The following is a 113,074-nucleotide window of genomic DNA, read 5'->3' as shown; positions in this document are numbered from 1 at the left end:
ATGATCCAACTTACAAACATTAAAAAGTCTTTTAATGGCCAAGAAGTTCTAAAAGGAATCAATCTTACCGTAAAAAGAGGCGAGATTGTTGTCATACTAGGACCAAGCGGATCTGGAAAAACAACTTTTCTGCGCTGCATAAACTTTCTTGAGAAGCCAAATGACGGGAAAGTTTCCATTGGGGATTATTCAGTAGATTGCAAGAAACCAAGCAAGCTCGACATTCTTACTTTGAGAAAAAGAACCGCTATGGTCTTTCAGCAATATAATCTTTTTAAACATAAAACAGTGCTTGAGAATGTCATGGAAGGACTTGTGATTGTTCAAAAGAAAAAGCCGGATGCTGCTAGAATAATAGCTTTAGAAATGCTTGAGAAGGTAGGACTATTGGAGAAAATTAATGCGTATCCAAGTCAGCTGTCCGGCGGGCAGCAGCAGCGCGTAGGAATCGCCCGTGCCCTTTCTTTAAATCCAGAGGTGCTCCTTTTTGATGAGCCAACTTCTGCTCTTGATCCAGAACTTGTAGGAGAAGTCCTTGAGGTAATTAAAAAGATAGCTCTAGAAGGCATTACAATGATCGTTGTTACGCATGAAATGGGATTTGCAAGAGAAGTATCTAATCACGTGGTGTTTATGGATCAGGGATTGATCGTAGAAGAAGGATCCCCAATTGAAATTTTCACAAATCCAAAAGAAGATCGAACAAAGCAATTCTTGAAAAGAATAAGACCTCAGTTAATACAGGGAATATCTTAAGAATATTAGAATGAGGCTAGTCTTTTAGAACGTTTCTCGAAATTTATTCCTAGTTGACTTATAGGTTTAATATGTATTAAAATACAGACAATTAAGAAAATATTAATACTTAAAAAAAGCTCATCGGAAAACCGAAGGCTCCGGCTCTTACTGACAAGTGGGCTTGGGGCCTTTAATTTATTTTATGAAAGGGTGATTTTTTTGAGTTACATTGTTGCAATATCAGGGAGCCCTTCAAGCGAGTCTCGATCTTCCATACTGGTAAACTTTTTAAGGTCTGAGATTGAAAATAAAGGGATTCGTGTAAAGGAAGCATCAGTTTTAGATTTTCAGCCTGATGTTCTAATACAGGGACAATACGATCATCCTTCAATTCATAAATTCTCAGAGGATTTAAAAGGAGCAAGCGGCATTATTATCATTTCACCTGTATATAAAGCAGCGTATTCAGGGGCGTTGAAAACTTTATTGGATATCCTGCCTCAAGATGTATTTAAAGACAAACCACTATTTCCATTAATGGTGGGAGGGAGTCAGGCACACTTACTTGCTATCGATTATTCCCTAAAACCGCTATTAGCTGCATTAAGTGCACAGACAATATTAAAAGGCGTTTATGTTTTAGATAAGTATGTAGATAAAACAAACATTCTTCACCCTATTTCTGAAGAAGAGATACGATCAAAGATAACCATTCAATTAGGCCAGTTTTTAGAGATTTCGAAAAAAATAAGCAGTATTACAAATGCTAACTAATGATTTAAGGAGGAGTGGGATGGCTAGCTTAAATGAAAAAAAAGTCCAGCAAATTTTAACTGTGCTTAAAAAAATAAACTATGGATCGGTGCTGATTACTATACATGATGGGGAAATTACTCAACTAGACAGCACGGAAAAAAAACGGTTCACAAAAACAAATACAGCTAAAAGCCACGGCAATTATTAGAGGTTATCAATAAGCTGTCAAAGACATATCCTTGGTTGTGATATCTGCGTATTTATTCAAACTCTGAAAACGGAAATTGGATGGATGTTGAGGTGTGTATTATCCCTTTCATAAGCATTGATTAAGAGGCAGAACCAGAAGAGTTATCATTTATAGAGCAAAATAAAGTTTTCTCGGTTATTAAGGTTATTAATAGAGAGGAGAAAATATTATGAAATACTTATTGATTGCAGGCGGGGATAAAATAGAGCAAATCAGTGTTCGGCTTGAGCAGCAGGGAGTTAAGGTCATTTCCCATCTAGACGGCAGAAAACCTAAATTAATCTTAAAGGAAATTCCACGTAAAGTAGACTTCGTACTGGTCATAACAGATTATATAAACCATAATCTTTCAAATGTTGTTAAAAAGAAGGCTCAGGAAAAGTCCATTCCGATTTGTTTTTCAAAACGCTCCTGGAACTCCATCGCATGTGAAATCAATAAGATGATAGCTTCTGCATAGAAAAAATTACATTTTTATGCCATAAAACCAACTTGACTTATAGGAATAATCATAATAAAATCAATGATATAATACTGCTGATCGGTCATCCGAAAGCTCATACCCTAAAGCGGTATGGGCTTTGTTTAATAAGGAGGTATAAAGTAGTGAAAGACTCCAAGAAAGAAGCTGTTAGTAAGGTTCTCGAATTATTAAATACGATCAAGGATGGAAATTTAACGGTGACATTTCTGAACGGTGAAATTATTCAATTAGATAGTTATGAGAAATTTGTATTATTGGATGAGTAAAGAGCTAGGATCTCTGTTAGATTACACTAATTCTAATAATATAGATTGAGAAATCTTTAGTAAAAAATTAATGAATTTTCTTCTTATCAAGAGAGGCGGAGGGAATGGCCCGATGAAACCTCAGCAACAGATTCTATCACTAGAAGACTGTGCTAAATCCATCAAGCAATGTGCTTGGAAGATGAGAAGAGGTAAGCTGAAAAGCGATGAAACCTCTTCTTGAAACAGAAGGGGTTTTTAATTGCTATAAAACCCTTCATCTAAAAATAAAGGGGTGCACGCAATGGGTGATATTATTCGTCAGGCTATTGAAAAAAGAAAAAGTTATTTGATAAGGAAACTATTAAGCAATGGCATTTACAAGAAAAATGAACTGCATCTTTTTGAATTAACACTAACTGAGCTTGAAGAGGAATTCAGACGAACCTTTAAAGTTCAATAATTAGAATAGTCAACTAATATAAATATTATTATTTATGGCTTTAAATTTGAGTTGAAAGGTAAGAATACGATTTTTTACCTTTCGTCATAATCAAATAAGTAAAGCTGATCGGATAACCGAGGGCATATCCATTTTTTGCCGGGTTATGTTTATTTAGCTCATTTCGTAAACATTGTTGGTATGTGACTTGCTTATATACTGGGAGGGTTCAATATTGGAAAAAGCCAACTTGTTTTCTGATGTTAAAACGGATGTATTTATTGAAGGAAGAGTCGTTGCCGGAAGAAAAATTGGAAGGGAACTAGGGTTTCCTACAGCAAATATTGATTCAAATGTAAGCAGACTGAGTAACGGGGTATATGGTGTAACGGTCATTTTACATGACAGAAAATACTTTGGTGTTATGAATGTTGGTGTGAAGCCAACTGTTGACTCTAATTCGCAAAAAACATGTGAAATACATTTGCTTGATTTTCAAGGGGATATATACGGAGAAAACCTAAGATGCCACATTCTTTTTAAAGTAAGAGAAGAAAGGAAGTTTGATTCTTTAGAGCTGCTGACAAATCAAATTAAGGGGGACATTTTATATGCAAAGAAACGTTTTTACTCCATTGGATATACTTCAGCACGAGAGCGAGACCTTTCTAACGGAAAGCGAATATTTAAATCTTCCTGACTTGATTTTTTACAGTAAGTGCTGTCAGGAATATTCTATAAATAGAGGGGTGTATAACACGATTGACAACTGGTTTTATGAATATGGTGTTTTCAATATTCTATCCAGAAGAATATATATTTTGGCTTTCTTGAGTTTTGTGAATAACCAAAATAATAAATTAGAACACCAAAAATTCACTAGGTTTGGAAGAGGCGGACTGACTTTAAAGCTAAATGAATTTGTCACTTGTTATATCAATAGACAAGAAAAAAGATCTCCAAATATTCGTTCTGTAAAATAATTGGCACATTAAATGAGGAGTTGGAAATTTTAAGGAGGCGGATGGTATGAATCAAGAATTGTCAATTCATATTCTAGAGGAACACGATAGAGAAAACGTTCGTCAATTGTTGATCGAAAGCTACAGACAATACGAAAAAGAATTTACAAGACCGGAATCTTGGCAGACCTATTTGGAACATATTACCGCCTCGGTTGATAATGTGCAAATAGATCGCATTTTAGTAGCTAAGTCGGGTCAATCCGTCATCGGTACCCTTCAATTGTTTGAAACTTCTGAAACTGCATATGGCAGACCGGAGCTTGAAATTTCATCACCGATTATCAGGCTGCTTGCCGTCCATCCTGATGCACGGGGACGCGGTGTTGCCCGGGCATTGTTGAACGAAAGCCTTCTATATGCTAAATCAAAAGGTGCTGCCAGCTTGTATTTGCATTCAAGTGACGTTATGCATAAGGCCATTCGATTGTATGAATGGCTTGGATTTACGCGTGACCAATCAAAAGAATTTACGAATCAAAATGTTCTTGTTAAATGTTATCGGTTTGATTTAAAAAGGGAAGGTGAACCTCATGAACCAGGCGGAACTCGAAGCCTATTTAATCTCAATACGACGTCAATTACACCAGTATCCGGAGCTGTCGAGAGAGGAATTTGAAACAACGAAGTCAATTACATCATGGCTTCAAGAAAAAAAGATTGAGATTCGGCCAACGACACTTAAAACCGGTGTTTTTGCAGATATTAAAGGAGGTAAACCAGGTCCAACGATTGCTGTGCGTGCTGATATTGATGCATTGCCGATAGAAGAAAAAACAGACTTGCCTTTTGCATCAAAAGTAAAAGGAGTCATGCATGCTTGCGGTCATGATTTTCATACCGCAGCAGCGATTGGGGCTTCATATCTTTTAAAAGAAAATCAGGAGAATTTAAAAGGAAATGTCCGTTTATTGTTTCAGCCGGCTGAAGAGATAGGAGGAGGTGCAGAAAAAGTAATCAAAGATGGTCAATTGAATGGGGTAGATGCCGTCATTGGTCTACATAATAAGCCCGATCTGCCAGTGGGAACAATTGGTCTTAAACAAGGCCCGCTAATGGCAGCTGTCGACAGATTTAAAGTCGTCATTCGAGGAAAAGGGGCCCATGCTGCTTTGCCAAATAACAGCCGTGATCCGATTGCGGCGGCAGCTCAACTTATTACCTCTCTTCAATCGATTGTCAGCAGGAATGTCTCACCCCTTCAAAGTGCTGTGGTCAGTGTAACAAGGATTGAGGGGGGAAGTACTTGGAACGTCATTCCAGGTGATGTCACAATTGAAGGCACGGTGCGCACATTTGATTTAAATGTCAGGTCTGAAGTAAAAGAACGTTTTTATACGGTTACGGAACACATTACTGCAGCTTTTTCACAAAAAGCAGAGATTCAATGGTTTGCGGGACCTCCGCCCCTGATTAATCATTCTGTTATAACGGAAATTACCCGTGCTGCAGCTGGAAAACTGTCTCTTAAAGTGGTTGATCCCGAACCTTCAACGGCTGGTGAAGACTTTGCTTACTATCTTCAAAACATTCCGGGATCATTTGCATTCTTTGGAACAAGCGGCAATGAAGACTGGCATCATCCATCATTTACTGTGGATGAACGTGCTATTCTTAAAGCTGCTTACTATTTGTATGAAAGTACCATTGAACTGCTGGATCACTATTCAAGTATTGCAGAAAAACAGAAAAGCTATTCAGTTTAAATAATTAATAGATTTTTAATGGGGGCATTCCATATGAAATTTGTCTTATTTTCTCTGCTCAGCAATCTTCAAAATCCTGTAACCGGTGAAACATTGTCCGACCAGCAAAAGTTACAATCGATAATTAAACAAGCTGCTTATGCGGAAGAGCAGGGATTTGACGGTTTCGGAGTTGGAGAACGGCATGGACCTCCATTTCTTTCTTCATCCCCGGCAATCATATTAACTGCAATTGCAGCGCAGACATCCAGTATCCGATTAATGACGGCCGTTACGGTCTTAAGTGTGCTGGACCCTGTTCGTGTTTCAGAAGATTATGCAACGTTGGATCAATTGTCAGACGGACGCCTTGAAATGATCATCGGGAAGGGCAATGACCCGCGTCATTACCCTCTTTTTGGAATTTCTGAAGATGAACAGTGGGAGTCTCTTGCTGAGAGATATGGCTTATTAAAGCGATTGTGGACAGAAGAAAATGTATCCTGGTCCGGAAAGTATCGTCCCGATTTATATGAAGTAACAACAGAACCACGCCCGCTTCAAAAGCCGATTCCAGTATGGCATGGAAGTGCATCAAGCAAACAGTCAACAGAATTAGCTGCTAAATATGGAGAACCTATTTTCTCCTCAAATACTTTTCACCCAATGGCGAAATATAAAGAATTGATTGATCACTACAAAGAACGTCTGGATTATTATGGACACGATTCAGAAAAAGCTATTATTGGATCTGGATCAGGAGGTCTTTATTTGGCAGATACGACTGAAGAAGCTATTAAGAGATATCGTCCATACTATGACGCTTTTAACAATACAGATGCAGCAAAATACAATCAGTCACCATTCAATGATCTTGAAGATAATATTAAGAATGGACCTGCTTTGGTTGGTAGTGCTGAACAGGTAATTGAAAAGATCTTATATTATTACAGAGCATTTGGTCACCAGGTGCAGAGTATTAGTGTTGACGGTTTAACCGAAACGGAACAGCTTGAGCAGATTAATCGGTTTTCTGAAGAAGTAATCCCGGTAATCAAAAAAGAGATTCCTGAGATGATTTGGTCTCATAATAACGTTTAGATAAATTATTATTCCAATTTAAAAACCCGGTTGACATTTTCGGAATTTTAAGTTATCTTTTGAATATTATAATTATTGTAAGTAATAAGTACTAATACATAGCCGATTGGAAAACCAAAGGCCCTAGTCATTCAAGATGATTTAGGGCTTTTCTTTTTGGGGATAAAACCAAGTATTCCAATGAGTTTTGTTAATTTCAGAAATTCCATCTGACCTTTTAGTCAATAGAGATGGTTACGTTCAGATATTAAACCAAGTATTTCAATGAGAATAGTAGTTTAATTTATTGCGATTTAATTTAATATCCAGTGATAAGTAGAAAAAAAGATGTGCTGATCAGAAAAACTGAAGGCCGCTGCTTCCTGTTAAGCGCGGCCTTTTTTATATAACTTAAAAACAAAAGGGGAAATTGATGTGAAAAGAAGAACTTGGATTGGACTTATTACTGCCATAATGATGGTACTGTTTGCCGCAGGCTGCAGCCAAAAGACAAACACAGCATCGGAAAAACCCAAAGAGGACGCTACTGCTTCTAAGGAACCAGTAGAACTATTAAATGTTTCGTATGACCCAACACGTGAACTTTATCAAGAGTTCAACCAGGAATTTGCTAAGCATTGGGAAGAGGAAACTGGTCAAAATGTGACGATTCAGCAGTCACACGGGGGGTCCGGAAAGCAGGCAAGATCAGTGATCGATGGACTTGAAGCTGACGTTGTAACGCTGGCACTTGCTTATGATATCGATGAGATTGGCAATAAGCGCGGGATTATTTCCAAGGATTGGCAGACGAAGCTGGAAGAAAACTCGACGCCATACACATCTACCATTGTGTTTCTCGTCAGAAAAGGCAATCCAAAGGGAATTAAGGACTGGGATGACTTAATCAGAGAAGATGTGTCGGTTATCACACCAAACCCAAAAACATCTGGCGGAGCAAGATGGAACTATCTTGCAGCATGGGCTTATGCAGGGAAAAAGTTTGATGGCGATGAGACAAAAGTTAAAGGATTCATGAAAGACTTATTTCAAAATGTAGAAGTGCTTGACTCAGGAGCCCGTGATTCCACGAACACATTTGTACAAAGGGGAATCGGAGATGTTCTGATTGCATGGGAAAACGAAGCCTATTTATCAATCAAAGAGCTTGGAAAAGATAAATTTGAAATTGTAAACCCGTCTTTAAGTATCCTTGCTGAACCACCGGTAGCAGTAGTTGATAAAGTAGCAGAGAAAAAAGGGACAACTGAAGTAGCAAAAGCGTATTTAGAGTATCTCTATACGGAGAAGGGACAGGAAATTGCTGCTAAGAACTACTACAGACCGCGTAATCCTGAGGTGTTGAAAAAGTATTCAGACCAATTTGCTGATATCGAGTTTGTCACAGTAAACGAAGATTTTGGCGGATGGCAAAAAGCACAGGAAACCCATTTTAATGATGGAGGTACATTTGACGAAATCTATCTCAAAAAATAGGAAAGGTTTCAGGTGATGAAATGGGGAAAGTGAAAAAAACTGCTTTTAAGAAACATAGAGTTTTACCGGGATTCGGGCTGACGATGGGGTATACGACACTGTATCTAAGCATTTTGGTGCTCCTGCCTTTGTCCATGATTTTTTTCTACACCGCAAGAATGGGATGGACCGATTTTTGGGAAACGGTTTTAGATCCGCGGGTAGTTGCTTCATATAAATTAAGTTTTGGAGCTTCGCTGACAGCTGCTTTAATTAATGTATTATTTGGAGTGCTTTTAGCATGGGTCCTTGTCAGGTACCACTTCCCCGGGAAGAAAATCATTGATGGATTAGTTGATCTGCCTTTCGCGCTTCCAACCGCTGTAGCTGGAATTGCCTTAACGACGGTTTATGCTCCTAACGGATGGATTGGCAGCTTGCTGGATTTTAAGGTTGCTTTTACCCCGATTGGAGTGGTTATTGCACTGACTTTCATTGGTCTGCCATTTGTCGTAAGGATGGTCCAGCCTGTCCTTCAGAATCTTGAAAAAGAAGTTGAAGAAGCTTCCTCCTCATTGGGTGCAAGCAGACTGCAAACATTTAGAAACGTTATCTTCCCGGAGCTGCTGCCAGCAGCTCTTGCGGGATTTACACTTGCTTTTGCAAGATCGCTTGGTGAATACGGTTCTGTCGTGTTTATTGCCGGCAACATGCCAATGAAAACAGAAATTACCCCGCTGCTCATTTTAACTAAGCTTGAACAGTATGACTATACAGGAGCGACGGCTATTGCTTCAGTCATGCTGGTGACATCATTTATTCTTTTATTGCTAATTAACGTTATCCAATGGTGGACAAACAAAAAGTTTATTCACGGGTAGGAAAGAGGTGCTGGTTTGGCTGGAAATGTCCCTTTGGAGTTTTCAACTCCTGTAGCTGTAAATGTGAAGGGAACATCAGATCCCAAGTGGGTTCAATGGCTGCTCATAACGATTGCGCTCTTGTTTTTGGGTCTCTTTCTCATTCTGCCGCTAATTACTGTTTTTTTGCAGGCCTTTGATAAAGGCATAGAAGTCTATATGGGGGCAATCACAAATCCTGAAGCATTATCGGCAATAAAGTTAACCCTTTTAGTGGCGCTGATTGCTGTCCCATTGAATGCTCTATTTGGAATCATGTCCGCTTGGGCAATCACAAAATTTCAATTCAGGGGCAAAAATTTCTTGATCACGCTGATTGATTTGCCATTTGCCGTATCGCCAATCATAGCCGGACTGATCTTTGTCTTGCTTTTCGGTGCACAGGGGTTATTTGGTGAATGGTTATTAAATCGTGATATAAAAATCATTTTTGCGGTACCTGGGATTGTTCTCGCTACCATATTCGTTACATTTCCGTTTGTTTCTAGAGAACTTATTCCTTTAATGCAGGCGCAAGGAACAGCTGAGGAGGAAGCATCCATCACTTTAGGAGCAAGTGGCTGGAAGACATTCTGGTATGTGACACTGCCTAATATTAAATGGGCGCTTCTGTACGGAATGATTCTCTGTAACGCAAGGGCAATCGGAGAATTTGGAGCCGTATCCGTTGTGTCAGGTCACATCCGAGGGTTAACAAATACGATGCCGCTTCACATTGAAATTCTCTACGGCGAGTATCAGTTTGCTGCAGCATTTGCAGTAGCTTCTCTGATGTCGTTAATGGCAATCTTCACATTAATTATTAAGAGTATTCTTGAATGGAAGGCAAAGAAACAGATGGATACAGAAATACATTGAAGTAGAGAGGTATTCAAATGAGTATTGTAATCAAACAAGTTTCAAAGTCTTTTGGAACTTTTCAGGCATTGGAAGACATTAATCTGGACATTCAAACCGGTGAATTGGTTGCGCTTTTGGGTCCATCAGGATCAGGCAAAACCTCGCTGCTTCGGATCATCGCCGGATTAGAGGCGGCTGACGAGGGCACCATTCACTTTGACAACGAAAACATTACTTCCATAACAGCAAAAGAACGCAAGGTTGGTTTTGTTTTTCAGCATTATGCTTTGTTCAGACATATGACTGTATTTGATAATGTTGCATATGGTTTAAAGGTAAGACCGCGTAAGGAAAGACCGGTAAAGAAGGAAATAGAAAGAAAAGTTCTTGAATTGCTTGAGCTTGTTAAATTAGAATCATTAGCCAGCCGGTATCCGGCCCAGCTGTCAGGAGGTCAAAGACAGCGTGTTGCGCTGGCCAGAGCTTTAGCCGTCGAACCAAAGGTGCTGCTTTTAGATGAACCGTTTGGAGCTTTGGATGCGAAGGTAAGAAAAGAGCTGCGAAGATGGTTAAGAAGGCTGCATGATGAATTTCAAATCTCAAGTATTTTTGTGACACATGATCAGGAGGAAGCACTTGATGTAGCTGACAAGATTGTTGTCATGAATCAAGGGAAAATTGAACAAATTGGGACACCAAATGAAGTATATGAAAATCCTCAATCTCCGTTTGTTTATGATTTTTTGGGCAGCGTGAATTTATTTAAAGGGCGACTCACTAATGGAAAGCTTATGCAAGGTGACTTTGTTTTAAATATCCCAGGCTGGACCGGATCTAATATCCAGGAAGCTATAGGTTACGCAAGACCTCATGATATTAGTATCAGCAAAGAAAGCCATGGAGAAGAAACGGTTCATTCAACAATCACCCATTTACACATGGTTGGCCCATTTGTACAGGTGGAATTGATCCGGAGCGACACGAGTGAATATTTAGAAGCTGAAATTACAAAAGAGCTGTATTTAGAGCTGAATCTAGAAGTTGGTGAAGAAGTATATATAAGACCAAGGCAGTTAAAGGTATTTATACCTGAAGATTATATGATTTAAATATGTGAGAAAACATGTTCATACAGCGGAAGTGACATTAAAAAACTGAATGAATTTAAGAATTACTGCGGGCTAGATTCTAATAAGGCAAATAGAGGAAGAGAATAACAATCAAAGTCATAAAAGATTTCTGATAGAATTATCAATGCTGAAATAGGATATTCTAATATTAGTGTATCTACATTATTGGTTTTAAATGGGGGATAAGTTGATGGAGTCACTATGGATAGAGTATGCATGGGCATTGTTAATTCTAATCGGATTAGAAGGATTGTTATCGGCTGACAATGCTCTTGTCCTAGCAGTTATAGCCAAGCATTTACCCGAAAATGAGAAAAGAAAAGCTATAAATTATGGTATCATTATGGCCTTCGTTTTTCGCTTTGCTGCGCTTTTTGCCATTTCTTTTATTGCAAACGTCTGGCAGATACAGGCGATAGGAGCAGCTTATCTTCTATACTTAGGCTTAAAACATGTTATTCAGGCTCGTTTCGGGAAAAAGAATGAGAACATTCATAAGGACACTGAAAACGAAGCCGCTGGAAAAGGTTTCTGGCCGACAGTAGGGAAGATTGCGCTTGCTGACCTCGCTTTTGCAGTCGATTCAATACTAGCTGCGGTTGCTATTGCCCTTGGTCTTCCAGATTCACCGCTTGGCGATTTCGGGGGTATGGATGGAGGGCAGTTTATTGTTGTAGTTCTCGGTGGTATTGCTGGACTAATCTTGATTAAGTTCGCAGCAACCTGGTTTGTGCAACTTCTTGCAAAACGACCAGCATTGGAGACAACAGCATATGCAATTGTTGCTTGGGTCGGAGTCAAACTTGCTATTATTACCCTTGCCCATGAGGATATTGGAGTCTTAGATCATGATTTCCCCCATAGTCCAGCATGGACTTTGGTTTTCTATGGAATATTAATCGGTATTGCCCTAATTGGTTGGTTTGGCGGGAAAAAAGTTGTTTCAGATAAAACCTAGGTAACAAACCCTTCCATTTCAAGCCAATGGACTTTTCTTGTATGAAAAAACACCGCTAATAGCGGTGCTTTTTAGTGTCTAATCCTAATGCTATTTCCGGTGCTAAACTGTATTTCCTGGTTACTTTTTTTGATGATTTAAAGAATAATCAACCCATCCTTTTACTTCTGCAAGTTGTTCTTTCATCCTTACGCCAACAATACTCTCGAGCCTGTTTTTCTCTATTAAGTTATCAACTTCCTGTAGAACAGAATTAATTTCTTTTTCCATTTGAGTCGGATTTCTTTTAAGTATTTTATTTAATTCATTAAAGGACTGTTTTAGGTCCTTTCCTTCTCTCTTATAAATGGCCCCTTGTTCAATATAAATTTTACTGATTTGTGTTTCCATTTCTTTTAATACGACATGAGCAGCCTTAATAGGTTCTTCGCCAGGATTTACTGCTTTTTCACGCCATGGGCCCTTGCCTAAAGCATCAACTGAAGGGGCACTAGCTTGGCCGAAAGCAAACATGTTTACGCCGGATGTTCCATGTTTCGCGGATATAACATCGTTAACACTTGCCATTTCACTGAGATGATGGTAGAAAGAGTAAATCCCTGTGTAGTACATCGTCCCATCGGGCATAAGCTTTTTGCTGTCTTGAACTGTTTTTTGTATACTATTAAAATCGTGACCATATGCTTGAGGAATTACACCATCTATATCATCTTTCCAATCACTGATCAATACGGCTTCTGGACCTGGTTCTGGAGTTGCTGTCATCATAAACTTTTGGTTAATTTCTTTTGATTGGTCATGTAGTTTCTCAACGAACTCATTTTCTTTTACACGCAGCCAAGTTGTCCATTTTTCCCACTCTTCTGGGTTTGTTGATGGATTGAGGGTATAAGGATCAATACCAGTCTCTTCCTTGTAAAGGGTTCGAGTTTTGCTGCTAAAACCATAGCTTTTCTCAAAATCATGATGCGGGTAACGCATATAATCGATATTAAGACCTTTTATACCGTAGTTCATCTGCATTTCTTTGTAGATATCCAGCATGAATTTTTGTACGTCAGGCTGTGCAATGTCTAACCAATAATATTTGCTTGATGAATCCGGCACTGGTTTGCCTGTAGTGTTTTGGCGCTGCGTGGCTGCCCATTCCGGGTAGACTTTAAATTGCGGAGGAGTTCCTAAACTGCTTTCACCAACCATAAATCCATCTGTCCATGCTTGCACCGTAAGTCCGCGCTTTTTCCCTTCTTTTACATAGGCATCTAGCAAATCTTTACCATACGGTCCATACTCACTATTTTCAAATCTTGGATGTTGGGCTGGCAGGCCATACTGCTCCATTATTTTACTTGGATAAATTGTATAGCCATGGAATGTAGTTTCAAGGTAGACCGAGTTAAAACCAGCCTCTTCCATCCTGTCCAGGACCTGTTTGACACCCTCAAGAGTTGTTTCTTCAGGGCGATACCAAATGGCACGTTGCTCTGCTACATTTGATGGCATTGAATAATAATAGGCGTCATATGCCAGCTGGGTTGCCTGCCGTGTGACGTCAAGTGCTAGAAACGGGTCTTTTTCCTTTAATGCCTCTGCTTCACTTAATCGTAGTTCAGCCTTGTATATGGAATTTTCTGCTTGTTCCAATGAAACGTCCAAATAATTAGCTTTGGCTTTCTCAATAGATGTTCTGGCTTGGTGAATTGCTTGCTCGCTCTGAAACGCAAAACTATCAACATCTTGAATAATTCTTACCGTACCGTTGCCATCTACTGTAACCTTTGCCCCTATAATAGAATGTGAGGAAAGCCACTTAGCAGCTATGCCATGACCACTCACGACAAACCCATTATCGGGTATTTTAGATCCGCCGCCTCCCAATTTTGTAACAAATCCATCCTCAACGGTAATTTCATAACCATATGCATTGGTTTTAGTCGTTTCTCCAAAAGAACGATTATATACAATCAACTGATCGGGTCCTCTAAAGCCATCAAACGGGGCACCAGCTGGATTGGATTCTGCTGTAGGATTGATTGCGTTAGCCAATATCTCTTCCTTCTTTTCAACTGGTTCTAATAAGGTCACTGTTTCTCCAGTTTCTAATTGCATTAAAAAGGTTTCAACCTCAGCTGTAGTCTTAGCTCCTGTAGAAAGAACAATGCCATTTAGAGGAATCGGACTGTCACCATCGGTATATTTTTGTACCCGGTATGTATTAAGTCCTGTTTTATCTAAAATGATCTCTTTACTCCCTTTCTTAGTTTCTGTGTAATAGCTGAAAGTGTCATCAAAAAGGACTAACTTGTTTTCATTTGCCAGTTGATTGATTCCACCTACGGTCATGTGATCACCTGATTGATCCTTAACGGTTAGAACATCAACTGATATGCTGTTTTCTTGGGCTGAAGCATTACTTACCATTCCTAAAGAAGAGAGTACTAGGGTTGAAGCGAGAATTGAACTGCTAAGTGCTTTCCTTTTTTTTGCATACTTTGTTCTCCTTTTCAATAATGTACTTGTTTCATTGAGACACTGACTTAAAAGTGATCACTAATTAAAACTCTTCAAAGATGCACCTAAATTAATACAATTTTCAGAAAACGTTTTCAAAAAAACTATAAACGTATTTATCATTTTTCACAACCATTTTTAAATTAATTTTTAATATGATATAAATTTTGAAAATTATTTTCACTTTTATTTCAGCGATAAGAAAGAGTGATGTTAATGCGATTATAGTAGTTTGTTGTAACAACTTTGTAGATTGAACTTATGTCAATTTAATAAATGGTGTTGATATAAAGAGAATAAAATCAGAATCAGCACATTCTGAATGGATATATCAAATATAAAAAGTAGTAAAATGAAAATAATTTTCACAAATAAATTAAAAATAAAAATAATTTTAATAATTCTTGTAATACGATGATAGCCCTAGTATTATAAAAATAAGAAAACGCTTACCAATAGTTTCAAAGGGGGATGAAGTAATGGGAAAACGAACAAAAAGGTTAATTGCCGGCACGATGGCAACAGCTCTTTCGGTGAGCATAATGGCAGCATGCAGCAAGGAAGAGGCAAACAGCTCGAAAGCATCAAATTCTGGAGAGTTATCAGGGGATGTAACACTTTGGACTGCATCATTAGCAGGGGAACCATTTGATACATATTTTGACAAACTAGAGAAAAACTTTGAAAAACTGCATCCTGATGTAGATGTTGTAATTGAAGACATTCCACAAAATGAAATGGAACAAAAGGTACTTACATCCCTTACTGGCAGTGATGTACCTGATGTGGTTAACTTAAATCCACACTATATGTCCAATATCGCAGCACAGGGTGGACTATTAGACTTAACAGATATGGTGAGTGACGAAACGAAGAACTCTTTTGTAGAAGGGCCATACAAGTCTGGTATTTATGAAGATAAATTGTATGCAATGCCTTGGTATTTAACAACAACTGTATCTTGGTATAATGGCGATCATTTTGAACAAGCAGGTGTCAGTGAGTTGCCTACTACTACTGAGGGCATATACAATACTGCAAAAGCTGTAACAGAAAAGACAGGTAAACCTTCCTACTATCCAGTAATCAATGACGGAAACACTATTATGGAGAAAATGGTCTCCTTATCAAACGGAAAACCACTTGTAAAAGACGGAAAGGCAGCTTTTGAAAAGAATAAAGACATCCTTGATTATTTTACATTTACTCAGAAGATGTATAAGGAAGGTATCATTCCTCAGGAGACTGCAGAAGGATCATTAAAAACGGGCCAGGAGTTGTTTATGGCTGGAAACACTTCTTTCCTGGAAGGCGGAGTTACTTTCTTAGGACCAATAGAATCTGGTGCTCCTGATGTATATAAAGCTTCTAAGGCAGGTCAGCCTTTAGAATCAGCAGAAGCTCCAGTAAACGTTGCCGTTATGAACTTTGCAGTACCGGCAAAAACAAAAAACAAAGAAGCAGCTGTTGCGCTTGCTGAATTTGTAACAAATGCAGAGAATCAACTAGAATTTGCGAAGACAGCAGGAACAGTATTACCTGCTACAAAGGAATCTTTGGAGGATGACTACTTCAAAAATCCTGGAGATTCGCCAAAGGCACTGGGGATGTTAGAGGCATCTAAATCTTTAGAGCGTGCAGAGGTATTGATTCCCCCGACGGAGAACAGTGCTGAATTACGTGAATCCACAAAGAATATTTTTGTTAAAAACCTACAAGGGAAGCTGACACCTGAGGAAGCAGTAAAACAACTCTCATCAGAGTGGAACAAAGCATTTGAAAAATCAGGTGAAAAAGTGACATTCTAATGAATGGAAAAGAGGATAGCTTTGAACCAAAAGCTATTCTCTATTTTTTTGAATGGAGAGAGGCACATGAGCAGGGGACCTGTTGTACTACCGAATTCAAAAGTGAAAGTTACGATGAAAAAGAAACATAGATTAAGTATGCGAAATGTAACACCTTGGCTGTTTTTACTACCATCCATATTGATTTTGGGTACATTTCTCATCATCCCAATCTTAGAAGCTTTTCAATGGAGTTTACTAGACTATAAAATCATTGCGGGTACGGGTGAATTTGTTGGCTTAAGTAACTTTAAAGAGATATTTACGGATCAGGATTTTTGGATGTCCGTATTAAATACGTTCATTTTTTTAATTATCGTGTTGCCATTGAATGTCTTTTTACCAATGATTTTAGCAGTACTAGTGAACCAAAAGATCAGAGGTGTGTCTACTTTCCGCATCCTCTATTATCTGCCTGTTATAACACCAATGGTTGTGGCTGCATTAATGTGGAAAATGCTGTACTCTCAAAGCGGATTAATATCAGAATTATTGGTCAAACTTGGCCTTTTTGATTCTCCTACGAATCTTCTGGTTCAATCATCCACAGCTTTATTTGCAGTAGCCATGATTACTGTTTGGAAAGGGCTCGGTTATTATATGATCATTTATTTGGCCGGACTGCAGTCAATACCAAAAGATGTGTATGAGTCATCAAGCATTGACGGTGCTTCATTATTCCAGCAGTTCAGGAATATTACAGTTCCAATGTTGGCGCCTTCTGTAACATTGGTTTCTGTCATGACGATTATTGCCGGCATGAAAGTGTTTGAGGAAATTGCCTTAACAACAGGAGGCGGACCTTCTGGTGCTACGACTACACTAGTTATGTATATTTACGACAAGTTTATGAATTTAGATGTCAGTATCGCTTCTGCAGCAGGTTTAGTTCTTTTGCTCCTCGCTATTGGAGCATCTTTACTTCAAATGAAGTTATCCAGTAAGCGCGAAGATGATTTGCGAGCATAAACAGATTGGGGAGAACATGATGAAATCGAAGCAGATCAGTCAAAAATTGTGGCTCTATGCTTTAATGATCCTGATTACAATACTCACTGTGGGACCATTTTTAGTTACCCTGTTCATGGCACTAAAATCAGCAAGTGAAGGGATATACAGCAGCTTGCTTCCAGCCAGTCCTACCTTTACTAATTTTGTAACAGCTTTTGACAAAGCAAATTTCGGCACATATTTCTTAAATACCGCAGTGGTTACAGTGATTGCCATACCTTTAAATTTATTGTTTTGCAGTTTAGCCGCTTATCCACTGGCACGTATGGATTTCAAAGGGAGAAGTGTTGTTTTGGCGTTAATCATTTCAACAATGATGGTTCCTTTTCAGCTGTACATGGCACCTCTGTTCCAACTAGCAGGCAAGCTTGGCTTACAAAATACTCATCTAGGATTAGTCGTCATGCAAGTATCAACGGCATTTGGCATCTACTTAATGCGTCAAGCCTTTTTGAGAATTCCAAAAGAGCTTGAAGAATCAGCGTATCTTGATGGGGCAAATAAAATTAAAGTATGGTACCTAGTTGCGTTGCCACTTGTGAAACCAACACTTGTAACACTTGCCATCTTCACTTTCATGGGTACATGGGGTGACTATTTGTGGCCTTTGTTAAACTCAACAGAAAGCAGCATGTATACATTGTCGATAGGGTTAGCCCAGCTCTCTCAAAATTTTGATGGTTCTAATTTGAAATTAATCAGTGCAGCATCCATTCTAACGACAATTCCAACACTGCTCATTTTTATATGGCTGCAAAAATACTTTATTTCCGGTGCAACAGACGGTGCTGTAAAAGGTTAATAAGATTGATAGGTAAGCTGTTTAAAAGAAAACCAAGGGACCAAGAGGTGGATGATAATGAGTACAGTCTCTTTTTTCGGTCGGAGAATACCGATTATTTTAGATGCTGATTGTGTTGTAGTAGGCGGAGGAACAGGTGGAGCAGCAACTGCAATTGCTGCTTTAGAAGAAGGCATTAAAACACTTGTTATAGAGAAAACGATTTCTTTAGGGGGCACTCAAACAAATGCATTGGTTTCTCCTATGATGCCGACCTATGTGAAAGGACAGCGTGTGAATCACTTAATCATTGAACGCCTGCACAGGGAACAAATCGAAACAAATGACGGGACGACGACATGCAGCTGGTTCAACGTTGAAACATTAAGCTATGTATTAGAGCAGCTGATTATCGAGCGTGGCGGACATATTTTATATGATGCTAATTATGTAGATTGTATAAAAGATGAGAGTCGAATCACTCATATTATCGTAAATACGTGCAACGGCTTAGCAGCCATCGAAGGAAAGACATTTGTGGATGCGTCAGCTGATGCCGTCCTTTCAAGAACGGCAGGTGTTCGGGTAGAATCCGGAAACCAAGAAGGTGAAAACCAGCAAATATCGTTTCGATTCGAGATGGGTGGAATAGATATAACAGCTTTACGTGAATTTATCCTGTCGCAAAATGAAACGTTTTGTACAATTAATAATCCTGCGTTCTTTGAGATCGCGATGGTGCCAGGAAAAGGTCATGTACTAGAATCACTTTTTCAAAAAGGACTGGAAAATGGCGATTTAGCAGAAGAAGATTTACGCTATTTTCAGGCATTTACACAACCTGGAAAACCAAGTGTCATGTCCTTTAATTGCCCGCATATTCCCGGCATAAATCACACAACTGACCCAGTTCTTCGTTCTAAAGCAGTCATAAAGGGACGAGAAATGATACGAAGATTAGCTAACTTCCTGCCTAAATACGTTCCAGGATTTAACCATGCTTATCTTTTAAAGGAAGCAACGCAGCTCGGCATTCGCGAATCGTACCGAATTGTTGGACAGTATGTATTAACAGAAAATGACTATGTTGCTCGTGCACGATTTGATGACGGGATTGCACGTGGGGATTGGTATATTGATGTACATAGCGTAAGTAAAGAAAATATTGAAGAAGCCAGATTGTCACGCGGTGAATTCTATGAGATTCCATACAGGTCACTGATTACGCATGAAGTGAGTAACATGATTGTTGTCGGACGCCATATTTCAAGTACATTTCTGATGCAAGCATCATTGCGTATCCAGCCTACGGTAAGGGATATGGCGCAAGCTGCGGGATTTGCCTGTTCATATTCAATTAAACAAAATATAGACCTAAATAAAATTGATGGTTCCCATTTTAAGCAACGGTTGGCTTCAATTAGGGCTAATTTCTGAGCATCATAAAAGAAGAATATTTTTGGCCTAAACAAATATAAACGATTCTCGTGAAAAGGGAAGAGCAGTAAAGCGTAAAAGTGTGCTCTTTCCTTGGAAATGAAGGTGAAATTAATGAGGAAATTTTTAGCCTTTGATATTGGGGGAACATTACTCAAATATGGTGTTCTAACTGAAGAAGGAATATTTATCGAAAAGTATGAATGCCCGGCAGAAGCACATCTCGGCGGGCCTGCCATAGTAGAGAAGGTCAAAGCCTTCGGCATAAAACTAATGAATGAACATAAGATCAGCGGTGTCTGCATCAGCTCTGCCGGCCAAGTTGATTCCAATAGAGGTGTGATTTTATATGCCTCTTCCTTTATTCCAAAATACACGGGTACTCCATTAAAGAATGAGCTAGAAACCTTTTTTCAATTACCGGTTGAGGTGGAGAATGATGTAAACTGCGCTGGGTTGGCAGAGTCTTGGATTGGGACCGGCAAGGATGCAAAAAGTTTGTTCTGTCTTACGGTTGGCACCGGTATCGGCGGCAGTTATATCATAGACAATAAATTACAAACTGGGCACAGCTTTAGTGCAGGGGAAATTGGTTACATCCCTGTTGAAGGGAGCCAATTTCAAGAATTAGCATCTACAAGGATTTTAGTGAGGAATGTTGCGAAACGCAAAGGAATTCCTGAAAGTGAAATCAATGGAAAAGAAATTTTTGAACTTGCCCAGAAGGATGATGAGATTTGCATTCAAGAAATTAATCGTCTTGTTTACTATCTTTCCAAAGGGATTTCAACAATTGCTTATATGATGAATCCAGAAATGATTATTATTGGCGGAGGGATTACAGCACAAAAAGAGTATCTTTATCCGCTAATTATGAAACAGCTGCAAAAAGACATTATGCCTGCTGTATTAGACAAAGTGAAAATTGAAATTGCCAGAAATCTTAATAATGCCGGTATGGTTGGGGCTCTTCGGCATTTTTTGCTCCAAGAATCGTTACAGCCTCTAAAAAGTATAACAACGATTATCGAATCAAATACGCATAAGTTAACAAAGAGAGAAAAAACAATTGCAAAGTTTATCATCTTAAATTTAGAAAGCGTCCCAAATAAAACAATTTCAGAAATGTCACGACAATTAAATTTATCAGAGGCAACAATTACAAGATTTTGTAAAAAACTCGAGTTCGGATCTTATAATCAGCTGCGATTACTGGCTAAAGAATCTATTGTGAGCACTCGATTATACGAACAAAAAGAAACGACAAGCCTAACTTCTGTAAAACAAGCCTATATGAGCATGTTAAATAAGTTTGATACGCTCAATGAGGTAGAAGATATTCTTTTATTTAAAAATCAATTAGTTTCAGCTAAGAAAATCTATTTATACGGCGCAGGTGAAATGTCACTAGTGGCTAACCAACTAAAATATAAGCTTATGAAACTTGGTATGGCAGCTGACGCATTTTCAGACCACTATCAAATGGAAATGTCTACGCATTTACTCAGCCTGGAAACAGTAGTAGTCGGTCTAAGCACATCCGGATATGCTTCGGATATTGTCCACATGATGGAAACAGCCAAAACGTGTGGATCGGCAACAATAGGGATTACGAGTCAACAAGATTCTCCCTTATCCCAGGCTTCTGATATTCATCTGCTTGTTCCAACTGCTGATGAGATACAAGGTTACAGCAGTTCAGCCAGTGAAGTTTGTGCATTTTACCTAATCGATGTCCTTTTAAATGAAATTCAAAGCAACGATAAAGGTATAAGTAAAAAAAGTATTATGTAATAGAGTGAGTAACCGTGCCGCAGGTATGAAGTGTTATGGAAACGATGTATTCAGCTCTCCTAAATTGGAGGAATCCCAGTGAATCTCTTTGATTTGCCGCTTGTGCAGCTGCAAACGTATCAGCCAAAACAAACGAAGAAAAAAGATTTTGAAGTTTTCTGGAATAATCGGATAAAGGAAAGTAAACTCCAGGCATTAGATACCGTTATAGAAGATCGTATGTATTATGTCCCTGGTGTCCAGTTGTACGATGTAACCTTTAATGGATTTAGAAACTCACGTATTCATGCCATGTATTTAAAACCGGATAAAGAGGTTAATTCAAAGACACCTGCAGCTGTTATCTTTCATGGATACAATTGGAATAATCTGCAGCCGAATTATGCATTCAAATATTTAATTCAAGGTATTCCGGTTCTGTTAGTCGAGGTCCGAGGTCAAAATGTTAACTCACCAGATCATAATCATTATAAAAACGGAGGATCCTCAGGCTGGATGACCCTAGGAATTACAGATCCCGATAACTATTATTATAGCTATGTGTATATGGATTGTTACAGAAGCGTTGATGTCTTAAGAGAAATTTCGGGAAAGACTGAGGTCATTGCAGAGTGCGGAAGTCAAGGTGGTGCTCTTGCAGTTTCAACTGCTGCCTTACAGGACGGTATTTCGGCTGCTCTTGTTGATATTCCTTTTCTTACTCATTTTAAGCGATCTATTGAACTTGCCACAGAAGGGCCTTATAACGAAATTTATCACTATTTTAAACTGCATGATCCTTTACAAAAAAAACGATCTGCTGTTTTTGACACGTTAAGCTATGTGGATTGTATGAATTTAGCAAGTCATATCTCATGCCCTTCTTTAGTAGGAGTAGGTTTGGAAGATAAGGTTTGCCCGCCTTCCAGTGGATTTGCCTTATACCATCATTTAGGCGGCCAAAAACAAATTCAAGTATATCCTGAATTTGCACACGGGCTATCATCGGTTCATGAAGAAAGAAAACTTCAATTTATTTCTTCTTTATACAATTGGTCATAAAAGGAAGAAGAGAAATATGCTTGAAGAGGAGCAACCTAATGAAAATTGCATACTTACCCATTGATGAGCGACCATGCAATATTGATTACATCAAAAGGATTGCACGGTCTTCGTCAGATATTGAATTGATGCTGCCAGGTGATGAATTACTCGGAGCAAAAAAAACAGCAGCCGATACTAATGGTCTTTGGAACTGGCTAAACCAGGCTGTTAGGACAGCTGATGCTATTATCTTAAGCATCGATATGCTGGTATATGGCGGGTTATTGCCATCAAGACTGCATTATTTGTCAAAAGACACAGTAACAATGTGTGTAGAGCGACTTCGTTCATTTCATAAAACGTATCCTGGCGTTCCGATCTATGCGTCCAATTTAATTATGCGGACACCAAAGTATAGTTCAAGTGATGAAGAACCAGATTATTATGAACAGTGGGGAAGGGAAATTTTCTTACGTGCTTATCTACAAGATAAGCAAGACCGTGAGACGTTAGAGGAAGAAGAACAAATGCAATTACAGGAAATTGCATCAAAATTACCAGAGGAATACATACACGATTATGAAACGAGACGATCGTTTAATTCCCTCATTAATATCAAGATGCTGGAGCTTGTTAATGAAGGCGTGATAAAGTTCTTATCGATTCCCCAGGATGACAGTGCAGAGTATGGGTACACGGCAAAGGACCAAAAGTTAGTTGCAGAAAAACGAGAACAACTTCGTTTGTATAAACAGGTTCATATGTATCCAGGAGCAGACGAGGTAGGAGCAACTTTACTAGCACGCGTCTATAACGATTTCAAAGGGATTAGGCCAAAAATTTATCCGATCTGGAGCAGTACACTTGGACCACAGGTAATTCCAATGTATGAAGACCGGCCTTATGCTGAAAGTTTAAAGGCACACGTGTCAGCTGCTGGCTGTCAGTTGGTATCCAGAGCTGAAGATGCTGATTTAATACTTGCCTATAATACACCAGGACGTGTCATGCAAGAATCTTGGGACCAGCATAATAAAGACATTACCTATACAAGTTTCCGCAACATGTTAACATTTGTAGACCAAATCAAAACCTTTATAGATGCAGGGAAAAAAGTGATGATATCCGATGCAGCATATGCTAACGGGGGGGATCGTGAATTAATCATGTTGTTAGATGAAGAACGCGTTCTTGACCGAATTGTTTCATATAAAGGGTGGAATACAAATTGCAACACGCTCGGTACAACGATTAGTCAGGGTGTTGTATCTCTAAATGGCAAGTCGGATATTATTCAAGAAAATATCATCTATCATATATTAGATGACTATCTTTATCAATCAGAAATCAGAATGGACATGGTTGCTGACTATCTGCCAACCCACAATCTTACCTACTTTGATTTGAAAAATAAAGCCTCTCTTGTAAACCGTGAAAGAGATAAAAGACTGTATACACGATACAAAGAAATGATTTTATACAGTTTCAAAGAGATGGAACTTAAAGAAATTAATACTCATTCACCATGGAATAGAATGTTTGAATGTGGAATGACGCTGAGGTTTTAAAAAAGGGAGGCAGAAGCATGTTAACAGCAATAAAATCTGGTCTGGTGGTATCTTGCCAGGCATTAGAAGATGAACCTTTGCATGGATCTGATATTATGAGCCGAATGGCAGTTGCTGCAAAAAGAGGGGGAGCAGTTGCTATTCGTGCTAATGGTGTAAATGATATACGCGCAATAAAAGAGAGTGTTAATCTACCAATCATAGGGATCATAAAACAGGATTACAAAGATTCAAATGTTTACATAACTCCAACTTTAAAAGAGGTAGAAGCATTGGTTGAACTTAATATAGGTTTGATTGCTGTAGATGCAACAAACCGAATACGTCCAGGTGGTGTGGATCTGCCCACCTTCTTAAAGGAAATTAAAACCAAATTTCCAAACCAGCAATGGATGGCTGATTGTGCAACATTAGAGGAATGCATCATGGCTGAAAAATTAGGCTTTGACTGCGTTGGTACGACCATGCATGGCTATACTGAAGATACAGTAGGGATGAAATTACATTCAAATGATTTTAAGTTCTTAAAAGATGTAGTAAGTCATGTGAGTATTCCCGTTATTGCAGAAGGAAATGTCATTACGCCAGAGATGGCTAAAAAAGCTTTACGATATGGAGCGCATACAGTTGTGGTTGGCGGAGCGATAACACGCCCTCAGCAAATAACAAGACATTTTGTTGATGTAATAGAATCCGTTAGATAAAGCGCGACTTAGTAAATATTAGGGAAAATTCATTTTATTTACGTTCTGGTTGCAATAGAAATACATGGTCATATTAGTGTTAAAATTAGTCAAGTAGAGCCGCCGACATTATTTGGGCGGCTCTTGCTGTGGCATAATTTTCTGAGTTGATTATTTAAAAGCTGAGTCTTCAAAATGTAGCATCAAAAATCAACGAATATTATTGGGTTGTAGTATACACCCCGTTCGAAAAAGTACACTTTTTCGAACGGATTTGATAGAATTAGAGAAAGAAAAGGGAAGATTAGTAAAAAAATGGATGTTAATTTGGTTACATACGAGTAAACAGCAAAGATCAATATGAAGGACAGCAGCATAAAGCCATGCTGGAAAATCTCTTAACGAACGAGATATCTTTTTGGATAAACAAAGTGGTAAAAATTTCAATCGAGAACAATATCAGCTGCTAAAATGTATGATTCGAAAAGGGGATATTCTTTACTTTCATTCGCTCGATCGTTTTGGGAGGAACAAAGAAGAGATTCTTAAGGAATGGAATGATATCACAAAAAATATTCAAGCAGATATCGTTGTGATGGACATGTCTCTATTGGATACCACTCAATATAAAGATAGTCTTGGTACATTCATTGCAGATTTGGTTTTACTGATTCTATCTTGGATGGCACAAGAAGAACGAGATCGGATTAGAAAACGGCGTGTAGGTATAGATGTTGCTTTAAAGAACGGAGTAGCTTTTGGTCGACCAAAAGTAAAAACTACAGAGGAGTTCAAAGAAGTCTATAATCATTGGAAATCAGGAGAGATGACAGCTATTAATGCAATGGAGTTATTGGGCATAAAAAAACTACTTTTTATAAGCTGGTTCATGAATATAATAAGATTTTATAAATTACTATATAATAGTAGAAATTCGGAATAGGTTACATGCATTATCAGTGTTGGAGAAAAATTAAATAATCTAATTATTATTATATTACAAGAAAAGGTGAAATCCATTTTGGAATATTAAAACAATCGCAAAAGATATATAATATATCTTTTGCGATTGTTAATTAATATTTAGTTTATTTTGCTTCAACTATTTCTTTCGATATTGTTTGGTTAACCCATTTATACCATCTTAATAATGCATTCCCATCGCCTTTTTGACTCTATACCCCAATCCCTTCCTAGACTATCACTGACTAGTTTACCAATATCTATTGAAGATAAATCATCTTGGTCTGCCATTGAAGAAATAATTTGAATTGTTTCAGTAGAAAGAACTTTTTTTGCAAGCAAAGACTCATAATCATCCGAAATAGTGTATATTTTTAAAATATCTTTTTGTTTTACAATCATTCCCAGTGAGGATAACACTGTTGTAGCATTCCGATACTCCTTTTTTTGTAATTCACTATAGATGTTGTTTCCGGAATTAATTAAATTTATTAATTCTATTACTCTCTCTGGAGGAGCTGATCCCAAAAAAGGACTTACTCTTCCATTAAAGTATATCTTATCTTTGGCTATTGATAAATCAGTGAGCTTAAAATTATTATTATGGTGTAACATTTGGAATTCAGGTTTAAACATATTAATCCCAATAAACCAACCTAAAATCTTCTTGATATATATTTCATTTGTCTTTATAGAAAACTTGGATTTTTCATATAAACTATTAAATAAATCTGTGAAATCTTCTCCACTTATAACGAAATCTTCTCCGAAAGAATTTATTAATGTTGAATAGAGAACATGGTGGGATAGGAAACTATAAATCTTTTGGAGTGCTTCGAATTAAGAATCTTGAAGAAAGAAAAGCATATCATCCTTTCGTTCAATATTTCCTATCATAACCATATCTCTAATTACATTTTCAGCTGCTTTGACTGTAACTGATAAACTGCTAGCATTTACAGATATTTCTCTTCGATTCACTAATAGTTGAAGTAGTTCATAATATTTCCTTAAATTCCTCTGTGGAATATAAGTAATTGCAATATTAGGTACTGCCCCTTTTAGTACATAATCTCTAAAAATATCCCAATATAATATTAGATTATGACCTTTTCGAATAACAAGCCTACTTCTGATAAGTGAATTAACAATTGAATCACCAAGTGTTGATCTATTTTATGAAAATCAGCTGGCGATTCTCTAGCGATTTTTCTAAAACAATCTATTTCAGAACTATTTAGTTGATTTAAATCTTTTTCAAATAAACTTTTTGTATCTACCTAATACGTTAACTTGACTAATACCACTTTTAATCATTGTATGTACATGAATACTTAGTTTTTTTAGTAACCAAGGATATCCTTGGCAATGATCAATGAGATATCTTTTAAGTGTATTATTTAAGGGCATTCCTAGTTCCTTTGAGAATAGGGTCAGTGCTTTAGTAATCTCATTAGGTGAAAATACCGATAACTCAAACTCTTTTCTCCGGTCAGATAAACTTTGCCACATATGGTATGCAGAATGTTCTGTTGGAGTTGTACCATCTGTTTTCCATGCAAATCCTAGTACTATGTTTTCTTGCTCAGAGTCAATTGCCATTGATAAATTTCTAATATTATCAAAAAGCTTTTCTAAATCGGTTTTAGATAATATATCTTCAAATTGATCAAAGAAAAGAACTAAAACTTTATTTTCTATTTTTAGAAATTCAGCAATTTCCTTAATTCCTAAATCATTAAAAGGACTATTAATACTAGATAATGTAATATCATTTACCGGTTTTTTTATGAATCCAGATTTAATAGCTTTTTTAATGCAATCCAAAAAAGCGAATTCTCCATATCTAGGTGAATTTGCAGCTCTAACATCGACAGCGTGAATGTGAAATTTATTTTTATATTTACTTCGAGCTTTTGCACTTAATTTTATAAGCATTGAGCTTTTACCCCATCCAGAAGGGGTTTTAATAGCTACTAATCTAGTAGTAGTTTGAATATGCAGAATATTATTTAGGAAACCAAATACATCCTTTTGTAATTCTTCCCTTCCTACAAAATCTTGAGGGCGCGAGGGTTTATAATCTGACCATTGATCTCCGCTAGAAACTACTACCACACTCTGTGATTCCTCTACAATTTCTTCATTTTGCATCCCTTTTTTTTCATGTTTATATGTTACAAATTCCAAATCAGATAATGAAGTATTCAATTTAGATACTTTATCAATAACATCTTTATCTTCAATTTGATTTCCTGTTTCTGCATCAAATAAAACTACTTGTTGAGGAACACCCGCACTCACATTTAGCAATTGTAAAGCCCAAAATCTACCGTACTCAGTAATTAATAGAGATTTGAAAGTATTTTATAGTTTTAAAAAAGGGAATATAAAATTTTAAGGAATAAGGAAGTAGAGAAGAGCTCATATGTCAAATAGTTTTGGAGTAGAAATACCTAGAATTGTTAATGAAGAAGTTTTCGAGAATCTATGTTTAGACTTAGTGTGGAAAAATAGTAAGTATGAAAATTCAAACAGAAATGGTCGAAGAGGTCAAAGACAGAATGGCGTTGATATTTTTGCAAGGGAACGAGAAAGTTTAAATTGGATTGGCGTACAATGTAAAGTTAAGGCAAATGGTGCAATCACTAACAATGAAATTAAACATGAAATAAAAATAGCTCTTGGATTTAACCCACAGCTATCTAAATTATTTTTTTACACAACAGCAAAAAGAGATGAAAGTATACAATCATTCATTCGATCAGAGGCAGATCATCATTTAGCAAATAGGTTGTTTGACATTGACATCCTTTTCTGGAATGACATTGAAGATATGCTTAAGGACGAGGAATACACTCTTGTCCATTATAAATATTATCGAGATCTTTACACCCATATAGAAGACGATGGATTTTATTTTGGGAAATTAATTAGGTTGACCGTGGGGTATCGTATTGAAGACACAGATTATGAACTATTAATAGGAAAAACTTTCCAGAAGGGGAGTGACAGTTATATGAATATAAATTACTGGAAGAATGTTTATTATATAATGAATTTTCATGAACGTACTTTTGAAACCTTCCCTCTCCCGTGTCATGAAAGTGATTTAGAGGCTGCTTTTAAATATAGAAGAGATAGGTATATAATTACAAAATTCATTAATTCCATTCCTAATATGGATAAATTCATAAAGTCGACGGAGTCGGAATTTAAATTTATTCTTACTGATCAAGAATTTCAAGATTTCCTGTCTGCCTATAAAGAAGAGTAATAAGATATGCAAATACTAGTGCAAGATATAGAGTTTAGATCATAAGATACATTTCAATATATGTGTGAAGATATTTCTTTTTAATATTTCAATTGGGGAGTTTGAAAATGAAGGAAATGATAGCTGGAACATATGAAATTCACGCTTTAGAACAAAGATATTAATGAGGAACAAAGCTATTAGAATAAAAGATTAAAGACGTCTTTTCTTAATTAACTCGATCTTTCCTTCAATAGCAATCTTTAGCAATTGGGCGCGTTTATGGAGTAACGAAAAGCACAATTTTTCTATTAGAGAAAATGTGCTTTTTATTAATGGAAATCCGGATTTTTCAAAGGTACCCTTTCTTTGCTTTAATTATCAAAAACGGTCATTTTTGCGACAAAGGTTTCCATTCGTCCTATTAAATCCTAATTTTAAGAAAAGAGTGCAACAAAAATATGTAAAAATTTATAATGTAACTTTATGATATTTACGGGAATTTTGATGCAATCACTTTTTTATTTAATTACAATCAATAATTTATTGACCACCAAAGTATCAACTTTAATATATTTGTAAATCACTATTTTTTCAAAAAGTGTTGATTTAATAAGGTTTTATCACGTAATTATACTTGAAAAAACACAAAGTATATGTTCAGAACTCAAGTTCACCCTTGAGAAAGAGAACAGTATATGTCTCAATATTAATACCGCTAAAACCCCTCAGCATCAGCTGAGGGGTTTTTATTCTTTCAGTCAAAAATTCGGAATCATTCAGTCGAGGTTTTCCGACTTTCGCTTATCAAAATAGTCTTTAAGCAGCCTCATGATTGCAAGCCCCGCAAGCACACTTCCTACAGCAATACCAGATAAAGCTACAACGAGGGAAATATATTCAAAGATGGAATATCCAGCAAGCTTGCTCCACTCAATTTTCCCCCGCCAGTCCTCTATCACGAGATTCATTCCGTAAATACCAGAAATAACGGTATAGGTCGTTAAGATCAGCAATAAAGAATTATGACGTTTGCTTGCAAGCTTTTCCTGATTTTGATAAAGGCTGTCCATTGTATTTTTTACCTCTTTGTAAAGGGTTTCAATTTTGAAGCGATCTTTCATCATGACAGAAAGCTCCTGACCTTCAGAACGGCTGCTGATTTCAGAAAAAATATATTTTGCGGTGAAATTCGTGATCGATCTGATCAATTTGTCCATTTTGTCTTGTTTTTGGTCAATATATAGCTGTGAATAGCTGTAAGAAAGCTTTAAAAGAACAATTTTATAAAATAAATGCAGGATCATATTGTAATAAAGCTGGCCGTACATCTCTTCAGCTATCAGCTTTTCATTTTCTCTGTCTCTGCTAATGCACGTAAATGTATGGTCGCTGATGATATGAAAACTGTCAGGGGACCATCTGTCATAAACATGGTCACTTACGTATTTATCAATATACTTTTGATTACTTGCAGAAATATATGGTTGTTTATTGTGATTATATCCATTCATATGGCCGATTCGAAATAAATCGTTGTTTGTTATTTTTACATCGGGAGCAGTCATTAAAAAACTGGATACAAACATTCTTTCATCAATAAAATATGGAAGACTGCCCAAATAGGCCGATTGATTATTTTCGTTTTTTTCAATGAAGGGAACAATATAAGGGCACAGTTCCTGGAAAATAAAATCCTGAATTCTATCAAACCGCTTTTCACCTGAATAAAGAACAGTCCCTTTTTCCTCCGTTATTGCTGGTTCGAGAACTCTGAAATGATCCATAAAATCAAGGGCATCGCTTAAAGTGAAGTCTGTACCGCTGCTGTATGGTTCTGTTCGAATCGTAACCATGCCGATGGAGAATGGACAAAGATAAATATCGATCGAAAGAACCTTCATTGAAATTAGATTTCGGGCAGTCTCAAGTCTGCAATCCAAATTTAACTGTTTGGAATAGCGGTTTATGGCTTTCTCTTTATATTTATCCGGAAATAGTATTTGTTCTATGTAGGGCATGAAATAATGATTTAAGCGTTTATGCGGGATCTCCATACTTCCGCCGTAATATTTAGTCTGCTGGCTGCTATTATCAATTGTAAAAAATTCAAATCCGTTTGTTTCAAGCTCCTTAGTCAAAGGCTTAATGGAGTCCTTAGCCCACGAAAAAGGAAAAACAAATTGGGAATTCGTTCGCTGTACGATCAATTCATTATGTTTAAGTTCGGATATCATAGGCTACCTCTTCTAAATTTTTATCAACTATTATCTTCCCCTTGCAGAACCGCATAAAACCCAAAATAAAAAATCTTTGCTTAGCAGCAAAGATTTTTAATGGATATTACGGTATACCCCGATGACTTTTCCGAGAATCGTTACATTTCGCAGAATAATCGGTTCCATTGTTGAATTTTCAGGCTGAAGGCGAATGAAGTCTTTTTCTTTAAAGAACCGTTTAACAGTTGCTTCATCATCTTCTGTCATGGCAACTACAATATCCCCGTTATTTGCCGTCTTCTGCTGCTTCACAATAACCATATCCCCGTCCAGAATTCCTGCTTCTATCATACTGTCTCCCATAATTTCGAGCATGAATACTTGATCATCTGATGCTGCAAATGTATCAGGAAGCGGAAAATATTCCTCGACGTTTTCGATGGCTGTGATAGGAGAACCTGCTGTAACTTTACCGATAATCGGAACATTAATGACGCTTGCTCTCGGAATATGTGAAGTCTCTTCTTCAAGGATTTCAATAGCTCTCGGCTTTGTTGGATCGCGTCTGATCAAGCCCTTGCTCTCAAGCCTTGCCAAGTGACCGTGTACAGTTGAACTAGAAGCAAGGCCGACAGCTTCGCCAATTTCACGTACAGAAGGCGGATAACCTTTTTTTTGAACTTCTAATTTGATGAAGTTTAAGATATCCTGCTGTCTTTTTGATAATTTTGTCATCTTTTGCACCTCGCGTCCTGTAATTTATGTTGATTATAGCATGTTTTTCCTGCGCATACAAACATAAGTTCGAAAAAATCCGTTGACAGAAACGTTTGTTCGCATTATACTGAAAATATCAAAAGTACGAACAAACATTCTATTTCAAGGTGGGGATTATGTTGAAAGAATCATTTTCTTATTTACTCTCATTTTTTATCGTCGTTATTGTCGCTGTCTTTGCTTTATCTTATACTGGTGAAAAAGACAGCATGGATCACTACGTAAATATAGAAGTTACTGAAGGGGACAGCATCTGGAGCATTGCAGACAAATTTAACGAACATCATAATCTGTCTAAGACAGATTTCGTCGAGTGGGTTCAGGAAAAAAACGGCATGGAAACAGCTGTCATTAAACCTGGAGAACAAGTCTTTATACCAATTGAAAAAACAGCTTATTATGAGGTAAATCAAATAGCAAGCAAGAAATAGGGAAGTGAGAACACTGAACGCCATCATCTATTGCAGAGTCAGCACAGTGAAAGAAGAACAGGAAACATCTCTTTTAAGGCAGAAGGAAGAACTAATCAAGCTTTCTGAGCAGAACAGCATGAATATTGTAAAAATTATTGAAGAGCAGGCCAGCGGCTATGATATAGAAAGAGACGGGATATTTGAACTGTTCGACTGCATCAAAAGTCAGCAGGTGGATGCAGTCCTCATCCAGGATGAAACAAGGCTTGGAAGAGGGAATGCCAGAATTGCACTCATTCATTTTCTGCTTAAAGAGGGAATAACTCTTTATTCAGTTACTCATAACGGGAGACTTCTGCTATCAGAGGCTGATTCTATGGTGCTTGAAATTGTGAGCATTGTAGAAGAATATCAAAGGAAGATTCACAACCTGAAAATCAAAAGAGGCATGCAGCGGGCAGTCAAAAATGGATTTAAGCCTCAAAACAACCTTTCTAATATCCATGAAAGCCCCGGCAAGGACAAAAAAGAGCTTCCTGTTTCAGAAATTGTCCGATTAAAGCAAAACAAACTGACCTTTGCCGAAATCGCCGCAACGTTAAGAGGCTTCGGACACGATGTTTCAAAGGCAACGGTACATAGAAGATATCAGGAATATATGAAACAGTCAGGAGACCAATAAGTTGTCTTTTTAGGTCATTTTTAGTACGATAGCATAGTGAATCTACAAAAAGGAGTTACCAACATGCTTTCAAAAGAAAAAATGGCCAGAATTAATGAACTTTCCAAAAAGGCTAAGTCAGCCGCATTATCAGCTGAAGAACTATATGAACAGCAAAGCCTTAGACAGGAATATCTGCAGGTGTTTCGCGGCTCTATGAAAAATACATTAAAAGGCGTTACAATTCTCGATCCAAACGGAACGGATGTCACACCTCAAAAATTAAAAGATGAGAAGAAGCGAAACCTTCATTAATAAAAGGAATGCGTCAATTTATGATGTATTCCTTTTCAATTTGCACATAATACATTAGAATAGTTTCTTACACATCTTAATGCACTATTACATTTCATGCATAATGGTTGTATGATAAAGAGTGTACAGCTATGATAAGAAAGTAGAATGTTATTTCTGAAAGGATGATCAAATCATGTCACATTCAATTCAAGACTTATCTATTGCTACGATCCGAACATTATCGATCGATGCAATCGAGAAAGCAAATTCAGGACATCCTGGAATGCCTATGGGGGCAGCTCCAATGGCTTATGCACTTTGGACACAATATATGAATCATAATCCTAAAAACCCGGAATGGTTTAACCGTGACCGTTTTGTCTTATCGGCAGGTCATGGCTCAATGCTTTTATATAGTCTGCTTCATTTATCAGGCTATGATCTTTCAATGGAAGATATTAAATCTTTCAGACAATGGGGAAGTAAAACTCCAGGCCACCCTGAATTCCATCACACTGCAGGTGTAGATGCAACTACGGGTCCATTGGGACAGGGTATCGGCATGGCTGTAGGAATGGCCATGGCAGAACGTCATCTGGCACATACATACAATAAAGAATCTTATCCTGTAGTAGATCACTACACATACGCTATTTGCGGAGATGGAGACTTAATGGAGGGTATTTCTTCTGAAGCAGCATCTCTTGCAGGTCACCTGAAGCTTGGCAAATTAGTTGTTTTATACGATTCAAATGATATTTCACTTGATGGCGACTTAGATCGCTCATTCTCTGAAAATGTTGAAGATCGCTTTAAGTCAATTGGATGGCAGGTTATCCGTGTTGAGGACGGCAATAATTTAGAAGAGGTTTCTAAAGCTATTGAAGCCGCTAAACAAGATGAAACCCGTCCAACATTAATTGAAGTGAAAACAACAATCGGGTACGGATCTCCAAATATGTCAGGTAAATCTGACGTACACGGCAAGCCGCTTGGAATTGACGAAATTAAATTGACAAAAGAAGCTTACGCTTGGACATTTGAAGAAGACTTCTACGTTCCAGATGAAGTTTATGCCCATTTCAAGGAATCAGCTGAACAGTTCGGATCTAAAAAAGAGCAGGAATGGAATTCTCTATTCGATAGCTACCAAAAAGAATATCCAGAGCTTGCTAAACAGCTGAACGCCGGCATTAAAGGCGAATTGCTTGAAAACTGGGATGCAGCGGTGCCTGTATATGAAGAAGGAAAAGCACTTGCATCACGTGCATCTTCTGGTGAGGTATTAAATGGTCTTGCTAAAAACATTCCTTACATCTTTGGAGGATCAGCTGATTTAGCGGGTTCCAACAACACCTCGATAAAAGGTGCGGCAGATTTCACAGCTGAAGATTACAGCGGACGAAATATCTGGTTTGGTGTACGTGAATTTGCAATGGGTGCGGCATTAAATGGAATGGCCCTGCATGGCGGCCTGCGAGTATATGGAGGTACATTCTTCGTATTCTCTGATTACCTTCGTCCGGCTATCAGATTAGCAGCTCTTATGGGACTTCCTGTTACGTATGTATTCACACATGACAGTATTGCTGTTGGGGAAGACGGACCGACTCATGAGCCGATTGAACAGCTTCCTTCTCTGCGTGCAATGCCTAACTTATCCGTTATTCGCCCTGCAGATGGTAATGAAACTGCTGCAGCATGGCGTATTGCAATGGAGTCAGAAATGTCTCCAACTGCACTTGTTCTTACTAGACAAAACTTAAAAACAATCAAAGGCACCTCTGAAACTGCCTATGATGGTGTTTCTAAAGGAGCATATACAATCTCACCAAGCAAAAAGGAAACAGCGGATGCCCTGTTATTAGCTACAGGATCTGAAGTAGGCCTTGCGGTTGAAGCACAGGATGCGCTTCTTAAAGAAGGAATTGATGTTGCTGTTGTCAGCATGCCATCATGGAACCGATTTGAGAGTCAATCAAAAGAATACCGTGATTCCGTTCTTCCTAAGACAGTTAAAAAACGTCTTGCGATTGAAATGGCAGCTCCGCTTGGCTGGGAACGCTATACAGGCGATGAAGGCGATGTTCTTGCCATCAACCAGTTTGGCGCATCTGCACCTGGAGATAAAATTATGAAAGAATATGGCTTTACTGTTGAAAACGTAATGGCAAGAGTAAAAGCACTGCTTGAACAATAATCACCTCTGAGAGAGAACGATTTTGATCGTTCTCTCTTTTTCGACAAAAAAAGTGATGCATCCCTCTGCTATTTAGACAAATTTCTAATACTTCGTTCCCTTATAATTGACGATAATAGTCATTTCGGAGGGGTGGAAGAATGAGGCACTATTACGTCTATTTAATAGAAGAGGAATTTGCGAACCACTTTTTTGGCCGAGAAGCGAAACTGTTCCATCTTTTTCAGGAATATCTCCGGACAAGCCCTGAGCAGCTGGAATTTAATCACCTATATAAACAAATCAGATACGTAACGAAGTCTATTTCGGCTGAATCTATAGATCACATGATTGAATCAAGTTTAACGAACAGATACAATTATGCTCATATTGAAGGACATCACCGCATCGACAGTGAATCCAAGCGGGGGAATGCCTTGCTTCAAGTAAGGGATCAATATATAGAAGTCACTTCAATTGGAAGCTTTGATATGGAAGCGATCTTTTTTGAAATACTCAGGAAAATTGACTCCTGTTTTTTAGCTATGGATTTCGAAGCAAAACGATACGGCTGGCTAAAACCGATAAAAGAAAGAAAATTTGTCTAAAAAGGCAGAAATTATGGAGTATTTGTTGTATAATATCCTATGGTTTAGTACACTGTAAAATAGACAACATGAAGGAGGAAATACGATGGATCTGTGGGTAGTCATTCTAGTAGGCGTTCTGGCATTAATTGCTGGAGTAGCACTAGGATTTTTCATTGCTCGCCAGTATATGATGAGTTACTTGAAGAAAAATCCGCCAATTAACGAGCAAATGTTAAAAATGATGATGATGCAAATGGGTATGAAACCATCCCAAAAGAAAATCAATCAAATGATGAAAATGATGAACAATCAAGCAAAATAAAAATTCCGATTGATGCGGGGTTTTTATATGATAAAAAGCACGCTCTGAGCGTGCTTTTTTGTATGGTTTTTAAGAATAAGTCATTCGTTTCATTGAACTGTAGCTATAGCGATTGTATTCATTCAGCAAGTGATCTAGTTCCTGACTGTATTGAATGGAAACGTTTGAGTTAATTCCATTTTTCGTTGCGATATCGATCATTTCCGCCCGTTTTTTTTCAATAAGTTTCAATAATTCTTGTTTAGACACGAAAACTTGTCCTTTCTGTATGTAAGTTCTATCCGATCCTCTTGCTAATAATTTCTATTATATCCTAATTTGGAAAATAATTCGAAGGAAAAATAAGGATTTGCCAATTAATATATGACTATTATAAAGGTATCAGCTCGATGAAGAAATCCTTTTGCATAGATGTTAAGGAATTGACATAAAAATGTCACATAGTGAAACATATAATTCTTTGGATGTATTTGCTAGAATGAAATGTGACTCAACTAAGAGAGGAGGATCACAAAAATGACAGATTTGAACTTGTTTTTAGCGTTTGGAGCAGGTTTTCTATCTTTTATTTCACCTTGCTGCCTGCCTTTATATCCTGCCTTTTTATCATACATAACTGGAGTATCGGTCGGTGAGATTAAAACAGAAAATGCTATGCTGCAAAAAAGGAGTTTTCTCCACACGCTTTCCTTTTTGCTTGGCTTCTCAATTATTTTTATTGCCCTCGGTTTTGGGAGCTCTTTTATCGGGGAATTCTTTTTTGATTATAAGGATTTAATCAGACAAATTGGCGCGATTCTCATTATTTTCTTTGGATTAGTGATAGTTGGTGTTTTCCAGCCAAAGTTTTTAATGAAAGAACACCGGTTTGAATTGAAAAACAGACCATCCGGTTATTTTGGTTCTGTTCTTATAGGACTTGCTTTTGCTGCTGGATGGACTCCTTGCACAGGACCGATCTTAACAGCCGTATTCGCTCTTACATTAAGCAATCCAGGGTCTGCTATGCTCTACATGCTTGCTTATGTGCTTGGTTTTGCCATCCCTTTTCTAATTTTGGCGTTTTTTATTGGCAGACTTGGATGGATACGTAAACACAATTTGAAAATCATGAAGTTCGGCGGCTGGCTGATGATTGTAATCGGTATCATGCTCTTTTTTAACTGGATGACACAGATTATTATCGTCTTCAGCAGAATGTTTGGAGGGTTTACAGGATTTTAGACCTAATTTTTTTCTTTTTTTAGGTCGTTTTTACTACCTTCTGCTCCTTTTTTTGATATAATAACTCATAGAATAGTAGTATTTCTTTCGGTAACACTGTGAGGAGGAGCTTGCATGGCTAAAGTGCTGATAGTAGATGATGCCAAGTTTATGAGAGTGACATTATCTAATATACTGACAAGCAATGGACATGAAATTGCTGGAGAAGCTGAAAATGGAGCAGAAGCCGTACGTCTTTATCAAATATTGCAGCCGGATCTGGTTACGATGGATATCACAATGCCGGAAATGAACGGGATTGAAGCATTAAAAAAAATTAAAAAAGAATTTCCTGAATCGAAGATTATCATGTGTTCAGCGATGGGGCAGCAGAAAATGGTCGTTGAAGCAATTGAAGCTGGAGCGAAGGACTTCATCATTAAGCCATTTGATGAAACGAGAGTGTACGACGCCATTAATCGTGTTCTGGGTTGAATTCAAACTCTATTTATACCGAAGAACCATCGGAAATTTGACGAGATGGTTTTTTATTTTTGACTAATGTATATTATAATATAAGGAACTCCGTGAAAAGGATTGATCATGTTGGTCATTTACTCAACAATTATTGCAGTAGTTATGGCATTAGGTGTCATGATGATACGCATGAGAGCTTCTAAAAAGCCTGCAAGTGCCAGAAAGATTATCTTGCCGCCTATCTTTATGAGCACTGGTGCATTGATGTTTTTGCATCCTATGTTCCGTGTGACTCCGCTAGAATTTTTGGAAGCGATCACGCTTGGATGTATTTTCTCTATTTTCTTAATTAAAACATCAACATTTGAAGTGAAAGAAGACAAAATTTATTTAAAAAGATCTAAAGCTTTTGCGTTTATATTAATCGGGCTGCTGATCATTAGAATCGCATTGAAATTTTACTTGAGCAATACGATTGACGTTGGTGAACTGAGCGGCATGTTCTGGATTTTGGCGTTTGGAATGATTGTGCCCTGGCGAATTGCCATGTATCTTTCTTACCGGAAACTCGAAAGTCAGCTCAACCCGCCAAATATCCAGGCTACATGAAAAACCCGCCAGTGGATTCCGGCGGGTTTTTTCAATGATTAGAAAGGATATTGTGTTTTTCTTAAAATAAAGCTCTGTAAGGTGTATGATCGATTTCTTTTTCTTTAAGCCTTTTTAACAGAAATTTATGATCTCGTTTAGGAGTAGCTGTAATGTAACCGCGAATGACCAAATCCTGAGTGATTTGATCTGCATTTTCCTTTAATGCTATTTCCCCTATTTTTCCAGCGATTTTAGCTCTTGCGACATCTCTGAATAATTCAGGCACTGGTTCAACAAGGTCTTCTAAAAGTTCTTTTTGCCTTGCATCCCAGAGGTGCCTTGTTTGCTGTATGTAGTAATCTTCCCAATCAAGGTCTGATTTGCCATCCTCTTTAGGTAAACGCTTTAAAAATTTGCGGAACATAAAAAACCCGCCTATTCCAAGCATCCCTGCAAGGAAAACGACCCAAAAAAGGATAAACCATAGAAACCAGCCGTCTAACATCTTTCAAACCTCCGATCCAGCCTGCAATCTGCCTTTATTATACACCACGAAAAAGGGGTTGAAAAGTTGTCTTAACCGGACTGAACCTGTTTTGAGAGCGCAAGCAGGGATTTTTTTATTGCATTGCGTTTATTTCGGTCTTTGCCTGAAGAGGTATGTCCGAGCAGCTCAGCATGTGCAAAATAAAATGAGCGCTTGTAAGACAGGTCAATACGAATTGTGCCGGAATTCGTGGGAAGATACAGAATTTCATACAGTAACGACATAAACGCTCCTCCTAATCAGCAGTTTCTTATTCATTATATGATTAAAAACGACTAGGAAAAAGAATTATTTTCCTTATTATTGTAAAAATTTGATGAATAAGCTTGTTTTTTGGTTCTATTTACTCATAAAAAGAAACCTCCTGAAATCAGGAAGTTTCATCCGTTTCATGAGTGAACCGGAAATAGAGATTGCGGAGAACAAAGGTTTTGTATAACTTCAATTTCCGTCTTTCAATGGGGTGTTTGGTGATCCCCATTTCTCTCAGTTTTTTAACATACCATCCTTTAGATCCGTAGTAAGCCATAAGAAAACCCCTTTTTGTATAGTTAGAAGAAAATATGATAAAAAGGAGTTTTTCAGAACAAGGACAGTCCATTATAAAGAAACTTTCAAGCCTCCCCAACATATATTGCTCTATAGGAGGCTCAGACATGGAGAAGTATTATTGTACAAATTGCATGCTGCTTTTAAACGATAACCAACGATGCACTCGCTGCGGGCACAATGAGATCAAAAAAATTGAAATAAATGTTCAAACCCAAATACCGAAAAATTCTGGATTAAAAAAGGAATCGGACTCTTAACGGCGGCATCTTTTCAGGTGCCGTTTCGCTCGTTTCCTGCTCTGATTCCTGAATGGTCTTGCTTGTTTCATTAGATCCTGTATGAATGGAATTTCCGAAATTCACTACTCCGCCTGTAATTTGATGAATGACGAGACTTTTAATATATACACCCAAACCTTTCACGCTCCTTTTCAATACTAATATGCGAATTGAAAAGGACTTGTCTAAACCATCACCTAAAAGAGACGGAAAAATGGTCTTTATTAAAAGGCTCTTTTCGTAAATATTTTGCTTTTAAACTAGAAGTTCAAAACCATTAGTGGATTGCAGCGGAAAGGAACGGACAACATTTATATTCAAAAACAACAATCTATTCGAAAACAGCCTTCTTAAAATATGATTTACTCAAAACAAAAAGCAAGACAATATCTTGCTTTAATTTGTAAATTGGACAGGTATGTGGCACCCGGAACGGGCACAGCTGCCTTCTTTACATATTTTCACTTCCAGAATGTCATTTGAAAAAAAAGCTTCTATCATTTTTTTCTCAAGTGAAAAAGGAAGAAGAATGGATCTTTCCAGCTGATCTTTGTCTTCATCTGCAGATAGAGAGGGATGGGCAGAGATGATTAGCGTTTCTTGATTGGTTACTATTTTTATATCTTCTGGATTAACATTTGTGAATTCTGCTTCTACGATATATTCATCACTTGTTTCAAATAAATCCACACGGAAAGAATGGTAATCAAGCAGAGCTGAGAATGGATCTGTGAAAAATTGATTCATCCAGTCTTCAATACAGCTTAGATCAGATGGTTTAGAACGCTTTTTTTTATCCATCTCATATTGACCTCCAAAAACCATACTACTTAAATCTTATTCAGTTCATAGACATTGCGTGAATGGAAGTAAAACAAATATAGAAGAGTAAAAGCAGTGAAAGGGTTTACAGCAATCAGAAGAAGAGTTCTCATAATTAATCTAATATTTGAGGGGAGCTATATAAAATATTTTATTATTAGTGAGGAGCGTTCATGCTTGGCCATAAAAATAAAAATAGATGAACGGATGCCTTTTGCAGAGCCGTTCATTTTGCTGTATTTACATATCGTGATGAGAATTATGTTTTTGGCGGGTATGGTTGCGGTTTTTCACTTTTTTAGATCCGCTTAAAGGTTCAGGCTGACCCGGATTATCGCCTTTAGGTGCATTTTTGTGCATATCTTTGCTGTCATTTTTATTGGCCATGTTTTTTCACCATCCTTTCTAAATAGGATGAAACTTTTACGGTGCAAACATACAAGTTAAAGGCTGTATAATATGACCATTTATGTCCAACAATAAGCTACATATCAGCATTACTACAGGAGGGAATTATATGCCTTATCATAAGAATAAACAGCAGGCTTTTCAGGCTGCTCAGCAAGGAACCGCCCAAGCTGAAAATATGTATCAGCAGCTTTCAGAAAACAGTTCAGATTACGGCATTCAGCTCAGCCACTTAAGAGAAGAAGTGAATGAAGCATATGAACAAATTAACAATGCTCTTGAAGTGGCTTCAGAAACACAGCGTGCAACTTTAGAGCAATACAGGAAAGATCTCTCAAGAATTGTTGCAGAAGTGAATATTGAGGAACAATAAGTTAAAAAACGACGGGAAATCCGTCGTTTTTTGATTACTGATTTTTTTTGCGTTTTTTATTATTCTGCTTCTGGGCGGCAGATAGAGGCTCATTTGCAAATTCCTCATTATATCCTGTCCCTTTTCCTTGTGCAGATGCAGCATTCATGCCTTCTATGACATGGTTTGCTTTGCGTTTTGCCATTGTCTTTCACCCCCATGGATATAGTCTTTGTTTCTTAGAAGAAATGATGTGCGCGTTTACAATTCTTTATATTAAAAAAGTACTGAAGTTTACAACTATAAGAACTACTTATGTAGTTTGATAACAGCATTGTTATTTACTTATGTTAAAACATGTATTAAGATGAAATTGTGCGAATAATTTGGTGGGAGAGACCGAGGTTTCGACACACGTCGATTTTGATTTAAAAGGGGAGAAAACATATGACGAAACAACAGCAATTATCACATCACGATGTTTTCCAAGCGCGTAAAAGTTTTACAGTAGGCGGAAAAACATACAACTATTACTCATTAAAAGCATTAGAAGATGCAGGAGTCGGCAATATTTCGAAATTGCCATACTCAATTAAGGTTCTGCTTGAGTCTGTATTAAGACAAGTAGACGGAAGAGTCATTACAAAAGAGCATGTTGAAAATTTAGCAAAATGGGGAACTGCAGAGCAAAAGGAGCTGGATGTGCCATTTAAGCCATCACGTGTTATTTTGCAGGATTTCACAGGCGTACCTGCTGTAGTAGACCTTGCTTCACTTCGTAAGGCAATGGCAGATATCGGGGGCAATCCTGACGTTATTAACCCTGAAATTACAGTGGACTTGGTCATCGACCACTCTGTACAGGTTGATAAAGCGGGAACAATGGACTCCCTGCAATTCAATATGGAACTTGAATTCGAACGCAACGCTGAGCGCTATAAATTTTTGAGCTGGGCAAAGAAAGCGTTTAATAATTACCGGGCTGTACCTCCTGCAACTGGAATCGTTCACCAGGTAAACCTTGAGTACCTGGCAAACGTTGTTCATGCAGTTGAAGGCGAAGACGGTACATTTGAAACATATCCAGATTCATTAGTGGGAACGGATTCACATACTACAATGATCAACGGCATCGGCGTATTAGGATGGGGTGTCGGCGGCATTGAGGCTGAAGCTGGAATGCTTGGACAGCCATCATATTTCCCTGTTCCTGAAGTAATCGGAGTAAAATTGACTGGCCAAATGCCAAATGGCACTACGGCTACTGACCTGGCGCTTAAAGTAACACAAGTCCTTCGTCAAAAAGGCGTTGTAGGCAAGTTTGTTGAATTCTTCGGACCTGGTGTACCTCAGCTTCCGCTTGCAGACCGTGCAACAATTGCCAACATGGCACCTGAATACGGCGCAACTTGCGGTTTCTTCCCAGTAGATGATGAATCACTTGAATACATGAAGTTAACTGGCCGTGACAAGGAGCTTGTAGATGTTGTTGAAGCATACTGCAAAGAAAACGAATTGTTCTTCTCACCAGATGTAGAGCCAGTTTACACATCTGTGGTTGAAATTGATCTTTCTAAAATTGAAGCAAATCTTTCAGGTCCTAAGCGTCCTCAAGATTTAATTCCTCTATCAGCTATGCAGAAATCGTTCCAGACAGCTCTTGCTGCTCCAGCAGGCAACCAGGGCTTCGGTTTAGAAGCAGCTGAAGCGAATAAAGAAATCAGCGTAACGCTTGCAAACGGAGAAAAAACAAAAATGAAAACTGGAGCAATTGCTATTGCTGCGATTACAAGCTGCACAAACACATCTAACCCGTATGTACTGGTTGGAGCTGGTTTAGTAGCTAAAAAAGCAATCGAAAAAGGCATGAAGGTTCCTGCTTATGTGAAAACTTCTTTAGCTCCAGGCTCAAAAGTTGTAACAGGCTACCTTGAGAACTCAGGATTGCTTCCATATATGAACCAATTGGGCTTCAATGTTGTCGGTTATGGATGTACAACTTGCATCGGGAACTCTGGTCCGCTTGCAGAAGAGATTGAAAAAGCTGTTGCTGAAAATGACTTGCTTGTGACTTCCGTTCTTTCAGGAAACCGTAACTTTGAAGGAAGAATTCACCCGCTTGTAAAAGGAAACTATTTGGCTTCACCTCCGTTAGTTGTGGCATATGCTCTAGCTGGAACAGTGAATATTGATCTTAAAAATGATTCATTGGGTAAAGACAAGGATGGCAATGATGTTTTCTTTAACGATATCTGGCCTGCAATGGACGAAATCAATGAGATTGTAAAACAAACGGTAACACCGGAGCTCTTCCGTCAGGAATATGGCAGAGTTTTTGATGATAACGAGCGCTGGAATGCGATTCAAACGACAGATGAGGCATTGTATCAGTGGGATCAGGATTCCACTTACATTCAAAATCCTCCTTTCTTTGAAAACTTAAATCCAGAGCCGGGTCTAGTTGAGCCGCTTACGAACTTGCGCGTAGTTGCAAAATTCGGAGACTCTGTTACAACTGATCATATCTCGCCAGCCGGTTCAATCGGGAAAGATACTCCTGCAGGCCGTTACCTTCAGGAAAAAGGCGTCAGTCCGAGAGAATTTAACTCATATGGTTCTCGCCGCGGAAATCATGAAGTGATGATGCGCGGAACATTTGCAAATATCCGCATCAAAAACCAAGTAGCACCTGGAACAGAGGGCGGCTACACAACTTACTGGCCAACAGGCGAAGTAACTTCTATCTATGACGCTTGCATGAAGTACAAACAAGACGGAACAGGTCTTGTCGTTCTTGCCGGCAAAGATTATGGCATGGGAAGTTCACGTGACTGGGCAGCAAAAGGGACAAACCTTCTTGGCATTAAAACAGTCATTGCTGAAAGCTTTGAGCGTATTCACAGAAGCAACCTTGTTTTCATGGGTGTTCTGCCGCTTCAGTTCAAGCAGGGAGAAAGTGCTGAAGTACTTGGCTTAACTGGTAAAGAAACAATCGAAGTTCTGATTGATGAAACAGTTAAACCTCGCGACCATGTTCAAGTAAGAGCAACTGATGAAGAAGGCAACGTAAAAGAATTTGAAGTGCTTGTCCGTTTCGACAGTGATGTTGAAGTTGACTACTACCGTCACGGCGGCATCCTTCAAATGGTATTGCGCGAAAAAATTAAAGGGTAAATGATGAAAAGGACGGAGTTTCCGTCCTTTTTTTTTCGTGGTTTTATTGTCCTTTTTAAAAAGAGATGATTTAATAAAATAGAACGTATACAGGTGGTTGTCCTACTGCCATCATACTTACATATAATTGAGTTACATGGGATATACAGCAAGGGGGAAATGAAATTGAAACGAATACTCGCCATTGGTCTGCTGGTATTTTTAGCGGGCTATGCAATCTGGTTTGCCATCTTGCCTAAAGAACCTAAAGAAGGGCTTGAGGTTGGAAATAAGCCGCCCCAATTCGAACTTGAAATGTTAAATGGAGAAAACGTTCAGTTAGATGACGTAAAAGGCAAAAAAGTGATGGTGAATTTCTGGGCTACTTGGTGTCCGCCGTGCGAAGCGGAGATGCCTGAAATGCAAAAGCTGCAGAATGAGCATCAGGATAATCTGGTTGTTCTCGCTGTAAATATGACGAATGCTGAAAAAAGCAGAGAAGATGTTGAGTCATTTATCTCCAAACGAAAACTTACCTTTCCTGTGGCCTTGGATAAGGATGGAAGAGTAAGTGTTCAATATGAAGTTTATTCGTATCCTACAACTTATTTTCTTGATGAAGAAGGAAAAATTATGAATATTTCCCGCGGTGCGATGACAAAGGAAACAATGGAAAAGCTGCTGGAAATGTAACTGTAAGCGACTGTTCATATAATTTGAACAGTCTTTTTTTGTTTTTTCTAAAAACTTGTACTATTTTTCTTGATTATGGCAAAACTGAATATATTACGTATGGAGGTGTCCTGCTTGAGAAAAATCAAAAAAATGACATTTGAGGAATTAGTTCTTGAAAATAAGAAGGAACTGCTGAAAGATCAGGAAGCTTTAAACCGGCTCGAGGAGAGAGTAGAGCAGAGGCTGCTGGATAAGCTCAGCTAAATCCCCAACACTTGGCTGACATGTTTGCCGCTCAACTGGTGAAGATAATAGTGAGGAGGCGAAAGATCATGACAAACTCAAATGATAAACAAAGCCATTTCACTCCAAACCACATTGGAACAAAATCAAGAGGTTTTGGCGGGAATAAAGGGAAAAAAATGCAAAATAAATCGCATGAACATGCACAGGTAATGCAAACAAAAGGTGAGTAAGCAAAAAAATGTTTCCATAAAATTATTATGTAAACTTACCGGCTGTTTGCATTTCGTCTTATTTTAATCAAATTAAAAAAAGGATGTGTTTACATGGGTTATAAAGCAAATCCAGACGATCGTTCAGATAATGTTGAAAAGCTGCAGGATATGGTCGAAAACACAATCGAAAATATTGAAAAGGCACAAGAGACGGCAGAGTTTTCAAGCGGAGAAGAAAGAGCACGCATTGAAGCTAAAAACCACCGCCGTGAAGAAAGTCTTGAAGGCTTCCGTTCTGAAATCAGGGATGAAGCATCTGCACGCGAGAATGGCTATAAGTAACTCAAAACAAGGGATGTCCATAACAGGGACATCCTTTATTTTTTGTATGAAAAAGAGAGCGTATGGTATGATAATATTTATTCATTGACCTAAATTTTGGTGCTTCATAAGGAGAGGGAACACATATGCATGTTTCAAAAAAAGAGATAGAAGTAAGGTATGCAGAAACCGATCAGATGGGTGTCGTTTATCATGCGAATTATTTAGTATGGATGGAAGTGGGCAGAACGCAGCTGATTTCTGATCTCGGCTTTTCATATGCAGACATGGAGAAAGAAGGAATTATTTCACCAGTTATTGATCTGCAGGTTCAGTATAAAAAACCGATGAAATACGGCGAGACAGTTAAAGTACATACTTGGATAGAAGAATATAACGGCTTTAAAGTGGCATACGGCTACGAAATGTACACACCTGAGGGAGAACTGGCTCTTCAGGCCGTTTCAAACCATGTGTGTGTCAAAAAAGAAAATTTCAAACCGATTCAAATCCGCAAAAAATATCCGGAATGGCACGCGGCATATGAAAAAGCGAAAAAGTAGGGATTTCTGTGGCATTTGGAATTAAACGCAAGGAACTTTCTGATTGGAAAGGGCAGGTAGCAAAAGGAGAGCTTGCATTTTTGACCCATTTTTGGACAGATCCAAGATTTCCTGCCTCTCACGCAGTTACAAAAGCAGGCTGCTCTGATTTGCCAAAACTCATCAAATGGGGAGAAACATTTGGATTAAGAAAAGAGTGGATTCATCATGACAAGGATTTTCCGCATTTTGACCTTATGGGAGATGTCCAGATTCGAGTCTTAGAAGCACATAACCTTGTTGAACATATCAATCGTTTCCGTTTACGTTAAAAAAACCGCAGATTAGTTATCCGCGGTTTTTTTATAATCAAAAATAGGTTCTCCTTTTTTTTCGTCAAAGTCAATGACCAAGTCGTTCTGATCGAAATACCATATGTCACTTTCTTCAATAAAAAAGATGATCCCGTTTTTTTCTGTTTTTGCGCCGGCTTCCTTCGGCTGATCTTTCACTACACCTAAAGAAAAACCCTTTTGGATGGTGCTGCTTCCTCCGTAACGTACAAAAAATCGAAACGAATCTCCGCTTGCAACATTCATTTCCTTCTGATACCACTCTGCAGCTTTGTCACTAATATGTATATTCAATGAGTATCACTCCTTCTCTCATACGATACCACGAAAACACAATTCAAAAACAAAATGAGGCAAATTCCTTTTATTTTTCTTCATTTAAATGCTGAAACATGTGTTCTTGAATCTCTTTATTTTGCGTCTGATTCACATTTTTCAGCTCTTTTACACGATAAGCGCGATTATTTTGACTGACGACAATCGTCGGAACAAAGCCTGGGTCTGTCAGCTCCACTGTTTTCGTTCCATTAGTAAGTGCTTTCGTCAGATTGATTGAGAAAATTCCGCCGATTTCTTTGTATTCACCAACTTGACCTGACAGGAAGTTTCCTAGAGAATATACGACAAATGTTTTATTTCCATCTTTTCCTTTTACCCACTCCATCGGCTGAAGGACATGGGGATGATGCCCGATCACTAAATGAACGCCCTGATCGGCCAGAAACTGTGCAAGCTCCTGCTGCTCCTCATTAGGAAGCCGAATATATTCCACTCCCCAGTGCATGCTTACAATAACGGCATCTGAAAGCTTTTTCATTTCTTCAATATCTTTCATCATTTTTGGCTTGTCAATTAAGTTTACGAGATGAGGTTTTCCATCTGGAACCGGAATCCCGTTAGTGCCGTATGTATAAGCCAAAAACCCTAATTTCACGCCATTTTTATTGATGACCCGTGGTGTATCTGCATCTTGAATGTTGCGGTACCCTCCAACATAAGGCATCCCGATTTCATCATAGCGGTCTGTCGCATTCAAAATGGCCTTCTCGCCGCGGTCAAGCGTGTGATTGTTGGCAATCCCGGCTATATCAACTCCTGCATCCTGAAAAGCATCAACTACCTCAAATGGGCTGTTAAATGATGGATAAGTCGATAAACCAATTTCGGTTCCGCCAATCATTGTTTCCTGATTGGCGAATGTGATGTCACTCTTGCCGATCAACGGTTTTACCTCTTTTAACATTGGTTTGAAATCATAAGTGCTGCCTGTTTTAGCATCATTGTATACGCGCCCGTGAATTAATATATCTCCGATTGCCGAGAGTGTAACGGTTGATTTGAAGGATTTGGGCGGCTGATTCACATTCATTCCGGAATGCGCTTTCACAGGGTATTGCTTATCTTCCTTTGGTTCAGTCAAAAGAAAGAATGCCGTTCCGATTAAGGCCAGCAGAACGACTGCAGAGAGGATCCATTTCTTCATCATGTTGTTTTCTCCTATAATGTTTCTTTTTTCCTTATCATAAACGATAGGATAAAAAAAGGAAATCCTATTTATGCTGTACAAAATTTGAAAAAGCTGCCCGGGGGCAGCTTTAAATCCATTTTACTTTAGGTTCTGTTTTCTCTCTTATACGTTTAATATTGGCGCGATGACGGTATATAACAAAAAGGGCCAGTATGCTGACGACTGCAATCAATACCGGATCACCGATGAAAATGCTGAAAATAATTGCATAGATTCCAGTAAGCATGGATGACAGCGAAACATACTTTGTTAAGTATAAGAAGAGGAAAAAGACAGCTAGCATCGTCACGAACATAAGCGGTGCCGAGAACAAGAGAATTCCGCCTGAAGTAGCAACTGCCTTGCCGCCTTTGAAATTGGCGAACAGCGGGTACGTATGGCCGATGACAGCGAAGATTCCGATCAGCAGCGGATGCACGTTTTCCAGGCCGAAAAAGGATGGGAGAGATGCTGCAAGTGTTCCTTTTAAGATATCCGCAATGGTCACAAGCAGTCCTGCTTTTACACCAAGAGTACGGAATGTATTCGTTCCTCCCAGATTTCCGCTTCCATGTTCACGGATATCAATTCCGTACCCCACTTTCCCGACAATAAGGCCAGAAGGAATGGAACCGAGTAAATAAGCTAAAATAATAATGGCTGCAATAATCAATGGATCCGCTCTCCTTAATCTATAATTGAATAAAACCATTTTATCATGTAACTAACACTTAAGACTACGTCATAAAAAAGAAACGAAAAAAAATCATGCAAAAGGAGTTTTTACTATGAGTATATCCATCCCGTCGAGAGAAGAAATTGGAAAAATATTAAAAAAGAGCAAACGAATTGCTGTCGTTGGGCTGTCAGATCAGCCTGAGCGCACTTCTTACATGGTCAGTCAGGCAATGCAGGATGCAGGGTATGAAATCATTCCAGTGAATCCAACGATTAAGGAAGCTTTGGGTGTTAAGGCAGTTGGTTCATTAAAAGAGATAGACGGCCATATTGACATTGTGAATGTTTTTCGCAGGTCAGAGCATTTGCTTCCTGTTGCAGAGGAGTTTTTAGAAATTGATGCAGATGTTTTCTGGGCTCAATTAGGTCTGGTAAATGAGGATGCTTATCATTTGTTAAAAAATAAAGGCTATACGGTTATCATGGACCGCTGCATTAAAGTAGAACACGCTTTAACAAAATGAATCACAGGGGGATAACCCTGTGATTTTCCTATGTTCTGATTCTTGAGGAAAGATGATGGTTAGTAAAATGCAGCAATCGCAACCGGACCATGCTGCCAGTGATAGGCGATGATTACCTGAAGGGTTATAAAATCGAGCCAATTGCCAAAATCGGAAAAAAACTGTGCACCAAATAATCAGCGGTAAGCGGGGTTCTTTTATGGTTAAAATAGACCTGCCTTCACAGCATAACCTCTTGTAAATTCAAGAATTCAACTTGCTGTTGCGCCTGTCAAGAAGCTTTTTTTCCATGCTGCGGGGGTCTTGTGACGGCGGTAGACCACTCATTTTTAATTGTTCGACAGATTCATTTATCCAGCGGATTTCAGTTTCCAATTTCATTTCTGCATAGCGGATGCCGATCATTCCGATACTTGAAATAAATGAAGTGCCGTTTTGCTGCCAATGACGGACGTATTGAAGAAGCTCCGTACTTTCAGCTTTTCTTTTCTCCAGATGTGATAGTAAAATATTTTCATCCATTTCTGTATGCCAGGCGGCCAATTTCATAAATAATTCATCTTTCACAGAAGGATAGGACGGGGCTTCAGACAGCCAGTTTTCAAGTTCAATCCAGCCTTTTTTCGTCAGTTCATATTGCTTTTTCTGCCGGCCGCCCTGTTCTTTTAATACAGAATAAATGTAGCCATTCTCCTCCAGGTTTTTAAGCTTTGGATAGATGCTCCCATAGCTCATTCCCCAAAAAAGGCTTGAAGCTTTGGTCTCAAATTCACTTTTAATATCGTATCCTGTAGCGGGAGTAAAACTGATCACTGCTAAAATTGAGTGTTCAATCGACAACGAGATGCCTCCTTATGGATTAATGTATCATATCGATATATCATTATGATATATCTAAACCGCTGTATTTTCAACATTTTCCCAATATATTTTCAATTTCAGCTCGCATCTGCTAAGATTTAGTTTGCGAAATCCTTAGCAGCAGATAAAATATAGCTTGGATATTAATTTTTTATAGGTCACTTTTTCTAAACAATGGTAAACTTAATAGAGAGTAAAGGTGCAGGGCTTGTCACGTTGCCTGATGGTAAGATATGATATAGAAACATACGTTCTTAATGTGCAATAATCTCTGACGTGACATTTGTTTTTTTTGAAAGGAGCTTAAATCGTTTGGGTAAGCAGCAATTTGATTACAATGATGATGCGATTCAAGTATTAGAAGGATTAGAAGCAGTGCGGAAAAGACCGGGTATGTATATCGGCAGCACTGATGCGAGAGGCTTGCATCACCTCGTCTATGAAATCGTTGATAATTCCGTTGATGAAGCACTTGGCGGATTTGGAGATCATATAATCGTTAAAATACATAAAGATAACAGTGTGTCTGTTCAGGACAAAGGGCGCGGAATGCCCACAGGAATGCACAAGCTCGGAAAACCGACAGCGGAAGTCATTATGACTGTCCTGCACGCCGGAGGGAAATTTGGACAAGGCGGCTATAAAACGAGCGGCGGTCTGCATGGGGTTGGCGCCTCTGTTGTTAACGCACTGTCTGAATGGGTTATCGTTACAATCCACCGTGATGGATTTGTCTATGAACAGCGATTTGAAAATGGCGGTAAACCTGCAACAACACTTGAGAAACTGGGGAAATCAGGAAAGACAGGCACAATCATTCATTTTAAACCTGATCCATCTATATTCAGCACAACAACCTATAACGCTGAGACATTAAGCGAGCGCTTACGGGAATCAGCATTCCTTTTAAAAGGCCTGAAAATTGAGCTGATTGATGAACGGAATCAAACAAAAGACGTTTATCACTATGAAACAGGGATTGAAGCCTTTGTCGCATACTTGAATGAAGAGAAAGATTCCCTGCACAATGTTGTTTCCTTTGAAGGGATACAAAACAGCATTGAAGTTGAATTTGCGTTTCAATTTAATGACGGTTATTCAGAAAACATCCTCTCATTCGTAAATAATGTGCGGACAAAAGACGGCGGAACACATGAAGCGGGTTCCAAAACAGCGATGACCCGTGCATTTAATGAATACGCCAGAAAAGTCGGCATTTTAAAAGAAAAAGATAAAAACCTTGATGGATCGGATATACGCGAAGGGCTTTCAGCCATCATTTCTGTTCGGATCCCGGAAGAGCTTCTCCAATTTGAAGGTCAGACCAAAGGAAAGCTTGGCACAAGTGAGGCAAGATCGGCTGTTGATTCTGTCGTATCGGAAAACCTTGCCTACTTTTTGGAGGAAAATCCGGAAACAAGCACGCTTCTCGTCAGAAAAGCGATTAAAGCTTTTCAAGCAAGGGAAGCAGCACGAAAAGCCCGTGAGGAAGCAAGAAGCGGAAAGAAAAGAAAACGTTCAGAGGCAACGCTCAGCGGAAAACTTACCCCCGCGCAATCCAGAAACCCTCAACGAAATGAAATATATCTGGTTGAGGGTGATTCTGCCGGCGGTTCAGCAAAACAGGGCCGGGACAGACGCTTTCAGGCCGTTCTTCCCTTACGTGGTAAAGTTATTAACACAGAAAAAGCCAAACTTGCCGACATCTTCAAAAATGAAGAGATTAATACAATCATTCATGCCATTGGAGCAGGAGTTGGAGCCGATTTCAATGTGGAAGACTGCAATTACGATAAAGTCATTATTATGACAGATGCTGATACAGACGGAGCACATATTCAAGTGCTGATTTTGACCTTCTTTTACCGCTATATGAAGCCGCTCATCGAAGCAGGCAAAGTTTTCATCGCCCTGCCTCCTTTATACAAAGTCAGCAAAGGTGCAGGAAAGAAAGCGGTTGTGGAATATGCCTGGTCTGATGAAGAACTGCAGGTTGTTTTGAAAAAAATAGGAAAAGGCTATATGATACAGCGCTACAAAGGTCTTGGAGAAATGAACGCAGACCAGCTGTGGGAAACGACGATGGATCCCGAGACGAGAACATTGATCCGTGTCCGGATTGATGATGCCGCACGGGCTGAGAGACGTGTCACAACATTAATGGGTGACAAGGTTGAGCCAAGACGGAAATGGATCGAAAGCAATGTTGCATTTGGATTAGATGAAGAAACCAACATCTTAGAAAACGAGAACTTATCCGTCGCAGAGGAGGAATAACTAAATGACACAGCCAGAAAAATTTCGCGATCTCCCTCTTGAAGATGTGATAGGTGACCGTTTTGGGCGTTACAGTAAATACATCATTCAAGACAGAGCATTGCCTGATGCACGCGACGGGCTAAAGCCTGTACAGCGCAGAATCCTTTATGCAATGCATGTGGATGGAAATACTAATGACAAAAACTTCCGAAAATCAGCAAAAACAGTCGGCAACGTAATCGGCAACTACCATCCTCATGGTGATACATCCGTTTATGACGCCATGGTGAGGATGAGCCAGGATTGGAAGGTCCGCAATCTGCTGATTGAAATGCACGGAAACAACGGAAGCAATGACGGAGATCCTCCAGCTGCGATGCGTTACACAGAAGCAAGACTTTCTCCGATTGCATCCGAACTTCTGAGGGATATAGATAAACGAACGGTCGAATTTGTGCCAAACTTTGATGATACAAGCCAGGAGCCTCTCGTCCTGCCTGCGATGTATCCGAATTTGCTCGTAAATGGCTCAACAGGGATTTCAGCAGGATATGCGACTGATATTCCCCCTCATCACCTTGGTGAAGTCATAGACGCTGTCATGAAACGGATCGATCAACCGAACTGTTCGGTCGATGAACTGATGACGGTGATTAAAGGACCTGATTTTCCGACTGGAGGAATCATTCAGGGAATCGAAGGCATAAAGAAAGCCTATGAGACAGGAAAAGGCAAGATCATCATTAGAGGAAAAGCAGAAATAGAAAGCATAAGAGGCGGCAAGCAGCAAATCGTCATCACAGAAATCCCTTTTGAAGTGAACAAAGCGAATCTTGTGAAACGGATGGATGAGTTCAGAATTGAACGGAAGCTTGACGGGATAGCAGAAGTCCGTGACGAAACAGACCGTACCGGCATGCGGATCGTGGTTGAACTGAAGAAAGAAGCAGATGCACAAGGCATTCTGAACTATCTATATAAAAACAGTGATTTGCAGGTGCCTTACAATTTCAATATGGTCGCCATTCATAACAGAAGGCCGACATTAATGACTCTTCCGACAATCTTAGATGCATATATTGCTCACCAAAAAGAAGTCATCACAAACCGTTCCAACTATGACTTGCAAAAAGCGCGGGAAAGACAGCATATTGTAGAAGGGCTTATTAAGGCATTATCCATTCTTGATGAAGTAATTGCGACAATCCGTGCTTCAAAAGACAAGCGCGATGCTAAAGATAACTTAATTTCTAAATTTCAGTTTACAGAGCTTCAGGCAGAAGCCATTGTATCCTTGCAGCTTTACAGATTAACTAATACGGATATTACAGCCCTTCAAAATGAAGCAAAAGAGCTTGATGAAAAAATCACAGCCCTTCTCGAAATCTTGAACAATGAAAAAAAACTGTACCAAGTCATCAAAACGGATTTGAAAAAAATCAAAAAAACGTATGCTGATGAAAGAAGATCTGTGATTGAAAATGAAATCCAGGAGATTAAAATCAATCTTGAAGTGATGATTGCTTCAGAGGATGTCATTGTTACGGTGACGAAAGACGGCTACATTAAACGTACAAGCGGACGATCCTATGCAGCTTCAAACGGACAGGACTTTGGAATGAAGGAAACAGACCGTTTGCTTGCCAAGTATGACGTCAACACAACAGAAGTCGTTCTTCTCTTTACGAATAAAGGAAATTACATCTATTGCCCTGTCCATGAATTGCCTGATATCCGCTGGAAGGACCTTGGCCAGCATATCGCCAATATCGTGAATCTAGAGCGGGATGAACAGCTGATAAAAGCCATTCCGGTTAAAGACTTTACCACTGAACAATACTTGCTGTTTGTCACTAAAAACGGCATGGTCAAAAAAACGGAGTTAAAGCTTTACAAAGCACAGCGATATTCTAAAGCATTAATGGCATTAAACTTGAAAAATGATGATGTCCTGATTGATGTGCATGTTACCTCTGGAAAAGATGATCTCTTTATTGCTAGTCAGTTCGGATACGGCTTATGGTTCTCAGAGGAAGAAGTGAACATCGTAGGAGCAAGAGCAGCGGGTGTGAAAGGCATCAACTTAAAAGAGGGAGATTCCGTAGTCGGAGGCTCGGCGTTCAGAGCGGGAGAAATTCCTCAAGTTGTCATTGTTACACAAAGAGGGGCAGCAAAAAGAATGTCACTCAAGGAATTTGAACGAACCTCTCGTGCAAAACGGGGACTGATTATGCTGCGCGAGCTTAAAAATAATCCTCACCGGTTAGTCGGCATGCAGATCATTCAGCCGGAAGACACGATTATGATCAAAACAGAAAAAGGCCAGATTGAAAAAATTGCACCTCAAACCTTAAGAGCAAATGATCGTTACAGCAACGGTTCATTTTTCATAGATGAAGGAGATTCGGGATCTGTAAAAGAAGTATGGCGCTTAACTAAATAATGAATGATAAAAAAGACATCCTCAGAAAATAGAGGATGTCTTTTCGTTTTCTTTATTTGTTTTTTGTAAAGTAATCACTGAATGCATGCATAATCTCAATTCCCTGATACAAAAATAGACTGACAGCTGTTAATGAAAAACCTGTCACCATAATAAGTCTCAGCCAAAACATCGCGTCGCCCTCCTTTACATATAGTCTTTAGGATGGAAGCGATGTTTTTCCGAAATAAGATGATTGGTAAAAAACAGCCAGTAAAAATTTCTTCCTGAAATGCCAGCCCGAAAGCAAGGCGATGGAAAAGACAGCAGCTAAAAGTGAAGATTCAGGTTCTGCCAGATTATGTTCTATGAAAAAAGGGAACTTCAGATCCTCTTTTTCATCAGCAGAGTATGGTTTTACATGCTCCTCAAGATCAAAAGCAGGAGCAGCATTGTGATGATGATGCACATGCGGAACCGTACCTGACAGGAGCAGGGCAATGAGAAAAAGAAAGAGATACTGTCTCATAACACTCCTCCTTTTTTATAATAGAACTATCATAACGCACATTTTTAAATAAGCATAGAGGAAATTTCATTGTTTTTTCTATGCAAATCGACAAAAAGTGATATACTATATCTTTGTCATGTTAGATGAACTGACATGAAAACGAAATATTCATTATTTTCAGGAGGTTTTATATGGATTTGATTAATGCAATCATTTCGGGCGGAAATACAATCTTATGGTCTTACTTATTGATTTATATGCTTGTAGGAATTGGATTATATTTCACTGTTCGTTCAAAGTTTGTGCAGTTTCGATATTTTGGAGAGATGTTCAGGCTTTTAAAAGAACCTGGAATGACCTCAAAGGAAGGAAAAAGAGGCATTTCGTCCCTCCAGGCATTCTTTATCAGCGCAGCTTCGCGTGTCGGCACAGGAAACCTTGCCGGTGTTGCGATTGCGATTGCAGTCGGCGGACCTGGAGCCGTTTTCTGGATGTGGCTTATTGCTTTAATAGGAATGGCAACTAGCTTTGTAGAAAGCACTCTTGCACAAGTATACAAAGTAAAAGACGGAGATCAGTTCCGCGGCGGACCAGCCTACTATATGGAAAGAGCTCTTAATGCAAAATGGATGGGCGTTCTGTTTGCAATATTAATTACTTTATGTTTCGGATTAATTTTTAATGCGGTTCAGGCTAATACGATCGCTCTTGCATTTGACAGCGCGTTTAACGTGGACAAAACTGTTATGGGCATCATCCTGGCTGTCTTTACAGGAATCATCATTTTCGGCGGGCTTAAGCGCATCGCTGCAGCTGCTCAAATAATTGTTCCTGTCATGGCTTTAATCTACATAGGTGTCGCACTTGTTGTTGTGATCTCAAATATCACTGAGGTTCCAACTGTAATCGCCGTAATCTTCTCAAATGCATTTGGTTTTGAGCAGGCAGTCGGCGGTGGAATTGGAGCAGCTATTGAAAACGGAATTAAACGAGGCTTGTTTTCAAATGAAGCAGGTATGGGAAGTGCGCCGAATGCAGCTGCAACGGCAAGCGTAACTCATCCGGCAAAACAGGGCTTTATCCAGACACTTGGAGTTTTCTTTGACACCATCATTATCTGCAGTACTACTGCATTCCTTATTCTATTGTTTGATACGACTCCCGACTCCGCATTAGACGGTATTCAGATAACCCAGGCAGCATTGCAATCGCATATCGGAGATTGGGCAGGAACATTCCTTGCCGTTGCAATCCTCCTGTTCGCCTTTAGTTCGGTTATCGGGAATTACTACTACGGGGAAACGAATATTGAATTTTTAAACGGCAATAAATCAGTGCTTTTCATCTACCGTTTAGCCGTTATCGGCATGGTGATATTCGGCTCTGTGTCAGGTTTCCAGCTGATATGGGACATGGCCGATCTATTCATGGGTCTGATGGCTGTTACGAATCTGATAGCGATTATGCTCTTATCAAAGCTTGCATTTGCTGTTTTGAAAGATTATGGACGCCAGCGTAAAGAAGGAAAGAACCCTGTATTCAGAGCAAGCTCCATTAAAGGGCTTAAAAACACGGAATGCTGGGGAGACAATGAGATCGAAGAATCTAAATAATTTTTAAAACACCGATTATAAAAATCGGTGTTTATTTTTTAATAAGTCTATCTTTTTGAAAGCATCAAGTTACGGTCAACAGTCAGACGATATGTTTCAGTTTCAAAGCCTCTGGAAGTATTTAAATCAAGGACATCAATCGAGAGAGAAACATCTGTATATGCTGACCCTCTTAAATCATCCTCTAACGGTACTGCTAATTCCTCTGTCTTATTGGAAGAAATTTTTAAAATCTCTTTCGATTCCTTACTGACGCCATTTTCATAAAAAACAAGATTGAGTTTATAAGCTATTTGATCTTTTTCGGCTATCCGAAACCGCAGTTCCTGATCCCTGATATGAAGCAGTTCAGGAGTCTTGATGTAGCGGGAATCATCGATTTTCAAACCGCTTGCTTCTTCCAGGTAGTGAAACATCTTTTTATTATTAAGCACATTTGGAATGCGTTCATTTTCATGCTGTGTTCTTAAATAAAAAGGTTCATTGCTTTCCTTGACCTCTTGTACATCCGTTTTTTCAGTAGATCCATATAAGAGGACATAATCATCAGCAATTATCTCTTGAGGGTACCATTTGTGATCACCTTCTGTATAATGCCAGAATGCATCCCAGCGAACAGGAGAATCCGAAATGCCTCTGATTTTACTCCACTCAGAAAAAGGCAGATGGTGAGAAAACACGTAGTGATAAGCAAAATGATGACCATACTCATGAGAAAGGGTATCCGTGAATGAAGATACTTCGCTATATTTATCACCTTGATACAATGTAATGCTGTCTGTTAATGCATGAAAGCTTCCTTTAGTTGAAGATTTTCCTAATGAACCGCCTCTGATCCGCACCTCTTGAAGCAAGGCGAGCTCATCACCGTGCTTATTTTGAATCAGCTCTTTGTATAACTCCTTGAGCTTCTTGTCATCCCACGCTTCTGTATAGCTTAGAAACATAATTCCTTCAGGAGATTGATAGCTTGCCTGATAGTCTGAATCATAGACCAAAGGGTCCAGACTCAGCAGAAACGGAAAAGAGAGAAGAAGAATTAGAACCATTTTCATCACCTATTCACTTCCTCAAAACCTATTGTATCACGCATGAAGGTGCAGTTTGGCTGCATGATCTTTCCAATAAATGTTTGTAAAGGAAGGCATGCTAATTCTCCTAAACTTATTCACAGGAATGATACTCTCCTGATATATCCTCTTCACATTCCATATACAATGATCTATTAAACTAAAGGTGTTGGAAAAATAAAGAATGGGAGACGATGAAATGAATAAAAAGTGGGCAGCGGGAGCGGGTATAGCGCTCGCATTGTTAATTAGTCCGATCACACAGCCATCTCTTGCCGAAGCAGCGGAAATAAAGATTGATAATGTAGCGCATCGGGGAGCTTCAGGATATGCACCTGAGAACACGATTGCAGCCTTTGACAAAGCGGTAGAAATGAAAGCTGATTACATTGAGATTGATGTTCAAAGAAGCAAAGACGGTGAATTAGTTGTGATACATGATACGACTGTAGACCGTACCACAAATGGCAGCGGCCCCGTTCAAAGTTTAACGTACAATGAATTAAGAAATCTTGATGCCGGAAGCTTTAAAGGCACAGAATTTGCAGGTGAAAAGATCCCGTCATTTGATGAAATCCTTGATCGATATCACGGAAAAACAGGAATATTGATCGAGCTTAAAGCACCAGAGCTCTATCCGGGAATTGAAGAGAGCGTTGCTCTAGAACTGAAAGAGAGAAACTTAGATAAGCTTCAAAATGAAAAAATAATTATCCAATCGTTTAATTTTGAATCTATGAAGAAAATGAATGACCTGCTTCCAAAAGTACCAATCGGAGTCCTGACATCATCCCGATTACATACAACACAGCAAGCATTAAAAGAATTCAGTACTTACGCAGACTATTTCAACCCAAGCTATACAATCGTCACAAAAGAGTTAGTCAATCAAGTACATGCAGAAGGAATGAAAATTCAGTCATGGACAGTCCGCAGCCAAGAAACGGCAGACTTTCTTTTAGAGATGCAAGTGGATGGCATTATTACGGATTATCCGGATTATGTGGATCCGAAATAAGAAAAAAGATCGATCCTTTTTAATGAGGATCGATCTTTTTTTGAAATAGAAAAACCAAATTTAATTTAATTAAACCATGTTCTAAATAATCATTTATAAAACCACCGCTCAGACACAATCAGCGAAATATTATTAGTGGTAATTCTTTATCGTCAACAGAATGAAAACTCTAAACATTTTCTTATTTTGCAAGAATAAAATGAGACATTACAAGAGCATTAGAAGTTCCAGTTTAAATATTCATAATATTGACAATATATAGAGCCTGTCCTAATATTGGAACTAAAGTTTTACATAGTGAAACTGAAAAGGGGGTTTTTATCTTCAGCGAGGTAATTAAAACAGTAGAAAAATCCTTCGGAATTTTAGAAGTGATTGCACAGAAGCCGATGACATTTATTGAATTAGTAGAGAAGCTAGACAGCAATAAAGCAACTGTGCACCGATTTTTATCTTCGCTTGAGCAGCTTGGATATATCACAAAAAACAACCAGGAAAAATTTATCTTATCTCAGAAATGGTTTCAATTGGCATTTCAGGCACAAGATCAACTTGATATTGTTGAAACTGCAAGACCATTCTTAGAAAGCATCGCCTACAAGGTTCAGGAAAGCGTTCTATTGGCTCAGTATCTTGGAGATCAGGTGCTTTATGTAGAAAAGGTTGAAACAAATCTGGCAGCCCGAATCGTCCTTGACGTAGGAAAACAAGCGCCTCTCCATTGTGTAGCTTCAGGGAAATTATACCTGGCCCATTTATCTCCGCAGCTTCTCGAGCGGTATTTATCAAAAAATCCGTTAAAGTCTTTTACTGAAAACACGATAACTGAGAAAGAATCCTTGCTTCCTGAATTAAAAAAGATTTATGAAAGGGGATATGCCACGGATCAAGAAGAATGGGAGAAGGGTTTAAAAGGAATTTCCTTTCCGATCTTTAACGGAAGAAAAGAACTGGCTGGAGCACTGTGCATTGCCGGTCTGGCTTTTCGTTTTACAGATGAACAGATTGAGGATATTATCGAACCTGCATTGTGCGCCACTCAAGAGATTTCAAAGAGATTGGGTTATGTGAGCAAAGGAGGAATTCTAATCTGATGAAAAAGATTCTGTTTATTTTTGTAAGCGCTATCTTTCTTTTGACTGCAGCTGGATGCAGCAGTGTAATCACCTCTAATGAGAAGAAAAGCTATAATTTAAAAATGTCAGTAACTGTTAATGATTCATCCACATGGTACCTGGCGGCTGAAAAATTTGCTGAAGAAGTGGAAGATAAGACAGACGGCCGCATTAAAACAAAAGTATACGCTAATGAACAGCTATCTGCAGGTGATTCAGCAAAAGGGGTAGAGATGCTTTTAAAAGGCTCAACAGATTTCAGTTATCACTCACCGATTATATATTCCGTCTTTGAAAAGCGGTTAGGCGTAGTTAGTGCGCCTTTTCTTTTTAAAGATTTACATGAAGTGGATGAAAAAATGAATGGGGAAGGAGGGAGGGCGTTAAATGAGATTCTTGTTGAAAACGGGATTGAGCCTTTAGGTTTTGGGCAAAATGGCTTTCGCCAGGTAACAAATGGTGTCAAACCGATTCAAACTCCAGATGACATAGAAAATATGAAAATACGAATTCCCGGAATTAAGATGTATTCGGATCTTTGGAGAGGCTTAGGAGCAGATCCTACAACAATGGCTTTTTCAGAAGTATTTTCAGCCTTGCAGCAAGGCACAATTGATGGTCAGGAAAATCCAATTGATGTCATTAGTTCATCAAAGTTAGAAGAGGTTCAACAATATATTACAATGTGGAACTATTCTTATGATCCTCTCATTTTCGGAATGAACAAAGAAAAATTTGACAGCATGCACTCAGATGACCAAAAAATTATAAAAGAAGCAGCGAAACATGCAAATAAATTTCAAATTGAACTTGCAAGAGAAAAAGAGAAAGAGCAAATTGAGGCATTAAAAGCAGCCGGAATGGAATTTGAGTATCCTTCAGAGGAAGAACTTGAAGCCTTCCGAAAAGCATCTGAAAACATTTATGACGCGTATGAAGATGTTTGGGGAAAAGAACTGCTTGATGCTTTTAAAAAATAAAAAGGAGATGATTGGTTATGTCAAAAGTGATCAGCTGCATTGAAAATTTTTTTCTTGCCGCAACTATGCTGGCGATGTCTGTCATTACGTTTGCTAATGTAATAACCAGGTACTTTTTTCATTACTCTCTATCCTTTACAGAAGAGATCACAATAAACCTCTTTGTCTTACTCACTTTTATGGGTGCTGCCGCAGGACTTAGAAAGAATGCTCATCTTGGCTTTTCCTTGCTGTTTGAGAAATCTAACGTACTCGGGCAAAAAATACTGATCATTTTTGGAACCGCTCTTATTTCAGTTGTTTTCATCCTGTTTGCTTACTATGGGTATGAAATGGTCCTTTTTCAAATGGAAAGAAACTTAATCACTCCTTCTCTTGGAATCAAACAATGGATGTTTTCAATTGTTTTTCCAATAGGCTGTCTGTTCTGTCTCTATCGGGCAATTGAGGCAGGCGCTATTGAATGGGCAACTGTAACTAAACAATCAGAAAGAGAGATGAAAGCATGAATGCTCTTTTGTTATTCGGTCTCTTCGCATTATTGGTCCTGATTAGAATTCCTATCGCAATTGCACTTGCGGCATCATCTATTTCAGTTCTCTTATTCAATTGGGGTCCTTCAAGCTTGACCTTGCTTCCTGATGTTTTGTACCCCAGTATAGCCAAGTTTACTCTGCTCGCAATCCCATTTTTCATTCTTGCAGGTGTCATTATGGAGTATGCAGGAATTTCCAGGCGGTTAATTCATTTTGCAAATGTATGTGTAGGGCATTATAAAAGCGGCATTATTCTGGTTACTGTCATTACAGCTATCTTTTTTGCCGCTATTTCCGGCTCAGGGCCCGCTACAGTCGCAGCAATTGGAGGTATTCTGATTCCAGCTTTAGTGAAGAACGGCATGAAGAAAGAATCTGCCAGTGCTCTATTAGCAAGTTCAGGCGCGATCGGCATTGTCATTCCGCCAAGTATAGCAATGATTGTTTTTGCTGTCGTAGCAGGTGATCAATTAAATGTATCAATCGGAAGATTATTTATTGCAGGTGTCATACCTGGTCTTTTATTAGGAGCAGGTTTTATAGCTGCCGCAATCTATGTGAAAAAACGTGAATTATTGAAGCAAAATATCGAAGTAAATGAAGTTGCTGCAGCCCTTGAGGTTAGAGAAAAAGCAACACCTGGAGAAACATTTCAGGTCTTTAAGGATGCGATTTGGGGTCTCCTGATGCCGGTTATTATTCTTGGGGGAATTTACGGCGGGATTTTCACTCCGACTGAAGCAGCCGTAATAGCAGTATTTTACGGATTTTTCGTAGGAATCTTTATTTACAGAGATTTAAAATTATCAAATATTTACCGCATCCTCTATGAATCAGCCGCTCAGACAGCAGTCATCATGTTAATCGTAAGTTCTGCCTCATTGTTTGCCTACATCATTACAACAGAACAAATAGCTGAGAATATGGCTAATTCCCTTTTATCCATCAGTTCAAATCCTATTGTCATTTTATTGATTTTAAATCTTATTTTGCTTATTGCCGGCGCCTTTATAGATGCTATTTCAGCATTTTACATCTTCGTTCCTATCTTGATACCAGTCATCATTCATTTCAATATTGATCCCACTGTTTTCGGCATCTTTATGACTGTTAATCTCGCAATAGGATTATTTACACCACCTGTAGGAATAAACCTGTATGTTGCCTGCGGTATAGGCAATGTAAAGCTTCATCGTATTTCAAAAGCTATTTTGCCATTTTTAATTGCAGCAATCATCGTGCTGTTGTTAATTACGTATATCCCTGCTTTATCAACATTTTTACCTGATTTATTTGGAGTTTAAAAAATCATCTTTATGACTAAATAGGAGGTTATCTTATGGAAAAGCTGAAAGGTCAAGTAGCCATTGTAACAGGAGGTTCAAGAGGAATAGGAGCGGGAATAGCCTATCGTCTTGCAGGAGAAGGAGCTCATATAGTGATTGTAGATGTGCTTGAAGCAAGCGAAGTGATTGATAAAGTCACGAATCAATATCCGGACACACAAGTAAGATCTCATCAAGCGGATATCCGGGATATTGCGGCCATTCAAACTCTAGTAGACGAGACTGTTCAAGAATTTAGCCGTATAGATATTTTAGTAAATAATGCAGGTACATGCAGCAGGTTCGACTTGGAAGAAATGACAGAAGACATGTGGGATCAGGATTTAAATACAAATCTAAAAGCAACGTTTTTCTTTATGCAAAAAGTCGTTTACCCTCATATGATTTCACGCAATTATGGAAGAATCATAAATATAAGTTCGATTTCAGGGATGAATGGCGGGCATGTTTCAAGCTTTGATCCTGATAGTTTAAAAGGAAGATCAGGTCCAGCCTATGCAGCAAGCAAAGGCGGAGTCATTGCCCTTACGAAATGGGCTGCAAAGGAGCTTGGCTCTACTGGAATTACATGCAATAGTGTTGCACCCGGAGCAGTGGAATCAGCCATCACAAAAGGAATTGCATATAATCTAGACAACCAGGTTGTGAAAAGGATGGGGCTTCCTGAAGATATTGCTGAAGCTGTCTGCTACTTCAGCCTTCCTGAAGCAAGCTACACTACAGGACAAGTCCTCAGAGTATGCGGAGGCGCTGTCTTTGCTTAGGAAAGAGATAAGAACAGGAGGAAGGAAATGCGGAAATCTCATTCAGTTTATGATGCTGAGAGCAGTGTTCTGATAGGAGCGCTCTCAAAAGATGATGATCTGCTGACAGGAATCTTAAGACAGTGTGAACTGCATGGCATAAAGGCAGGCAGTTTTTCGTGTATAGGTTCATTGAAAAAAATAAGCTATATGAAACTTAAACATGAGAAAGGCGCACTTTCTTATACAGATCCAATATATGAAGCAAAGCCTGTCGAGCTGCTTACTGGAACGGGCTTTATAGGAACCAAAGAAGATGGAAGTTTAGATATCCATTGTCATGGTGTCTTTATAGATGAGACAGGAGCCATATCTGGAGGACACTTTATTGAAGGCGGAAATAAGGTGGCCATTACGATTGAATTTACAGTTGCTGTTGTTTCAAATGCTGTTGTTAAAAGAGAGAAAGATCCTGATATGGGCTTCCGTCTTTTTAATTTTTATGGAAAAGGAGGTCTGCCGGAATGGAAACAATAGCTGGTTATGCGCAAAAGGCCATTGTTCAGTTTGGTCATAAAGTGGCTGTGAAAGATCGTTTTCGTTCCTTCACTTATACCCAATTAGGGGAACGTGCTTACAAACTTGTAACTATTCTTAGGAACATGGGAATGAAGAAAGGTGATCGGTTAGCTGCGTTAATGTCAAACCGCATAGAACATATTGAACTTGATCTGGCATGTGCATTTGGCGGTTTCATCAAAGTTCCGCTTAATTATCGCCTGCATCCAAAAGAGCATGAGTATATGTTAAAGCAATCAGGGACTAAAATTGTCATTGGAGAAGATAAGCTTCTCGATCAGATAGAGTCTGGCATTAGGAAAATCAGCGTCGGGAACCAATATGAGGGGCTGCTTGCAGAAACAGAAAAGGTTGTTATTACCGAGCAAATAAATGAAGATGATGTATTTGCCATCATGTACACCTCCGGCACAACAGGAAAACCTAAAGGCGTGATGCTGACACACCGCAATATAATCTCAAGTGCCATATCTCTTTCTATGGCTTGTGAGATAACATGGGGAGATGTCATTGGCCATGTTGCCCCATTGACGCACGGCTCCAATTTTCTTTCTCACGCTTCATGGATCTTTGGTTTAACTCAAATTGTTTATGACAAATTTGATCCAGAAGATTTTTTAGAGGATATATACAAGGACAAAGTAAGCGTCATATTTTTAGTTCCTACGATTGTTAATTTATTATTTCAAAGCTCAACATTTGATCCTAAGAAACTTCAGTATGTTAAAACCATTAATATGGCAGGCTCTCCGATCGCTTCAAGCAAACTGAGCGCAGCCTTATCACAAGCAGGAGACATATTCGTTGAGACCTATGGTCAAGTTGAGGCTCCGATGACCATTACGGTTATGCCAAGAAAAGAGCTTGAAAATCACTTGGAATCATGCGGTTTAGCGGGGGCATTTGTGGATATGAAAATTGTTGATGAAGCTGGTAATACCGTTGATCAGGGGAAAATCGGTGAAATCATATGCAAGGGATCACTCGTTATGAAAGGCTATTGGGATAATCCAGAAGCCACTTCAGAAACATTAAAGGATGGCTGGCTTTATACAGGTGATTTGGGATGGGCAGATAAAAATGGATTCCTGCACCTTGTCGACAGAAAAAAAGAGGTCATTATTTCAGGAGGACTGAATATTTATCCCCGTGAAATAGAAGAAGTGTTGAATAAGCATTCTTCAGTAAAAGAAACCTGTGTCATCGGCCTGCCGTGTGAACAATGGGGTGAGAAGATCGCAGCATACGTTGTTCTAAAAGATGGTGAAACAGCAGATGAAGAAGAGCTCATCAATCTGTGCATGCAGCATTTGGCAAGCTTTAAAAAGCCAAAAGTCATTCAGATTTTGGATCAGCTTCCAAAAAGCTCATATGGAAAAATTTTAAAACGGGAAGTAAAGCAGCTCTACGGAGGTGTTAATGCATGAAACAGGTAGCGGTATCAGGGATAGGAATGACCAAGTTCGGAACACATAGAGACCGTTCAGTGAAAGATCTGCTGTTAGAAGCCAGTTTAAGTGCTCTGAAGGAGGCAGAATTTCCACGCATAGACGCAGTATTCGCCGGAAATTTCATGTCGGGTGTTCTTGCTGAACAAGAAATACTGGGTGCTGTGATTGCGCATGATTTAGGTTTAGGGCCAATTCCAACTGCAAAGATGGAAGGTGCATGCGCAAGCGGGGGAATCGCATTCAGGCATGCTTATGAAATGATACGGGCCGGAGTCTATGACACGGTATTGGCCGCTGGAGTTGAAAAAATGAAGCATGCATCAACTGAAACGGTTATGCAGGCAATAAACGGTGCTATGGACACTGAATCCAATGAGAAAAAAGCGGGTCTTACATTTCCAGGATTCTTCGGTATTTTAGCAAATCGGTATTTTTATGAAACAGATGCGTCAAAAAAACATTTAGCCATGGTGGCTAAGAAAAACCGGGACTATGCCATTCAGAACCCTAAAGCGCAATACCGGGAAGCAGCAACACTGGAAGAAATGATGAATGCAAGGATGATAACGGATCCTCTTGGACTGTTTGATTGTTCGCCGATAACAGATGGAGCCGCAGCGATTATTTTAACCAGAGGAGAAAAAGGGATCATTGTACGTTCATCATCCCAAGCTTCCGGACCTACTCAAGCGCAGGAAATCGAAGACCTTCTGACCATAACTGCAATAAAAGAGTCAGCTAGACAAGCCTATGAACTGGCTGGCCTTGGTCCGGAAGATATAGATGTCGTTGAGCTGCATGACTGTTTTACCATGACTGAAATTCTGGCAATTGAGGCGCTGGGATTTGCAAATAAAGGGGAGGGGTGGAAAGCGATTGAACAGGGTTTAACAAAACACGGAGGAAAGGTACCGGTTAATACCAGCGGGGGATTGCTATCGCGCGGACATCCAATCGGAGCAACCGGAATTGCGCAAATTTATCAGATTGTAAGTCAATTAAGAGGAAACGCATGTAATCAAGTAGCGGGTGCAAAAATCGGACTGGCGCAAAATTTAGGTGGAACAGGCTCTTATTCAACAGTCCATATTTTCGAGAATAGGCGGTGATCAAGGTGAACTTTGAAAAGTTTGTTTGTGCAGCATGCGGTAAATCATCGGTCCGCGCAAGAATTGTGTGTCCAGCTTGCAAATCTACAGAATTCAATCAGCAACAAACAAAAGGAATTGGCAAGGTTTATTCGTTCACAAAGATTCATATCTCGTCTGAAGAATTTAAACATTTAACACCTTATTATATAGTTGTTGTTGATCTGGACTCTGGAGATCGAGTTACTGGGAGGATTAAAGAAGAGATATTGATAAATGATGCTGTTGAATTGCTTTCGTACGAAGAGGATGTATACACTTTTTCACGAGTTTAAAAGACAATGAGCACTGGATAATTCCATTAATCTGAGTAAATTACATTTCAGATTAATGGAATTATCCTTTTTTTGTTAGTTGAATAAGAAAACAGACAAAAAATTAATAAAACTATGTTCTAAATAATCACAAAGAAAATTGTTCTCAGACAAAAAGAGATGAAATGCAGTAATTAGAAATGCTGCTGTATACAAAATGAAAAAAGAACCACGCTAAAGAAAAGTTTTATTCTCAGTGTTATTATGTAAACTAATCAAGAGAGGTTATATAAGAAATAAATGAAGATCAAACCTACAACTTACTGTGTGTTTGCAACTGCAGCAAACAATTGTAGTAAACCAGAGTATCCGAGATTAAACTTTCAATTAAAAAATAATCAACATAAATTTATATGATGATTATAAATGTATTTAATGTAAATGAAGTAAAAGTTGAAATGCTTAAATTTTTCGTTCCGTCTCACTATCTTAAGTTTACTTAGCTAGTGAGACGGATTACATACTTAAAAAGATAACTTCCTATAATATATATTATGTCTACTAGAAAAAATGATAAACGAACTGGTACCCCTCCATGGATAATTTTTAGAAGGCGATCAAAAATAATTTACCTCCTAATGGTACAACTCTTCTTGCGTTTTGCTGTAAAAGATCAGTTAGTATAATTCAGTTTCTTTTTATAAAATGTCAAATCCCCATCCACATTCTCTAGCCATAGCTGCTCAGGAGCATGTATTCCATTTTTAATCCAGACTTCTCCATTGCTGCCTTTTCTGAACCAAGTAATATATGGATGAACAACTTGTGGGTTTGTATCTGCTTCATTTTTCTTTGGGTATGTAAGCTGCTTTTGATTTCCTGATCTTATGTTAACAACATAAAGAGAGGTATACATTTCCGGGACTGGACCTTCTTCCCACTCTTTATTTTCTTTTGCTCTTGAAACAATGACTTCGTCCTTAGAGAGCCATTCAATATCCAGATCCACATAACCTGCTGGTGTATATTCTTTTTGATTAGCTGCAGCTGGAATGTCTGCTATGGCCGCTTTTTTATTTTGAACAAAAAACCTGCCTTCACCGGAGATGTAAGCTAGTTTATTTTCTGCAGGAGACCATTTTATCCAATCTTCATAAATCAGCATTTTTCCTACAGTTTGAAAATTGGTCCCGGATGCCGACATTACACACAGCGTATTGCTATCAGCTGACCATGAGGCTGTTGGTGTTGCAAGAAAGCTAAGCCAGGATTGATCTGAACTCCATTTAAAAAAGTTAGCATCAATTGCAAATAGGTCTGAAGTGTTTGTTTTAATCGTATAAAATGGCTTAATTTTGGTTGTATCAAGCTGAGCATCCACCGGTACTTTGAAAAAATGAACAGGTCCCCAGCCTGTAGGCAATAAATCTGCTTGTGATGAAACGATGAATGACTTTCCGTCTGGAAACCAGCCAAAATCGCTCACTCCCAGAGATACATTTTCAAAGCCTTTCGGGATCCCGTTTTCTGTTTTGGTTATATTTAGCACTCCGAAAGAATTGTAAGCTAATATATTTGCGGATGGTGACCATTGGAAATTCCTTGTTTCTATTGTTGTATAGGGCTGATAGCTCTTTTTCTGTTTAGTATCATAAATAAACAAATACATCTTTCCCCCATTTTTGTCTCCGTCTAAATATGCAATAAAACGGCCATCAAACGACCACTTTGGGTCATAAATATAACGGCCAGCTGTAATTTGATATTCTTGGCCGTTCTCTATCATCCAAAGCTGACGATCTCGAATAAATGCAGCTTTATACGGGACTTCGGCGGAAGCAATCGGTAAACATGTTAGAAAGCTTATGATGAAGACAAACAAAATTTTAATTCCCATTGAACATCCCTCCTATTTTTAAAATGTCCACTTTCAAAGCAATCATGTTGCCTTTCAAACCTGATTCGATGGAAAAACGATTAAATAAAAAAACTCCCAGACGGACTGAAATTGTCTAAGAGTTTTGTAAATATGCCACTTGTTTAACATTCCATCTTATCTAAACAACTAGTAAGCACACCTTTATCAATCTCATTCACTTTTTCATATTTCTCTTTATAAATAGCTCTAACAATTTCTTTAACCTCTTTCACCGTTATTTCGGCACCGTTCAAGGTTTTTAAATACAGATTTAATGGGATGCTGCTGTCACTGGTATGCAATGGAGGCTGCAGATAATTCATTTCTTCAAATTGGATGTAGCCGTTTCTTTCAAAAAAAATTTTTCTCTTAATACAGTCTTCCTTTTCTTCTGCTGTATGCGCCATTTCCTCTGTTTCTGTTTCCAGGATCAAAGATTCAAGAGATAAATACCCCGCTTCTAAAGCGTCTTCTTTTAATAATTCTTCCATTTTCGATAGTGTCTTTGCACCTAATCATTTGCTTCTTACAGAGGGATTAATAACAATGTAAACGATAAAGCCTGAGTTTACGTCGGCTAAATAATGTCCTGTTGCAAAAGAAACCATCTTCTCTCCTTCGAATCCCGCTAAAAACCGAAACGTGTTAAGCTTTTCATTTTCTGCATAGGCTAAGCCCTTTAAAAAAGTGGATTCTGGCTCTCTTACTTCGAGCGGAAAAGTACTGTTATAAAGGTTGAAAACCTCATCTAAATGATTTGAATGCTTGTCTGTGATTACTTTCCAGCTAATCTCCATATTTCCTGCCTTCTTTCAAAATAACTGCATTGATGTGAGACGTTTTTACTGCCTATTTTGCTTGCCAAACCTCTTTAAGCGTGTCCCTGAAGATTATGTTTAATTTTGAAGTAGGATCTTCATTCTTTAAGTTCAGTTGTTTTGCGTACTCTTTAAGTCTGATGATCTCAGAATCTAAAAACCCATTAACAACATCAATTTTAGGTTCTCTGTCTAATTCATCTCCGCTAATCTTCCGCTTTAGCAAAGTCAAAATTTCATCTTTAAGCAAACCGCCTTGCAGCATTTTATCCAGGAGCACTTGAAATTCCATAGGAGGAAAATCGCCGAGCTGTTCAATCCATCTGGCTGCAAGTATGGGCCGAAGTACATAAAAGTATTTTTTTATTCTCACTGTATCCCCTTGCAGATACTCGCGGTAGTTATTCCCCGCCATATTTAAGTAGTGATAAATGGCTGAATGAGGTGTAAATACCTCTGTTTGCAGAGCTGCCATTTTATCAATTGTTGAAAAAGCTTGATAATAAACAATCGGAGATTTCATCCATTCCATTAGAGGCGGATTTGATTTTCGGAAAAGCTTAAGCGCCTTTGTCAGGTCCCAGCCTGAAACATCCAGGATGTCATTTATCGGACGTTCAATCACATCACGATTGGAGCCGACACCTACGGGATCAATGCTTAAGTAATGTTCCGGTTTATGTATATAGATAAATCTAACGTCATAGTCACTGTCTTTTGAAGGAAAGCCCCATGCTCTGCTGCCGGATTCGCAGGCATAAAGAATTTTTACCTGATGACTTACTTCTATTTCTTTCAGCACTTCCAGGATCTGATCTTTCATGTTGTAATCTCCCTAATGGTTTTTCTTTTAAGTATACATGACCGTTTTCATTCTCTAAATGATTAAATGAAAAAAGAAACTGCCGAAGCAGCCTCTTCTTAACCTTCTTATTTCCTTTCTGCAAGCACTTCATCCAAACAGTCAAACTGAGAGGCCATACCCTCTTCGACTCCCATTTCAACGACTTTCTTCAGTTCATCTTCTGATGAGAATTGGGAACGGACTGTGAGTTTTGTTTTTTCGCCCGAATCGTCAAAGTGCATGGTAATAATCATTTCAGGCATTTGATCTGATATGCTGCCGTCTTTATCGGAAAATGCATCGACATAGACAATTTTTTCAGGTTCGGCAATTTCTTTATAGATAGCTTTGCCCCAAGATTCCATCCCGTAAAATTCTCCTTGGTTTTTATCTTCGCAGCGCATGCAGTAGTGCCAAACACCGTCTTGTTTAAATTCAAACGTTTTATTTTCTGTTTTCCATCCTTCCGGCCCCCACCAGCTTTCCAAAAGCTTCGAGTCTGAGAATGCTTTAAATACAAGTTCTCTAGGTGCATGAAAGGTTCTCTCCATAATCAATTCTTTGCCTTCAATACGTGATGTCATGTTGACGATCCCTTTGTTTGATGACATATCAGATTCCTCCCAGAAATTGATTTTACCCTATGTCATTCTGCCTGCTGTTCAATAATTCCTGCATGATGTATCAGCATACATAAAAAAGTGCTCCCATCTGACGGAAGCACTTTTTACACATTATTATCTTTCTTCACCAACATGCACAACTTGATTAGATACTATTGTATCTTCTTTTAATTTAAATAACGGGAGAATCAGCAGTGTTCCAAGTAAGAACAGTACGCCTGAAACTGTGTAAACACCTGATAATGTCAGCGGTGTCTTAAGGAGACCTGATAAAGACATGCCGGCAACCATCATCCCCATAAACAGCGGGTTAAGAACACCGTTAACACGGCCAACAAATGATTCATCTGTATTTTTAAGAATCAGCGTATTGATTCCGATGTGGATACATGGGAAAAACATTCCGTTTAACAGCTGTAGACCAATGGTGAGCGGAAAACTCGTTGACCATCCGATGCTGATGGTAAAGATCATGCTTGAGAAAATTCCGATTGCAAGAAGCTTTTGCGGCGAGATTTTCTTAGAAAAAGCAATGACAATTCCGCCGCCGGCAAGCATTCCAATTCCATTCGCCATAATCAGCCACTGCAGATAATCTTTGGACAAACCAAGATTTTCAATTGTAATAAAAATCATCAGCGGAGAAATTAATCCGACTGCCAGACCGCAGGCTGCAAAAACGCCGCCCATTGTAGTCAGAACTTTTTTCCCGATGACATATCGGAAGCCGTCTGCAAGTTCCTTCTTGAAACTTGATTCTTCTTCAGTTTTGACTTTTTCAAGATCACGCGGCAAGAAGGTCAAAACGGCAGCGGATAAAAGGAACATAACTCCCATCACAATGATTGAGGTATAGATGCCGTATGATTGGTAAACAAGAGTTCCGATTACTGGACCAATGACCATAAATACAGCCATTAAGGATTGAAAGATAGCCATAGCAGATTGCAGCTGCTCTTCAGGTACGTGCTGTTTTAACAGCCTCATAGCTGATGGCATGGAGAATTGCGAAAGAATCGCGGAAACCAATGTTGCAAAGAAGATGGCATGCCATGAACCGTAAACTAGAGTCATCAGAACAACAAAGATCGATACGGCTGAGAGTACGTCACACCATACCATGGTAAGTTTCGGCTTCCATCTGTCGGCAAATGTCCCTCCGATAATCGAGAAAATAAAAATAGGTGCGAACTCTGCAATCGAAATAAGGGAAACATACACTGGATCATTGCTGGTAAGATCAGTAACATATAACAAGATGGCAAAGTTTCTGATCCAAATGCCAAGCTGAAGCAAAAAGTTCGAGCCCATGATCGCAAGTACGATCCTGTTTTTAAATAAGTTTCCTGAAGACTTCCCGTGTGCTGGCAAAGCTTCAGCTATGTTTTTTTCCATTTTCATCATGCCTTTCCTGCTTGAAAAATTCTTGCATTAATGATGCAAATAAATCGTTTTACCCCCATGTTCCCCTTTCGTCTATCATTTCAGACCAAGAAACAACACACACTTTCTAAATATAATGTCATTTCTCAAAATCATTCGTCATTTATATTCTGTTCTTTCCCTATAAACCCCTCCTGCTTTTCATTAAAAAAAGAGATCTTGAGAAGATACAAAGAAAATTATATACGATTTTTGGAACTTAGAGAGATTAATTTTTCTTAAACAAAAAAAGGGCAAGGCCCCTTCTTTAATCGATTATTTGATTTTTCTAGCCAACCCATGCCAGACATGGTAAACATCCTTGCATAATGCTGCAGCATCCTGCTGAATCCAGCCTAAAAGGTCTCTTGTCCTCCGTTCCTTTTCTGAAATGGGAACAATGCCTTTTCCGGTCTCCAGCATAATCAAAATAACTTCTCTCTCAAGAACGGCCAATTCATTTAAATAAATTCGGCAGTTTCCTCTAAGTTTAGAAGCATCATTGTGGTCTTCCATGATCCATTGTTCGAATCCTTCCAAAACAAGCGGTGCTTTTGAAGAATGATCTTCTTTCCACTGCAGCATTTGGCGGCCTTCATATGCTGAAATCCACGAGGCATCGTGCCATTTGCTTTTCACAAAGGCTCTTTTCCCGCTGAAGGCTCCTCCGATAATGAGATGCATTTCCATTTCCCCCTTTCTGCTCTCAGCTCAAGTACGATGGCTTTTCCAAAAGATACAGAAGTGTCCCAGAATGTAGCTTCGGGAACAAGGTCAGATACGATTTTTCTAATCACCCCTCCATGAGTCATAATCGCTGCGCTGCTAAGTTTGGATTTAAGAACCTCCGATAAGAAAGAAGAAACCCGTTTATGAAATGCGATGCCGCTTTCTCCCCCAGGCGTGCTGGTAATTTCCCAGTTATCGAGCCAGCTGGAATAATGGAAATCATTTTTTAGGTCCTCATAGGTTTTGCCTTCCCATATCCCGAAGCTGATTTCCCGCAAGCGCGGGTCTTTGATAGGGGCTTCTTCAGGAAACAAAAAAGCTGCCGTCTGCTGACAACGTAGTAAATCGCTCGAGTAGACAATATCAGGAAGATAGTTTTGCAGAGTTTTTTTTAGAGATTCATATTCTATAAACGAATCTTCCATTACAGGCAGGTCCGTGTGGCCTATATATCGTTTTTCTTTATTCCATTCCGTCAAACCATGCCGAATAAGAATAAGCTGTAAAGAACGGCAAGATTCCATAGCTCAGCCCCCTCAATCGAAGCACCGACTGTGTCTCCGTTTATTCCTTGAAACTGTCTTACAGCCCATTTTCCGAAGATATAAGAAAAGCAGATTTGCAGGCAAAACATCATAGCAAAAGTCACCGGAAAGGCTGCAAATGGAAGAAGCAGGAATGCACCGATGATCACGTCCCGCTTTGATAAATGCTGTTTCCAGTAATGCGCCATTCCCTTGTTTTGAAAAGGACGGAAAAAGAAAAGCTGCAATAAAGCCTGAAACCGGGCCATCATGGGGATTGCCAGCAGAAACAGAATGTTCTCGTTTGCATCTAAAACTGCATATAACAGCACACTTTTCCAAAGCAGCAAAAAAATAGCGCTCAGCACCGCAAAGCTTCCTGCCCGCGGGTCTTTTAAAATCTCCATCTTTTTTTCTGGACTTCTGTTTGAACCAACGGCATCTGCCACATCCATGACACCGTCTAAATGGAGACCTCCTGACAGGAAAACCCACAGAGTAACAAGGACAAGTGTCAGGATATAGAGCGGAAGAAGTCCGTTCAATAAATAATATACGAGATACAGTGTTCCTCCTATTGCGAAGCCTGCGAAGGGATAAAACCGCAAGGCCCATTTAAGGGTTTTGTGATCCATAGGGCAATTCACCGGGAGTGGGATCCTTGTCAGAAACTGCAGAGCAAGAATCGCTCCATACATCATTGTTTTCATACTAGTCCTCCAGATGAAATCATTGAAACATTTTTTGTCAGGTCGCCATTGATTTTCCAGGCGACTGGTATTCCGCAGATGACTTCAAGTACTGTGTCTGCTTCTTTGACAGTCAGTTTATGTAAGGCTTCAAGACATCTTATATAGTTCGCAACATACTTGTGATGAATGGGAAATCCTTCATTTACATCATTTGACACAATGAAAAGGTTAAATTCCTTTTTTCGGGCAATAGATAATGTCTTTTCTAACCGCTTCGCTATTTCGTTTGATGAAAGGTTTTCACTGAACATTAAACTGCTCGTCCATACGGTTAAACAATCTATTAAAATTACCGCTTTATTAGGACGGTGTTTAAGAGTTTGATCAATAAAATAGGGTTCTTCAATGGTCACCCATGCATTTCCCCTGTCTCTTCTATGCAGCGCTATCCTCTCAGCCATTTCCTCTCCCGTATCTTTAGCTGCGGTTGCAATATAGCAGGGTTTCTCACCTTTAGCTGCATCCAATGCCATTCTTTCTGCTAAGCTGGTTTTCCCGGACCGTGCTCCCCCTGAAATGAAGGTAATCATGATTGCTTTCTCCATTTCCTTAAGGCAGTAAGCAATGTTTCATTTTCCTCTCGTGTCCTGATTGCAAGACGGATAGAGGACCCTTCTATGCCGTGAAAATTCATTGTATGTCTTGCAAGTATCCCTTCATTCGCAAGAAACAGCAGCAGGGGCTCATGGTTTTCAAGCAGCGGATCGTTTAATAAATAAAAATTGACCATTGAGTCTGAAACGCTGAAGTTTAAAGTTTGAAGCTCCTTTTTTAGATGCTGCCATTCTGCTTGCAGCCATTTTTTTGTTTCTGCCAAATGATCGTATGTATGCGGCAAAGCATGAATCATGCCAAGAGCAGCGCAATTGACGCTCCAAGGAACGGACATGGCTTCAAGTTTCCTGATGATGGAATGACTGGCCAATAGATAGCCTGATCTTATACCCGGCACTGCATAAATTTTGGTGAGGGAGCGAATGATGATGAGATTGGAATAGTACTGCAGCAGGCCTTCCAGACTTTCGTCCCTTTCTGTAAAATGAATGAAGGCTTCATCAATGATGACTGTTTGTTCATTCAGACAAGCGGAATCCAGGAGTTTTATCACCACTTTCTTAGAAATGATATCTCCAGTAGGATTGTTGGGTCTGCACAAAAACAGGACATCGCTATTAAACCTACCGGAAGCGGTCTCTAACTCCTCATAGCTCAGATAGGTCACCTCAAGATCATTACTTAGGCAGGCTCGCTTATATTCGCTGAATGTAGGCTGAAAGATGCCTGCTTTCCCATTTTTGAAAAGTCTTGCGGCAAGGAAAATAGCGTCTGCTCCTCCATTTGTCAGGAGAACGTTTTCAGGTTTTACCCCTTCAAACGCAGCAAGTATAGCTCTTTCTTCCGGATACTCAGGGTCAGGGTAAACATTACTCGTTTGAGTGATGCTTTTTTGCATGGATTTAAGCATTGCCGGAGGTGTTCCAAGTGGATTTAAGTTGGCGCTAAAATCAATGAACTCTTTCTCTTTAATTCCCTTATTTCTTAGAACAGCTTTCATACTTGCAGTTTTACCGCCGTGCTGTGGCCACATATTATTGCCTCCCTAATCCAAATAGGATCAAATAACCTGTCAAAAAAAGAATCCAGGCACTGTTCAGAATGAGAATTGCCCTTTTTATATGGATGAAAGTCAAAGGTTCGAGCGGATCACCAAGCCTTGCCCGTTCTGAGACAATTCCGCCATATATATTTACACCGCCAAGCTGGATGCCGAGCAGTCCCGCAGTCATGGCTTCCGGCCATCCGCCGTTAGGACTTGGATGCTTAGCTGCATCTCTTTTCGTTACGGATAATGCATGTATTCTTCTCATTTTTTTTATAAAAAAACTGCCTGTCCACATACACCCTGCGCAAATACGGGCTGGAATCAAGTTGAGCAGATCATCAAGTCTTGCAGATCCAAAGCCGAAGTCTATAAATCTTTCATTCTTGTATCCGACCATCGAGTCGAGTGTATTGACTGCCCTGTATGCAAGGGCTAGCGGAGCACCGCCTATGATGGCAAAAAACAGCGGGGAAATGATGGCATCCACCGTATTTTCTGCAACCGTTTCAACCGTTCCCCTCACAACCTCAGATGAAGGAAGTTTGTCAGTATCTCTTCCCACAATATAACCAAGTTTTTTCCGGGCTTCAGCAAGATCTCCTGACTTTAAAGGATGATAGACTTCCATTGCTGCATCCCTCAGTCCTTTAATGGCGATGGTCATAGAAATAAGGTAGATTTCAATAGCCATTCCAAGCAGATGAGAAATCGCATAAAGCAGTTTTAGCAGAAACAGAGAAATAATGAAAACTGAAAAAGGCAGATACGCAGCAAGCATGATGCCTTTAAGCTTTTTCCTGTCCCCTTTATTCCATGCTCTTTCTATGTTGCTGATAACCTTTCCGAAAAAGATGACTGGGTGCGGCAGCCATTTCGGGTCTCCGATTAAAAGATCAAGCATTACACTCATCATAATGAGGAGGACCGTTTGCTCATCGAAAGACTGCATGAGGAGTCTCCAGTCTTTTTAGAGCTGTCTGCAATAGATCTTCGGCTGCTTCAAAGATCCGTTTTAGATCAGCTTGATTTTGCTCTTTTTTCTGAATGCCAACAACGATTTTTCCAAAGTTCTGCTCAGCATGCCATTTGACAGCATTTAGTTTTAAAGCCAAATTAATTAAATTTGCGTCGTCTATAGGTGCATCCGTTAAGATAGCGGCGTGCACTTTCCCGTCATAAGGAGAATGAGATACTATCGCACAAAACGTATAGCCGCTTTGATTTACGATAAACGAATTCTGATGCAGCTCATTTTGCGGCAAGTTTTCATTTAAAGACCACAGAATATAAGGCTGTATGCTTGAGAAAAAAATGGATTCTCCTTTATCTGACTGTTCTGCTTGGGAAAAAATCCACTGTCTGCTCCAATGAAGCCCTTTTCCGTCAACCCCTGCAGAAAGAGTTCTAAAAGGTTTCTGCATTTTTATATATGCTGCCCTTTCTGTTTGCTGAATTTGGACAGCTGACAGAAGATTGACAGGTTTTTCTGCCATATAATCAGGAGAGAGAGAAATTTGCGTTTTTGAAACAGATGGGTGAGAAGTAAAATTGAGCTTAACTTCATAGACATTTGAAAAGGTGTTCTCGTTTTGCAGATGAAGGTCCTCATACTTCCCTTCCAGCTCTCCGTTGTTAAGCAATCCGATCGAATCTGCATAGAGTGATGCCAAATTCAGGTCATGCAAAATGGCTAGGATGGTCAGATTCATGTCTTTCTGCAATTTTTTCAGTAATTCCAAAAGCTCTTTCGTATGTTTCACATCTAAATGATTTGTTGGCTCATCGAGCAGAAGCAGTTCCGGTTCCTGAGCCAGCGCTTTTGCAAGAAGCACTCTTTGTTTCTCTCCGCCGCTTAATGAATGATATGGGCGCTTGCGGTATTCCCAGACGGAAGTCTGCTTCATGGCAGTTTCTGTTGCTTGCAGGTCCGCCACCGTGTTTTCTTTGAAAAACAGCGCTTTTTGATAAGGATATCTGCCGAGCATGACAATCTCTTCAACTGAAAAATCAAGCCCTGCTTCGTTTTCTTGGGTCATAACGGCAGCTTTTTTAGCGAGTTCTCTTTGAGAATATGAACCCAGTGGCTTTGCACCTAGAAGGATTTCCCCATCGTGTACGGGCAATGCCCCCATAATTAACCGGATGATTGTTGTTTTTCCGCTGCCGTTGGGACCGATTAAAGCAAAAAAACGTCCTTGTTCGATGGAAAAAGAGAGATCCTTGATGACCGCTTTTTTCCCATCGTAACCTCCAGTCAGATTATTGACCTGCAGCATATGCATCCCTTCCTTCCTTTATAGATGTGACTTCTTCTGTTTTCGATTTTTGATAAGCAATAAAGTGAATATAGGCGATCCAATCAGCGCTGTTACGACTCCTATTGGAAGTTCTTTAGGAGAGATAATGGACCTTGCGAGCAGATCGGCTAGGACAAGATATCCTCCTCCTATCAGCATAGAAAGCGGAAGAACATGACGGTGATTCGCTCCGGCCAAGAGACGGACGAGATGAGGAATAACGAGTCCTACAAATCCGATCGCTCCTGACACAGCTACAGCGCTTCCTGTTAAAATGGATGCCGCAATCAAGACAATGGTTTTCTTCTTTTTTACATTCATTCCGGAAAATTGGGCTGCCTGTTCACCCAGTGCCATGTTATTCAGTTCACGATAATGGAAAAGAATGACCGCAGCCCCAAGTATAAAGAATGGGACGATTAATTGAACGTGCCCCCATCCTCTCATCGCAACGCTTCCCATGATCCAATAGAGAATCTGGCTGATATCCTCACGGGGAATCAGGGCAATCAGCAAGGAAATAAACGCACTGATAAACGAAGAAATGATTATGCCTGCGAGGATAATGGTTTCATTTGTAAGCTTTCCGCTTGCCAAGTGAGTTAAAGCAAAGACGATGAGCAGCGTCAGCATTCCAAAGAGAACTGCGATGATCGGCAGGGTAAAACTGCCGAGAATGGTTATTTGAATTTGGAAAAAAATAATGATGACCGCTCCAAGAGAAGCTCCGGATGAAACGCCTATCGTATACGGATCAGCAAGCGGGTTCTGCAGCAGTCCCTGAAACGCAGCACCGGCAAGCGACAAGGATGCTCCAACAAAAAAAGCGAGCAGAACTCTAGAGAACCGGATCTCCCAGATGATCATTTCTGTACTCTTTTCTCCCTGAAACAGCTGAAGATGAAACATTTTGCCTGCAATGATGTTTAAAATATCAGGGACGGTAACATTTACCGCCCCCACAAAGACTCCTGATATCATGCTGATGATGGCAAAGACTGCTGCAAACAAAATGAGAAACCGATGTTTATTTTTTGAACACATCTGGATAAATGAGTTTTCCAAGCTCTTCAACTCCATCTGCTAAGCGGGGGCCAGGACGGGTCACCATGTCGCTGTTTACGTCAAACACGTGTTTTGACTGAACCGCTTTTACTTCCTTCCAGCCGCTTCTGTTTAGAACTTGATCAGCTGGATTGTCGACGTAGTAGCCATATGTAGTGATGATGACATCCGGATTGCTGCTGACGATTTTCTCTTCGTCCATTTTTACCCAGCCTTCTTCAGCTGCTGCAACATTTTCAGCTCCAATCATTTCAAGCATTTCATTCATAAATGTTCCTTTGCCTGTTGTGTAAATATCCGGCTGCGGTGAGACTTCAATCCAAACGCGTTTTTCGTCTTTAACAGCTTTTGCTTTTTCCTTGATGGCCTTAACTTGTGCATCCATATCTGCGATGATGCTGTCTGCTTTATCTATCGTTCCTGTAGCCTTCCCGACAGTGCGGATGGCTGTGTATACCTGGTCAAATGAATTTTGTGAGCCGACTATAAACACCTTGATGCCAGCTGCTTCTAACTGTTTGAGGATTTCCCCATGATTTTGAGCATGATAATCCTGCAGAAAAGCTACATCCGGCTGCAGGGAAATGATTTTCTCTGCATTTAAATCCTGTGCTCCTACTTTTTCCTTTTTTAAAGCTGCTTCTGGATAGTTATCATAATCGGAGACACCGACGATTTCCTTGTCAAGTCCAAGGGCAAAAAGCATTTCAGTCGTGCTGGGAAGCAGTGAAACAATTTTCTCCGGTTTTTCCTCTAGTGTTACTTCGTTTCCTGCATCATCTGTAACAGTTACCGGGAAAGCTTCTTCCTTCTTTTCAGCCTGCTGAGTTTGTTCCTGGCTCTTGCTCGCTTGCTGAGTTTGTTCTCCCTGTGTACATCCCGAAAGGATTCCTGCCAGTAAAAGCAGCATAAGGGCAATACGATGAAAATAAGTGCCGAAAGATGTTTTCATTTTTTTCTCCGCCTTTTATGTCATTGTCTGTTTTTTATTTTATTGTACGTTCCTTTGATACACCTGCCGCATCAAATGTTGCCATTCCCTTCACCATTTCAGCGGCTGCTTCAACCAGCGGGTAGACAAGAACTGCTCCAGTTCCTTCGCCAAGCCTCATTCCCAAGGACACAAGCGGCTTTTTCCCAAGTAAATTCAAAACATGAAGATGTCCCGGTTCGACCGATAAATGACCGGCAATCATGTAATCACACACATGCCGATTTAATTTTGAAGCAACGAGTGCAGCCGTTGTACATATAAATCCATCTAAAACAACCGGAATTTTTTTTGATGCTGCGTAAAGCATGGCGCCAGCCATCGCCCCGATCTCAAAACCGCCTACCTTGGCAAGAACATCAATCGGATCATTTGCGTCAGGCTTCAGCTTATTTAGAGCTTTTTGAATCACTTCTGCTTTATAAGCAACCTGCTTTGACTCGATGCCTGTTCCTCTGCCAGTAAGCTCCTCAGGCTTTATTCCGCTCAGGGCCGCTGCAATGGCGCTGCTTGAAGTTGTATTGCCAATACCCATTTCTCCAAGGATCAGGAGCTTAGCGCCATTTTTAATCATGGCATCTGCTCGCTGCATTCCCATTTCCACTGAGCGGACTGCCTCCATTCTTGTCATGGCAGGCTCAACCGTAAAGTTCTTTGTTCCATATGCGATCTTTTCAGAGCGGACACCGGGAATATCTGTTTTCACGCCTGCGTCAACGATTTCCAGCAACCCATTTACCCGTTTTGTAAATACGTTTATGGCTGCCCCTCCACTCAGAAAATTTTTGACCATCTGAGCCGTCACCTCTTGAGGATAAGCAGAGACGCCTTCCTCTGTAACTCCGTGGTCTGCAGCAAAAACGATGACACCTGGGGGAAAGACTTCAGGTTTTATGTTAGACGTGATTTCTGAAAGCTGAACAGCCATTTTTTCGATTTCTCCAAGGCTGTTCATTGGCTTTGTTAAGGAATGAATATAGGCTAAAGCTTCGAGCCCTTTTTGCTTGTTGACAGGTTTTATCGATTCTATCTGCTGATAAATATCAATCATTTTGTTTCACCCCCTTTAAATAAAACGTTTTCATTGATTCATAAATCTTTTTCAAATCAACAGTGCCTCTGACGTGGGCAGCAAGTCTGTCATACTCGCTTTCTTTAAAAGAACGGAAGCGGAGCGAGCGCTCAATCGGTTCCAGCCCTTTTTTCTGCCGCAGCTTGTTCAAATAAATCCCTCTGAATTCATCATTATGAAAAACATCATGCAAATACGTGCCGAACACCTGCCCATCTCGAGCGGTACAGCCGTCTTCAATGCCCGAGAGGACTGAAAAAGAATTCACTTTCTGTGTTGATTCTGTTTGTCCCATATGGATTTCATATCCGGTTAAAGAAATTTTTTCAAAATCTTTTAATGAGCAATACCCCTCAGAACGGATCGTTTTCTTTTCAGAAAAGATCGTTGTACATACAGGGAAAATCCCAAGTCCAGTCAGTTCCTGATGATCTGATTCAACTCCGTTTGGATCCATTACCTTTTCCCCCAGCATTTGAAAGCCTCCACAAATACCTGCAAGTTGAATGCCTTTTTCATAAGCTGAGAAGATTTTGTTATCGAGTCCTGTCTGTTTTAAAAACAGCAGGTCTTCAGCCGTGTTTTTTGTTCCAGGCAAAATGATGAGATCGGGGTTTCCAAAATGCGCTGCTTTTTTAACAAAACGGATATTCACATCAGGCTCGAGCCTTAACGGATCAATATCTGTAAAGTTTGATAATCTTGGATAACTAAGAACCGCCACATCCAGCTCTGCATCGTGGTTGGTGCCGTTTGAATACTGGCTTAAAACAAGAGAATCTTCCCCATCTATTTCCAGGTCCGGCAAAAAGGGAACAACTCCAAGTACCGGAAGCCCTGTATATTCCTCAAACCAGTCCAGCCCCGGCTGAAGCAGAGAAAGATCGCCTCTGAATTTATTGATAATCACCCCGATAAATCGGTTCCGGCTGGTCTCGCTCAGCAGCTGAAGGGTTCCGACGAGGCTTGCAAAAACGCCTCCTTTGTCAATATCTCCGATTAAAATCACTGGAGCCTCTGCGATTGATGCTACTTTCATGTTCACAAGCTCACGGTCATTTAAATTCACTTCTGCAGGAGAACCAGCCCCTTCGATCACAATGACTTCGTATTTGTTAGACAGCTTCATCAGCGAATCCTTAATCGCCTGCAGTCCTAAATGATAAAAATCCTCTCTGTACTCGGTTGCCCTCATATTTGCATAGGGCTTCCCATGAAAAACCACTTGAGATTCCATGTCTTTTGATGGCTTGATCAAAATGGGATTCATATCAGTCGTCGCTTCTATTCGGGCAGCCTCCGCCTGAATTCCCTGAGCCCTTCCGATTTCCTTGCCATCACTCGTTATATATGAATTCAGAGCCATATTTTGCGATTTAAACGGGGCTGTTTGATAGCCGTCCTGCCTAAATATCCGGCATAGTGCTGTCACGAGCATACTTTTTCCTGCGTCAGAATGTGTGCCTTGAATCATGAGTTTTAATGCGTTTTGTTCGTTAATATTCAATTCCATAAATGGCATCTACACCTTCTTCGTAGTAGTGCTTTTCTACATGGATGACAGACACGAGATCCGCGATTTCTTTTATTTCTTCTTTTGCATCCCTTCCTGTCAGAATGATATGAACGTGGTTCGGGCGGTTTTGAATCGTATGTATGACATCCTCTATCGGCAGAACGTCATCAACCGGGAATTTCTGAATAGCTAGCGCATTATTGATTTCATCAAGAATGACAACATCATACTTGCCGCTTACGATCTTTTCTTTAGCTATACTCCAGGCTGATTTTAACGCTTTTCGGTGCACATCAGGTGTTTTTGTCCAAGTGAATCCGGCGCCAAGCTGATGAATCTCAGCACCGCTGAGTTTTTCAAGCACGTTTTTTTCGCCATAAGTTCTTTCGGGTGATTTTATAAATTGAAGGATGGAGACTCTCATTTCTCTTCCGATTGCCCGGACAGCAAGACCGATTGCCGCTGTTGTTTTTCCTTTGCCATTGCCCGTATAAACAAGTACTCTTCCTTTTTGATCATTCCCTGTCATTCCCGCATCTCCTTTTTTTGTCTATAAACATAAAAAAGACCTTGAACTGAATAGGAAGTCAGTCAAGGCCTTTAATAAGCAAATTCTTACACACTAAGGATACCTGACTTATTTTTCCCACCGAAAAACAAGCAATCAATCTTTAAAAGCAGGTCTCCTGGCTTCACGCTTCATTTTCTATTGAACCTTCCCAACTTAAAAAGTCAGTGGCATCTCAATGGAATCTGCGCTTACAGTAGCGGGGGCTGCACCGGATTTTAACCGGTTTCCCTATTATCCTGATATTTTTCAGGCACTTTTAAAGAATCATATTTTTTTGTTCATTGTAATCTATAAAAATGGAAATGTCATCAAAATCTTTTTTCTGAAACGTCAGTCAGACTATTTCACGATGAGGGTTAAACCTTCAAGCTCCAGACGCGTCGTAGTTTCCATTTGTGTTTTCTCGCCAAATGTAAGCTGGATTCGCTTTTTAAATAATGGACCATCATACACAAAGGTATGATATTCCCCTGCCTCACCCATAGGACAGATAGGCTCGGACTTCATTTTTTCAATGAGCTGCTGATCAATTTCCCTGCCAAGCCATGTTTTATCAAGCACATCATCCTGAGTTCTGATGATGACAGCTTTGTATCCGCTATTTACAAAAGCTTGAAGGGCGTGCGCTGCTTCCTTCTTCTCCATCCAGAGCGGATACAGTGCTTCTAACCCGGCAGAGTCCGCTGCATTCTCTCCCCAGCTGCGGTGTTCATCAAGATACAAATCTCCGAAAGCTGCACTTGTAAGATGATAGTTCTCCTTCAACTCTCTAAGTGAATCTATAAAACTTTGAGTATATCCTTTAAATGTACATCTAATAAAATGCACAGGAATACCTAAGGCTTCACTTTGTTTTAGAATCGCTTCCATTTTCTCGCCATGTCCGAACGTTCTTTCCAGCTCCACTGGTACAGTGGTTACAAGACAGGCAATTTCATAGCCCTGGGCAATTAGCTTATGCAGTGCCATACAGCCATCTTTTCCGCCGCTCCAGGATAGGGCAATCTTTTTCTTCATTGGATTCACCGCTTTCAATCTTTTTTTATGTATTCTTTGTCTTTTTCCATTTTGATTATGATTCATAAGGAATCTTTAGTCAAAAGAAATTGCCGTTAAGAATGAGGTGAGTGTATTAAAATACAACAAGCTGCCTCTTAAGCCGGTTATTTTTCTATCAAAAAACACCAAAATGAATAATTATCCACTTTGGCGCTCTTTATCTGGTTTTCCATGATTCATTTTTTATTTAATCTAAAGCCATTTTCATAGCCGTTCTGTATAATAGCTCCGTTCCAAGCGAGATATCTTCAATAGTTGAAAACTCTTTAGGATTATGGCTGATGCCGTCCATGCAGCGGACAAAAATCATCCCGTACTCACATTCATACGACATTGCCAGCGAATCATGAAACGGTCCGCTCATTAATTCAATCGCATTCAGCCCGATACTTGCGCTCTCTTTACTCATCAATCTTTTTATTCTTTCAGAGCAATAGCGCGGTTCACTATTTGTATCTTCTGAAATGGTATAAGTCAGTCCATGCTGCTGTGAAATCGTGTGGATTTTTTTTCTTAGCTGCTGTTCAATAAGATCGCGTCTTTCAATCTCAATATCTCTTAAATCGATTGTAAAGCTGACTTTTTCGGGAATGATGTTTCGTGAGTCAGGAAAGATCTTCATGCTTCCAACTGTACCGACTGTAGGCGCAGAAACATCCTCGCTTGTTAATTCATTGAGCGCGACAACGATTTTGGCTGCACCAACAAGCGCATCCTGTCTCATATGCATAGGGACAGAGCCGGCGTGACCTGCAAAGCCCTCCAATTCTACCGTCAGCCATAATGGCCCTGAAATGCCTGTAACAATTCCAACGGGTGTATCTTTTGCTTCAAGAATCGGCCCTTGTTCAATGTGCAGCTCAATAAATGCGGAAATACTTCCGGCAGGGTATTCTGATTCCTTGAATCTTTCAGGATCACATCCAAATTCAATTAATGCCTCTCTTCGAGTGATGCCATTTTTATCTGTCCGGTCTAACTCGCCTTCTTCCAGTTGACCAAGCATTCCTCTAACTCCAAACAATCCTTTGTTAAAACGGCAGCCCTCTTCATCGCAAAACGCGACAATTTCAATTGGCATATTTGGAGTAATATTCAACTCTTTCAATGTTTGAGCGGCTTCTAACGCACCTATAACACCGATTACTCCATCAAATCTTCCTGCATACGGCTGTGAATCAATATGTGAACCCAGCATTAATACAGGAGCCTCAGGATTCCTTCCTTCAAGCCGGCCAATCAGATTTCCAAAGTGATCGATTCTCGCCGTTAATCCTGCTTCTTCCATCCAGCCTTTTACCGTTTCCACTGCGGCTTTGTCTTCAGGAGATAGAGCCAGTCTGCATACTCCAGTATCACTGATTTTCCCTATCTGAGATAGAGCATGTATTCTTTCTTCCAGCCGGGTTTTGTTTATTGTCAGTGTTTTTTCTGTCAATCGTATCCCCTCCTGTGTGAATTTATAGAATATTCTGTATTAATAATATAGCAAATTTCTCTCTATTTCATTTTTCTTAACGTAAAATGAATCATGATATGTTTTTACACTTTGTCCAATAGAATGGTTATTTAGAATTATTTTGCCGGTTCATTGTACTTTTGTGTCTATACCTATAAAATAGAATGTATAATATATACGGCCACTGGAGGTCCATTCATCAATGAAAGCAAGATACGAATTAAATAATATGAATTTAACGCTCAGCAACGTGACGCTGCGTGATTCGGTAGACAGCTATGTGCTTTTAAAAGCTGCAGATGAAAATAATAATGAAGTCACGATTAAGCTTTCGCACAATCAGGCAGAATTTCTGGAAGCGGAATTCAAGGATTTAAACCGGAGAAGAAAATCTTACTCTGACACTGTGCGGGCAATTGATAAAGAAGAGGAAGAAGAGGACTCATATAATCTGTTCAGCAGTGAGTTCTATAATGAGGAATAATAAAAGGTATGTCGCATGTGACATACCTTTTTTGGTTTATAGATTTTCATTTTGCTGCTTGATTTCATCTCCGCCTAACATGATGTTGGCAGACTCTGTATTTCTGAGTTCATCTACGGAGTCTCCTGATATGTCCTTGAAATTTGGATGTGCTTGTCTATCTTTCAGCTTCAAAAACGAATCATCTTTTTCTTTTTTCATGGTTGAACCTCCTTTTTCTTAAAGGGTTTGTTAATAGAAACGTGTCTATTCGTCTTTTTACATGAATAGATAAGACAAGTTTTCATCCCTCCTGTCATATAAATTTAAAAATAGAGATAGGAGGTACATTCATGCGCTTTGTCTTAATTAAAAAGAAATGGCTTTTATTTGGAGCGGCACTATTTGCCTTAATAGGAATTGGCAGTTGGTATTATTTCAGTCCGGCAGCAGCTCCGACCTTGAAAATGGAAAATAACAGCGGGAATCTGGAAATCAATATGGTCACAGGGGAATTCAAATCAAAAACGGATGACGGAAAAGAGATTGAAGCCTACAGATGGGACCCGGGAACGATTTATGTGCCTGAAGGAAAACAAGTTACATTAACCATTCATGGTGTGAATGGCAATGAGCATCCATTCAGAATTGAAGGAACGGACATCACTGGTACAGTGAAAAAAGGGACCAAAACAGTCATTCCATTAAAATTCGATAAAGAAGGAATTTATCGCCTCATTTGCGATACACACTCCCATCACGGACAAGGTGTGCCGATGGTTGCGTATATTGTTGTGGATTAAGGACTAATTATGTATTAGAGGACAAGAATTAGAAAAAAGGGAACTCCATTTCTGGAAGTTCCCTTCAATTGCAGCTTAATACTGTCAATCGGTTACTAAATTTGGATTAGCTGATGACTCCTTTTAACTGCTTGTTTTGTTTTTTTAAGAATAGCCAAATGACACCGAGAACAAGGAAGATAGTGAAAACTAAAATTGAATCGCAGCTTGTATTTATCGATTGACATTAAAATATTTACTGCTCTTTTTCCTTTCCAAAAATCGCAATGCTTTGCCGATCAGTCACAAATTCACGTCCATTCCACTTCAAAACATTCATCATGTAACCTAATCCATCTGCACTGTACCTGCCCGCGATATTCTGATACGCATCCAGTTCGTATATGCCGTCCCGTTCAAAGTCGACCGGGTACAGTCCTGAAAGCGGAGCTACCCAGCCCTCAACAGGCTGTTTTAAAGTTCCGTCTTTATTATAAATTTCGTTCAGGTACTCCTCCCCTTTATACTGAAGGTCAAGAATATATGTTTTAGCCGGGTTTAAACTATTTACTTGAGCCTTGTATTGATCTAGATAAATAACTTCGTATTTATTTGATTCATTAAATGTTTCAGAGTCGAATATCTGTTTGAAGTTCCTGTCCATGTAGGAAAAAACATAGGTGAAGATAATGCCTCCGCTGCCGCCTGAGTTAATGACTACTAAAATATCATTTGCTTTATTGCCGGTGAAATCACCCAAAAACAAAGATGGTTCATATCCGGCATTCTCTTTTAGAGGAATTTGCTGCACTTGTCCGGTTCTTCCATTTTTAACATTTAGCCTGATATTCTGCAGAAATGGACTGTCCGGAGTTTGATCGGCAGTCAGATAGACTTTATCAGGTATGCCATCTCCAGTGACGTCACCCTTTTCCTCGGTCACAATATAACGGTTCATCTCAGGAGGGTTAAGATAAAAATCAGCAAAATAAGGACTGTTTCCTTTCAAATTTGCTGCCTGTTGCCACGAATGATGAACATTTTTTAAGATAAGGACATAATGCTCCTCATTGTATCTGTAGGCAGCCGCAATTTCCATGATTTGATCTCCGTCTATATCACCAACAAGTATGGCCTGGCGGTTCATCGGATGCAATATTTCCAGCACTTCAGCTTCATGCGGTAAAAAATGCTTTATCAAAGGCAAATAATTGTTCGTTATCGGATTCATTCTGCACCTCTTTATAAAAACATTTGATACACTATTCTATGCGCTCTTATCTTTGGTTAGGATGGAATCAAAAGGATGAGAACAATCGTGTATAGTAAGAGTAATGAATTATTAAAAGGATGAATGTAAATGAAAAAAATCATCGTAGTCGGTGCAGGAATCTTAGGAGCTTCCACTGCCTATCATTTAACTAAATTCGGAGCGGATGTCACTATAGTAGACCGCAAAGATGCAGGACAAGCAACAGATGCTGCGGCCGGAATCGTCTGCCCCTGGGTGTCACAGCGCAGAAATCAAGCCTGGTATAAGCTTGCCAAAGGCGGAGCCCGTTACTATCCGGAATTAATTAATGAACTAGAAAAAGAAGGTGAATCAAATACGGGTTATAAGCGGGTAGGGGCGATTATCCTGCATCGTGATGAAGATAAGATTAAGAAGGTTGAAGAACGGGCTATTAAAAGAAAAGAAGATGCACCGGAAATCGGCAAAATCACTTCATTATCCAAAATAGAAACAAAAAAAAGCTTTCCTCCGCTATCAGATGACTATTTTTCCGTTCATATTGAAGGAGCTGCACGTGTTGATGGCCGTGCTTTAAGAGACTCCCTTTTAAGAGCTGCCGAAAAAAAGGGAGCCGTTTATATTAATGGGGATGCTAAGCTTCAATATGAAGGCAACCAAGTGACAGGAGTGTTTGCTAGCGGGAAAGTTTTTTCTGCAGATGAGGTCATAATCTGCGCAGGAGCCTGGGCAAATGAATTAGTAAAACCTCTTGGCATAACTTTTAAAGTTACCTATCAAAAAGCTCAGATTGCCCATTTGAAAATAGAAGACGCAAATACGGATTCCTGGCCTGTAGTCATGCCTCCAAGTGATCAATATTTACTTGCATTTGATGAACAGCGGATTGTCGCCGGAGCAACGCATGAAAATGAGATTGAAGGTTTCGATACTAGAATTACAGCAGGCGGCCTGCAGGAGGTTTTTAATAAAGCTTTAGAAACGGCACCAGGCCTAGAAAGCAGTACCTTTCTTGAAGCCAGAACCGGTTTCAGGCCATTTACTCCGGGTTTTTTGCCTGTAGTAGGTTTCGTACCGGGCTTGCGAGGCTTAGCAGCTGCAAACGGACTGGGAGCATCGGGGCTGACGATGGGTCCTTTTATTGGCCGGGAGCTTGCAAAGCTTGCACTTGGCATGGAACTTGAGATTGACCTTGATCTATATAAAATTGAAGGGGCTTTGGGAGACTGAAGATCCCCCTCCCTTTCGAATTTTTCATTTTATAGATAAAAAAAAGATATACGGTAATCGTATATCCTTTAAATTAATCCTATTAACTTCAATCCGATGAAAACAAAGATCCAGCTGTCCAGCCTGTCGAGAATGCCGCCGTGTCCAGGAAGCAGCTTGCCTGAATCTTTTACTTTGAAGTGGCGTTTTAAAGCTGATTCTACAAGGTCTCCAACTTGACCGGCAATAGAAACGACAAAAATCAGAAGTACTGTTTCACCATAATTGTCAAATGGCTGAAAACTCATTTGCATAACAAGACCAATAATAAGAGCAATGATGATGCCCCCAATTGAACCTTCAATCGTTTTATTCGGGCTTACCTTTTCAGCAAGCTTCGTTCTGCCAAACTTTCTGCCGATAAAATAGGCTCCTGAGTCAGTTGCCCAAATGGAAATTAATACTGCCAGTGTCCAAATAAGGCCTTCATCAATTCTAGCTTCTGCCAAAAACACAAAGCCAAATCCAATGTAGAGAACACCGATCAGCAGCGTTCCAGCTTTTTCAATTGAATATTCAATATTAAAAACGGTGGATGTCAGGAAAAACAAAACGAGTGCCAGCAGCACTTTAATTTGGATAATCTCAAACGTTACATTCAAAAACGGAAGCAGCGGGAGAAATAACAGCACAATTCCTGCAAGGCCAACAAAATATTTCGTCCCGTATTTTCTGATTTTAATGATAGTTGTCAATTCATGAAAGGCAATGATGGCTAAAATCATGGCTAAATAAGTAAACCAAAATGCTCCAATGTAGAATGGAATCATGAATAAAATCAAGATAATAATGCCGGTGATGATGCGTTCTTTCATTTGTTACACTTCCTTATCTTTTTTTCCATTAGAATTGATTGTACTATAAAGATAAGAAAAACGAAAAACAAATCTGTATCTTTAAATAGAAATTCCTTGTATTTCAAGTAAAATCCATCCGTAAATAAAATGACCAAATGCATGAAAGCACTTGGTCTTAAAATTATGTAGATCAGTTTTCTTCTGCTTCTTCTTCCATCAATTCGTCAAACGCAGCGGATACTTTATCAAACTCATCGTCGCTTTCAATGGCAGTGAAGTCTCCTTCTTCGTCTACACGAAGGAAGTAGATGTCAATGTCCTCGTCTGTTTCCTGCTGAATTTCTTCAACAAAACCAACTGCCGCATATTCAGTGCCGTCTACTTCTAATACCCCAAGAACTTCTACTTCCTGCTCCTGATCGTTCTCATCGCTGATTGTGAAAATCTCGCCTACTTCAATTTTATCCATCGTAAAATCTCCTTCCATTAGTTGAAATTTGGATGAATTCTTTGCTTTAGTTATTTTCCCTAACTCAAATAATATAATCCTCTTTTGAAACCAGTTTATTATAACACTTTGTACTCCAATTACCTATTAATCGTTAAATAGCAGCAATTTTTTTACGGTGCTGCTAAAATTAGATCCAATAAAAAACATCCGGCAGGGCCGAATGCTAATCTTCATTATTTATAAAATACTTTATCTACATTATATTTAGCCTGAAGCTCATTAATAATGTATGTCTCGTAAATTTCACGATCTACTGCATTGTCTACGATGCAAACAGCAATTTCATGTACTTCATCACGGTTGTTTTTGATTGGAGAGACAGTATCTTCAAAATGTTTTTTGATTCTTTGTCTAAGCTTGCGTGCTTTGCCTACAAACAAAAGTTCATCATTGATATTGTAAAACATGAAAATTCCGCCTTTATCGCGGGGAATTCTGTTGTAATCAGTAAAACCGTATTCGCTGCTTAATGGTGCTTCAACAGGCTGGCCTTTAACCGGATTTCTTGTCAGGACAACATCTGCTCTAGGGATTTCAATTTTAATCATTATGATTCACTTCCTATATTATGTGACTTGTTCTTATCAATTTCGTGCGAAAAATGAACTTATGTATTATCTCATACGTATAGCGGAAAATGCCACCAAATCTTATAAAAAGAGTATTCAATATATTAATTTGTTTTCATCTATAAGGTACACATGGTTTTGTTTTTCTGCGAAAACGGCTGATTCCCCTGTCTTGAGGGTGCTATAGACAAATGCAGATACCTGCAGACTGGCACCTGTTGAAAGTTTAACGTGATAAACAGTCTGAGACATGACATTTATTCCTGATTCTAAAATGTCTGCAGTCTCGTACTTTTCCAAAATGAACCCTTTATGTGTTGTAATTGTAAGTTCGCTTTTTACAAAGCCTGTCCAGGCATAATAAAGGAAAAGTCCTGCCATAAAGAAAATGAACAGGTGTGTCGGCCGCTTCATTAAAATCACCTCAATATAGTTATATCCAATTTCAGCATATTAAAAAGCTGCGAATTCATTCCGCAGCTTTTTTTAGTTTTATTTCTTTCACCATTTGAGACTCTTCATCAGGCCACCATGCACCGCAATCATCAGAAACCACACATGCTGCACATTTTTCCAGATCATACACCTTCATTCCTGTAATTGGCGGAGAATAAAGGTGAAGAGTTACAAGGTTTGTGCCTTGAGCCTCCCTCATTTTATGCACGCCTCCTTTTGGCGCAAAAAAGATCTTCCCTTTCTCTTTTTTTACTGTAAAAATTTCATAAGGCAGCTGATTCTCTTTGACCTCATATACAGTATTTTCAGAAACTCCGTTTATGACTTGAATCCACCCATGCGAACTCCCATGATCATGAGGCACACATTCCAGTTCAGACCAGTTCATCACTAGAAGCTCAAGGTACTCATTTTTATAAAGCAGCTTTCGGTAGTATGGTTTATTTTGTTCGTTTTTAAGAAAGGGTTCTAATTCTTCAAGCTGTATATTCAAATTCTTTAAGGCTTCCAATAGATCCATTTTCGCCGCAGTTTGAACACTTCCAAGAATGGTCTGGACTTTATCAATCAGCTTCAAAATAGGAACCTCCTTTCAAGTTCAGGTATCACTTTAAACAATATGATTCAATATCTTATCCATATGAAAAAAATACTTCTAACTACATTGTTACATGTTTTGATGCGGGTGAATAACCTAAACCGCAGAGGAGGGATTATGATGAACAATTACCAATATGGGTATTATCCTGCCAATTGGCCGCAAGAAGAACCTTTTGAAACTAGAGAAGATGCAATGAGCACATGCAGAAGACATATGAATTTTTATGTTATTGCACGAATGACAGATGGATCTCAAGTTGAAGGAATTATCGAGGATATGGATAATGAGGGTGTCACAATGATGATTCCTGAAGAAGTGGAAGAAAGTGAAATGGATGCGAACAGGCAATATGGATATAGAAGAAGATTCCGACGTTACCGAAGACGCCGTTTTCCGTATTACGCGTTTATCTTTCCATTCTTCATCCCTTACCCGTTCTATTATTAACAGCTAAACTCAAGAAGCGAAGAGGTTTCCTAATGAAGCCTCTTTTTGCTATTTCATTACAAGCATAAAATCCTGTGCTATGATAAGGATAGAAATGATACATAGTAAGGAGCTTTTTGACATGAATTCTAAAGAGACACAAGAACAAATCATCCGCAATTATCAGCGCGACGAGCAAATGATGATTCTTGTCTTTGCCCAATGGTGCATCAATCATGATCTTGACCCTGCAGAACTTTATGGACGCGCATATCCTAATCAGGCTGAAAATAATGAATTGAAGCAAGCAATCGAATTAACTGTATCCAAAGAGGAAGCTGGCGAAATTTCAAACGATACACTTCTTGGTGTACTCTCCCTGTTTGGAAATGACGATCTTGCATTTGTTGTAACGGAAGAGATTGATAAATGGAAAAATAAATCATGACATGATAAAAACCAACTTCAGTTGGTTTTTTTTGTTAAAGGTTTGAAAGATCCTTTTTCTTTTGAGGCTTTGTCATCGTATATTCTTTAAAAGATTCACTCTTTGTGAAAAGATTGAATATATACTCTTTCGTTATTTTGAAATTCGCTTCTGCTTTTTCAACGAGATAAGAAACCCTTTCAAAAATAACAGATTTTAAGTGAGCTATATCTCTTGAAATTTTCTCTGTCAAAGCTTCTTGATGATTGATCCTCTCGATTACACTCTGATGAAACACCTCTTGCAGTTCCAGCCTGTTTTTAATCTGTTCTTTAAGTTCAGCATGCGAATCCAGCTGGTCCATTATTTTCCCCTGCAAACTCTCATACGATTTAAATCTCCCTGAAAGTTCTCTTATAGACTGATCCTGCAATGTGAGCTGATCACATAATTGCCTGGCTTACATGACCTTCACTTATTAATTTGCTCATCATTTCAGTGTTTGAATTTTCCATAATTTCTAGTCGTTCACTCAATATTTTTGATGCAGACTGCTGTGTTTCTATATTTGACAGCAGCGGTGATGTCGCAGCTTCCTGTTTTTCTAATTGCCGGTAAACAGCATGATAGTGCTGCTTTTGCTCTTTTCTGGACTCATGAAGTAAGCTGTTTAAGGCATTTACTGCATGTGAAAGTTCAGTATTTACTTGCTGCTGGTGTTTCAGATAGTCTTACATATAATTGACACGGAAGAATTCCTGATATGAAGTACTTCCTGTTGAAGGAATCGTTAAATAAGCCTTTGATTGACCATGATGGCTGTCGTTATTGGACACTTTTTCTCTCCTTTCTTCCCTATTCATTCTTTATAGTCTATATAGGTGTCTTTTTTCATGTGACCCTCAAATGTTTGGCCATAAAATTAAACGAAGTGTTGGTTAACAGAAATTCAGAAGGAAAATGTGAATTAAAGGAGAGTTCTTTGGCAGCATATATGAAATGAACTGTTTTTAGAAACTGATCTTTAGATCTGGGATAAACTTTCCAGGCACCCTTTTCCAAATAAATTGTAAGGATTTTCATTTTTGTGAGAAAAAATAAATGGAACTTAGTTTACAGGAGATTTAATTAATTTGTTAAGCTTCAGAAAAACAGCCAACTATTTAAGTAAGGACATAAATTTATCGTTTACGTAGACCTTTATTTCTCTTTCAAGCTTTTTTGATTGAACGAAAACCTTGAAATCTTCTTTTGACACATCAGATTTTGCCGCTGCATCGACTAAAAATGCTAATTCTTTATTTGAAATGATCGTTTTCATCATAGGCCTCCTATATTTGAATTAATAGATAATTCGTTTTTAAGAACGTTTTTCCGAGGGTCACCAAAATCTGCTTTTTAAATCCTTTATTTAGGGGCATATTATGCGTGGAGGTGAATGCAATGAGCAGCAAATTTACAGGATCAAATCGCGGTAAAGCAGCACCCAGCGTGAATCCTCAGGGCCATGGTAAAGATACTGAGTTTTCATCTGAACCTAAAAGCGAGCTTGAGAATAGAGCTAAAAAATCCAATACGAAAATTTAGAAACCGGGGGGCAATGGTGCCTCCTTCCCTTTCTTTCCTTTTTAATTAATTCTTAAAGGATTTCTGTTTACTGACATCTAAACTTTATAAATTTGCTTTATGAATGCAACATAGCCTCTCTTGTAAAAAGAGAGGCTATTCCTATTTTGCCGCTTTAAAGAAATTCTGTGTCAGGAAGGATTTGTTAGCTTTAGATTTTAGAAAAAGACAGAACCTATAACTGCATTAAAAAAGTAATTATGAAACGGGTGATTGAAAATGAATAAAAATAATATCCAAATCCTTCCTATCATTGCTTCAATCGGTATTGGTGCAGCTGCATACAGTTTGATGACAGGCCGCGGAGGTCAGCTTCAGAATATGATGCCGCAATTAACTGGAATGAGCAGCCAAGGGACAAATAACCAATTTTCTGCACAGCCGGATCAAAATCAGTAAATTCAGCTGATCGGGAGAACGAACTATGATGAATTCTCCGGATCACAATAATGAAAGGAGAAGCCATATGGATATTCATTTTTCTAACATGCTAAATAGAACGAAAATGAATCTAATTCAGGCGGCTGCATATGTAAAACAGCGAATCGATTCACTGACAGGAACCCAAACTGCTACAATAGAACAATTAGCAGCTTACATCCGGTTCCATCCCCAATCTGTAAAAAGGACCAAGCATCTTTTAGGTCTGACCTTTTCGTTTTATACATTGGACCAGGGTGATGTTCATTACAAGCTGGAAACCAGGGGGTCTGAGATTTTACAGCTTGATGTACGTACTATAGACCATAAGGTAGTAGCTTACCGGTCTTACCGGGATCAATCTAATTTGGATACACCTATCCGTTTTTTAAAACTGACATAACTAGAGAGCTAAAATCATTAGCTCTCTTCATTCCTAATTTAATTCTTCTGTGATTATTTTGTATAAATCAACTGAATATGAAGATGGCATTTCGCCTTTCAACTCCTCCAGCTGATCCATCATCCCTTTTGCTTCTGCCAAATAAGAAATAGCTTCTTTCATTTTATCTTTATAAGCTTCAGTTGTTCTCTGAATTTCAGGCTCGAATCTTTCATCTGTTCCAGCCGTTATGCATTTTTCGTACATATCGATTATTTCATCCGTTGGACGATCGGGATCATATTCATGTGGTGCCGTACTGTCAAAAATCGCAATGCCTAATTCCCGCAGTATGACCATGTCGAGGCTGTTTGGATCAAATCCGCAATGATAGACTTCCACATCATATCCACTTTCTTCACCGGCGGCTGCAATTTTCTTCAGCATCGTGGACTTGCCTGACCCAGCTCTCCCTTTAATAAAATACCGCTTTTCGATATCTTCTGTTAAGTTTTGAATAAAGTCTACTGCTCCATCAGGTGTAGCTGCGCCCAGGAAGCGGTGGTTAACAACAGAAGGTTTGCCGGCCTTCTCTTCTCCATAGAAAAGGTCGATAAGATCAGCTGATAACTGATTCGCTTTAGTAAAATCCATATTTGCTATATATATATCTTCAATGTCATCATGTGCTTTCAGCGAAGCTGCGAACGTTTCGTATGCCTGCTGAAATTTAAAAGAAATGTCAGCTGTGAGCTGTCCGATTGCATCATGATATGCAGATTGATGCTTCATGTCATTATTCATGACAATCACTTCAAGGTTTTCTATCGGGATGTGGCTGCGAATATCCGGCACAGCATCATCTATGATTCCTGTTCCGGCACTTGGAATAATGAACCCGTCGAGCCACTCATTGTTAGATGGACAGTGTAAATACTCAATAGAATGTCCGGCTGCAAGGAATGATTCACTAATCAATTTCATGTATTCTGATTTATAGGCTCTTGACCCGCCCTTAAGCATGAACACACGTGATAAATTCTTAAATGCAGAATCATACAGGCTGAAATAACCTTTAGCCGTATTCCCTCCGGCAAAATAATGAAGAGCTTTTCCGCTCATCCAATCATCCTCTCACTCTTTTCTTCTAACATATGTTCAAAATGAGTAAGGGTGAACGCCCATTTTTAAATTTATGAATCTGGGAATCATAGGGGCTGTATGATTCCACAATATCGAGCAAAATCAGAAAAAGAAGAAACATAGACCCTGTTTGATTCCACAATACAGTTCAAATCTGGAAAAAGAGGAAACATAGACCCGTATGATTCCACAATACAATTCAAATCCGGAAAAAGAGGAAACATAGACCCTGTTTGATTCCACAATACGGTTCAAATCTGGAAAAAGAGGAAACATAGGCCCCGTATGATTCCACAATACGGTTCAAATCCGGGAAAAGAGGAAACATAGACCCGTATGATTCCACAATACAATTCAAATCCGGAAAAAGAGGAAACATAGACCCCGTATGATTCCACAATACAGTTCAAATCCGGGAAAAGAGGAAACATAGACCCGTATGATTCCACAATACGGTTCAAATCTGGAAAAAGAGGAAACATAGGCCCCGTATGATTCCACAATACGGTTCAAATCCGGAAAAAGAGGAAACATAGACCCTCGTCCCCCTTTCAACCCCGCCTCAATCTAAAAATAAAAACCTGCATTTCTGCAGGCTTCATAAAATACTTATTAGACAGTGCTCTCCAAATCTTTCACTAGTTCAAAGAGAAAACTATAGATCTTTTCAAATGCTTCGTTCAAGGTTAAATCTTCATGAAAACCCTCAATGAGGTCACAATCAAAATTAACATCCCATAAGCCGTCTTTATCATTAAAAAGCAGCTGGTATTTTGTTGTCTCTCCATCAGCCTTTTCATTAAACCAATTTCGGATGCTGCTGCCGGCGGCCTTTTTCTGTTTTAAACCGAGCAGTCCTTTATATGTGCCAAAAACGTCATCATGCTCTATTGTTAAGCCGTCTATTTTAATAATGTCAAACCAATCAGATTCTAAATAAACAAACTCTTTTTGATTCGCTTTTAAGAAATTTACTTTTTCCTGAAGAAACTCAGATGGGTTTTCAGCTGAAATCAATTCTTCTGTTTCTTTATCAACTCGCTCCAGATAAGCATCTTTGAATCTAGACTGTGCTTTCTCTTCCACTAGTTTAATTTGTTCAGGAACAAGTCCATGCGCCTCAGCATATTCTTTCTCTTGTTTGTAAATGCCAATAGATTGATTTTGCGGTTGATGATTTATTTGATTTTCAATATATGCTTTAATTGTTTTTTGCAGCATGTTCAGTCCTCCTGTATTTGCGGAAATCTATTCCTATCATAACCCAACATGAAACTGCTGCAAACATATTTAAAGATCAAACCTGGTATCCAGATTTGATCCAATAGCCCTTTTATGAATAATTATCCTGCAGAGCTTTATCCAGCAGTTTTTGACACCGATCAAGCTCTGCCTTCAGCTGTTTTTTATATAGCTTTGCTTTTTCATAATCCTCGAACTTGTAATAAACGACCTCCTGCAGCTTCATTCCCTCTTTCTTTCTTTTAACCTGCTTCAATACTCCGTCTTCTATCAATTCATGCAGCGATTTATATACTTCTGAATGATTTGGTCTGTATCCATATCTTCTGAATTCATCACGGAGCACATCCAGCAGCTTTAACCCATACAGCTTATCCTGTTCCGTCATTCGGATCATATAGAGTTTAAGAAAAGCTCTCTGTTTTAATAAAAATCCGCTCGCACTTCTTTTCTCACCCATTCGAAACATCTCCTCCTGAAGATATTTTGGTTGCATTATGTTCTAATAATTCAATGTTTTTAGAAAAATACCTGCTTTACGTTGAAAAATGAGTCTTTTGCCCCTTTGTAAACTTTTAGAGGTATCATTATTGAGGGATATTTGGAATGTGGTCTGAGTGAAATAGGTTTATAAATGATTATTTAGAACATAGTTTTATTAATTTTTAATTCTATTTGAGCATTCTGGACAAAGGAAGTTTAATGTGTCTGGAGGTTTTGCATCATTCTGCCGGGATTCACCATTAAGCTTGAAGCCGAAACTTCTGCTCAGCAGATCAGTCCCTGCCCCATAGATAAATTTTTGATTTTCATTTAAGTCTTTAGACATTTTGTTTCTTTTTCAGGAAAGATAAAATCGCAGGTTCTTCTTAGATTTCGTCTGGGGACAATTTTTTTAACTATGATAATTTAAATCATAGTTTAACTAGATAATCATAATAACGACAAACAAAAAAAGTGACCCAGAGCTCTGGACACTTTTTGCCCTTTAAATATTCTTTAGTTGGAACATCATTTTATTAGAAATGCTTAAGGTTTCAATTAAATAGGTTTAATCCCGAACACAAAGTATTTCTGTCCCCAAAAATTTAAAATTGTATATATACCTGTCCCAAGCAGGACCGCAAGCAAATCTTCCGTCATTATTAAAAAGTGTGGTAATAAAAGATATAAGAATTCAGCTGCCGCTTTCCCAAAGGAAAATGCAGCAGCATAACACACAATAACTACTACTATAAAACGCGGAAGACTTTTTTTGAAGCTGGTCTGATTTGAAAATGTGAATGAACGATTTAAATAATAGCTGACAGCTGCCCCGATGATATTTCCCGAAAAAGTTGAAAGCCAGTAATCCGCGTTAAAAAGATTCAGTAAAAGGAAGATTGCTGATAATCCTGCAGCTGTATTCATGATTCCAACGAGAATGAATCTAATAAAAAGCGGATCAATGCGAATTAAATTACCTTCTGATCTCATAGCGAAAATCTTCTTCCTGAATATTGTTTTTTAGAATCGGAAGATTGAATAAATCAATATCGACAATATATTTAGGGCGTCTTTTTGTTTCTTTGTATACTTTACCTATATACTCCCCCACTAATCCTGTGGCAATCATCTGCAGTCCTCCTATTAACCATATAGAGGCTATTAATGATGTCCATCCTGTTTGTGTCCGGCCGAGATATTTCATCGTCAGGCAATAAATGCCGAACAAAAGACTGATAAGGAAAGTAATCAAACCCATTGATAAGACAAAGCGAATTGGTGTTACTGAAAAGGATGTAATGCCATCAAACGCAAATGACAGCATTTTGCTTAGTGGATACTTGGTTTGCCCTGCAAGCCTTTCTTTCCGGTCATAATAGACCTTGGCTGATTTAAATCCAATTAGCGGAACAATGCCCCTTAGGAACAAATTAGCCTCATCAAATCCTTTTAATTCTTGTACGGCCCGCTTGCTCATCAGCCGATAATCCGCATGATTGTAGATAAGCTCGACTCCAAGCTTTTTCATTATTTTATAAAACCATTCCGCCGATTTGCGTTTAAAAAGAGTATCTGTTCCTCTTTTCTTTCTGACTCCGTAAACAATTTCAAATCCTTTTTGATAGGTGTCTATAAACTCATGAATGACTGTGACGTCATCCTGCAGATCGGCATCAATCGTGATCATACAGTCAGATCCTTCTTGGGCTGTGAACATCCCGGCAAGCAATGCATTTTGATGCCCTGCATTTCTTGATAATTTTAATCCTGCCACTCTTTTCATATTCAGGCATGCTTTATTTATAATTGACCAGGTAGAGTCTTTGCTGCCGTCATCAATGAACAGGACCCTGCTTTTTAATGATACTTTCTTTTCTGTTACCAAATTTTCAAGAACTTGACTGAGATTATGAATCGTATGAGGAAGAATTTCTTCTTCGTTATAACATGGAACTACAATAGTTAAAGTAGGTGCATTCATAATGTAGAGTCTCCCGTGCTGTTTATTTGGCCTTATAGAGATAAATTTTCCAAGCCGATTCCTCGGAATGAAATACTTTATCCAGGAATAAATGGTTCTTTTCCGGCTGTTCAATCGGCAAGCTTGAAAAAATATACTCACCGCCCATTTCTTTAAATGGTATCGTATTCAGATCAAAATCCATAATTCGATTAGTTGAATCTTTAGGAAACATATACTTTTTCCCAAGCTCGCTGCTAAAGAGATAGCATCTTCCTCCCCACTCATCAAAATAAATCCGCAGTCTTTTATTTTTACTGAGTTCCTTTTCGATGATTTTCCGAAATTGGTATTTATACGAGAGCGGGTAAAAGTTGTTATACGTATCGAGAGTATAGAATCCATTATATTGAGCGATGGCAGGATGCAGTCCGAGGCTTGCAACCCTATAATCCTCAACTGGCTTGCCGATATGATCTTTAATTTCTGCAAACTGTTCCTCTGCATAAAACTCTTTTACAGATGGTTTCTTTTGATAGATAATTTCATCATTAAAGAGGCCGAGCACTATTACTTGAGCTAGAATACACGCCCAGATTACCCCCTTTTTGGGGAATTCACTGTATAAAATCTTTAACCCCAAAGCAAAACCCAAATAAATAATGATAGGCCGCAAGAAGTGGAATCTTGCAAAGTTAAAGGTATCCAAGAAATGAAAACGTTCCGTTAAAGGAAGCCAGCCCTTATAAAACCAGAAAGCATACCAGGCTGATAAACAAAAATTTAAAATGAATAAAAAAACAAACGGTTTTTCTGTTTTCCATCTTCCTTTTCGGATCATTATGTATAGAGCAAACAGAGTGACAGGCAGGATAATCAAGCCATGAACGGTCATGACATGTGTATGTCCTAATACAAAGTTCTTAAATGTAAGCCTTATGACCCGCCATAATGGCAGCCTCGCATGAAAGTACTCATCACGGCTATTTGGTTCAGATGAGAATAAAAAGGAATAGATTAACCGATATTCAACTATACAATAGACAACTATCATGTATCCGACGGAAATCAAAAAAGGCAGATTCCACTTCTTTTTTTTCATCACATCCATGATCCATAACATGCCTATAGCAGTTAAAAAAAAGAAAAAACCTAAAACAAAGCTTGAGTAAAAAGGGAGCAAAGTTAAGACTGCCATACTGAGCCAATAACGATTTCCATTTCTGATATTTAAAAATGCCCATAAAGCAAGAGGCATTCCCAGTGTGCTGAGCATTCCCTGGGGCCAGAAAGGGGTCAGGGCAAATGTTAAGGCTGTTCCTGCAGTAATAAACCAATATTGTCTTTCTTTAAGGAAATGGTCCTTCAAGAGAAGATACATGCCCAAAAAGGCAAAAATTCTTGTGATTGATTGAGAGAATGCATAAGCTGTCATTGTCGGGAACCAATTGTACAGCCAGATTTGAAGATTCCATTCAGAACCAAGAGCATTTCTGGGCAGTCCGTTTATAATTTGCGGCAAAGTTTCATTCAGCCCGCTTAAAAGGTACCCATTTTCCGTCAGCACTTTATACCAGGCAAGATTAGAATCCAGATTATCATGAACGCGGATGTGCGCATTTTCATTAAGGATAAAAAGCGGTGCTACATATAAAGCGATGGCCAGTATACATAAATAGATTAAAATGTGATCAAATTGCCTTTTTTGTTCCATATTTTCACCTCAGGGCTAAGGCAGGTGTGTTTCCTTTAATTTTTACAACTTCCTATAAAATATTCCATCTGCTTTTGTATCTAAATAAAAAGACTTGCTTTTACACAAGTCTTAAAAAATATCGCAAGTTAAAGGTCAAACAAGCTGCACCCAATTCGTAATAAGCAGCTTAGCGATTAAATTGTCATTAGTTTTAGTTATGCTTCTTTTTGCATTTGTCACATTTGCAGTGATGTTTCTCTTTTTTCTTGCATTTATCACATTTACAATGGTGTTTCTCTTTCTTCTTGCATTTATCACACTTACAATGGTGCTTCTCTTTTTTCTTGCACTTATCACACATGCAATGGTGCTTTTCTTCTTTCTTACAGTGATCACACTCGCAATGGTGCTTCTCTTCTTTTTTCCAATCGTCACACCTGCAATGATTCTTTTCTTCTTTCTTACAGTGATCACACTCGCAATGGTACTTTTCTTCTTTTTTCCAGTACTCACACCTGCAATGATGCTTTTCTTCTTGTTTCCAGCAACCACACTCGCAATGGTGCTTTTCTTCTTTTTTCCAGTGATCACATCCGCAATGGTGCTTTTCTTCTTTCTTCCACTCATCACAAACTTTGACGCATTTACAGATCCATTTTTCTTCGTGTTTTTTGCAATGGTCACATGGACAGTGTTCGCCCGAATGTTTAACACGCTTGCAGATTAAACGAACTTCAACATGTTTCTGGCACATATTTTTCACCTCTTTCATCAATCCATACTAAAGGTGCAGTCATCATTAGATAATAAATCCAACCCTGCAAGAAGACGTCTTGATCTATCAGACAAACGTATCACGATCGCTGCACATAGCTGCCGGATATCTCATTCAAATCTTGCAAAGAAAGAATCATGTAATCTGTGACTGATCCCTTATACTATCTTATTAAGAAATATTTTTTTCGTATGGTTAGATGAAGTGATTCATTCATCCAATTTTCATAGAATCCTATGTAATTAGCTAATTTTTACGCAAAAAATGAAAGCACCCTGTTATAGGTGCTTTGGTAGTGTGAAATTCACCCTAGGCGTATTTGCTGCCTTTGAAGCAGCTTAAGTGTAATATCCAGGATCATTTTCTCTGATAATTCAGTAAAGGTTTCAATCTTTGCGTCTTTTTTTCGATGATCTTTTTTGACATCTTTCTTTTCAAAATCTTCTTCATATGCCATGATTTCCATACTGAGTTTGTCAGATAGTTCTTTAAACGATTTTCGTTTAGACGAGCTTGAATGCTTAAATTCATGCTCCTTTTTACATTCTTCACATTCACATCCATCTTCTTCCCTGCACAGTTCCATGTAGTCTTCAAGCGGAATTTCAAGAATGATCTCTTTTTCTTCACAGCTTTCAATACACATGCACTCTTCTTTCTTGATGCTGCGGTTCAGTGCTTCATCAAATTCAATAATGTCAGCCTTAACGAGTTCACAAAAAGGCATTTCATTAAAATGTTCCGTGCTTATTTGATGGAATTGAGAAATGTCATTCGACAATAATTGATCCTTTTCAGGAAAACCAATTCCTAACGGTTGTGCAATAAAAAAACCGAACTCTTCTTTCGTATCACTTACAGGACCTACTGGAGGAGTAAGAAAACGTTCAATTTCAGCAACACAATCAAACGGCACCTCAACAGTCAGTGATTTAATAGAAGATAAAACAGATCCTTTGCATTCCTCTTTTGGATTTGAGGCATATTGAATATTCTTGCGAACGAACCCGCTCAAAAATAGCTGGCCTGAGGCTGCACCCTCGCGGTTAATAAGGCGGCACTGTGTTAAGAAAACCCTTTTTTTAATTTCTTTAATTTCAAGAACTTTTTCTCCTTTAGGAAAAGTGATTTTAGCATGTACTGGAATTTCTATTCGGACTTCCTGCAGCAAGACTGGTACTTTGATAATGATACCAGTTGAGGGAGTTGCTGATGGATCTACGATCGTTGCTTTACAGTGCTGCATGGAAGTGCTTCTCGGAAATGGCTCAACAGACATTTAGTGATTCCTCCTTAAGTTTTTGTGCAATTTATCATATGCAAAAGGCATTCGCCTGTTTGGACTCGAAAAATAGATACAAGTCTATTTTTGGGTGCACACTTAGTAATTTCAATACAATAAAATATGATGTGTAACAATTTATGTACCAAAAAAAGACTGCCGGGTAATACCCGACAGCCCAAACCCATTATTTACTGATGTTTGCTGATTAGCCTTCGAGTCCACCTGGTGCTGGCCCTAAAGAATCAACTCTGACTTGTTGTTTTTGCAATAGTTTTAGTGTTAAGTCTAATACCATTTTTTCAGAAAGGCGTGTGAATGTACCTTCGCCTACGATTTCTTGTTCTCCTGTACCACCAGCTGCAGGGAATGGAACTCGGTCTAAAGACTCATCGAATTCAATGATATCAGCTCTGATCAGTTCACAGAAAGGCAATTCGTTGTAGAATTCTGTACTGATTTGATGGAACTGAGAAAGATCTGTACCATCTAAACGGTCTTTTGCAGCAAAGCTTCTGTCATTTGGAAGCTGCTGAGAGATTAAATAACCAAATTCATCGCGAGAATCAGTGAATGGTCCAACAGGGAAATTTCTGAAATTTGTAATTTCTGCTACACAGTCGAATGGAACTTCAACAGTTAATGAATTGATTCTTGATAAAATTTCACCAGCAGCATCTGCAACTGGATTTGAAGCGTATTGAATGTTTTTGCGCACAAAACCGCTAAGGAAAAGTTTTGCTCTGTAATTAGCAAGTGTGTCGCCAGGGGCAGGAGCACGGTTAACAAGACGGCATTGTGTTACATACGTGCGTTTTTTGATTGTTTTGATTTCTAAAACGCGTTCACCTGCTGGAAATTCAATTTCTGCATGCATTGGAATTTGCACAGATACTTCATTCAGCAACACTGGAACCTTAATAATTGGATCCGGCGATGCTGGAATTGGATTTGGTCTGACGTTTGTAGCGTCACAATGATTTGTAGATGTTGTTCTTCTGAACGGATTTACAGACATCTATTTATTCCTCCTAATATTTTTTTGGACAAAGAAAAAGCGTAAAGCATAGATTTTGTCAATAATTGTTCGCTTTATCTTCGTCCTTGTATAGATAATGCAAATATGAACCTCATTGAGACGGCATTTTATTCAGTGCATTCGCCTTTTTTAAACAAATATCAAAAATAATAAGCCCTTTTTAATTACACCTTCACACTTTCCTCTCTGCATATGCAATGTGCCTATTTTCATCATCAAATTCCAATTATCCAATCCAATCAGATTTTTATTGCATAGTCTATTTTCAGAAAAACTTATATGAAGGGGGATTATTGTGTCTTCTTATAACAATGGAAAAGAATGCTGCACGGGAGCCTGTGACAACTGTAAATGCCGGGACATTAATAGGTTCCTTGAATCGGTTTTAACTTTAAATCATGCTTTATCTGAAGCGATCTATGAAGAGCTCATTGCAATGAAAGAAATAAAAAATGCTGTTTCATCTGAATTTCTGATTCATTTAAAAAAGGATTTAAACAATACATTGAAACTGGCTATGAATAAAGAGGTTCTTGTAGAAATGCTCCTAGAAGAAGTCAAGGAACATTGTGAAGTCATTTTTTTTGATACTGAATGCAAGTGTGTCGATGAACAAATTCATTCTCATCAAGATTACTGTACAGATGAATATGAAGATGAGAAATGTCTCTATTCTGATGAAGAACCCAGTAGACATGAAGAGTGTACACAAATTGAGCATGAAGTTTTAAAAGAAGAAAATGTTGAAGCGGTAAAGTCTGTGGAAGAATCTCTTAAGGAAGTCAAGAAAGAAAAAAAATTAAAGGAAGAGGAAAAACAAATAAAAGATTCGCTTAAAGAACTGAAAGAAGACAAAAAAGAGCCTGCTAAAGCAACAAAGGAAGATAAAAAGGAAAAACAAGAATTAGAAAAAAAGGAAAAGAAACAAGAAAAACAGGAAAAACCAGTGATAGGAGAAAAGGAAAAAAGACTCACTCCAGAGAGGGTAAAGGAACAAGTTCCTGAAAAAGCAAAATATCATGATTCCTATAAATATGAAGATGATGAGGATGAAGAAACGTTTATAGTTATTCGTTCCAAAGGGAGGAGATAAGATAAATTGACAAGTAAAAAAGCCTCTTTAAATTAGAGGCCGCCTATTGATTATTCATTTATTTCAACAAAATATGGATTGCTGCCTATATTTTTTCTCATTTCATCTGTTATTTTCAAGGGTTCAGATGATGTCTGCTGATTATCAACCTCTGCTTGAACACTCCCGTCATAGTGCAATGGCTTTTGCTCCATTTACATGTTCACCTCCCGATCCATATTAAGTATATTATACTAATTATTAGGTGATATTACCTTAAAAATATTACTTTTTTACCAATTAATTCTCAAAAAAACATTCTATTATCAAATAGAATGTCCATCGGCTGATTATTTATTTATGAAGTCAGTGAGTTTGAAGATGATTGCTGACTTCTTTTGCGTACATTTTTAATATTTATCCTAATAAGTAATGAAATAACCAGTGCTGCTACAAAAGCACCTCCAAATATAGACAGTGTCAATGAGTAGCTGTTAGTCGTTTCTCTGATCCAAGAAACAACAAGCGGTCCTGCAAGTCCAGCCGCTGCCCATGCAGTTAAAATGTATCCGTGAATAGCCCCCAGCTGTTTGGTGCCGAAGAGATCGCCAATATAAGCTGGAATGGAAGCAAATCCTCCTCCGTAACAGGTGAGAATTAAAAAGATTAGAGCCTGAAACAGGAAGGCATTTGTGACACTTGGAAGCAAAAGAAAAGCAGCTGTTTGAATGGCAAAGAATGCAGTATAAACGTTTGGACGGCCAATATAATCTGATACAGATGCCCAGCCGATTCGGCCAAATCCATTAAATAACCCCATAATACCTACCATCGCTGCAGCTGCAGCTGCGCTTAATCCTGCAATATCCTGAGCCATCGGGGATGCCACGGATATAATCGCAATTCCGCAGGTAACATTAATAAAGAGCATGGCCCACAAAGCCCAAAAGCGGAGCGTTTTGACTGCTTCGTTTGCTGTAAGCTGGGATAAATCACTCTTTACCGTTTCTGCTTCCGGCTGATTCGCTTTCATATTTGCAGGCATCCATCCTTCAGGCGGAGGGGCAAGATAAAGGGATGATGAAATCATAATTATAAAATAGACGGTTCCAAGGATATAAAAAGTCTTGTCTATTCCGACACTTGCTATGAGCGATGCTATCACAGGGCTTGCAAGTAAAGAAGCAAATCCAAAGCCCATGATGGCAAGTCCCGTAGCAAGACCTCTTCTATCAGGAAACCATTTTACTAACGAGGAAACCGGGGTAATATATCCGATGCCAAGCCCAATGCCTCCAAGAACTCCGTAAAAAAAATACAAAAGATACAAAGATCCAATGCTTTCAGCGAAACCTGCTCCTATTAATCCTGCCGCAAAACATACTGTTGAGAGCAGACCGGAAGCTCTAGGTCCATACTTTTCAACAAAGTGACCCATAAATGCTGCCGATAATCCCAAAAAAAGAATTGCAATGCTGAATGTAAGCGAGATTTCGCTTAACCCCCAATTATGTTCATCTCTAAGGGGGTTGGTAAAAACACTCCAGGAGTAAACCGACCCAATTGAAATGTGAATGCCAACTGCTGCAGCTGCAATCAGCCAGCGATTTTTTGTTTTCGTCATTTTTTCTCCTCTTTTCTAAGCATTAGGGTGAAGGCAGGAAACGGATTTGCCTGCCTTCATGGCCTTATTCCAGAGTTTCATTTTTATGACGCACTTGATCTTCTTTACTTTGAGAGGTTTTTTCAATATGCTCCGTCTCCTGCCCCATTCCTTTCAAGAAACTGATCAGCATTGTGACGGCCCGGTTTACTTCAGGATCTTTCAGGGAGCGCGCAAGGTCAAAGTAGCTCGTTTTTTCTGCCGGATCTTTATTTTCAGCCACTCTGGCAACTCCCGCATTCACTTTTAATAAAAAGGGTTCCAGCTGTTTGACATTGATCATGCCAAGCACCCCTGTCATTAAGAGCAAATTTTTCAAACTGTTGGTCGTTTCTTTTTTGTCCACCGTTTTTACAAGAATGTCCATCACTTTGTCGCCTTGTCCGAATAAACCCTTCAATAGAGGCAAAACCCCTCTGTCCTGCATGTGCTGTAAGATCTCAAGCGTATCAATAATGGCTTCTTTATGGCTGATCAGGGCATCTTCCACTTCTCTTAAATCTTCTTTTCGCTTATCTTCTTCTGTTTTTTCTATGCGGTTTATCGTTTTAGTTGCTTTTGCCAACCTTATTTCCACCCTTCTTAACGAGGTCGCCTGGGAATACATAGTCTGTGCGCTTCCATTTTCTTTCTACTTCTACACCTCTTTGAGGATTTGGGTTTCCATACCGGAAATTTGTTTTTGGCAACGGATTGACACCGTTGATTTCCAGCACCTCAAGTTTAGCTTTTACTTCTTTATAAGCAGGTGTATCTGTGTCTTTATCAGCGTAGCTGCTTGTGATCAGATTTATCGCTGATTCTCCAGAATCATTCATGGGAAGGTACACTTCTTTTCCTTTCACCCGTTCGGTAACTACACATTGCACCTTTACTTTTCCATAGGGGGATATCAGCCTGACCAGAGACCCATCTTTTATCCCTCTTTCTTCAGCAAGCTCAGGTGAAACTTCAAGGAATGTGCTTGGTGTTTTGGATGAGATGCCTTTTGATTTATACGTCATATTACCTTCATGAAAATGTTCGAGCAGTCTGCCGTTATTCACATGAATATCATATTCCGCGTCAAATTGGAGCGGTTTCGTCCAATCGACTGGAAAGAGGCGCGCCTTGCCGTCTGGAAAAGGAAATTCATCCAGGAATAGAACAGGTGTATCTGTTCCATCAGATGCTACTGGCCAAAGAAGACTCTTGTAGCCTTCCAGCCGCTCATAGTTTACTCCTGCAAAAAGAGGTGCAAGCATCGCTGCTTCTGCCATTATATCGCTTGGGTGTTTATAGTCCCATCCAGCTCCCAGCTTATTCGCAATCTCCATAATGATCTTCCAGTCCGGCTTTGAGTCACCCATAGGTTCAAGGACCTGATATAAACGCTGAATTCTGCGTTCTGTATTTGTAAATGTTCCTTCTTTTTCAAGGCTTGGACTTGCCGGAAGCACAACATCTGCATATTCTGCCGTCTTGGATAAAAAGAGGTCCTGAACGACGAAGAAGTCTAACTTCTCATAAGCAGAATGGACGTAGTTGATATTGGAATCGACGATTCCCATTTCTTCTCCTTTTAAATACATCGCTTTTACGTTTCCAGCGTGAATCCCGGCTACCATTTCGTGGTTGTTTAAACCTGGGTGTTCAGGTAGTTTCACCCCCCAGCCCTTTTCATATTTGGCGCGTACTGCAGGATCGGTGATTTTTTCATAGGAAGGCAGCCTGTCCGGCATGCTTCCGAAATCACTGGCCCCCTGCACATTGTTGTGGCCTCTTAAAGGATAGGAGCCTGTACCTGGACGGCCATAATTCCCTGTGATCAGCAGCAGGTTTGAAATGGCTGTACTTGTGTCGCTTCCGCCTGAATGCTGAGTGACGCCCATTGCCCAGAGAACAACTGTGCTTTTCGCTGCATGAATCATCTCCGCTATTTTGATCAGCTCGCTTTTTGATAGGCCAGTTGTTTTTTCGGCATATTCAAGCGTGAACTTCTCTACATTTTCCTTATACTCTTCAAATCCATTTACTCTTTTCTTCAAAAATTCCATATCTGCCCAGCCCTGGCCGATGATATAGTTGGTTACGGCAGACAGCCAGACAATGTCTGTTCCTGATTCAGGCTGAATGAATAAGTCAGAGCGCTCGGCCATTTCGTGTTTTCTTAGGTCAGCGACAATCAGCTTTTGGTCATGAAGTTTATGAGCCCTCTTCACTCTAGTAGATAAAACCGGATGCGATTCTGACGTGTTTGAACCGATTATCAAGACAAGCTCCGACATCTCAATATCCTTTATCGTGCCGGAATCGCCTCCGTAGCCGACTGTCCGGAATAATCCCATTGTTGCAGGTGTCTGACAGTATCTTGAACAATTATCAATGTTATTCGTTCCGATTACTGATCTGGCAAGCTTCTGCATTAAATAAGATTCTTCATTAGTGCATTTTGAGGAGCTGATAAAAGTCAGTGCGTCAGGTCCATGTTCGTTTTTAATCTGAGAAAACTTTCTTTCAATAAGGGATAGCGCCTCATCCCATTCCGCTTCACGGAAAGCATCGCCTTCCCTGATCAGCGGCTTCGTCAGGCGTTCTTCACTATTGACATAATCCCATCCGAATTTCCCTTTTATGCAGGTTGAAATTCCGTTTGCAGGAGCTTCAGCCTGAGGTTCAACTTTTAAGATTTCTCTCCCCTTTGTCCAAATATCAAAGCTGCAGCCGACTCCGCAGTATGTACAGACAGTTTTTGTCTTCTTGATTCTCTCGTCACGCATGGCTGATTCCATGTCTGATATAGCAAGAATTGAGCCGTAGCCGGTCTCAACATTTTTCGTAATTTCAATCATCGGGCGAAGCGTTTGTTTGGAAATGCCTGTTAAATAACCGGCTTCCCCTTCCATTCCTTTTTCCATCATCGCATTGCACGGGCAAACAGTTGAACAATGTCCGCAGGAAACGCAGGAAGATTCATTGATCGCCACATCGTTGTCCCAGATCACACGGGGGCGGTCCCGTTCCCAATCAATGGATAAAGTCTCTGTTACCTGCACATTTTGGCATGCTTCTACGCATCTTCCGCAAAGAATGCATTGATCCGGATCATAACGGTAAAAAGGATTAGATTGGTCGATTTCATAGGGCTTTGGAGCAAATGGAATACTTTGATGATTGATTTTCATTTCTTTCACCGTATTGTGTATTTCACAGCCGCCATTATTGTAATCACATACCGTACAATATAGCTCATGACTGTGCAAAATACGGTCCATGCCGATGAGCTGTGCCTCTTTTACATCAGGTGATTGTGAATCAATGACATCTCCATTCCTGACCTCTGCCTTGCAGGCCCTCACAAATTCCCCGTTTACTTTAACAATGCATGTATCACACGTTTCAATTGCACCGAGGCTTGGATGATAGCAAATGTTTGGCACTTCAAGCTTTTGGCCTGAAAGAAGTTGAAGGGCTGTCTGATTTTTTTCTACTTTTACTTCAGCACCGTTTATTTTCACGTTAAAACTGTCTGACAAAAAGACCTCCCCTTTCACGAATAGTTAAAATGTTCAATCAATTCTCAGTACAGCAATTTAATTACCCTGCACAAGCATGAATAAAACTAAGGTCAAAATGTAAGCGCTTCCTAAATTGTAGCAAGATTCTGTCTTTTCAACAATCAATAAACCTCAGGACAATGAAAGTCATAAATTAAACAAAAAAGTCCCAGTAAAACTGGAACTTTCCCTATCCTAGCCTCCGCTTACCGGAGGAATAAAGGCTACAGT

At 39.1% G+C, this 113,074-nt stretch carries 126 protein-coding genes, 1 pseudogene and 2 riboswitches (1 of these 129 cut by a window edge); of the genes and pseudogenes, 65 read left to right on the top strand and 62 right to left on the bottom strand.

Going from position 1 to position 113,074, the window contains the following annotated elements; all coding sequences use genetic code 11:
* From E2R53_RS06845 to E2R53_RS06775, 15 genes are all read left to right on the top strand, one after another.
* Entirely contained in the window at nucleotides 1–756 is a 756-nt protein-coding gene (locus E2R53_RS06845) for an amino acid ABC transporter ATP-binding protein (protein WP_133310981.1), read from the top strand.
* 201 nt (nucleotides 757–957) lie between these two features.
* On the top strand, nucleotides 958–1,512 hold the full coding sequence (gene ssuE, locus E2R53_RS06840; RefSeq protein WP_165970917.1) for an NADPH-dependent FMN reductase: 555 nt from the start codon (nucleotides 958–960) through the stop codon (nucleotides 1,510–1,512).
* Nucleotides 1,513–1,531: 19 nt separating this feature from the next.
* Nucleotides 1,532–1,702, top strand: coding sequence for a YezD family protein (locus tag E2R53_RS06835; RefSeq protein WP_133310979.1), 171 nt, complete (start codon nucleotides 1,532–1,534; stop codon nucleotides 1,700–1,702).
* A 211-nt stretch (nucleotides 1,703–1,913) separates the two neighbouring features.
* Complete coding sequence (locus E2R53_RS06830) at nucleotides 1,914–2,204, top strand: DUF2325 domain-containing protein (protein WP_133310978.1); 291 nt, start codon at nucleotides 1,914–1,916, stop codon at nucleotides 2,202–2,204.
* Between the two features lie 146 nt (nucleotides 2,205–2,350).
* Nucleotides 2,351–2,494 carry a DUF2292 domain-containing protein gene (locus E2R53_RS23165; RefSeq protein WP_165970916.1) on the top strand — a complete coding sequence of 48 codons (144 nt, stop codon included), beginning with the start codon at nucleotides 2,351–2,353 and terminating at the stop codon, nucleotides 2,492–2,494.
* A gap of 80 nt (nucleotides 2,495–2,574) precedes the next feature.
* Nucleotides 2,575–2,682: riboswitch (SAM riboswitch) on the top strand.
* Between the two features lie 95 nt (nucleotides 2,683–2,777).
* Nucleotides 2,778–2,936, top strand: a complete 159-nt coding sequence (gene fbpA / locus E2R53_RS06820) for a Fur-regulated basic protein FbpA (RefSeq protein ID WP_133310976.1) — start codon at nucleotides 2,778–2,780, stop codon at nucleotides 2,934–2,936.
* Nucleotides 2,937–3,150: 214 nt separating this feature from the next.
* The gene (locus E2R53_RS23530) at nucleotides 3,151–3,615 is read left to right on the top strand and encodes a riboflavin kinase (protein ID WP_286166098.1); all 465 of its coding nucleotides are present in this window, start codon (nucleotides 3,151–3,153) and stop codon (nucleotides 3,613–3,615) included.
* A 329-nt stretch (nucleotides 3,616–3,944) separates the two neighbouring features.
* Entirely contained in the window at nucleotides 3,945–4,556 is a 612-nt protein-coding gene (locus tag E2R53_RS06810; protein WP_133310975.1) for a GNAT family N-acetyltransferase, read from the top strand.
* Nucleotides 4,471–5,643 (top strand): amidohydrolase, encoded by a 1,173-nt coding sequence (locus tag E2R53_RS06805; protein ID WP_133310974.1) that lies wholly within the window; start codon nucleotides 4,471–4,473, stop codon nucleotides 5,641–5,643. Before E2R53_RS06810 ends, E2R53_RS06805 begins: the two co-directional genes overlap by 86 nt.
* Nucleotides 5,644–5,676: 33 nt before the next feature.
* Nucleotides 5,677–6,723, top strand: a complete 1,047-nt coding sequence (locus E2R53_RS06800) for an LLM class flavin-dependent oxidoreductase (protein ID WP_133310973.1) — start codon at nucleotides 5,677–5,679, stop codon at nucleotides 6,721–6,723.
* Nucleotides 6,724–7,176: 453 nt separating this feature from the next.
* Nucleotides 7,177–8,199, top strand: a complete 1,023-nt coding sequence (locus E2R53_RS06795) for a sulfate ABC transporter substrate-binding protein (RefSeq protein ID WP_133311191.1) — start codon at nucleotides 7,177–7,179, stop codon at nucleotides 8,197–8,199.
* Nucleotides 8,200–8,219: 20 nt separating this feature from the next.
* Nucleotides 8,220–9,059 carry a sulfate ABC transporter permease subunit CysT gene (cysT, locus tag E2R53_RS06790; RefSeq protein ID WP_133310972.1) on the top strand — a complete coding sequence of 280 codons (840 nt, stop codon included), beginning with the start codon at nucleotides 8,220–8,222 and terminating at the stop codon, nucleotides 9,057–9,059.
* 15 nt (nucleotides 9,060–9,074) lie between these two features.
* Nucleotides 9,075–9,956 (top strand): sulfate ABC transporter permease subunit CysW, encoded by an 882-nt coding sequence (gene cysW, locus E2R53_RS06785; RefSeq protein WP_133310971.1) that lies wholly within the window; start codon nucleotides 9,075–9,077, stop codon nucleotides 9,954–9,956.
* 17 nt (nucleotides 9,957–9,973) lie between these two features.
* Complete coding sequence (locus E2R53_RS06780) at nucleotides 9,974–11,047, top strand: sulfate/molybdate ABC transporter ATP-binding protein (RefSeq protein ID WP_133310970.1); 1,074 nt, start codon at nucleotides 9,974–9,976, stop codon at nucleotides 11,045–11,047.
* Nucleotides 11,048–11,258: 211 nt separating this feature from the next.
* Nucleotides 11,259–12,026, top strand: coding sequence for a TerC family protein (locus E2R53_RS06775; protein ID WP_133310969.1), 768 nt, complete (start codon nucleotides 11,259–11,261; stop codon nucleotides 12,024–12,026).
* Nucleotides 12,027–12,146: 120 nt separating this feature from the next.
* Here E2R53_RS06775 and E2R53_RS06770 read toward each other — a convergent pair whose 3' ends face one another.
* Nucleotides 12,147–14,369 (bottom strand): glycoside hydrolase family 10 protein, encoded by a 2,223-nt coding sequence (locus tag E2R53_RS06770; protein ID WP_165970915.1) that lies wholly within the window; start codon nucleotides 14,367–14,369, stop codon nucleotides 12,147–12,149.
* A 647-nt stretch (nucleotides 14,370–15,016) separates the two neighbouring features.
* Here E2R53_RS06770 and E2R53_RS06765 point away from each other — a divergent pair.
* The 9 genes and pseudogenes from E2R53_RS06765 to E2R53_RS06725 all read left to right on the top strand — a co-directional run bounded on the left by E2R53_RS06765 (nucleotide 15,017) and on the right by E2R53_RS06725 (nucleotide 25,593).
* Nucleotides 15,017–16,345 carry an ABC transporter substrate-binding protein gene (locus E2R53_RS06765; protein ID WP_133310967.1) on the top strand — a complete coding sequence of 443 codons (1,329 nt, stop codon included), beginning with the start codon at nucleotides 15,017–15,019 and terminating at the stop codon, nucleotides 16,343–16,345.
* A gap of 66 nt (nucleotides 16,346–16,411) precedes the next feature.
* A complete protein-coding gene (locus tag E2R53_RS06760) occupies nucleotides 16,412–17,353 on the top strand; it encodes a carbohydrate ABC transporter permease (protein ID WP_133310966.1) in 942 nt (313 codons plus the stop codon).
* A gap of 16 nt (nucleotides 17,354–17,369) precedes the next feature.
* Nucleotides 17,370–18,197: a carbohydrate ABC transporter permease gene (locus tag E2R53_RS06755; protein ID WP_286166097.1), complete on the top strand. Its 828-nt coding sequence runs from the start codon at nucleotides 17,370–17,372 to the stop codon at nucleotides 18,195–18,197.
* Between the two features lie 57 nt (nucleotides 18,198–18,254).
* Nucleotides 18,255–19,613 carry an FAD-dependent oxidoreductase gene (locus E2R53_RS06750; RefSeq protein WP_133310965.1) on the top strand — a complete coding sequence of 453 codons (1,359 nt, stop codon included), beginning with the start codon at nucleotides 18,255–18,257 and terminating at the stop codon, nucleotides 19,611–19,613.
* Between the two features lie 114 nt (nucleotides 19,614–19,727).
* Nucleotides 19,728–21,407 carry an ROK family protein gene (locus tag E2R53_RS06745; protein WP_165970914.1) on the top strand — a complete coding sequence of 560 codons (1,680 nt, stop codon included), beginning with the start codon at nucleotides 19,728–19,730 and terminating at the stop codon, nucleotides 21,405–21,407.
* 78 nt (nucleotides 21,408–21,485) lie between these two features.
* Nucleotides 21,486–22,448, top strand: a complete 963-nt coding sequence (locus E2R53_RS06740) for an acetylxylan esterase (RefSeq protein ID WP_165970913.1) — start codon at nucleotides 21,486–21,488, stop codon at nucleotides 22,446–22,448.
* 38 nt (nucleotides 22,449–22,486) lie between these two features.
* A complete protein-coding gene (locus E2R53_RS06735; protein WP_133310962.1) occupies nucleotides 22,487–23,998 on the top strand; it encodes a DUF4127 family protein in 1,512 nt (503 codons plus the stop codon).
* A 17-nt stretch (nucleotides 23,999–24,015) separates the two neighbouring features.
* The gene (locus tag E2R53_RS06730; protein WP_133310961.1) at nucleotides 24,016–24,702 is read left to right on the top strand and encodes an N-acetylmannosamine-6-phosphate 2-epimerase; all 687 of its coding nucleotides are present in this window, start codon (nucleotides 24,016–24,018) and stop codon (nucleotides 24,700–24,702) included.
* 314 nt (nucleotides 24,703–25,016) lie between these two features.
* Nucleotides 25,017–25,593, top strand: a pseudogene (locus E2R53_RS06725) (recombinase family protein).
* Nucleotides 25,594–25,815: 222 nt separating this feature from the next.
* Here the strand turns inward: E2R53_RS06725 and E2R53_RS06720 are convergent.
* The gene (locus E2R53_RS06720) at nucleotides 25,816–26,280 is read right to left on the bottom strand and encodes a hypothetical protein (RefSeq protein WP_133310960.1); all 465 of its coding nucleotides are present in this window, start codon (nucleotides 26,278–26,280) and stop codon (nucleotides 25,816–25,818) included.
* A gap of 621 nt (nucleotides 26,281–26,901) precedes the next feature.
* A complete protein-coding gene (locus E2R53_RS06715) occupies nucleotides 26,902–27,948 on the bottom strand; it encodes an nSTAND1 domain-containing NTPase (protein WP_353653477.1) in 1,047 nt (348 codons plus the stop codon).
* 124 nt (nucleotides 27,949–28,072) lie between these two features.
* Between E2R53_RS06715 and E2R53_RS06710 the strand changes: the two genes are divergently transcribed.
* Nucleotides 28,073–28,921 carry a hypothetical protein gene (locus E2R53_RS06710; protein ID WP_133310958.1) on the top strand — a complete coding sequence of 283 codons (849 nt, stop codon included), beginning with the start codon at nucleotides 28,073–28,075 and terminating at the stop codon, nucleotides 28,919–28,921.
* Between the two features lie 758 nt (nucleotides 28,922–29,679).
* On the opposite strand, the gene E2R53_RS06705 is transcribed toward E2R53_RS06710, so the two are convergent.
* Nucleotides 29,680–31,137 carry a hypothetical protein gene (locus E2R53_RS06705; protein ID WP_133310957.1) on the bottom strand — a complete coding sequence of 486 codons (1,458 nt, stop codon included), beginning with the start codon at nucleotides 31,135–31,137 and terminating at the stop codon, nucleotides 29,680–29,682.
* A gap of 96 nt (nucleotides 31,138–31,233) precedes the next feature.
* A complete protein-coding gene (gene lexA, locus E2R53_RS06700; protein WP_070877342.1) occupies nucleotides 31,234–31,854 on the bottom strand; it encodes a transcriptional repressor LexA in 621 nt (206 codons plus the stop codon).
* 158 nt (nucleotides 31,855–32,012) lie between these two features.
* Between lexA and yneA the strand changes: the two genes are divergently transcribed.
* From yneA to E2R53_RS06670, 6 genes are all read left to right on the top strand, one after another.
* Nucleotides 32,013–32,327: a cell division suppressor protein YneA gene (gene yneA, locus E2R53_RS06695; RefSeq protein ID WP_133310956.1), complete on the top strand. Its 315-nt coding sequence runs from the start codon at nucleotides 32,013–32,015 to the stop codon at nucleotides 32,325–32,327.
* 13 nt (nucleotides 32,328–32,340) lie between these two features.
* A complete protein-coding gene (locus E2R53_RS06690; RefSeq protein ID WP_133311189.1) occupies nucleotides 32,341–32,991 on the top strand; it encodes a YneB family resolvase-like protein in 651 nt (216 codons plus the stop codon).
* Between the two features lie 63 nt (nucleotides 32,992–33,054).
* Nucleotides 33,055–33,285: a DUF896 domain-containing protein gene (locus tag E2R53_RS06685; RefSeq protein ID WP_133310955.1), complete on the top strand. Its 231-nt coding sequence runs from the start codon at nucleotides 33,055–33,057 to the stop codon at nucleotides 33,283–33,285.
* Nucleotides 33,286–33,460: 175 nt separating this feature from the next.
* On the top strand, nucleotides 33,461–35,467 hold the full coding sequence (tkt, locus tag E2R53_RS06680) for a transketolase (RefSeq protein WP_133310954.1): 2,007 nt from the start codon (nucleotides 33,461–33,463) through the stop codon (nucleotides 35,465–35,467).
* Nucleotides 35,468–35,607: 140 nt separating this feature from the next.
* On the top strand, nucleotides 35,608–36,054 hold the full coding sequence (gene sirA, locus E2R53_RS06675; protein ID WP_133310953.1) for a sporulation inhibitor of replication protein SirA: 447 nt from the start codon (nucleotides 35,608–35,610) through the stop codon (nucleotides 36,052–36,054).
* Between the two features lie 85 nt (nucleotides 36,055–36,139).
* A complete protein-coding gene (locus tag E2R53_RS06670; protein WP_070877347.1) occupies nucleotides 36,140–36,358 on the top strand; it encodes a YneF family protein in 219 nt (72 codons plus the stop codon).
* Between the two features lie 69 nt (nucleotides 36,359–36,427).
* Here the strand turns inward: E2R53_RS06670 and E2R53_RS06665 are convergent, their stop codons facing one another.
* Nucleotides 36,428–36,607: an aspartyl-phosphate phosphatase Spo0E family protein gene (locus E2R53_RS06665; RefSeq protein WP_133310952.1), complete on the bottom strand. Its 180-nt coding sequence runs from the start codon at nucleotides 36,605–36,607 to the stop codon at nucleotides 36,428–36,430.
* Nucleotides 36,608–36,874: 267 nt separating this feature from the next.
* On the opposite strand from E2R53_RS06665, the gene E2R53_RS06660 reads away from it, so the two are divergent.
* The 3 genes from E2R53_RS06660 (at nucleotide 36,875) to E2R53_RS06650 (ending at nucleotide 38,647) form a co-directional block, all read left to right on the top strand.
* The gene (locus E2R53_RS06660) at nucleotides 36,875–37,582 is read left to right on the top strand and encodes a cytochrome c biogenesis CcdA family protein (RefSeq protein WP_133310951.1); all 708 of its coding nucleotides are present in this window, start codon (nucleotides 36,875–36,877) and stop codon (nucleotides 37,580–37,582) included.
* A gap of 114 nt (nucleotides 37,583–37,696) precedes the next feature.
* Nucleotides 37,697–38,056, top strand: a complete 360-nt coding sequence (locus E2R53_RS06655) for a response regulator (RefSeq protein WP_133310950.1) — start codon at nucleotides 37,697–37,699, stop codon at nucleotides 38,054–38,056.
* Between the two features lie 108 nt (nucleotides 38,057–38,164).
* Nucleotides 38,165–38,647: a CcdC family protein gene (locus tag E2R53_RS06650; RefSeq protein ID WP_133310949.1), complete on the top strand. Its 483-nt coding sequence runs from the start codon at nucleotides 38,165–38,167 to the stop codon at nucleotides 38,645–38,647.
* A gap of 61 nt (nucleotides 38,648–38,708) precedes the next feature.
* Here E2R53_RS06650 and E2R53_RS06645 read toward each other — a convergent pair whose 3' ends face one another.
* From E2R53_RS06645 to E2R53_RS06620, 6 genes are all read right to left on the bottom strand, one after another.
* Nucleotides 38,709–39,134, bottom strand: coding sequence for a DUF2621 domain-containing protein (locus E2R53_RS06645; protein WP_070877351.1), 426 nt, complete (start codon nucleotides 39,132–39,134; stop codon nucleotides 38,709–38,711).
* A gap of 71 nt (nucleotides 39,135–39,205) precedes the next feature.
* Entirely contained in the window at nucleotides 39,206–39,400 is a 195-nt protein-coding gene (locus tag E2R53_RS06640; RefSeq protein ID WP_133310948.1) for a hypothetical protein, read from the bottom strand.
* Between the two features lie 146 nt (nucleotides 39,401–39,546).
* Entirely contained in the window at nucleotides 39,547–39,705 is a 159-nt protein-coding gene (locus E2R53_RS06635) for a YflJ family protein (protein ID WP_133310947.1), read from the bottom strand.
* A gap of 256 nt (nucleotides 39,706–39,961) precedes the next feature.
* A complete protein-coding gene (locus E2R53_RS06630; protein WP_133310946.1) occupies nucleotides 39,962–40,141 on the bottom strand; it encodes a hypothetical protein in 180 nt (59 codons plus the stop codon).
* Between the two features lie 261 nt (nucleotides 40,142–40,402).
* Nucleotides 40,403–40,807, bottom strand: a complete 405-nt coding sequence (locus tag E2R53_RS06625; protein ID WP_165970912.1) for an Hsp20/alpha crystallin family protein — start codon at nucleotides 40,805–40,807, stop codon at nucleotides 40,403–40,405.
* 261 nt (nucleotides 40,808–41,068) lie between these two features.
* Complete coding sequence (locus tag E2R53_RS06620; RefSeq protein WP_070877355.1) at nucleotides 41,069–41,215, bottom strand: small acid-soluble spore protein P; 147 nt, start codon at nucleotides 41,213–41,215, stop codon at nucleotides 41,069–41,071.
* A gap of 130 nt (nucleotides 41,216–41,345) precedes the next feature.
* On the opposite strand from E2R53_RS06620, the gene E2R53_RS06615 reads away from it, so the two are divergent.
* A complete protein-coding gene (locus E2R53_RS06615; RefSeq protein ID WP_133310944.1) occupies nucleotides 41,346–41,609 on the top strand; it encodes a hypothetical protein in 264 nt (87 codons plus the stop codon).
* A 34-nt stretch (nucleotides 41,610–41,643) separates the two neighbouring features.
* On the opposite strand, the gene sspO is transcribed toward E2R53_RS06615, so the two are convergent.
* Complete coding sequence (gene sspO, locus E2R53_RS06610; protein ID WP_133310943.1) at nucleotides 41,644–41,793, bottom strand: small acid-soluble spore protein O; 150 nt, start codon at nucleotides 41,791–41,793, stop codon at nucleotides 41,644–41,646.
* 242 nt (nucleotides 41,794–42,035) lie between these two features.
* Between sspO and acnA the strand changes: the two genes are divergently transcribed.
* From acnA to E2R53_RS06575, 7 genes are all read left to right on the top strand, one after another.
* Nucleotides 42,036–44,762, top strand: coding sequence for an aconitate hydratase AcnA (acnA, locus tag E2R53_RS06605; RefSeq protein ID WP_133310942.1), 2,727 nt, complete (start codon nucleotides 42,036–42,038; stop codon nucleotides 44,760–44,762).
* A 159-nt stretch (nucleotides 44,763–44,921) separates the two neighbouring features.
* Nucleotides 44,922–45,434: a redoxin domain-containing protein gene (locus E2R53_RS06600; protein WP_133310941.1), complete on the top strand. Its 513-nt coding sequence runs from the start codon at nucleotides 44,922–44,924 to the stop codon at nucleotides 45,432–45,434.
* Between the two features lie 105 nt (nucleotides 45,435–45,539).
* Nucleotides 45,540–45,680 (top strand): FbpB family small basic protein, encoded by a 141-nt coding sequence (locus tag E2R53_RS06595; protein ID WP_435796781.1) that lies wholly within the window; start codon nucleotides 45,540–45,542, stop codon nucleotides 45,678–45,680.
* 68 nt (nucleotides 45,681–45,748) lie between these two features.
* Nucleotides 45,749–45,892 (top strand): acid-soluble spore protein N, encoded by a 144-nt coding sequence (locus E2R53_RS06590; protein WP_070877360.1) that lies wholly within the window; start codon nucleotides 45,749–45,751, stop codon nucleotides 45,890–45,892.
* Nucleotides 45,893–45,985: 93 nt separating this feature from the next.
* Nucleotides 45,986–46,216, top strand: coding sequence for a small acid-soluble spore protein Tlp (tlp, locus tag E2R53_RS06585; RefSeq protein WP_133310940.1), 231 nt, complete (start codon nucleotides 45,986–45,988; stop codon nucleotides 46,214–46,216).
* A 125-nt stretch (nucleotides 46,217–46,341) separates the two neighbouring features.
* Nucleotides 46,342–46,758: an acyl-CoA thioesterase gene (locus tag E2R53_RS06580; RefSeq protein ID WP_133310939.1), complete on the top strand. Its 417-nt coding sequence runs from the start codon at nucleotides 46,342–46,344 to the stop codon at nucleotides 46,756–46,758.
* A gap of 8 nt (nucleotides 46,759–46,766) precedes the next feature.
* On the top strand, nucleotides 46,767–47,069 hold the full coding sequence (locus E2R53_RS06575) for a hypothetical protein (protein ID WP_133310938.1): 303 nt from the start codon (nucleotides 46,767–46,769) through the stop codon (nucleotides 47,067–47,069).
* 12 nt (nucleotides 47,070–47,081) lie between these two features.
* Here E2R53_RS06575 and E2R53_RS06570 read toward each other — a convergent pair whose 3' ends face one another.
* The 3 genes from E2R53_RS06570 to plsY form a co-directional block, all read right to left on the bottom strand.
* On the bottom strand, nucleotides 47,082–47,384 hold the full coding sequence (locus tag E2R53_RS06570; RefSeq protein WP_133310937.1) for a HesB/YadR/YfhF family protein: 303 nt from the start codon (nucleotides 47,382–47,384) through the stop codon (nucleotides 47,082–47,084).
* Nucleotides 47,385–47,454: 70 nt separating this feature from the next.
* Entirely contained in the window at nucleotides 47,455–48,576 is a 1,122-nt protein-coding gene (locus tag E2R53_RS06565) for a CapA family protein (RefSeq protein WP_133310936.1), read from the bottom strand.
* A gap of 109 nt (nucleotides 48,577–48,685) precedes the next feature.
* The gene (plsY, locus tag E2R53_RS06560; RefSeq protein WP_133310935.1) at nucleotides 48,686–49,270 is read right to left on the bottom strand and encodes a glycerol-3-phosphate 1-O-acyltransferase PlsY; all 585 of its coding nucleotides are present in this window, start codon (nucleotides 49,268–49,270) and stop codon (nucleotides 48,686–48,688) included.
* Nucleotides 49,271–49,385: 115 nt separating this feature from the next.
* Here plsY and E2R53_RS06555 point away from each other — a divergent pair, with 115 nt between their 5' ends.
* Nucleotides 49,386–49,799 (top strand): CoA-binding protein, encoded by a 414-nt coding sequence (locus tag E2R53_RS06555; RefSeq protein WP_133310934.1) that lies wholly within the window; start codon nucleotides 49,386–49,388, stop codon nucleotides 49,797–49,799.
* Nucleotides 49,800–50,042: 243 nt separating this feature from the next.
* Here E2R53_RS06555 and E2R53_RS06550 read toward each other — a convergent pair whose 3' ends face one another.
* Nucleotides 50,043–50,639: a PadR family transcriptional regulator gene (locus tag E2R53_RS06550; RefSeq protein WP_133310933.1), complete on the bottom strand. Its 597-nt coding sequence runs from the start codon at nucleotides 50,637–50,639 to the stop codon at nucleotides 50,043–50,045.
* Between the two features lie 333 nt (nucleotides 50,640–50,972).
* On the opposite strand from E2R53_RS06550, the gene parE reads away from it, so the two are divergent.
* A complete protein-coding gene (parE, locus tag E2R53_RS06545) occupies nucleotides 50,973–52,937 on the top strand; it encodes a DNA topoisomerase IV subunit B (protein ID WP_133310932.1) in 1,965 nt (654 codons plus the stop codon).
* Between the two features lie 4 nt (nucleotides 52,938–52,941).
* A complete protein-coding gene (parC, locus tag E2R53_RS06540) occupies nucleotides 52,942–55,362 on the top strand; it encodes a DNA topoisomerase IV subunit A (protein WP_133310931.1) in 2,421 nt (806 codons plus the stop codon).
* A 199-nt stretch (nucleotides 55,363–55,561) separates the two neighbouring features.
* Here the strand turns inward: parC and E2R53_RS06535 are convergent, their stop codons facing one another.
* Entirely contained in the window at nucleotides 55,562–55,870 is a 309-nt protein-coding gene (locus tag E2R53_RS06535) for a hypothetical protein (RefSeq protein WP_133310930.1), read from the bottom strand.
* Nucleotides 55,871–56,043: 173 nt separating this feature from the next.
* On the opposite strand from E2R53_RS06535, the gene E2R53_RS06530 reads away from it, so the two are divergent.
* The gene (locus E2R53_RS06530; RefSeq protein ID WP_133310929.1) at nucleotides 56,044–57,465 is read left to right on the top strand and encodes an alanine/glycine:cation symporter family protein; all 1,422 of its coding nucleotides are present in this window, start codon (nucleotides 56,044–56,046) and stop codon (nucleotides 57,463–57,465) included.
* Nucleotides 57,466–57,512: 47 nt separating this feature from the next.
* On the opposite strand, the gene E2R53_RS06525 is transcribed toward E2R53_RS06530, so the two are convergent.
* Nucleotides 57,513–58,523 (bottom strand): hypothetical protein, encoded by a 1,011-nt coding sequence (locus E2R53_RS06525; protein ID WP_133310928.1) that lies wholly within the window; start codon nucleotides 58,521–58,523, stop codon nucleotides 57,513–57,515.
* A 211-nt stretch (nucleotides 58,524–58,734) separates the two neighbouring features.
* On the opposite strand from E2R53_RS06525, the gene E2R53_RS06520 reads away from it, so the two are divergent.
* The 10 genes from E2R53_RS06520 (at nucleotide 58,735) to E2R53_RS06475 (ending at nucleotide 67,726) form a co-directional block, all read left to right on the top strand.
* On the top strand, nucleotides 58,735–59,553 hold the full coding sequence (locus tag E2R53_RS06520; protein ID WP_133310927.1) for a glycerophosphodiester phosphodiesterase: 819 nt from the start codon (nucleotides 58,735–58,737) through the stop codon (nucleotides 59,551–59,553).
* A gap of 248 nt (nucleotides 59,554–59,801) precedes the next feature.
* A complete protein-coding gene (locus E2R53_RS06515; protein ID WP_286166095.1) occupies nucleotides 59,802–60,647 on the top strand; it encodes an IclR family transcriptional regulator in 846 nt (281 codons plus the stop codon).
* On the top strand, nucleotides 60,647–61,648 hold the full coding sequence (locus tag E2R53_RS06510; protein WP_133310925.1) for a DctP family TRAP transporter solute-binding subunit: 1,002 nt from the start codon (nucleotides 60,647–60,649) through the stop codon (nucleotides 61,646–61,648). Before E2R53_RS06515 ends, E2R53_RS06510 begins: the two co-directional genes overlap by 1 nt.
* 17 nt (nucleotides 61,649–61,665) lie before the next feature.
* A complete protein-coding gene (locus E2R53_RS06505; protein ID WP_133310924.1) occupies nucleotides 61,666–62,157 on the top strand; it encodes a TRAP transporter small permease in 492 nt (163 codons plus the stop codon).
* Nucleotides 62,154–63,488, top strand: a complete 1,335-nt coding sequence (locus E2R53_RS06500) for a TRAP transporter large permease (RefSeq protein ID WP_133310923.1) — start codon at nucleotides 62,154–62,156, stop codon at nucleotides 63,486–63,488. Before E2R53_RS06505 ends, E2R53_RS06500 begins: the two co-directional genes overlap by 4 nt.
* Before the next feature lie 35 nt (nucleotides 63,489–63,523).
* Nucleotides 63,524–64,294, top strand: coding sequence for an SDR family NAD(P)-dependent oxidoreductase (locus E2R53_RS06495; RefSeq protein WP_133310922.1), 771 nt, complete (start codon nucleotides 63,524–63,526; stop codon nucleotides 64,292–64,294).
* 27 nt (nucleotides 64,295–64,321) lie between these two features.
* Entirely contained in the window at nucleotides 64,322–64,810 is a 489-nt protein-coding gene (locus tag E2R53_RS06490) for a PPC domain-containing DNA-binding protein (RefSeq protein WP_133310921.1), read from the top strand.
* Complete coding sequence (locus E2R53_RS06485) at nucleotides 64,798–66,279, top strand: class I adenylate-forming enzyme family protein (protein ID WP_133310920.1); 1,482 nt, start codon at nucleotides 64,798–64,800, stop codon at nucleotides 66,277–66,279. The genes E2R53_RS06490 and E2R53_RS06485 overlap by 13 nt, the downstream gene beginning before the upstream one ends.
* On the top strand, nucleotides 66,276–67,412 hold the full coding sequence (locus tag E2R53_RS06480) for a thiolase domain-containing protein (protein ID WP_133310919.1): 1,137 nt from the start codon (nucleotides 66,276–66,278) through the stop codon (nucleotides 67,410–67,412). The genes E2R53_RS06485 and E2R53_RS06480 overlap by 4 nt, the downstream gene beginning before the upstream one ends.
* A 5-nt stretch (nucleotides 67,413–67,417) precedes the next feature.
* Entirely contained in the window at nucleotides 67,418–67,726 is a 309-nt protein-coding gene (locus E2R53_RS06475) for a Zn-ribbon domain-containing OB-fold protein (RefSeq protein ID WP_286166094.1), read from the top strand.
* A 652-nt stretch (nucleotides 67,727–68,378) separates the two neighbouring features.
* Here the strand turns inward: E2R53_RS06475 and E2R53_RS06470 are convergent.
* The 20 genes from E2R53_RS06470 to E2R53_RS06380 form a co-directional block, all read right to left on the bottom strand.
* Complete coding sequence (locus E2R53_RS06470; RefSeq protein WP_133310918.1) at nucleotides 68,379–69,602, bottom strand: translocation protein TolB; 1,224 nt, start codon at nucleotides 69,600–69,602, stop codon at nucleotides 68,379–68,381.
* Between the two features lie 143 nt (nucleotides 69,603–69,745).
* Entirely contained in the window at nucleotides 69,746–70,114 is a 369-nt protein-coding gene (locus E2R53_RS23525; protein WP_286166093.1) for a hypothetical protein, read from the bottom strand.
* 24 nt (nucleotides 70,115–70,138) lie between these two features.
* On the bottom strand, nucleotides 70,139–70,420 hold the full coding sequence (locus E2R53_RS23520; protein WP_286166092.1) for a hypothetical protein: 282 nt from the start codon (nucleotides 70,418–70,420) through the stop codon (nucleotides 70,139–70,141).
* A 52-nt stretch (nucleotides 70,421–70,472) separates the two neighbouring features.
* Nucleotides 70,473–71,264: a nucleotidyltransferase domain-containing protein gene (locus tag E2R53_RS06460; protein ID WP_133310917.1), complete on the bottom strand. Its 792-nt coding sequence runs from the start codon at nucleotides 71,262–71,264 to the stop codon at nucleotides 70,473–70,475.
* A 107-nt stretch (nucleotides 71,265–71,371) separates the two neighbouring features.
* Complete coding sequence (locus E2R53_RS06455; protein ID WP_133310916.1) at nucleotides 71,372–71,896, bottom strand: SRPBCC family protein; 525 nt, start codon at nucleotides 71,894–71,896, stop codon at nucleotides 71,372–71,374.
* A 126-nt stretch (nucleotides 71,897–72,022) separates the two neighbouring features.
* Nucleotides 72,023–73,303: an MFS transporter gene (locus tag E2R53_RS06450; protein WP_133311187.1), complete on the bottom strand. Its 1,281-nt coding sequence runs from the start codon at nucleotides 73,301–73,303 to the stop codon at nucleotides 72,023–72,025.
* A gap of 303 nt (nucleotides 73,304–73,606) precedes the next feature.
* The gene (locus E2R53_RS06445) at nucleotides 73,607–74,014 is read right to left on the bottom strand and encodes a bifunctional adenosylcobinamide kinase/adenosylcobinamide-phosphate guanylyltransferase (protein WP_165970911.1); all 408 of its coding nucleotides are present in this window, start codon (nucleotides 74,012–74,014) and stop codon (nucleotides 73,607–73,609) included.
* Nucleotides 73,966–74,583 carry a histidine phosphatase family protein gene (locus E2R53_RS06440; protein WP_133310914.1) on the bottom strand — a complete coding sequence of 206 codons (618 nt, stop codon included), beginning with the start codon at nucleotides 74,581–74,583 and terminating at the stop codon, nucleotides 73,966–73,968. The genes E2R53_RS06445 and E2R53_RS06440 overlap by 49 nt, the downstream gene beginning before the upstream one ends.
* Nucleotides 74,535–75,293, bottom strand: a complete 759-nt coding sequence (gene cobS, locus E2R53_RS06435; protein ID WP_133310913.1) for an adenosylcobinamide-GDP ribazoletransferase — start codon at nucleotides 75,291–75,293, stop codon at nucleotides 74,535–74,537. Before cobS ends, E2R53_RS06440 begins: the two co-directional genes overlap by 49 nt.
* A complete protein-coding gene (locus tag E2R53_RS06430; protein ID WP_165970910.1) occupies nucleotides 75,290–75,865 on the bottom strand; it encodes a bifunctional adenosylcobinamide kinase/adenosylcobinamide-phosphate guanylyltransferase in 576 nt (191 codons plus the stop codon). Before E2R53_RS06430 ends, cobS begins: the two co-directional genes overlap by 4 nt.
* A complete protein-coding gene (locus tag E2R53_RS06425; protein WP_133310911.1) occupies nucleotides 75,862–76,923 on the bottom strand; it encodes a pyridoxal phosphate-dependent aminotransferase in 1,062 nt (353 codons plus the stop codon). The genes E2R53_RS06430 and E2R53_RS06425 overlap by 4 nt, the downstream gene beginning before the upstream one ends.
* A gap of 1 nt (nucleotide 76,924) precedes the next feature.
* Nucleotides 76,925–77,887 (bottom strand): adenosylcobinamide-phosphate synthase CbiB, encoded by a 963-nt coding sequence (gene cbiB, locus E2R53_RS06420; protein WP_133310910.1) that lies wholly within the window; start codon nucleotides 77,885–77,887, stop codon nucleotides 76,925–76,927.
* A complete protein-coding gene (locus tag E2R53_RS06415) occupies nucleotides 77,871–79,214 on the bottom strand; it encodes an ABC transporter ATP-binding protein (RefSeq protein ID WP_165970909.1) in 1,344 nt (447 codons plus the stop codon). The genes cbiB and E2R53_RS06415 overlap by 17 nt, the downstream gene beginning before the upstream one ends.
* Nucleotides 79,215–79,232: 18 nt before the next feature.
* Nucleotides 79,233–80,300 (bottom strand): FecCD family ABC transporter permease, encoded by a 1,068-nt coding sequence (locus tag E2R53_RS06410; RefSeq protein ID WP_435796769.1) that lies wholly within the window; start codon nucleotides 80,298–80,300, stop codon nucleotides 79,233–79,235.
* Nucleotides 80,263–81,252: an ABC transporter substrate-binding protein gene (locus E2R53_RS06405; RefSeq protein ID WP_133310908.1), complete on the bottom strand. Its 990-nt coding sequence runs from the start codon at nucleotides 81,250–81,252 to the stop codon at nucleotides 80,263–80,265. The genes E2R53_RS06410 and E2R53_RS06405 overlap by 38 nt, the downstream gene beginning before the upstream one ends.
* Before the next feature lie 34 nt (nucleotides 81,253–81,286).
* The gene (cobT, locus tag E2R53_RS06400) at nucleotides 81,287–82,342 is read right to left on the bottom strand and encodes a nicotinate-nucleotide--dimethylbenzimidazole phosphoribosyltransferase (RefSeq protein WP_133310907.1); all 1,056 of its coding nucleotides are present in this window, start codon (nucleotides 82,340–82,342) and stop codon (nucleotides 81,287–81,289) included.
* The gene (locus tag E2R53_RS06395) at nucleotides 82,335–83,885 is read right to left on the bottom strand and encodes a cobyric acid synthase (RefSeq protein ID WP_286166091.1); all 1,551 of its coding nucleotides are present in this window, start codon (nucleotides 83,883–83,885) and stop codon (nucleotides 82,335–82,337) included. The genes cobT and E2R53_RS06395 overlap by 8 nt, the downstream gene beginning before the upstream one ends.
* Nucleotides 83,860–84,408 carry a cob(I)yrinic acid a,c-diamide adenosyltransferase gene (locus E2R53_RS06390; RefSeq protein ID WP_133310906.1) on the bottom strand — a complete coding sequence of 183 codons (549 nt, stop codon included), beginning with the start codon at nucleotides 84,406–84,408 and terminating at the stop codon, nucleotides 83,860–83,862. The genes E2R53_RS06395 and E2R53_RS06390 overlap by 26 nt, the downstream gene beginning before the upstream one ends.
* Nucleotides 84,409–84,538: 130 nt before the next feature.
* Nucleotides 84,539–84,723, bottom strand: a riboswitch (cobalamin riboswitch).
* Nucleotides 84,724–84,789: 66 nt separating this feature from the next.
* Nucleotides 84,790–85,467, bottom strand: a complete 678-nt coding sequence (locus tag E2R53_RS06385; RefSeq protein WP_133310905.1) for a diphthine--ammonia ligase — start codon at nucleotides 85,465–85,467, stop codon at nucleotides 84,790–84,792.
* A 229-nt stretch (nucleotides 85,468–85,696) separates the two neighbouring features.
* Nucleotides 85,697–86,953, bottom strand: coding sequence for a M20 family metallo-hydrolase (locus E2R53_RS06380; protein ID WP_133310904.1), 1,257 nt, complete (start codon nucleotides 86,951–86,953; stop codon nucleotides 85,697–85,699).
* 217 nt (nucleotides 86,954–87,170) lie between these two features.
* Between E2R53_RS06380 and E2R53_RS06375 the strand changes: the two genes are divergently transcribed.
* Nucleotides 87,171–87,452, top strand: coding sequence for a hypothetical protein (locus E2R53_RS06375; protein ID WP_133310903.1), 282 nt, complete (start codon nucleotides 87,171–87,173; stop codon nucleotides 87,450–87,452).
* Nucleotides 87,453–87,488: 36 nt separating this feature from the next.
* On the opposite strand, the gene E2R53_RS23160 is transcribed toward E2R53_RS06375, so the two are convergent.
* Nucleotides 87,489–87,653, bottom strand: coding sequence for a hypothetical protein (locus tag E2R53_RS23160; RefSeq protein ID WP_165970835.1), 165 nt, complete (start codon nucleotides 87,651–87,653; stop codon nucleotides 87,489–87,491).
* Between the two features lie 131 nt (nucleotides 87,654–87,784).
* Between E2R53_RS23160 and E2R53_RS06370 the strand changes: the two genes are divergently transcribed.
* On the top strand, nucleotides 87,785–88,234 hold the full coding sequence (locus E2R53_RS06370; RefSeq protein WP_133310902.1) for a cupredoxin domain-containing protein: 450 nt from the start codon (nucleotides 87,785–87,787) through the stop codon (nucleotides 88,232–88,234).
* 235 nt (nucleotides 88,235–88,469) lie between these two features.
* Here the strand turns inward: E2R53_RS06370 and E2R53_RS06365 are convergent, their stop codons facing one another.
* A complete protein-coding gene (locus tag E2R53_RS06365) occupies nucleotides 88,470–89,444 on the bottom strand; it encodes a VCBS repeat-containing protein (RefSeq protein ID WP_133310901.1) in 975 nt (324 codons plus the stop codon).
* Nucleotides 89,445–89,573: 129 nt separating this feature from the next.
* Between E2R53_RS06365 and E2R53_RS06360 the strand changes: the two genes are divergently transcribed.
* On the top strand, nucleotides 89,574–90,695 hold the full coding sequence (locus tag E2R53_RS06360) for an NAD(P)/FAD-dependent oxidoreductase (protein ID WP_133310900.1): 1,122 nt from the start codon (nucleotides 89,574–89,576) through the stop codon (nucleotides 90,693–90,695).
* Nucleotides 90,696–90,763: 68 nt separating this feature from the next.
* Here the strand turns inward: E2R53_RS06360 and E2R53_RS06355 are convergent, their stop codons facing one another.
* From E2R53_RS06355 to E2R53_RS06335, 5 genes are all read right to left on the bottom strand, one after another.
* A complete protein-coding gene (locus tag E2R53_RS06355; RefSeq protein WP_133310899.1) occupies nucleotides 90,764–91,549 on the bottom strand; it encodes a phosphatidate cytidylyltransferase in 786 nt (261 codons plus the stop codon).
* Between the two features lie 172 nt (nucleotides 91,550–91,721).
* Nucleotides 91,722–92,000 (bottom strand): DUF1292 domain-containing protein, encoded by a 279-nt coding sequence (locus E2R53_RS06350; protein ID WP_133310898.1) that lies wholly within the window; start codon nucleotides 91,998–92,000, stop codon nucleotides 91,722–91,724.
* 215 nt (nucleotides 92,001–92,215) lie between these two features.
* Nucleotides 92,216–92,590, bottom strand: a complete 375-nt coding sequence (locus E2R53_RS06345; RefSeq protein ID WP_070877419.1) for a nucleotide excision repair endonuclease — start codon at nucleotides 92,588–92,590, stop codon at nucleotides 92,216–92,218.
* Nucleotides 92,591–92,707: 117 nt separating this feature from the next.
* A complete protein-coding gene (locus E2R53_RS06340; RefSeq protein ID WP_133310897.1) occupies nucleotides 92,708–93,025 on the bottom strand; it encodes a hypothetical protein in 318 nt (105 codons plus the stop codon).
* A gap of 55 nt (nucleotides 93,026–93,080) precedes the next feature.
* Nucleotides 93,081–93,644, bottom strand: coding sequence for a cysteine dioxygenase (locus E2R53_RS06335; RefSeq protein ID WP_133310896.1), 564 nt, complete (start codon nucleotides 93,642–93,644; stop codon nucleotides 93,081–93,083).
* A 138-nt stretch (nucleotides 93,645–93,782) separates the two neighbouring features.
* On the opposite strand from E2R53_RS06335, the gene E2R53_RS06330 reads away from it, so the two are divergent.
* Together E2R53_RS06330 and E2R53_RS06325 are read left to right on the top strand one after the other, a co-directional pair.
* Nucleotides 93,783–94,115 carry a hypothetical protein gene (locus E2R53_RS06330; protein ID WP_133310895.1) on the top strand — a complete coding sequence of 111 codons (333 nt, stop codon included), beginning with the start codon at nucleotides 93,783–93,785 and terminating at the stop codon, nucleotides 94,113–94,115.
* A gap of 121 nt (nucleotides 94,116–94,236) precedes the next feature.
* Entirely contained in the window at nucleotides 94,237–94,542 is a 306-nt protein-coding gene (locus E2R53_RS06325) for a hypothetical protein (protein ID WP_133310894.1), read from the top strand.
* 34 nt (nucleotides 94,543–94,576) lie between these two features.
* Here the strand turns inward: E2R53_RS06325 and E2R53_RS06320 are convergent, their stop codons facing one another.
* Entirely contained in the window at nucleotides 94,577–94,885 is a 309-nt protein-coding gene (locus E2R53_RS06320; RefSeq protein WP_133310893.1) for a hypothetical protein, read from the bottom strand.
* Nucleotides 94,886–95,680: 795 nt separating this feature from the next.
* Nucleotides 95,681–95,842: a hypothetical protein gene (locus tag E2R53_RS23155; protein WP_206197356.1), complete on the bottom strand. Its 162-nt coding sequence runs from the start codon at nucleotides 95,840–95,842 to the stop codon at nucleotides 95,681–95,683.
* A 122-nt stretch (nucleotides 95,843–95,964) separates the two neighbouring features.
* On the opposite strand from E2R53_RS23155, the gene sspL reads away from it, so the two are divergent.
* The 3 genes from sspL (at nucleotide 95,965) to E2R53_RS06305 (ending at nucleotide 96,970) form a co-directional block, all read left to right on the top strand.
* Entirely contained in the window at nucleotides 95,965–96,108 is a 144-nt protein-coding gene (gene sspL / locus E2R53_RS06315; protein ID WP_070877423.1) for a small, acid-soluble spore protein L, read from the top strand.
* Nucleotides 96,109–96,366: 258 nt separating this feature from the next.
* Nucleotides 96,367–96,546, top strand: a complete 180-nt coding sequence (locus tag E2R53_RS06310) for a hypothetical protein (protein WP_133310892.1) — start codon at nucleotides 96,367–96,369, stop codon at nucleotides 96,544–96,546.
* 67 nt (nucleotides 96,547–96,613) lie between these two features.
* Nucleotides 96,614–96,970: a hypothetical protein gene (locus tag E2R53_RS06305; RefSeq protein WP_133310891.1), complete on the top strand. Its 357-nt coding sequence runs from the start codon at nucleotides 96,614–96,616 to the stop codon at nucleotides 96,968–96,970.
* Between the two features lie 33 nt (nucleotides 96,971–97,003).
* Here the strand turns inward: E2R53_RS06305 and E2R53_RS06300 are convergent, their stop codons facing one another.
* The 9 genes from E2R53_RS06300 to E2R53_RS06260 form a co-directional block, all read right to left on the bottom strand.
* Entirely contained in the window at nucleotides 97,004–98,071 is a 1,068-nt protein-coding gene (locus E2R53_RS06300; protein ID WP_133310890.1) for a PRK06851 family protein, read from the bottom strand.
* A gap of 633 nt (nucleotides 98,072–98,704) precedes the next feature.
* Nucleotides 98,705–99,313, bottom strand: coding sequence for a hypothetical protein (locus tag E2R53_RS06295; RefSeq protein WP_133310889.1), 609 nt, complete (start codon nucleotides 99,311–99,313; stop codon nucleotides 98,705–98,707).
* Nucleotides 99,314–99,425: 112 nt separating this feature from the next.
* Nucleotides 99,426–99,794, bottom strand: a complete 369-nt coding sequence (locus tag E2R53_RS06290; protein WP_070877428.1) for a helix-turn-helix transcriptional regulator — start codon at nucleotides 99,792–99,794, stop codon at nucleotides 99,426–99,428.
* A 581-nt stretch (nucleotides 99,795–100,375) separates the two neighbouring features.
* Complete coding sequence (locus E2R53_RS06285) at nucleotides 100,376–100,810, bottom strand: GtrA family protein (protein ID WP_133310888.1); 435 nt, start codon at nucleotides 100,808–100,810, stop codon at nucleotides 100,376–100,378.
* Nucleotides 100,794–101,801, bottom strand: coding sequence for a glycosyltransferase family 2 protein (locus tag E2R53_RS06280; protein ID WP_133310887.1), 1,008 nt, complete (start codon nucleotides 101,799–101,801; stop codon nucleotides 100,794–100,796). The genes E2R53_RS06285 and E2R53_RS06280 overlap by 17 nt, the downstream gene beginning before the upstream one ends.
* 22 nt (nucleotides 101,802–101,823) lie before the next feature.
* Entirely contained in the window at nucleotides 101,824–103,494 is a 1,671-nt protein-coding gene (locus E2R53_RS06275) for a DUF6044 family protein (protein ID WP_133310886.1), read from the bottom strand.
* 135 nt (nucleotides 103,495–103,629) lie between these two features.
* A complete protein-coding gene (locus E2R53_RS06270; protein WP_133310885.1) occupies nucleotides 103,630–104,160 on the bottom strand; it encodes a hypothetical protein in 531 nt (176 codons plus the stop codon).
* A gap of 395 nt (nucleotides 104,161–104,555) precedes the next feature.
* Nucleotides 104,556–105,530, bottom strand: coding sequence for a CsxC family protein (locus tag E2R53_RS06265; RefSeq protein ID WP_133310884.1), 975 nt, complete (start codon nucleotides 105,528–105,530; stop codon nucleotides 104,556–104,558).
* A gap of 211 nt (nucleotides 105,531–105,741) precedes the next feature.
* Nucleotides 105,742–106,551 carry a CsxC family protein gene (locus E2R53_RS06260; protein ID WP_133310883.1) on the bottom strand — a complete coding sequence of 270 codons (810 nt, stop codon included), beginning with the start codon at nucleotides 106,549–106,551 and terminating at the stop codon, nucleotides 105,742–105,744.
* A 457-nt stretch (nucleotides 106,552–107,008) separates the two neighbouring features.
* On the opposite strand from E2R53_RS06260, the gene E2R53_RS06255 reads away from it, so the two are divergent.
* On the top strand, nucleotides 107,009–107,665 hold the full coding sequence (locus tag E2R53_RS06255) for a hypothetical protein (RefSeq protein ID WP_133310882.1): 657 nt from the start codon (nucleotides 107,009–107,011) through the stop codon (nucleotides 107,663–107,665).
* 50 nt (nucleotides 107,666–107,715) lie between these two features.
* Here the strand turns inward: E2R53_RS06255 and E2R53_RS23150 are convergent, their stop codons facing one another.
* The 5 genes from E2R53_RS23150 to moaD form a co-directional block, all read right to left on the bottom strand.
* On the bottom strand, nucleotides 107,716–107,859 hold the full coding sequence (locus E2R53_RS23150; RefSeq protein ID WP_165970907.1) for a hypothetical protein: 144 nt from the start codon (nucleotides 107,857–107,859) through the stop codon (nucleotides 107,716–107,718).
* A gap of 143 nt (nucleotides 107,860–108,002) precedes the next feature.
* On the bottom strand, nucleotides 108,003–109,268 hold the full coding sequence (locus E2R53_RS06250) for an L-lactate MFS transporter (protein ID WP_133310881.1): 1,266 nt from the start codon (nucleotides 109,266–109,268) through the stop codon (nucleotides 108,003–108,005).
* A gap of 64 nt (nucleotides 109,269–109,332) precedes the next feature.
* Nucleotides 109,333–109,872, bottom strand: a complete 540-nt coding sequence (locus E2R53_RS06245; RefSeq protein WP_133310880.1) for a DUF1641 domain-containing protein — start codon at nucleotides 109,870–109,872, stop codon at nucleotides 109,333–109,335.
* Complete coding sequence (gene fdhF, locus E2R53_RS06240) at nucleotides 109,856–112,822, bottom strand: formate dehydrogenase subunit alpha (protein ID WP_133310879.1); 2,967 nt, start codon at nucleotides 112,820–112,822, stop codon at nucleotides 109,856–109,858. The genes E2R53_RS06245 and fdhF overlap by 17 nt, the downstream gene beginning before the upstream one ends.
* A 216-nt stretch (nucleotides 112,823–113,038) precedes the next feature.
* A protein-coding gene (gene moaD / locus E2R53_RS06235) for a molybdopterin converting factor subunit 1 (RefSeq protein WP_133310878.1) crosses the window boundary here: on the bottom strand, nucleotides 113,039–113,074 show its final stretch. Its footprint extends 198 nt past the window's final position; the window shows 36 of its 234 coding nt (coding positions 199–234); its start codon lies off the right edge, out of view — the gene reads right to left on this strand; it ends in the stop codon at nucleotides 113,039–113,041.

The organism is Peribacillus frigoritolerans, assembly GCF_004358755.1.
In the GTDB taxonomy this organism is placed as follows: Bacteria; Bacillota; Bacilli; order Bacillales; family Bacillaceae; genus Bacillus_P.
The sequence above is the reverse complement of the archived record's forward strand: the minus strand, read 5'-3'. Positions and strand labels throughout refer to the sequence as shown.

What these genes read in the sequence shown, in the direction of transcription:
- E2R53_RS06845 (WP_133310981.1), top strand. Translation starts at nt 1, where the DNA reads ATGATCCAACTTACAAACATTAAAAAGTCTTTTAATGGCCAAGAAGTT.
- E2R53_RS06835 (WP_133310979.1), top strand. Translation starts at nt 1,532, where the DNA reads ATGGCTAGCTTAAATGAAAAAAAAGTCCAGCAAATTTTAACTGTGCTT.
- E2R53_RS06830 (WP_133310978.1), top strand. Translation starts at nt 1,914, where the DNA reads ATGAAATACTTATTGATTGCAGGCGGGGATAAAATAGAGCAAATCAGT.
- fbpA (WP_133310976.1), top strand. Translation starts at nt 2,778, where the DNA reads ATGGGTGATATTATTCGTCAGGCTATTGAAAAAAGAAAAAGTTATTTG.
- E2R53_RS06810 (WP_133310975.1), top strand. Translation starts at nt 3,945, where the DNA reads ATGAATCAAGAATTGTCAATTCATATTCTAGAGGAACACGATAGAGAA.
- E2R53_RS06805 (WP_133310974.1), top strand. Translation starts at nt 4,471, where the DNA reads ATGAACCAGGCGGAACTCGAAGCCTATTTAATCTCAATACGACGTCAA.
- E2R53_RS06800 (WP_133310973.1), top strand. Translation starts at nt 5,677, where the DNA reads ATGAAATTTGTCTTATTTTCTCTGCTCAGCAATCTTCAAAATCCTGTA.
- E2R53_RS06795 (WP_133311191.1), top strand. Translation starts at nt 7,177, where the DNA reads ATGATGGTACTGTTTGCCGCAGGCTGCAGCCAAAAGACAAACACAGCA.
- cysT (WP_133310972.1), top strand. Translation starts at nt 8,220, where the DNA reads ATGGGGAAAGTGAAAAAAACTGCTTTTAAGAAACATAGAGTTTTACCG.
- E2R53_RS06780 (WP_133310970.1), top strand. Translation starts at nt 9,974, where the DNA reads ATGAGTATTGTAATCAAACAAGTTTCAAAGTCTTTTGGAACTTTTCAG.
- E2R53_RS06775 (WP_133310969.1), top strand. Translation starts at nt 11,259, where the DNA reads ATGGAGTCACTATGGATAGAGTATGCATGGGCATTGTTAATTCTAATC.
- E2R53_RS06770 (WP_165970915.1), bottom strand. Translation starts at nt 14,369, where the DNA reads ATGACCGTAGGTGGAATCAATCAACTGGCAAATGAAAACAAGTTAGTC.
- E2R53_RS06765 (WP_133310967.1), top strand. Translation starts at nt 15,017, where the DNA reads ATGGGAAAACGAACAAAAAGGTTAATTGCCGGCACGATGGCAACAGCT.
- E2R53_RS06760 (WP_133310966.1), top strand. Translation starts at nt 16,412, where the DNA reads ATGAGCAGGGGACCTGTTGTACTACCGAATTCAAAAGTGAAAGTTACG.
- E2R53_RS06755 (WP_286166097.1), top strand. Translation starts at nt 17,370, where the DNA reads ATGATGAAATCGAAGCAGATCAGTCAAAAATTGTGGCTCTATGCTTTA.
- E2R53_RS06750 (WP_133310965.1), top strand. Translation starts at nt 18,255, where the DNA reads ATGAGTACAGTCTCTTTTTTCGGTCGGAGAATACCGATTATTTTAGAT.
- E2R53_RS06745 (WP_165970914.1), top strand. Translation starts at nt 19,728, where the DNA reads ATGAGGAAATTTTTAGCCTTTGATATTGGGGGAACATTACTCAAATAT.
- E2R53_RS06735 (WP_133310962.1), top strand. Translation starts at nt 22,487, where the DNA reads ATGAAAATTGCATACTTACCCATTGATGAGCGACCATGCAATATTGAT.
- E2R53_RS06730 (WP_133310961.1), top strand. Translation starts at nt 24,016, where the DNA reads ATGTTAACAGCAATAAAATCTGGTCTGGTGGTATCTTGCCAGGCATTA.
- E2R53_RS06720 (WP_133310960.1), bottom strand. Translation starts at nt 26,280, where the DNA reads ATGTTTAAACCTGAATTCCAAATGTTACACCATAATAATAATTTTAAG.
- E2R53_RS06710 (WP_133310958.1), top strand. Translation starts at nt 28,073, where the DNA reads ATGTCAAATAGTTTTGGAGTAGAAATACCTAGAATTGTTAATGAAGAA.
- E2R53_RS06705 (WP_133310957.1), bottom strand. Translation starts at nt 31,137, where the DNA reads ATGATATCCGAACTTAAACATAATGAATTGATCGTACAGCGAACGAAT.
- lexA (WP_070877342.1), bottom strand. Translation starts at nt 31,854, where the DNA reads ATGACAAAATTATCAAAAAGACAGCAGGATATCTTAAACTTCATCAAA.
- yneA (WP_133310956.1), top strand. Translation starts at nt 32,013, where the DNA reads ATGTTGAAAGAATCATTTTCTTATTTACTCTCATTTTTTATCGTCGTT.
- E2R53_RS06685 (WP_133310955.1), top strand. Translation starts at nt 33,055, where the DNA reads ATGCTTTCAAAAGAAAAAATGGCCAGAATTAATGAACTTTCCAAAAAG.
- tkt (WP_133310954.1), top strand. Translation starts at nt 33,461, where the DNA reads ATGTCACATTCAATTCAAGACTTATCTATTGCTACGATCCGAACATTA.
- sirA (WP_133310953.1), top strand. Translation starts at nt 35,608, where the DNA reads ATGAGGCACTATTACGTCTATTTAATAGAAGAGGAATTTGCGAACCAC.
- E2R53_RS06670 (WP_070877347.1), top strand. Translation starts at nt 36,140, where the DNA reads ATGGATCTGTGGGTAGTCATTCTAGTAGGCGTTCTGGCATTAATTGCT.
- E2R53_RS06660 (WP_133310951.1), top strand. Translation starts at nt 36,875, where the DNA reads ATGACAGATTTGAACTTGTTTTTAGCGTTTGGAGCAGGTTTTCTATCT.
- E2R53_RS06655 (WP_133310950.1), top strand. Translation starts at nt 37,697, where the DNA reads ATGGCTAAAGTGCTGATAGTAGATGATGCCAAGTTTATGAGAGTGACA.
- E2R53_RS06650 (WP_133310949.1), top strand. Translation starts at nt 38,165, where the DNA reads ATGTTGGTCATTTACTCAACAATTATTGCAGTAGTTATGGCATTAGGT.
- E2R53_RS06645 (WP_070877351.1), bottom strand. Translation starts at nt 39,134, where the DNA reads ATGTTAGACGGCTGGTTTCTATGGTTTATCCTTTTTTGGGTCGTTTTC.
- E2R53_RS06640 (WP_133310948.1), bottom strand. Translation starts at nt 39,400, where the DNA reads ATGTCGTTACTGTATGAAATTCTGTATCTTCCCACGAATTCCGGCACA.
- E2R53_RS06635 (WP_133310947.1), bottom strand. Translation starts at nt 39,705, where the DNA reads ATGGCTTACTACGGATCTAAAGGATGGTATGTTAAAAAACTGAGAGAA.
- E2R53_RS06625 (WP_165970912.1), bottom strand. Translation starts at nt 40,807, where the DNA reads ATGGATAAAAAAAAGCGTTCTAAACCATCTGATCTAAGCTGTATTGAA.
- E2R53_RS06620 (WP_070877355.1), bottom strand. Translation starts at nt 41,215, where the DNA reads ATGGCCAATAAAAATGACAGCAAAGATATGCACAAAAATGCACCTAAA.
- E2R53_RS06615 (WP_133310944.1), top strand. Translation starts at nt 41,346, where the DNA reads ATGCCTTATCATAAGAATAAACAGCAGGCTTTTCAGGCTGCTCAGCAA.
- sspO (WP_133310943.1), bottom strand. Translation starts at nt 41,793, where the DNA reads ATGGCAAAACGCAAAGCAAACCATGTCATAGAAGGCATGAATGCTGCA.
- acnA (WP_133310942.1), top strand. Translation starts at nt 42,036, where the DNA reads ATGACGAAACAACAGCAATTATCACATCACGATGTTTTCCAAGCGCGT.
- E2R53_RS06600 (WP_133310941.1), top strand. Translation starts at nt 44,922, where the DNA reads ATGAAATTGAAACGAATACTCGCCATTGGTCTGCTGGTATTTTTAGCG.
- E2R53_RS06590 (WP_070877360.1), top strand. Translation starts at nt 45,749, where the DNA reads ATGACAAACTCAAATGATAAACAAAGCCATTTCACTCCAAACCACATT.
- tlp (WP_133310940.1), top strand. Translation starts at nt 45,986, where the DNA reads ATGGGTTATAAAGCAAATCCAGACGATCGTTCAGATAATGTTGAAAAG.
- E2R53_RS06580 (WP_133310939.1), top strand. Translation starts at nt 46,342, where the DNA reads ATGCATGTTTCAAAAAAAGAGATAGAAGTAAGGTATGCAGAAACCGAT.
- E2R53_RS06565 (WP_133310936.1), bottom strand. Translation starts at nt 48,576, where the DNA reads ATGATGAAGAAATGGATCCTCTCTGCAGTCGTTCTGCTGGCCTTAATC.
- E2R53_RS06555 (WP_133310934.1), top strand. Translation starts at nt 49,386, where the DNA reads ATGAGTATATCCATCCCGTCGAGAGAAGAAATTGGAAAAATATTAAAA.
- parC (WP_133310931.1), top strand. Translation starts at nt 52,942, where the DNA reads ATGACACAGCCAGAAAAATTTCGCGATCTCCCTCTTGAAGATGTGATA.
- E2R53_RS06535 (WP_133310930.1), bottom strand. Translation starts at nt 55,870, where the DNA reads ATGAGACAGTATCTCTTTCTTTTTCTCATTGCCCTGCTCCTGTCAGGT.
- E2R53_RS06530 (WP_133310929.1), top strand. Translation starts at nt 56,044, where the DNA reads ATGGATTTGATTAATGCAATCATTTCGGGCGGAAATACAATCTTATGG.
- E2R53_RS06520 (WP_133310927.1), top strand. Translation starts at nt 58,735, where the DNA reads ATGAATAAAAAGTGGGCAGCGGGAGCGGGTATAGCGCTCGCATTGTTA.
- E2R53_RS06510 (WP_133310925.1), top strand. Translation starts at nt 60,647, where the DNA reads ATGAAAAAGATTCTGTTTATTTTTGTAAGCGCTATCTTTCTTTTGACT.
- E2R53_RS06505 (WP_133310924.1), top strand. Translation starts at nt 61,666, where the DNA reads ATGTCAAAAGTGATCAGCTGCATTGAAAATTTTTTTCTTGCCGCAACT.
- E2R53_RS06500 (WP_133310923.1), top strand. Translation starts at nt 62,154, where the DNA reads ATGAATGCTCTTTTGTTATTCGGTCTCTTCGCATTATTGGTCCTGATT.
- E2R53_RS06495 (WP_133310922.1), top strand. Translation starts at nt 63,524, where the DNA reads ATGGAAAAGCTGAAAGGTCAAGTAGCCATTGTAACAGGAGGTTCAAGA.
- E2R53_RS06490 (WP_133310921.1), top strand. Translation starts at nt 64,322, where the DNA reads ATGCGGAAATCTCATTCAGTTTATGATGCTGAGAGCAGTGTTCTGATA.
- E2R53_RS06485 (WP_133310920.1), top strand. Translation starts at nt 64,798, where the DNA reads ATGGAAACAATAGCTGGTTATGCGCAAAAGGCCATTGTTCAGTTTGGT.
- E2R53_RS06480 (WP_133310919.1), top strand. Translation starts at nt 66,276, where the DNA reads ATGAAACAGGTAGCGGTATCAGGGATAGGAATGACCAAGTTCGGAACA.
- E2R53_RS06470 (WP_133310918.1), bottom strand. Translation starts at nt 69,602, where the DNA reads ATGGGAATTAAAATTTTGTTTGTCTTCATCATAAGCTTTCTAACATGT.
- E2R53_RS23525 (WP_286166093.1), bottom strand. Translation starts at nt 70,114, where the DNA reads ATGGAAGAATTATTAAAAGAAGACGCTTTAGAAGCGGGGTATTTATCT.
- E2R53_RS23520 (WP_286166092.1), bottom strand. Translation starts at nt 70,420, where the DNA reads ATGGAGATTAGCTGGAAAGTAATCACAGACAAGCATTCAAATCATTTA.
- E2R53_RS06460 (WP_133310917.1), bottom strand. Translation starts at nt 71,264, where the DNA reads ATGAAAGATCAGATCCTGGAAGTGCTGAAAGAAATAGAAGTAAGTCAT.
- E2R53_RS06455 (WP_133310916.1), bottom strand. Translation starts at nt 71,896, where the DNA reads ATGTCATCAAACAAAGGGATCGTCAACATGACATCACGTATTGAAGGC.
- E2R53_RS06450 (WP_133311187.1), bottom strand. Translation starts at nt 73,303, where the DNA reads ATGGAAAAAAACATAGCTGAAGCTTTGCCAGCACACGGGAAGTCTTCA.
- E2R53_RS06445 (WP_165970911.1), bottom strand. Translation starts at nt 74,014, where the DNA reads ATGCATCTCATTATCGGAGGAGCCTTCAGCGGGAAAAGAGCCTTTGTG.
- E2R53_RS06440 (WP_133310914.1), bottom strand. Translation starts at nt 74,583, where the DNA reads ATGGAATCTTGCCGTTCTTTACAGCTTATTCTTATTCGGCATGGTTTG.
- cobS (WP_133310913.1), bottom strand. Translation starts at nt 75,293, where the DNA reads ATGAAAACAATGATGTATGGAGCGATTCTTGCTCTGCAGTTTCTGACA.
- E2R53_RS06430 (WP_165970910.1), bottom strand. Translation starts at nt 75,865, where the DNA reads ATGATTACCTTCATTTCAGGGGGAGCACGGTCCGGGAAAACCAGCTTA.
- E2R53_RS06425 (WP_133310911.1), bottom strand. Translation starts at nt 76,923, where the DNA reads ATGTGGCCACAGCACGGCGGTAAAACTGCAAGTATGAAAGCTGTTCTA.
- cbiB (WP_133310910.1), bottom strand. Translation starts at nt 77,887, where the DNA reads ATGCAGTCTTTCGATGAGCAAACGGTCCTCCTCATTATGATGAGTGTA.
- E2R53_RS06415 (WP_165970909.1), bottom strand. Translation starts at nt 79,214, where the DNA reads ATGCTGCAGGTCAATAATCTGACTGGAGGTTACGATGGGAAAAAAGCG.
- E2R53_RS06405 (WP_133310908.1), bottom strand. Translation starts at nt 81,252, where the DNA reads ATGAAAACATCTTTCGGCACTTATTTTCATCGTATTGCCCTTATGCTG.
- cobT (WP_133310907.1), bottom strand. Translation starts at nt 82,342, where the DNA reads ATGATTGATATTTATCAGCAGATAGAATCGATAAAACCTGTCAACAAG.
- E2R53_RS06395 (WP_286166091.1), bottom strand. Translation starts at nt 83,885, where the DNA reads ATGCCATTTATGGAATTGAATATTAACGAACAAAACGCATTAAAACTC.
- E2R53_RS06390 (WP_133310906.1), bottom strand. Translation starts at nt 84,408, where the DNA reads ATGACAGGGAATGATCAAAAAGGAAGAGTACTTGTTTATACGGGCAAT.
- E2R53_RS06385 (WP_133310905.1), bottom strand. Translation starts at nt 85,467, where the DNA reads ATGAAGAAAAAGATTGCCCTATCCTGGAGCGGCGGAAAAGATGGCTGT.
- E2R53_RS06375 (WP_133310903.1), top strand. Translation starts at nt 87,171, where the DNA reads ATGAAAGCAAGATACGAATTAAATAATATGAATTTAACGCTCAGCAAC.
- E2R53_RS23160 (WP_165970835.1), bottom strand. Translation starts at nt 87,653, where the DNA reads ATGAAAAAAGAAAAAGATGATTCGTTTTTGAAGCTGAAAGATAGACAA.
- E2R53_RS06370 (WP_133310902.1), top strand. Translation starts at nt 87,785, where the DNA reads ATGCGCTTTGTCTTAATTAAAAAGAAATGGCTTTTATTTGGAGCGGCA.
- E2R53_RS06365 (WP_133310901.1), bottom strand. Translation starts at nt 89,444, where the DNA reads ATGAATCCGATAACGAACAATTATTTGCCTTTGATAAAGCATTTTTTA.
- E2R53_RS06360 (WP_133310900.1), top strand. Translation starts at nt 89,574, where the DNA reads ATGAAAAAAATCATCGTAGTCGGTGCAGGAATCTTAGGAGCTTCCACT.
- E2R53_RS06355 (WP_133310899.1), bottom strand. Translation starts at nt 91,549, where the DNA reads ATGAAAGAACGCATCATCACCGGCATTATTATCTTGATTTTATTCATG.
- E2R53_RS06350 (WP_133310898.1), bottom strand. Translation starts at nt 92,000, where the DNA reads ATGGATAAAATTGAAGTAGGCGAGATTTTCACAATCAGCGATGAGAAC.
- E2R53_RS06345 (WP_070877419.1), bottom strand. Translation starts at nt 92,590, where the DNA reads ATGATTAAAATTGAAATCCCTAGAGCAGATGTTGTCCTGACAAGAAAT.
- E2R53_RS06340 (WP_133310897.1), bottom strand. Translation starts at nt 93,025, where the DNA reads ATGAAGCGGCCGACACACCTGTTCATTTTCTTTATGGCAGGACTTTTC.
- E2R53_RS06330 (WP_133310895.1), top strand. Translation starts at nt 93,783, where the DNA reads ATGATGAACAATTACCAATATGGGTATTATCCTGCCAATTGGCCGCAA.
- E2R53_RS06325 (WP_133310894.1), top strand. Translation starts at nt 94,237, where the DNA reads ATGAATTCTAAAGAGACACAAGAACAAATCATCCGCAATTATCAGCGC.
- E2R53_RS06320 (WP_133310893.1), bottom strand. Translation starts at nt 94,885, where the DNA reads ATGGACCAGCTGGATTCGCATGCTGAACTTAAAGAACAGATTAAAAAC.
- E2R53_RS23155 (WP_206197356.1), bottom strand. Translation starts at nt 95,842, where the DNA reads ATGAAAACGATCATTTCAAATAAAGAATTAGCATTTTTAGTCGATGCA.
- sspL (WP_070877423.1), top strand. Translation starts at nt 95,965, where the DNA reads ATGAGCAGCAAATTTACAGGATCAAATCGCGGTAAAGCAGCACCCAGC.
- E2R53_RS06310 (WP_133310892.1), top strand. Translation starts at nt 96,367, where the DNA reads ATGAATAAAAATAATATCCAAATCCTTCCTATCATTGCTTCAATCGGT.
- E2R53_RS06305 (WP_133310891.1), top strand. Translation starts at nt 96,614, where the DNA reads ATGGATATTCATTTTTCTAACATGCTAAATAGAACGAAAATGAATCTA.
- E2R53_RS06300 (WP_133310890.1), bottom strand. Translation starts at nt 98,071, where the DNA reads ATGAGCGGAAAAGCTCTTCATTATTTTGCCGGAGGGAATACGGCTAAA.
- E2R53_RS06295 (WP_133310889.1), bottom strand. Translation starts at nt 99,313, where the DNA reads ATGCTGCAAAAAACAATTAAAGCATATATTGAAAATCAAATAAATCAT.
- E2R53_RS06290 (WP_070877428.1), bottom strand. Translation starts at nt 99,794, where the DNA reads ATGGGTGAGAAAAGAAGTGCGAGCGGATTTTTATTAAAACAGAGAGCT.
- E2R53_RS06285 (WP_133310888.1), bottom strand. Translation starts at nt 100,810, where the DNA reads ATGAGATCAGAAGGTAATTTAATTCGCATTGATCCGCTTTTTATTAGA.
- E2R53_RS06280 (WP_133310887.1), bottom strand. Translation starts at nt 101,801, where the DNA reads ATGAATGCACCTACTTTAACTATTGTAGTTCCATGTTATAACGAAGAA.
- E2R53_RS06275 (WP_133310886.1), bottom strand. Translation starts at nt 103,494, where the DNA reads ATGGAACAAAAAAGGCAATTTGATCACATTTTAATCTATTTATGTATA.
- E2R53_RS06265 (WP_133310884.1), bottom strand. Translation starts at nt 105,530, where the DNA reads ATGTCTGTTGAGCCATTTCCGAGAAGCACTTCCATGCAGCACTGTAAA.
- E2R53_RS06260 (WP_133310883.1), bottom strand. Translation starts at nt 106,551, where the DNA reads ATGTCTGTAAATCCGTTCAGAAGAACAACATCTACAAATCATTGTGAC.
- E2R53_RS06255 (WP_133310882.1), top strand. Translation starts at nt 107,009, where the DNA reads ATGAAAGAAATAAAAAATGCTGTTTCATCTGAATTTCTGATTCATTTA.
- E2R53_RS23150 (WP_165970907.1), bottom strand. Translation starts at nt 107,859, where the DNA reads ATGGAGCAAAAGCCATTGCACTATGACGGGAGTGTTCAAGCAGAGGTT.
- E2R53_RS06250 (WP_133310881.1), bottom strand. Translation starts at nt 109,268, where the DNA reads ATGACGAAAACAAAAAATCGCTGGCTGATTGCAGCTGCAGCAGTTGGC.